The following is a 115,343-nucleotide window of genomic DNA, read 5'->3' on the forward strand; positions in this document are numbered from 1 at the left end:
CGATGAGCGGCTCCAGCGGGCCGAGCTCGTGCGCCACCAGCAGGATCGTGCCGCCGCGCTCGGCGAAGCGGCCCAGCGCGGCCGCGAACGCGTCCTGGCTCGCCGCGTCGACGCCGGCCGTCGGCTCGTCCAGCACCAGCAGGTCGGGGCGGCCGGCCAGGGCGCGGGCGATCAGGGTGCGCTGCTGCTGGCCGCCGGAGAGGGTGGCCACCGGGTCGGCGATCCGCTCCAGCAGCCCGACGTCGTCCAGCGCGGCCCGGACCGCGGCCCGGTCGGCGGCGCCGGAGGGCCGGAAGATGCCGCGCCGGGCGAGCCGCCCCGACGCCACCACCTCGCCGACGGTGGCCGGCACGCCACTCCCGGCGCCCATCCGCTGCGGGACGTAGCCGATCCGGGCCCATTGGCGGAAGCGGCGCTGCGGCGTACCGAAAAGGTCGATCTCGCCGGCCGCCAGCGGGACCAGGCCGAGGATCGTGCGGATCAGGGTCGACTTGCCGGAGCCGTTCGCACCCAGGATCGCGACCACCTGCCCGGCGCCGACCTCGAGCGTGACGTCGCGCAGGACCGTGCGGCCCCCGTACGCGACAGCGGCGTGCCGCACCGCGACGGCGCTCACGCGGCACACCCGAGGGCGGCGGTGAGGGCGGTCAGGTTGGCGCGCATGACCGAAAAGTAGTCCGCGTCCGGCCCACTCACACCTTCGAGCGGATCCAGCACCGCCGTCCGGGCGCCGACCGCCCCCGCGATGGTGTCGGCCACCTTGGGGCTGACCAGTGTCTCGAAGAAGATCGTGGTGGTGCCGGTGGCCCTCGCCTGCTCGGCGACCCGCGTGAGGCGTCGCGGGGAGGGCTCGGCCTCCGGGGAGATGCCGGTGATGCCGACCTCGGTGAGGTCGTACCGGTCGGCGAGGTAGTGGAACGCGGCGTGGCTGGTCACGATCTCGCGGCGCTGGCAGGTCCGGAGCGCGGTTGCGTACTCGCCGTCGAGCTTTTCCAGGTCGTCGTGCAGCGTCCGGGCCCGCTCCGCGTAGCCGGTCGCGTGCGCCGGGTCGACCTGGGCCAGCCGTTCGGCGAGCTTGTCCGCGATGGTCGCGTAGCGCACCGGGTCGAGCCAGACGTGCGGGTCGGTGCCGCCGGCCGCCTCGGCGTGCTCCTCCTCGCCGGGCTCGTCCTCGTGCTCCTCGGCGGCGAGCAGCTCGACCACTGAGCCGGCGTCGAACGCCCGGTCCTTCGCCTCCTGCCTGACCGCCTCGTCGACGGCCGGCTGGAAGCCCTCGAGGAAGACGACCAGCCCGGCGTCGTTGATCCGGGCGACCTGCCGGGGATTGAGCTCGACGTCGTGCGGCTCCGCGCCCGGCTTGGTCAGCTGGGTGACTCGGACGGCGTCGCCGCCGATCCGCTCGGCCAGGAACTGCAGGGGATAGAACGCGGTCACCACCTGGAGCCGGCCGTCGCTGAAGCCGCTCGCCTTGTCGGCGCAGGCGCTCGCCGCGCCGAGCACGAGTGCGGCGGCGGTGAAGGCGAGGACGCGGCGGATCGGCATGGCATCAACAATGCTCGGTATTGGTAATGATTGTCAAAAGCGCATGTCTCAGAGCGCCTTGGCGACCGCCGCCGCGAAGAGCAGGCCCAGCAGGATCACCCGTACGGTGCGCAGCGCCGGCGACTGCACCGGCCACGTCGTGAACGTGAGCGCCACCAGGGCCACACCCAGCCCGACCAGCAGCGCGGCCCCGACGATCCCGGGCAGGAACAGGCCGGCCAGGAAGATCGCGAGGGCGACGACGAACGCGATCGTCGGGTTCAGGCCGGCCAGCCTGCGCTGCAGGTTCTCGGACGGGGACGGGGTCACGTCGGTCTCCTGGGGGTGTGCGTACGCTCACGTCATGCTGGTGCTCAACCGCTTCGTCGTCCCGCCGGACACGCAGGACTCGTTCGTCGAACGGGCGCACGCCGCCCTCGCCGCCCTGGCGGCGAGCACCGGATACACCTCCGGGCGGCTCACCCGCGCACTGGACGACCCCGCCTACTGGACCCTCGTCACCGAATGGGAGTCCGTCGGAGCCTACCGCCGCGCGCTCGGCGGTTTCGACGTCAAGGTCCACGCCACCCCGCTGCTGTCCGAGTCGCTCGACGAGCCGTCCGCGTTCGAGACCCTCGCCACCGCGGAACCTGGCGCCGAGGTCGTCGCGCACGGCAGCGACCGGGCCGCGGAACCGTGGCGCTGAGCCGTACGCTTGATCCCATGACCACCACCCCGGCTCCGCCGCCGCCGCAGGGTCCGGGCGTGGTCCCGCCGTTCCCCGCGCCGCCCGTCGAGGGTCGCGGCCGCCGCGTCGGCCTCGGCGTGGGGCTCGGTGCCGGGGTGCTCGTGCTGGTCCTCGGCGGTGGCCTGGCAGCGGCCATCGGTCTGTTCACGGTCGCCTCCGACGCGCTCAACGAGCAGGCGGACGTCGTCGTGAGCGATTACCTCGACGCGGTGCGTGACCGGCGGTACGCGGACGCCTACGAGATGCTCTGCCAGCAGACCAAGGACGACCAGACCGAGGCCGAGTTCACCAGCAAGGTGTCCGACGACGAGCCGATCGCCTCGTACGACGTCGGCGACCTCGAGACGATCCAGCTCTCCGCGCCCGTGGACGTCACGTACGCCGACGGTTCGACCGGCCGGCTCGAGGCGTACCTGCAGCAGAACCGCCGGACGGGCCGTTTCGAGGTGTGCAGTATCGAGGAGTAATCTCCTCATTCTGTCCGAAGCCCTTTTATCCCCGCCGACAACCAGCCGGCGTAGGAGGAACATGCCCGTCGACCGTATCGACGCCGTCGTCAGCCTGGCCAAACGCCGCGGCTTCGTCTTCCCCTCCAGCGAGATCTACGGAGGCACGCGCTCGGCCTGGGACTACGGTCCGCTGGGCGTGGAGCTGAAGGAGAACGTCCGCCGGCAGTGGTGGCGCACCATGGTGCAGCAGCGCGACGACATCGTCGGCCTCGACTCCGCCGTCATTCTGTCCCGCGACGTGTGGGCCGCATCGGGTCACCTCGAGGCGTTCGTCGACCCGCTGACCGAGTGCCAGTCGTGCCACAAGCGGTTCCGCGCCGACCACCTCGAGGAGGCGTGGGAGGCGAAGCACGGCTCCGCGCCGGCGTCGCTGAGCGAGCTCAACTGCCCCAACTGCGGCAACAAGGGCACGTTCACCGAGCCCAAGATGTTCAACGGGCTGATGAAGACCTACCTCGGCCCCACCGAGAGCGCCGAGGGCCTGCACTACCTGCGCCCCGAGACGGCCCAGGGCATCTTCGTCAACTACAACAACGTGGCGACCGCCGCGCGCAAGAAGCCGCCGTTCGGCATCGCGCAGGTCGGCAAGTCGTTCCGCAACGAGATCACCCCGGGCAACTTCATCTTCCGTACGCGCGAGTTCGAGCAGATGGAGATGGAGTTCTTCGTCGAGCCCGGCGAGGACGAGAAGTGGCACGAGTACTGGCTCGAGCAGCGCTGGAACTGGTACCGCGACCTCGGCCTCGCGGAGAACAACCTGCGCTTCTTCGAGCACCCGAAGGAGAAGCTCTCCCACTACTCGAAGCGCACGGTCGACATCGAGTACAGGTTCCGCTTCGGCGGCACCGAGTTCGCCGAGCTCGAGGGCATCGCCAACCGCACCGACTTCGACCTCTCGACCCACTCCAAGCACTCCGGCGTGGACCTGTCGTACTTCGACCAGGAGAAGCAGGAGCGCTGGGTCCCGTACGTCATCGAGCCGGCGGCCGGCCTGACCCGCGCGGTGCTGGCCTTCCTGCTCGAGGCGTACGACGAGGACGAGGCGCCCAACACCAAGGGCGGCGTCGACAAGCGGACGGTCATGCGCTTCGACCCCCGCCTCGCCCCGATCAAGGTCGCGGTGCTGCCGCTCTCGCGCAACCCGGAGCTGTCGCCCAAGGCCCGCGGCCTGGCCGACCTGCTCCGCAAGCGCTGGACCGTGGAGTTCGACGACTCCCAGGCGATCGGCCGCCGCTACCGCCGCCAGGACGAGATCGGCACGCCGTTCTGCGTCACGGTCGACTTCGACACCCTCACCGACGACGCGGTGACGGTCCGGGACCGCGACACGATGAAGCAGGAGCGGGTCGCCCTCGACCAGATCGAGGACTACCTGATCAAGCGCTTGCCAGGCTGCTAGAAGGCGAAACCGCCCGGTCGGCCGTTGCGGTCGGCGATGAGGCCCGCCAAGGTCGCGACGGCGATCTCGGCGGGCGTCCTGCTGCCGATGTTGAGGCCGATCGGGCGGTGCACCCGGGCGATCTCCTCGTCCGGCACGCCCAGCTCCCTGAGGGCGGCGAGGTGCGGGCCCTCCCGGTTCGGGTTGCCCACGATGCCGATCCACCGGGCGTTCGTGGCCAGCGCCTCTTTGAGGACGACACCGATCTCCGGGCGGTGGTGTTCGGTCAGCACGATGTCCGTGTGCTCGGTCACCTCCGCGGCCGAGAGATCGCCGACGAAGGCGTCCCCGTGCGGCCGCGGCAGGCCCTGCGAGCGGGTCGAATCAGGCTCGACGAGCGTGCACCGGAACCCCACCTCGATCCCGAGCCGCACCAACGCCTCGCCGACCGGCGACTCGAACACGGCAACCAGGTGCCGGGGACTCTGCACGGATTCCACGCCTAGAAAGTACTGTGCCATGCTCGACCCTGTGACTCTCGCGCTCTCCGTCAAGCCCCTCACGCTGGGAAAGCACCAGGTGTGGCCGCCCGTCGTGCTCGCGCCGATGGCCGGCATCACCAACGTCGCGTTCCGCCGGCTCTGCCGCGAGCAGGGCGGCGGCGTCTACGTCTGCGAGATGATCACCACCCGGGCCCTGGTCGAGCGGATCCCCAAGACGCTGAAGATGATCCAGTTCGCTCCGGACGAAGACTTCCGCAGCCTCCAGCTCTACGGCGTCGACCCGGACGTCACCGCCGCGGCCGTGCGGATGGTCGCCGAGGAGAACCTCGCGGATCACATCGACCTCAACTTCGGCTGCCCGGTGCCCAAGGTCACCCGCCGCGGCGGCGGCAGCGCCCTGCCGTGGCGCCGCAAGCTCTTCGGCCGCATCGTCTCCCAGGCGGTGGCGGCGGCCGCGCCGGCCGGCGTGCCGGTCACGGTGAAGATGCGCAAGGGAATCGACGACGACCACCTGACGTACGTCGAGGCGGGACTCATCGCCCAGGAGGCCGGCGTCGCGGCGGTCGCGCTGCACGCCCGTACGGCTGAGCAGCGTTACTCGGGCACGGCCGACTGGGATGCGATCGCGACCCTGAAGCAGGCCCTGGACGTTCCCGTGCTGGGCAACGGCGACATCTGGGAAGCCGCCGACGCGATGCGGATGGTCGCACACACCGGCGTCGACGGCGTCGTCGTGGGCCGCGGCTGCCTGGGCCGGCCCTGGCTCTTCAAGGACCTCCAGGCGGCGTTCACCGGCGTCGAGTCGCAGGAGCTGCCCACCCTCGGCGAGGTCGCGGCGATCATGTCCCGGCACGCCCACCTCCTGGTGGAGGCGCTGGAGGACGAGAAGCACGGCTGCGCCGACTTCCGCAAGCACGTGGCCTGGTACCTCAAGGGCTTCCCCGTCGGCGGCGACCTGCGCCGCTCGCTCGCGATGATCTCCTCCCTCGCCCAGCTCGACGACCTGCTCGGCCGCCTCGACACGGACGTGCCCTTCCCGCGGGAATCGCTCGGCCAGCCGCGCGGCCGGATCAACGCCCCGGGCAAGGTCTCCCTCCCGTACGGGTGGCTCGACAGCCGTGACGACGACACCGTCCCCGAAGGCGCCGAGATGGAGAACAGCGGAGGCTAGGTTCCGCCCGTTCCGGCGAGCGCAGAAATCGCGACGGCCGTGGGATCCTGTCGCGCGTGAAGATGTACGCCGACCGGCTGCCCACCGCCGTACGCCAGCTACTCACCGATGTTCTCGTGGTGATCTGGGTCTACGCCTGGATCCGGGCCGGGATGTGGGTGCACGACACGGTCGAGAAGCTCGGCGTGCCGGGGCGCAAGCTCGAGGAGGCCGGCACCGGCATCGCCGGTAATCTCCACGACATCGGCGGCCGGGTCAAGCGCGTGCCGCTCGTGGGCGACGAGCTGACGTCGCCGTTCTCGAGCGCGGCCGATGCGGCGAACAATCTCGCCGAGGCGGGCCGGCAGCAGCAGGAGATCGTCGGTGATCTGGCGTTGACCCTGGCCCTGCTGATCGTCGCGGCGCCACTGGCGCTGGTGCTCTTCGTCTGGCTGCCGCTGCGGCTGCGCTGGATGCGCCGCGCCGGGGTTGCGGCCCGGGTACGCGACGAACCGGCCGGCCGGGACCTGCTCGCGTTGCGGGCGCTGGCGTCCCGCCCCCTCGACCAGTTGACGAAGCTCGGGCCGGACATCGCGCAGTCGTGGCGCAACGGCGACGCCGCCGCGGTCGACGCGCTCGCCGCGCTGGAGCTGAAAGACCTGGGTCTCAGGCCCGCGAAGGCACGTTAGGCTCGGCCGCCTCCTCGGCGAAGTCCTCGTCCTCCTCCTCGGCGTCCTCGTCCAGCCAGTTGCGCCGGGCGAACGGGATGGCCGCCCAGAACGTCACGAAGTACGCGCCGGTCACCACGGTGAGGATCACGGCCACCCAGAAGTTCAGCAGGTAGTCGGTGATCAGCAAGACGCTGCTGACCATGGAGATCAGCATGAACGCGAGGCCGCCCGTCGCCATCCGGTGCGCGTAGCGGACCAGCTCCGGCTTCCGGCCCTGGCGGAACAGAGCGCGGTGGAACGCCACCGGCGAAATGATCATCGCGGTCGCAAAGGCGGCGGAGATGAGGGCGACGAGGTACGTGTCCTTCTGGAACTGCGTCACCTTCGGGAAGCCGTTGCTGAAGGGCAGGGTGAGCAGGAAGGCGAAGAGGATCTGCACGCCGGTCTGCGCGACGCGAAGCTCCTGGAGCAGGTCCGCGAAGTTGCGGTCCCAGCGCTGCTTCTCCGTCTCGTTCTTCATCCGGCGCTTCTCGGCAGCCATCCGGTGGTCTCCTCCCCGTTGCCTGCGCGCCGCATTCCCGTAACGGGATTGCGTCAAACGCCGATGCGCGCCAGGGTCACGTCGGCAAGCGCCTGCGGCGCCTCCTCCGGCACCCAGTGCCCGATGCCCCGGAGCGTGACCAGGCGGTAGTCGGCCCCGATCCAGGTCTCGGTCGCCCGCGCGGCCGATCTGCCGACGACCGGGTCGCCGTCGCTCCACACGTACGTCGTGGGCACGGTGATCTTGCCGACGTCCGCGAGCTGGCCGCGGGACAGCGCCCGGTACCAGTTCAGGGCTCCGGTGAGGCGGCCCGGTTCGGCCATCGCCCGGGCGTACAGGGCGGCGCGGGGCCCGATCGCGCGCATCATCTGCCGCAGGACGGCGCCGTCGCGGGCGAGCAGCAACCGCTCGGCGAACGGGGCCCGGAAGATCCCCATGTACGCGAACCGCAGCTTCTGGGACGGCTGGTTGCTCAGCGCCACGGCGATCGCGCGCGGGTGCGGGACGGAGATTGCGGTGAGCGTACGGACCCGCTCCGGGTGCCGGGCGGCGAGCAGCCACGCCACCTGCGCACCCCAGTCGTGGCCGACGACGTGCGCCCGGTCCACGCCGAGCGCGTCCAGCACCGCCACGGCGTCCGCTTCCGCCTCCGCCAGCCGGTAATCGGCGACCGGGGCCGGGCGCGCCCCCGGCGAGTAGCCGCGCTGGTCCAGCGCGTACGTCCGCAGCCCCGCCGCGTGCAGCCGCGGCACGATCAGGTCGAACTCGCGGTGGTCCTGCGGAAAGCCGTGCAGCAGGAGCACCGGGGCGCCGTCCTCCGGCCCGCCCGCGACCACGTCGAAGGTGAGCCCGCGCGCCTTGATCTCCATGTGACGCCTCCCCAGCTGTTCGGTACACCCGTACGGTGTTAGCGTCATCGAAACACATGCCACGTCATCCGACAGGGGAGCGCACAGCGCTGAGAGTGCGGCGTAACAACCGCAGACCCTCGAACCTGATCTGGGTAATGCCAGCGCAGGGAGCTCGGTCTTCTCCAGCCGCGCCACGTCCGGGCCAGCCCCGGTTCGCGGCGTGCGTCTCCTCCCGGTCCTCTGGGAGGGATACACATGAAGGGTCACACCAGCCCGTACCGCTGGCGCACGATCGACATCGTGATCGCCTCGATCATCGCCGTCGCGTTCGGCGTCGTCTTCTGGGCCTGGAACATCGTCTGGGGCGCCACCGAAGGGGCGTTCAGCTTCTTCCCGCCGGCCCACACCCTGCTGTACGGCATCTGGCTGATGCCCGCCGTGCTCGCCGGGTTGATCATCCGCAAGCCGGGCGCCTCGCTCTACACCGAGACGGTCGCCGCGATCATCTCGGCGCTGCTGGGCGCGCAGTGGGGCGCGATGGTCATCCCGCAGGGCCTGGTCCAGGGCCTCGGTGCGGAGCTCGCCTTCGCGCTGCTGCTCTACCGCTCGTGGAAGCTGCCGGCCGCCCTGCTCGCCGGGGCCCTCACCGGCCTCAGCGCCGCCCTGTTCGACTTCTTCGCCTGGAACGCCGCCTACGACCTGTGGGACTACCGGATCCCGTACGCGCTGCTCACGGTCGTCAGCAGCACGATCGTCGCGGGCGCGGGCAGCTGGGCGCTGACCCGGGCGCTGGCCCCGACGGGCGTCCTCGACCGGTTCGCCGCGGGCCGGGACCGGGCGCTGGTCTGACATGGCCGAGGTCGTCCTGCGGGACTTCGGCTGGCGCCACGCGGGGCGCCGGTCGTGGGCGGTCCGCGGCGTCGACCTGCACATCCGGCACGGCGAGCGGGTGCTCCTGCTCGGCCCGTCAGGTGCGGGCAAGAGCACCCTGCTGGCCGCGCTCGCGGGGCTGCTGCCGGAGGACTCGGGCGAGTCCGAGGGCACGGTCGAGATCGACGGGCTGGACCCGCGCAAGAGCCGCGAGGGCCATCACCAGCCAGGCTTGCTGTTCCAGGACCCGCAGACCCAGCTGGTGATGGCCCGCAGCGGCGACGACGTGGCGTTCGGCCTCGAGAACCGGGGCGTGCCGGCGGGCGAGATCTGGCCCCGGGTCAGCGACGCCCTCGACCGGGTCGGGTTCCCGTACCCGATCACCCGCCGGACCGACGCCCTCTCCGGCGGCGAGCAGCAACGCCTGGCCCTGGCCGGAGTCCTGGCCCTGCGCCCCGGCCTGCTGCTGCTCGACGAACCGACCGCCAACCTCGACCCGGCCGGCGGCGACCTCGTGCGGGAGGCGATCGCCCGGGTCCACGACCGCGACACCACGCTCTTCCTCGTGGAGCACCGGGTCGAGCAGGCGCTGCCCCTGGTGGACCGGGTCGTGGTGCTCGCGCCGGGCGGCGGCATCGCCGCCGACGGCGCCCCCGAGGTGGTCTTCGCCGGTCACGGCCCGACGCTGGCCGAGCAGGGGGTCTGGGTGCCGGGCTATCCGCTGCCCCGGCATCCGGCCGTGACGGCACCGGCAGATCCCCTGGTACGCGCGGAGGCGGTCGCCGTGCACCGCCGCCTGCCCCGGATCGACGTCGAGGCACGCGCGGGCGAGGCGCTCGCGGTGACCGGTCCGAACGGCGCCGGCAAGTCGACCCTGGCCCTCGTGCTCGGCGGCCTGCTCGCCCCCACGTCGGGCCGGGTGACCGCGTTCGGCGATCCCCGGCCGCCGCACCGCTGGCGCGCGGCGACACTGACCCAGCGGATCGGATCGGTCTTCCAGAACCCGGAACACCAGTTCGTCACGTCCCGCGTCGCCGACGAGCTCGCCCTGGGCCCGCGCCGCCTGGGCCGCCCCGCCGCCGAGATCCGGGCCACGGTCGACGACCTGCTGGCCCGGCTGCGGCTGACGGCGCTCGCGGAAGCCAACCCGTACACGCTCTCCGGAGGTGAGGCCCGCCGCCTCAGCGTGGCGACGGCCCTGGCCACCGCGCCCCGCCTGCTCGTCCTGGACGAGCCGACCTTCGGCCAGGACCGCCGCACCTGGATCGACCTGGTGGCCCTGCTGGCGCGCCTGCGCGACGAGGGACACGGCGTCGTGGCGGTCACCCATGACGACGCCTTCGTGACCGCGGTCGCGGGGCGCATCCACGACCTGGCGCCGGGGCGCCGATGACCCTCGCCCTCGAGCCGGTCGCCGACCCGGCGGCGCCGCTGGCCCGGCGCAACCCGGTGGCGAAGCTGGGGGCGGCGCTGCTGTTCTCGCTGCCGCTGATCGCCACCCTCGACCCCCTGACACCCGCCCTCGGCCTCGCGGTGGAGCTGGCCCTCCTGCCGTTCTTCGGCGTCCGCTACCGCGTCCTGGCCCGGCGGGCCTGGCCGCTCACCCTCGCCGCCGGCGGCATCCTGGTCACGATGGTGCTGTTCGCCGCCGACCGCACCGGCGCCCTGCTCATGTCCCTGGGCCCGTTCGCCATCACCACCGGCGTCGTGTCAGGCGCGCTGGGCCTGGTGCTGAGAGTCTTCGCGGTGGCGCTGCCGGGCATCATCGTTTTCGCCACCACCGACCCGACCGACCTGGCCGACGCGCTGGTGCAGAACTCCAAGGCACCGGCCCGGTTCGCGATCGGCGCGCTGGCGGCCTTCCGCCTGATCCCGCTGCTCACCGAGGAATGGCAGATGCTCACCCTGGCCCGCCGGGCCCGCGGCATCGACGCGGGACGCAACCCCGTGGCGGGGCTACGGCTCTTCGCGTCGACGACATTCGCCCTGCTGGTGGGCGCGCTGCGCCGCGGCGGCCGGCTGGCGACGGCGATGGACGCGCGAGGCTTCGACTCCAGGGTGCCCCGGACGTACGCCCGACGTCAGCGCTTCGGGGCAGCGGACACGGCCCTGCTGGTGGGTGCGGCTCTGCTGTCCGGGGCGGCGCTGACGATCAGCATCCTCACCGGCTTCTTCAACCCGATCCTGGGCTGAGCCGGCCGCCAGCAGGGCCCGTATATACTATCCTTCGGTTCGGATATACGGGAGGCGTCGTGACGAAGAGCCTTATCGACCTGGATGACGAGGCCCTCGCGGAGGCCGCGAGCCTCTACGGCACGACAACGAAGAAGGACACGGTCAACACCGCCCTCCGGGAGGCGGCCCTTCGGTCCAAACGGCTTCAGGCGCTGGAGCGACTCGCCGAGTCGGGCCGGGCCGGCGATTTCGATGAACTCCTCGACAAGCGGACCTACCGCAAGTGAGCCGTGCGAGGTATCTCGTCGACACGAGCGCCTTCGTCCGCATCGCCCGCAACAAGGATCTCCAGGCGGTCTGGCGCGAGGAACTGGCGAGCGGGCTCGTTGCCGCATGCTCGATCACCGAGCTGGAGCTGCTCTTCAGCGCCCGGTCAAAGGCGCATCGCGAAGACCTCAAGGCCGTCCTGTGGACGCTCTGCGCATGGGTCGTCATGCCGGATCAGGTGTTCGAACGGGCCTCCGAAGTGCAGGCGGCGCTGACTGAGGCCGGCGCTCACCGGTCGGCTGGACCCGTCGATCTGCTCGTAGCGGCGGCGGCCGAGGTCCATCGGCTCGCGCTGATTCACTACGACGCGGACTTCGATCAGATCGCCGCGGTGACCGGGCAGCGGATGTACTGGGTCGCGGACCCCGGCAGCATCGACTGAGCCGTTCAGCGCAGGTCTCAGTGCGCGGAGGCGGCGGCCCCGTCGCCGAGCAGCCCGGCCCCGCGCAGGAAGCCGCGGCGGGATACGTCGGCGGGTGAGAACTCGCTGCCCGGCACCTCCGCGTCGAGGGCCGGGGTGACGCCTCGTGGTCGTGGTGATGATGATCGTGGTCGTGACCCATGGCCGCCAAATCTCGCGGGCCGCCCGCTGGACGGACACGCGGCGGCCGGTGCGACGATGGCGGCATGCTGGTTGCCTTCTCCGTCACGCCGCTCGGGGTGTCCGAGTCCGTCGGTGATCTCGTCGCCGAGGCCGTCCGGGTGGTGCGGGCCTCGGGCCTGCCGAACCGTACCGATGCCATGTTCACCACGATCGAGGGCGAGTGGGACGAGGTCATGGCCGTCGTCAAGCAGGCCGTGGACGTGGTCGCCGCGCAGGCGCCGCGGGTCAGCGTCACGCTCAAGGCCGACGTTCGCCCCGGCGTCACCGGCGCGCTGGACGCCAAGGTCGAGCACGTCGAACGGCGGCTGGCCGAGCGGTGAGGCGGCTGGTCATGTGGGACATCGACTACACCCTGCTGCGGGGTGGCGGTGTCGCCGCGAGCGCCTGGAAGGCCGCGTTCACCGAGGTCACCGGGGTGGCCTGGCGGGCCACGCCGAGCTTCGGGGGGCGTACGGACCTGGACATCTGCGCCGAGGTCTTCGCCGTGCACGGGGTGACCGACTGCACGCCCGAGCGGTTCTTCGCCCGGTACGTCGAGCAGGTGCACGCGTCGCGGCACCTCTTCGCCGAGCAGGGGGCGCTGCTGCCCGGCGTCCGGGCCGTGCTCGACGAGCTGAGCACCCGCGACGACGTCGTGCAGACCCTGGTCACCGGCAACGTGCCGCAGGTCGCGGCCGCCAAGATCGCGGCCTTCGACCTGGCCGGGGTCTTCGACGCGGAGATCGGTGGCTACGGCACCGACGACAGCGTACGGGCGACGCTGGTACGCCGGTGCCTGCAGCGCGCGGAGGCGAAGTACGGCGAGACGTTCCAGCCCGTCGTCATCGGCGACACGGCCAACGACGTGTCAGCGGCGCTGGCCAACGACGCATTGGCGGTCGGGGTGGCGACCGGCGGGACGAGCATGGCGGAGCTGGTGCTCGCCGGCGCCCACGCCGTGCTGGCGGATCTGTCCGACGTGGACGCCGCCGTGGCCGTCATCACCACCTGATCTCACTGAGCCACTCAAGTCCGCAGCGTGGCGTCTTCAGGCGTCGGGCAGTTCGCGCATGCGTGGTACCGGGGAGAACAGGACGAAGAAGACACCGCCCAGTGCACCGACCGCGCCGATCCACAGTGCCCCGTGCACCCCGATCAGCTCGCCGAGCACCCCGCCGAGCAGCGCCCCGATGGGCCGCACCCCGTAGTTGACCGTGCGCTGCGCGCCCTTCACCAGGGAGAGCCGGGACACCGGGGTGGCCGCCGTCTGCAGCGAGCCGACCGCGATGTCCAGGATCATCACGCCGAGCGAGGAGAGGAACTCCGCGGCGAGCAGCATGCCGATCACCATCGGCTGGGGGCCGTCGGCGAGCGGGATCAACAACAGCGGGAGCGGGAACGCCACGTACCCGAGGACCACGACCGGGCCGATACCGAACCGGCGGGTGAGCGGGCCGGTGACCGCGACGCCGGCCAGTCCGCCGATCGACGCGATGCCGATCAGTGCGCCGAGCAGCCCGGGCGAGATGCCCAGCACCGTGGTCACATAGAGGATCAGCAACGCGTGGTAGATGTAGTTGAACAGGTTGATCACGGTGACGCCGAGCAGCAGCTGCCGCAGCACTGCGGACCGGGCGATGAACGCCAGCCCGGAGCCGATCCGCAGGCCGTCGCCTTCCGATGCGGAGCCGACGTTCTCCGGCGGGGCGATTCTGGTCAGCAGCAGAGCCGATCCGAGGTACGACAGCACGTCCGCCACCAGCGCGAACGGCGCGGTGAACACCTGCACGAGGACCCCGCCCACGCTCGGACCGGCCACGAACGACATGGCCCGGGCGCCGTTGGTCAGCGAGTTCGCGGCGATGTAGTCCGGCCGCCGGACCACGGACGCGAACAGGCTGCCGTCGGCGACCTCGTAGAAGACGGTGAGCGTACCGATGGCGAAGGACAGCACGCACAGGTGCCACAGTTCCAGTACCCCGGCGAATGCCAGCACCGGCACCACCGCGAGCAGGGCGGCCCGGCCGAGGTCGGCACCGATCATGACCTTCCGCTTGTACGACCGCCGGTCCACCCACGCCCCGGCGAGCAGCGAGAGGAAGAGGTTCGGCAGCAGTACGGCGGCGGTCAGGTACCCCATCTCGGCCGCTCCGGCACCGATCGTCAGCACGGCGAGCAGGGGGATCGCGATCAGCGAGATCTGGTCGCCGACCATCGAGACGACGTGCGCGGACCAGTAGTAGCGGAACACCCGGTCGCGGAGCAGCGCCGATGCGGGCATCGGCAGGACTTCGGCGGTCATGGCGCACCGTGCTCGGGCGTCGGTATCGCCATCTGCACGACGGTGACCGGCCGGGACCCCTCGGCCCGCGTGGTCTCGTCCCGGTACGGCGCCAGCAGCGCCTCGACCTGCTCGGTCAGTGTGACCAGCTGCTCGGCGGTCACGTAGATCATGACGTCGCCGAAACCGGCCGCCGTGCGCCACCCGACGGACTCCTCGCCGCGGACCGCGAGATAGGCCTCGGCCCGCCGCATGTACTGCCGGAGGATCGCGGCGTTCAGCTGGTCTGCCGCGGCCCGCATATCCGGGTCGTCCGAGTCGTCTGTCCATGAGGTGCTGGTTGCGGTCGCCTGCCAGGGTCGCTCCCGCCCGTCGGCCGCGGGTGCCCGCTCGACCAGCCCGTACTTCGCGAGCTGCCGTAGGTGGAACGAGCAGTTCGGCACGTTCTCGTCCAGGGCGGCGGCGCACTGGGTGGCGGTCATCGGACCGTTGCGCCGCAGCATCCCGATCAGGCTGAGCCGCAGCGGGTGCGCGTAGGCGCGCAGGGCCCGCGGGTCGTCCAACCGGACCGTCTTGCGTTCTTCGGAAGCCACATCCTAGAGAATGCTTTATAAAGACACCTTTAGCAACATGCCTTTAGCATCGATCTGGCGCTTCTCAATAGCTGCTGAGCCCGGAGAACTGCTGGACGCCGCAGGCCAGCACCAGCCGCGGATCCAGGCTGCCGCCCGCACCCGACACATCGACCCGGAACTCCCGCGCCCACAGCCGCGAGACCTGCCGGATGTGGGCCACCCGCCGGCCCTCGACCCGGAAGGTGAACCGGCGCAGCCCCCAGCCGAAGCCGATCTGCAGCCACTGGCTCACGAACGAGAACAGCGACTCCGCCAGGTGCCCGGCGACCCGGCCGGTGGGGTCGAGAATCACCGTACGGGCGGGCCGGACGAAGCCGCCCGTGGTCAGGAGCCGCCCGATGATCGTGCCGAGCCGGTTGTCGAGCACGTCGCAGGTGCGCGGCTCGAACCACGAGTGCTGCATACCGGTGATCGGCAGCAGGGTGAGCAACGGCCCGGGCGGATCGATGCCGCACGCCTTCGGGCCGGGCGGCGCCGGCGACCAGGCCCGGCCGGGATCCTTCATCACGACCATGACCGACCGGTCGTCGACGCGGATGTGCAGCTGCCGGGCCTTCTCCGGCTCGATCAGCTCATCGCTGAGCAGCTCCACCCCGGAGCCCAGCATCGCGGCGAAGCCGTCCCGCCGACGGGTGCGGAACGCGTATCGCCCGGTCAGGATCTGCTCCGGCCAGCCGCGCCTGAGGGCATCGATCACCATGACGCGAACGGTAGATCGTCACGGCAAGCTGGGTCACGCCGGGCGCAGGGCCGGCGGGAAGCCCGTCCAGTGCAGCTCAGGCGGCAGGTGGGACATGTCGTTGAAGACCACCAGGGCCGGCGGCCGGTCGGAGCTGTAGCGGATCACCGTCAGCGCGCAGTTGGCCGCGTTGAGGCCGAGCCAGCGTCCGGGTGCGGCACCGAGCGCGTCCCGGACGAACCAGGCGATCAGGAAGGCGTGCGTGACGATCAGCTCGTGCGTCTCGGCGTCCGCCGGGCGGGCGAACCGGGCCAGCGCCTCGGCCGCCAGGCGCGGACCCGACGCGAGCTCCTCCGCGGTCCAACCTTCCAGGCTGGGCGGCAGCGGGTCGGGCGCGTACGGGACGTAGTCCCCCACCGCCTCGGACGGTACGCCGGGGACCGCCAGGAAAGCGGCGGTCTCGACGGCACGCTGGAGCGGGCTGTGGGTGACGGTCGCCAGGGGCACGTCCGTGAGGCGCCCGGCCAGCAGCCCGGCCTGTTTCCGGCCCGCGTCGGTCAGCCCGCCACCCTCGACGGCGTCGCCGTGCCGCGCGAGGTAGAGGTACCGGACCGTCACTGCGGGGCGACGGGATTGGGGATCGCCCCTCCGAAACGGCGGTCGCGCTGGGCGTAGAGCTCGCATGCGTACCAGAGGTGGCGGCGGTCGAAATCCGGCCAGAGGGTGTCGAGGAAGACCAGCTCCGCATAGGCCGACTGCCACAGCAGATAGTTGGACGTGCGCTGCTCGCCGGACGGGCGCAGGAACATGTCCACCGCCGGCACCTCGGGGTGGTAGAGGTACTTCTGGACGGTCTTCTCGTTGACGCGATCGGGCCGCAGCTTGCCGGCCGCCACGTCGCGGGCGATGGCCGCGGCGGCGTCGGCGATCTCGGCCTGGCCGCCGTAGTTGACGCAGAACTGCAGGGTCAGCTTCTTGTTGCCGCGCGACATCTCCTCGGCCGTCTGGAGCTCCGAGATGACGCTCTTCCACAGTCGCCCGGCGCGGCCCGACCAGACCACGCGCACCCCGAGGTCGACCAGCTGGTCGCGGCGGCGGCGGATCACGTCGCGGTTGAAGCCCATCAGGAAGCGGACCTCCTCCGGCGACCGCTTCCAGTTCTCGGTGGAGAACGCATATGCCGAGAGGTACGGGATGCCGAGCTCGATCGCGCCCTCGATGGTGTCGAAGAGCGAGAACTCGCCCTGCTCGTGCCCCTTGGTGCGGGACAGGCCGCGCTCTTTGGCCCACCGGCCGTTGCCGTCCATCACGAGCGCCACGTGCTTCGGGATCGCGTCCTTCGGCAACGCCGGCGGCCTGGCGCCGGAGATGTGCGGTGTGGGCGGACGTGTCACTGAGAGGTCTCCCGTCGATCGCTGGTGGCGGGGATGGGCGAGGCCGGCGGCCCGTCCGCTCCGGGGGTGCGCGGGGCCGGCGGCGACTCGCGCCGGTCGACCAGCGGCAGGGCGCGCAGGTTGCGCTCCATGTGCCATTGCAGGTGGGCCGCCACCAGGCCGCTGCACTCGCGGCGCACCGGCTGCTCTGCGCCGTCGGCGACCTGCCAGTCGCCGTGGGTCAGGGCGAGCATCAGGCCGACCGTCGCGGGGGCGGGGTGCGCCGCGCCGGGCGGACGGCAGTCGGGGCAGACCGAGCCGCCGGCCGGCACCGAGAACGCGCCGTGCCGGCCGGGCGTGCCGCAGACCGCGCACTCGGCCAGTGCCGGGGCCCAGCCCGCGTGGGACATGCCGCGCAGCAGGTAGGCGTCGAGCACCAGGCTGGTGGCGTGCTCGCCCGCCGCGAGGGCCTTGAGCGCGCCCAGGGTGAGCTGGAACAGCCGCAGCGACGGCTCCCGCTCGACCGGGCTGAGGCGCTCGGCGGTCTCGGCGATCGCGCTGGCCGCGGTGTAGCGGGGGTAGTCCTCGAGGAACCGCTTGCCGTACAGCGCGAGGCCCTCGACCTGGCTGATCGAGTGCAGGCTGCTGCCCACGCCCTCCGGGGAGCCGGCGAGCTGGAGGTCGACGTGGCCGAACGGCTCGAGCCGCGCGCCGAAGCGCGAGGTGGTGCGGCGCACGCCCCGGGCGACGGCGCGCAGCCGGCCGTGGCGACGGGTCAGCAGCGTGATGATCCGGTCGCTCTCGCCGAGTTTCTGCACGCGCAGCACCACCGCGTCGTCGCGGTAGAGCTGGCGGCGGTATCCGGCGGGCACCCCGACATTCTGCCCCGTGGGTACGACAGACCCTGACCCGGATCTCAGGGTCTTCTCCGGGGCGCCTGGGTGGAGGGACCGATGGCGCCGGACGTACCCGGGCTCATAGCGTTTGCTCCATGACCGCGAGACTGAGCCGGCGCGCCGCCGCACTGACCCTGGTAGCCGCCGCCGCGGCGGCCGCCCTCACCGGCTGCGACCAGGGCATCGGCGCCGCGAAGCTGACGTATGACGACACCGAGAAGGTGAAGATCACCGAGATCGTGGTGTCCGGCTCCAGCGGCGATGTCTCGGTGCGGACCGCTCCCATCGCCGAGACGCACATCAAGCGGATCGTGCGCAGCAGCGGCGCGGACCCGGGGGCGTCCTACCGGCTCACCGGCACCAGCCTCGCCGTCGACACCAGCTGCGGCGCCGACTGCCGGGTCTCGTACGACATCGAGGCGCCCACCGGCGTCGCCGTCCGCGGCGAGCTGAACTCCGGCGGCCTGACCCTCGTCCAGGTGGGCTCCGCCGACGTGACCGTGACGTCCGGCGAGATCGTCCTGGACCGGATCGCCGGTGAGGTCAAGGCCGGCGCCCGCTCCGGCAACATCGTCGCGACCGGGCTCGCCGGCAAGGCGAACCTGACCACCAGGTCCGGCAACATCGAGGGCATGGAGCTGACCGGCGGAGGCGCGATCACGGCGGAGGCGACCTCCGGCAACATCGACCTGCAGCTGGTGCAGCCCGCGTCCGTGACGGCCCGGGTGTCGAGCGGCAACGTCGACCTGATGGTGCCGCCTGGGTCGTACCGCATCGCGCGGCAGGTCGGCTCCGGCGACTTCGAGTCCGACATCGCGTCGGATCCCAAGGCGACCAAGGTCCTGGACGTCCACACCGGCAGCGGCAACGCCTCCATCGTCACCTCCTAGCGCCGCCCGCCTCGGCGGCCACCGGCACGGCCACGGGCGGCAGCGCCGGCGAAACGGGCGCGCTGCGGGGACGGCGGCCTGGCAGCAGCCGCGGCGGACGGTCGGCGGCGACGTCCTCGACCCACCCCGCCAGCAGCACGGCCACCGTGACCAGCGGGACGATCACCACCAGGCGCCAGCTGATGCCGTCCCAACCGCGGGTCGGCAGCCCGTGCGCCTCCCCCAGCTTGGTGACCGCGACGATGATCGGCACGTGCCACAGGTAGATCGTCAGCGCCCGGGCGTTGAGGATCGTCAGCAGCCGGCCCGACCGCGCCGCCGTGGCTACCGGCGCGAAGCCCAGGGCGACGAGGACGAACGCCGCCGACCACAGCGCGTTGCCGAGGGGAATGTCGTTCAGGTCGTACCCCCGGGGTCCGGGATGGGTGACGATCCAGGCCGCGCCGCCCACGGCGAGCGACCCGGCAGCGGCGACGAGGGCCCGGCGGTTCACGCGGCGCAGCATGCCGTCGTGGTGGGCGAAGCCGAGCAGCCACGCGCCGCCGTAGAGGGCCATGTCCCGCACGATCGGGTGCACGGCCAGGTCCCCGAGGGTGATCGCGGTCAGGGCCGCGTACGGAATGGCCACGCTCGTCTTCGGAAAGCGCCGGAAGGCCGGCAGGGCGAGCGGGGAGAGCAGCACGAACCAGAGGAAGTCACGCAGGTACCAGGTGGCGGCGAGGGCCATCGAACCCCAGCCGTTCGCGGGCGGATCCTGCAGCGGGAAGCCCCAGTAGAGCACCCTCCAATCCCAGGCGAGCCCGCTGAGCAGCATGGCGGGCACGGCGATGACCGTCATCGCCCAGAGCGAGGGAAGCAGGCGGCGCAGCCGGCGCTCGACCGCGAGCGGCCCGGACCGGTCGATCGACGCGGCCATCAGCGAACCGGCGAGGGCGAACATCACGGACATGGCCGGCAGGGCCACGGTCAGCGCGGCCCACCCGGTCGAGTGGTAGAGCACCACCCGGACGATCGCGACGGCGCGCAGCAGGTCCAGGTACCGGTTTCGCATGGCGTCAACGCCTATCGAAACCGGACCCGGACAAGCAACATGAAACCGGGCTCAGGTGACTATGCCCACAAATATCGGTAAATCGAGCTATTTTCAGAACCCGAGACGGCGCAGCTGCTTCGGATCGCGCTGCCACTCCTTCGCGATGCGAACGTGCAGGTCAAGGTAGACCTTGCGACCCAGCAACGTCTCGATCTCGGCGCGGGCCCGGGTCCCGACGTCCTTCAGCCGGGCGCCCTTCGTACCGATCACGATCGACTTCTGACTGTCGCGCTCGACGTACAGGTTGGCATAGATCTTGGTGAGCCGCCCCTCGACGAGCATCTCCTCGACCAGCACCGCGATCGAGTGCGGGAGCTCGTCGCGCACCCCCTCGAGGGCGGCCTCCCGGATCAGCTCGCCGATCAGCACCTGCTCGGGCTCCTCGGTCAGCACATCATCCGGATACAGCGGCGGCGACTCGGGCAGGTGGCCGACGATCACATCGACGAGCGTCTCCACCTGATGCCCGGAGACGGCGCTCACCGGCACGATCTCGGCGAAGTCGTACAGCTTGCTGACCGCCAGCAACCGCTCCGCGAGCACCGCCGGTGGCACCAGGTCGACCTTGGTCACCACGGCGATGACGGTGGCCTTGAGCTCGGCGATCTCGGCCGAGATGAACCGGTCCCCGGCCCCGACGGGCTCATCCGCCGGAAAACACACCCCGATCACGTCGACCTCGCTCCACGTCTCGCGCACGAGATCGTTGAGCCGCTCCCCCAGCAGCGTCCGCGGCCGGTGCAGCCCGGGCGTGTCGACGAGGACGAGCTGGGCGTCCTCCCGGTGCAGCACGCCCCGGATGACGTGCCGCGTGGTCTGCGGCTTGCTCGACGTGATGGCGATCTTCTGGCCGATGATCGCGTTGGTCAGCGTGGACTTGCCCGCATTCGGCCTACCCACAAAACACGCAAACCCGGCGCGGTAGACATCGTCCCGAGCTTGATCCCGCCGCGCGGCCTTGTGCCGATTTTTTCCGGTACGCGCTTTGGTGGCGCCCGCGTTTGCCTGGGGCCCCGGGCTCACGGGTACTGCGGGGGTGCTGCCGTCGGGCGGAGTTGCGGGGGTTCGGGGTGCGTCGCTACCGCGTCGCTTCGCGCCGCCCGCTCCGCTCCCGGCACCGCTTGCACCATCCGGGTTTCCGCCGCGGCCGACACCGCTTGCACCACCCGGGTTCGTGCCCCGGCCGACACCGCTTGCGCCGCTGCCGGCGCCGGGCCGGCGTCCGCCCGCGCCACTGCCACCGCCGGCCGCACTCCGCCCGGTGCCGGCACCTGCACTCCCGGGGGCTCCCGCGCCGCCCCGACCGGCTCCCGCACTTCGGCCGACACCCGCGCCACCCCGGCCGGTGGCTGCCGCGCCGCCCCGGCCCGCGCCCGCACCACCCCGGCCCGCGCCGGCGCCACCCCGGCCGGCCGCTTCGCCCTGCTGGCGTCGTGCCTCGCGGCGTTCCCGGCGGCGCTGTTCGTTCCGTTCTCCCGGGGTCAGCCTGCGCTCCTCGCCCCCGCCGGCCGGATCCGTCACTCCGTCACCGTGCCCAGCAGCGTGCCGTCCGGCGCCGCCACGTGGATGGGCGCGTCCGCCGCCAGGTCGCGTACCGCGGCGTGGCCGGCCCCGTCGAGCGTGTCCGAGTCCGTGGCCACCGCGGCGGCCTCGAGCTTGGTCGCGCCCGCCGCTACCGCCGACGCCACCGCGAGTTGCAGGGCCGTCACCTTGAGGCTGGGCAGCGACACCGTCGCCGCCGCGTACGTGCGGCCGTCCTGGTCGCGTACCGATGCTCCCTCGGTCGCACCCACCCGGGCGCGGGCGCCGCGGGCCAGGGTGACCAGCTTCGCGTCCTCCGCGCTGAGCTCGGTGTCGGCGGGGCCGGTGGAAATGGTCTGGTCAGGCATCGGCGTGCTGTCTTTCCTCGGTCTCGGGGGCGTTCTCGTCGTCGCCGGAATCGTCCGACGGGGGTTCGACCCGGCGCACCAGCACCGAGTCGATGCGGTTGCGGCGGCCGGTGGTGCCCTCGGCGATGAGGTGCAGGCCGCCGACGTCCACGGTGGCACCGGGGATCGGCACCCGGCCGAGCGTCTGGGCCAGCAGGCCGCCGACCGTCTCGACCTCGTCGGCGGGCAGTTCCACGCCGAAGATGTCGCCGAGGTCCTCGATCGGCAGCCGGGCGGTGACCCGGACCGCGCCGTCCTCGAGGTGGTCCACCGGCGGGCGTTCGACGTCGTACTCGTCGGTGATCTCGCCGACGATCTCTTCGAGGATGTCCTCGATGGTGACCAGGCCGGCGGTGCCGCCGTACTCGTCGACGACGATGACCAGGTGGGTGCGGGCCGCCTGCATCTCGGACAGCAGGTCGTCGACGGGCTTCGACTCCGGCACGAACGTCGCCGTACGCATCAGGTCGGCGACCGGCATCGCGGAGGCGGCCGGGTCGCCGTTCTGGGTGCGGCGGACAACGTCCTTGAGGTAGAGCACGCCGAGCACGTCGTCGACGCTGTCCCCGATGACCGGGATCCGCGAGAAGCCGGAACGCAGGAAGAGGAACAGCGCCTGCTGGAGGGTCTTCGGCGCCTCGATCCACACCATCTCGGTACGCGGCACCATCACCTCGCGCGCGATGGTGTCACCCAGCGCGAACACCGAGTGGATCATCTCCCGTTCGCCGTGCTCGACGACGCCGCGCTGCTCGGCCAGGTCGACCAGCTCCCGCAGTTCCACCTGGCTGCCGAACGGCCCCTCGGGGAACCCCTTGCCCGGCGTGACGGCGTTGCCGATGAGGATCAGCAGCGACGCCAGGGGGTTCAGCACCCGCCCGATCCATCGCACCAGCGGGGCGGTCGCCTTGCCCACCGCGTACGCGTGCTGCCGTCCGACCGTACGCGGGCCCACGCCGACCGCGACGAAGCTGACCAGGGTCATCGCCCCGGCGGTGACGAGCGCGGCCCGCCAGCCGACCCCCCAGCTGTCCACCGCGACGAGCGCGACCAGCGTGGTCGCGGTCAGCTCGCAGAGCAGCCGCAGAAGCAGCAGCAGGTTGAGGTGCCGCACCACGTCGCCGGCGACGGCGGCCAGGGCGGCGGCACCGCGCTGACCCTCCCGCTCCATCTCGGCGGCGCGGGCCGGGGAGACGGTCGCGAGGGCGGCGTCGGTCATGGAGGCCAGGCCGGCCAGGAAGACCAGCACGACCGCGTAGATGATCAGCTGGACGTCGGGGAGCCCGGCGGCGGCATCCGCGGCGAGCACGATCGAATCGACCGGCCCGGAAGGATGCGCCGCAGCGGCCGGCACCGACGGATCGGGGACGGCGGTCAAGGGCGACGGGTCGGTGAGGGCGGCCGGTGAGGACGGGTCCATCGGATCAGCCGGTCCGCCGTCCGGAACGCCAGCTCTGCAGCAGCCGGGCTTGCAACGCGAACATCTCCCGCTCCTCCTCGGGCTCGGCGTGGTCGTAGCCGAGCAGGTGCAGGACGCCGTGGACCGTCAGCAGGTGCAGCTCGTCGGCGGGAGTGTGCCCCGCCGTCGCGGCCTGCTTGGAGGCGACCTCGGGGGCGAGCACGATGTCGCCGAGCAGGGCCGGCTCGCCCGTGCCGGCCTCGCCCGGCCCGTGGTCGACGCTGCCCTCGTCCATCGGGAAGGCGAGGACGTCGGTCGGCCCTTCGCTGCCCATCCACCGATGGTTCAGCTCGGTCATGTAGTCGATGTCGACGAGCAGGATCGACAGCTCGGCGAGCGGGTTGACCCCCATCTCCTCGAGCGCGTGCCGGGCCACCGCGAGAATCGCGTCGGTGTCGACCTCGACTCCCGACTCGTTGGCGATCTCGATGGACATGTGGTGCGTTACCCCTGGTCTCGATGCGGTGCGGCGCCGCCGGAACCGCCGGCGCCGATGATCACTTGCCGTGCCGGGCCGCCGTCCGGCCGGCACCCGTTCTTCCGTGCCGCACCGGGCCGCCGGCCCCCTCGACACCCATTGTCCCTCGGTGCGCCGGCCCACCGGACCGCCGGGCCGGGCACGGGCAGCTCAGCGCCGCCGTCGGCCGCCGGCGGCGCCCTGCTGCTGCACCGCCCGGACGGCCTGCTGGCTGGTCTGCTGCTCCTGGTCGGCGTCGTAGCGGGCGTACGCGTCGACGATCTCCGCCACGAGCCGGTGCCGGACCACGTCCGAGCTGGACAGCTCGGCGAAGTGCACGTCCTCGACGCCCCGCAGGATCTCCCGGACGACCCGCAGGCCGCTGGAGGTGCCGCCGGGCAGGTCGACCTGGGTGACATCGCCGGTGACCACGATCTTGGCGCCGAACCCGAGCCGGGTCAGGAACATCTTCATCTGCTCGGGCGTCGTGTTCTGCGCCTCGTCGAGGATGATGAAGGCGTCGTTCAAGGTCCGTCCCCGCATGTACGCCAGCGGCGCGACCTCGATCGTGCCCGCCTGCATGAGCCGCGGGATGGTCTCGGGGTCGAGCATGTCGTGCAGGGCGTCGTACAGCGGCCGCAGGTACGGGTCGATCTTCTCGTTGAGCGTGCCCGGCAGGAAGCCCAGGCGCTCGCCGGCCTCGACCGCCGGACGGGTGAGGATGATCCGGTTGATCTGCTTGGCCTGCAGGGCCTGCACGGCCTTGGCCATCGCCAGGTACGTCTTGCCGGTGCCCGCGGGGCCGATGCCGAACACGATCGTGTTCTCGTCGATGGCGTCGACGTACCGCTTCTGGCCGAGGGTCTTGGGGCGGATGGTGCGCCCGCGCCGGGACAGGATGTTGAGCGTCAGCACCTCGGCCGGGCGCTCGGAGGTGTTCTCCTCGAGCATGGCGACGGTGCGGCGCACGGCGTCGACGCTGAGCGTCTCGCCCTTCTCGATGAGCTCGATGAGCTCGGAGAACAGCCGCTCGGCGGTGGCGTTGTCGGCCGGGACGCCGGTGATGGTGATCTCGTTGCCGCGGACGTGCACGTCGCTCGTCAGAGTCCGCTCGACCAGCCGCAGGATCTCGTCCTTGGGGCCGAGCAGGTTCACCATGATCTTCGGGTCGGAGACCGAGATCCTGGTCTGCGCCCGAGCGGCGGCGCTGCTCTGTTCGGTGCCGGTCATAGGGGCGGCCGTACGGCCTACGCCACCTGCTCTCTTTCTCATCCCCGCCGTTGCGGCGGCGCGCGTAAGGATCGTGCCATCGTATCCGCTCGGGAGCGACCCCGCCGAGGCCATTATCGGCCGTTTCGAGGTCGCCGGAAGAGCACGCGAATAACTACGGAGCGCGACGTCAGCCCTCGGACACAGATACTCCGTCGAACGTCTCCTGCTGCCGGGTGAACCGATAGGTGGCCCAATGCATCCGCACGACCACCCCTTGCGCATCGCGGGTCAACCGCAGCACCTCCCCCGCCTCCCGCCCCGACACGGTGCGCAACGTGTCCGGCCGGTCGGGGATCGGGCGGAAGATCGACGGCGGCCGGTCGGCCGGTGCGTCCGCCGCACGTGACTGCAGGGTTCCGTCGTGCCAGCTGAAGACGTGCGGGAAGCCCTCGCTCCACCAGGGCCCCAGCACGCTGCGGTACTGCGGGGGCGCGGGCGGGCCCGGCGACCAGGGCCGGACGTCGGCCGGGTCGGCGTCGACGGCGATCGTCAGCAGCTCGTGGACGAGCTCGTTGATCTCGATCGCCGTGCCGGAGGAGCCCAGGACGGCCGCGCCGAGGGCGCCCGGGTTGCCCTCGCCGCCGCGGCGGCCGTAGACGCCCGCCAGGAAGCCCGGCATCGCGCCGTCGTGGCCGACGTGCAGGACCCGCCGGCCCTGCGGCACCAGGATCAGGCCGAGGCCGAAGCCGCCGTTCCACAGGGTCTCGTCGGTGGTCGTACGCGGCCAGCGCATCTCGTCGAGGGTGGCCGGGGCCAGCACCAGCGCGCCCGGGTCGATGATCGCGGGGTCGGCGAGGAAGGCCGCCCAGCGGGCCATGTCGGCGGCCGTGCTCCAGAGCTGGGCCGCCGGGGAGACGCCGCCCATGTGCAGCTGCGGCTCCGGGCGGGCGGCGTCGGAATACGCGTCGACGAGGTAGCCGACCGCGGCGCCGGCGGTGGGCTCGACCGTGGTGGCGGTGAGCCCGAGCGGGTCGAGGATCCGCTCCTGCAGGACCGAGGCCCAGGTGCCGCCGCGCAGGCGGGCGACCAGCTGGCCCAGCACGGCCAGGCCGAGGTTGGAGTAGTGGTAGCGGCGGCCGGGCGGCAGGACCCGTTCGGCGCGGGTGAGGTCGTCGAGGAGCCGCCGGTCGTCGGGGGCCACCAGCACGTCCCACACGTCGCCGTGCGGCTCGCGCTGGTAGCCGGCGGTGTGCGAGAGCAGGCTGCGGATCGTCGCGGTGCCGTGCGCGGGCACGGCGAGGTGGGCGGAGACCGGGTCGTCGAGGTCGAGCAGCCCGTCGTCGCGGGCCTGCAGGACCAGGACCGCCGTGAAGGTCTTGGTGACCGAGCCGATGCGGAAGCGGCTGTCGGCGCCGAGCGGGTGGTCCGGGTTGCCGGACGACCCGATCGTGCAGGTCCAGAGGTCGCGGTCGGCGCGGTGCAGGGCGACCGAGAGCGCGGGCACCCGCGCGTCGGCCTGGACCTTGCGGACGGCTCGCTCGAGGCGCTGCCGCGCGTTCGTCAGGGGCTCCACATCGGAGATCTTATGGTGGCGGTATGACACGTCGGGCGATTCTGGTGACGGGTTCCTCCCGCGGCATCGGCCGGGCGATCGCCCGGCGGTTCGCGGACGGCGGCGACCGGGTGGCGGTGCATCACCGCGACTCCGCGCCGCTGGCCGAGCAGCTCGCCGCGGCGCTGCCGGGCGAGGGCCATGTGGTGGTGCAGGCGGATCTCGCCGATCCCGCGGCCGTACGCGCCATGGTGGACGATGCCGCGGCCCGGCTGGGTGGCCTGGACGTCCTGGTCAACAACGCCGGCGCGTTCGGCCGCGCGGACCCGCCGCACCCGGTCTTCGGTACGGCGTACGACGACTGGCAGGCGACGTGGCGCCGCACGTTCGACGTGAACCTGTTCGGCGCGGCGAACGCGGCGTGGGCGGCCGCCCAGCACATGCGCGAGCGCGGCGGCCGGATCGTCAACGTGTCCTCACGCGGCGCGTTCCGGGGTGAGCCCGAGCAGCCGGCGTACGGCGCCAGCAAGGCCGCCCTGAACTCGATGGCCCAGTCGCTGGCCGTGGCGCTGGCGCCGTACGGGATCGCGGTGGCCTGCGTGGCACCCGGCTTCGTCGAGACGGACATGACCAACGAGCACCTCAAGTCCGAGCGCGGGGCGGCGATCCGGGCGCAGAGCCCCTTCGGCCGGGTCGCGCGGCCGGAGGAGATCGCGAGCGCGGTGCACTGGCTGGCCTCGGCGGAGGCGGAGTGGGCGTCGGGTTCGATCATCGACCTGAACGGGGCCTCGTACCTGCGCACGTAAGATCCCCGTCCAACCACCCCGCCACCACCCAAAAACGGACTGAAGGCCGGCACCGGCCGATCCGATGGGAGCGCTTCCATGGACCACCTGATCAGCCGGCTCACGCTCGAGGAGAAGGTCTCGCTCCTCGGCGGTCAGGACTTCTGGTCCCTGCCCGCGATCCCCCGGATCGGCCTGCGCTCGCTGGTCATGAGCGACGGGCCGATCGGCGTTCGCGGCACCGGCTGGGCGCCGGAGGACCCGTCCATCGCCCTGCCGAGCCCGACCGCGCTGGCCGCGACGTGGGACCCGGAGCTGGCCCGGACGGCCGGGCGGCTGCTCGGGCAGGAGTCCCGCCGCAAGGGCGTGCACCTCTTGCTGGGCCCGACGGTGAACCTGCAGCGGACTCCCCTGGGCGGCCGGCATTTCGAGTGCTACTCCGAGGACCCGCTGCTCTCCGGCGAGATCGGCGCGGGCTTCGTGACGGGCGTGCAGGAGCACGGCGTCGGCACCACGGTGAAGCACCTGGTGGGCAACGACTTCGAGACCGACCGGATGACCGTCGACGTGCGGATCGGCGAGCGGGCCCTGCGCGAGCTCTACCTGGCACCGTTCGAGCGGGTCGTGGCGGCCGGCGGGTGGGGCGTGATGAGCGCGTACAACAGCGTGAACGGCCTGCCGATGGCCTCGCACGGGCCGCTGCAGTCGGACGTGCTCAAGGACGAGTGGGGCTTCGACGGGATCGTGGTCTCCGACTGGCGGGCCGCACGCGACACCGTCGGCGCCGCGCTCGGTGGCCTCGACATCGCCATGCCGGCCCTGGAGAACCCGTGGGGGCCCGAGCTGGTCGCCGCGGTGCGCTCCGGTGAGGTGCCGGAAGACCTGATCGACGAGAAGGTACGCCGGGTGCTGCGCCTCGCGGGACGCGTCGGGCTGCTGGACGGCGTACCCCCGGCGGTCGCCTCGTTCCCCGCGGACCTGGACGGGGACGCCGTGGCGCACACCGTCGCGGCCCGCTCGTTCGTCCTCGCCCGCAACGAGCACGACGTCCTGCCGCTGGAGCCGGCCGCCCTGACCCGGGTGGCGGTCATCGGCGCGCTGGCCACCGACGCCCGCGTGCTCGGCGGCGGCAGCGCGCAGGTGACCCCGCCGCACGTGATCTCCCCGCTGGAGGGCCTGACCCGGGCCCTGCCCGGGGCCGACGTCGTGCATGCGGTCGGGGCCGATCCGCGGCCGTTCCTGCCCGCGCTCGCCGGACCCACGTCGGTGACGCTGCTGGGGGCGGATCACCGGTTCGACGTCCCGTCGGCCGCGGTCCGGTGGATCGGGGACCTGCCCGGCGGGATCGCACCGGAGGACATGACCGGGCTCGAGCTGCGCACCACGTTCACCCCGCGGCAGGACGGCGACCACATCTTCGCGGTCTCCGGGTTCGGCACGTTCGACCTGGTGATCGGCGGCGAACAGCGGTACTCCGGCACCCTGCACCCGCCCGGCACCGGGCGCGCCGACCTGCTGCTCTCGCCCCGGGAGCAGCGGACGACCGTGGCGCTGGCTGCCGGCGTACCCGTGGAGGTGATGCTGCGGCAGACCATCCGGCCGGGGATGGCGCACACGGTCTCCGCGACGCTCGGCCACCGGGCGCCCGGGGTTTCCGACGACGGCCTGCTGGCCGAGGCGGTGGCGCTGGCGGCCGGGTCGGACGTGGCGATCGTGGTGGTCGGCACCACCGAGCAGGTCGAGTCGGAAGGCTTCGACCGCACGTCGCTGGCCCTGCCCGGCCGGCAGGACGAGCTGGTGGCGCGGGTCGCCGAGGCCAACCCCCGGACCGTGGTGGTGGTCAACGCCGGTTCGCCGGTGCTGCTGCCGTGGGCCGACGAGGTGGCGGCGGTGCTGCTGACCTGGTTCCCGGGCCAGGAGGCCGGGGCGGCGCTGGCGGACGTGCTGCTCGGCGCCGAGGAGCCGGGCGGGCGCCTGCCCACCACCTGGCCGCGCCGCGAGGAGGACTGCCCGGTCCTGCGGGTGGTGCCGTGGGACGGGATCGTCGAGTACGACGAGGGCCTCTTCATCGGCTACCGCGCGTGGGATCGCGCGGGCACCCCACCGCGGTACGCGTTCGGCCACGGCCTCGGCTACACGACCTGGCGCTACGACGACCTGGCCGCGACGACCACCGAGGCGGTGGTGACGCTGACGAACACGGGCAGCCGCCCGGGCCGCGAGGTGGTGCAGGTGTACGCGGGCCCCACCCGCCCCGGCCCGGCGGACCCGGAACGCCCCGCGCGCCGCCTGGCCGGCTTCGCCCCGGTCGAGGCGGGGCCGGGCGAGACGGTGACCGTACGGATCCCGCTGCCCGGGCGCACCTGGCAGGCATGGGACGACGGATGGCGCACGCTGCCAGGGGCGTACGCGGTCACCGCCGCGCACGCCCTCGACGACCCACGCCTGGCCGCCTCGCTGGAGATCTGAGCCGAGGCCGGCGGGGGTCAGCTGGTGCGGGTGACCGTCAGGTCGAGGCCCTTGTCGGGGTCGTTGGTCCACACGACGCTGTAGCCGGGCCATTCGCCCTCGAGCTGCCCGTCGGCGGAGACGGTCGAGGTCATCCGCGAGCTGAGCGCCCCGGGCACCCCGAGGGTGTCCAGGACGCACGCCATGGAGTCGTCGTGCAGGCCCACGGGGAACTTCTTCCCGGCGCCGTTGACGGTCAGCTTGCGGTTCTTGTCGGAGAGCCGCAGGCCCTCCTTGGTGGGGTCGCACTTGTCGACCGCGGTAAGCATCGGGTCGGCCTGTGAAGCGGCGACCGGCGCGGGGTCGTCGTCCTTGCCCGAGCTGACGAGCTTGGGCACGAGGACGACGCCGAGCGCCACGAGGAAGACGGCGAGCAGCACCCAGGGAAGCGGACTTCGCTTGCGGGCGTGCCCGACGGCGGGATGTCGAGGCTGAGTCATGACCACGTCCTAGGCGTCGAGGGGGAGGATCAACGCGAGGACGAAGTTTCCTCCGCGGAACGAACCAGGACAACGATCAAGACTCGAACTCGGCCGAACGTATGAGTCGACAGTGGAAAAAGGGCTAGCGGTACCCCCCACTACGATCGGCTCGGCGACCGAAAGGAGAGGGAACCTCGTGGGCGTCCCGCGCGCGCTGCCACCGGCCGAGATCGTCACGGTCCCTCGGTGGCCGGATCGCACCCTCGACGTGGCCGCCCTGCGGGCGGCGGGACATGGACCGGTGCCGTTCCGGGAAGTCGTGCTGAAGGTCCATCAGAGATGCAACCTCGCGTGCGATTACTGCTACGTCTACACGATGGCCGACCGGAGCTGGCGGAACCGGCCACCGGTCATGGAGCGCACGACCTGGCTGGCGGCAGCAGGGCGGATGGCGGAGCACGCGGCCGCCCACCGGCCGGCCGGCATGCGGCTGGTCCTGCACGGCGGTGAGCCGCTGCTGGCCGGGATCGACCGGCTGACCACGCTCGTCGGCGACTTCCGGGCCGCATTCAGCGGCGAGTGCCGGCTGGACATCCGGCTCCAGACCAACGCGGTCCTGCTCGACCCGGCCCTGCTCGACCTCTTCGTGCGGCAGGGCGTGCGGGTGGGGGTCAGCCTCGACGGCACGGCCGAGACCAACGACCGGCGCAGACGGTACGCCGACGGGCGAGGCAGCCACGCCGCCGTCGATCGGGCGCTGCGCCTGCTCGGCAGCCCGGCGTACCGGGAGGTCTTCGCCGGGTTGCTCTGCACGGTGGACCCGTCGACCGACCCGGTCGCGAGCTACGAGGCGCTGCTGGCGTACGGGCCCCCGGACCTGGACCTGCTCATCCCGCACGCGAACTGGTCGTCGCCCCCGGAGCGCGACCCCGCGGGCAGCCGTACGCCGCACGCCGACTGGCTGATCGCCGTGTTCGACCGCTGGTACGACGCACCCCGCCAGGAGACCCGGATCCGGCTCTTCGAGGACGTGATGGGCCTGGTGCTCGGCGGGGCCGGCCGCTCGGAACAGGTCGGGCTGAGCCCGGTCGCCGCGGTCGTCGTGGAGTCGGACGGCGCGATCGAGCTGGTCGACAGCCTGAAGGCCAGCTATCCGGGCGCCTGCTTCACCGGGCTGACCGTCTTCGACGACGCGCTCGACGCCGCCCTGGACCATCCCGGCGTCGTCGCCCGGCAGATCGGCGTCGAGGCCCTGTCGGCGGCCTGCCGGGCGTGCCCTGTGCACGCCGTCTGCGGGGGCGGTCACTACGCCCACCGCTACCGGCCGGGTGACGGATATCTCAACCCGTCCGTCTACTGTGCCGACATGCTCAAGCTGATCCGCCACATCAGCGGCCGGATCCTCGCCGATCTCCGCCGCCGCTGACGCCGCCCCTCCGGCGCTAGGCCGCGACGAGGGCCCTGGCGCTGCGGTGCGCCACCACGGAGTCGAGGATCTCGCCCACCCGGATCGCCGTGTTCGACAGCAGCGCCGAGGTGATGCCGTGGCTGTGCTCCGTACCTCCCTGAAGGTAGACGCCCACCCGGAGCCGGGGGTCCGCCGCCGCGCGGTAGTCCCGCTCGACCTGGGGACGGCCCTGCGCATCGCGCAGGCAGAGATCTGCGACGTCGCCGAGGACTCCGTACGGGTCGGCCTGGTGGTAGCCGGTCGCGCAGACCACGACGTCGGCCTCCAGAGTCGTCACCTCGCCCGTGACCAGCGAGCGGACCGTGGCCACCGCGGCGTCCGGGCCGTCGGTGACCTGGGCGAGCCGGGAGACGTTCAGTATTCGCAGGCGCTGCCGGCCCAGGACCTTCTCCTGGTACGCCCGGCGGTAGAGGTCCTCGATGAGGCCGACGTCCACGACGGAGTAGTTGGTGTTGCCGTGGTAGTCCATGAGCTGCCGCTTGACGCTCTCGGGCGCGCGGTAGAAGTCGTCGACGGCCTCGGGGTCGAAGATGCGGTTGGCGAACGAGCTGTCGTCGGCCGGCGAGTAGCCGTAACGGGAGAAGACCGCGCAGACCTCCGCCTCGGGGAACTCGGTGTGCAGCGTCGCGACCGCCTCGGCGGCGCTCTGCCCGGCGCCGACCACGACGAACCGGCGCGGCTTCGTGCCGCGGATGTCCGGCAGGTTGTGCAGCAGGTCGCTGGTGTGCCAGACGCGGGCCGACGCGGTCACGCCCTCGGGCAGCCGCGGGCGCAGCCCGGTGCCGATGACGAGGTTGCGGGCGCGGTGGGTGGTGAGCCGGCCGCCGTGCCGGGAGAGGACGTCCACCGCGGTGATGTCGCCGGCCGCGTCCTCGACGGGCCGCACCGACAGCACCTCGGCGTCGTACGTGATCTGATCGGCGACCTGCGTGGCGGCCCACGCGAAGTAGTCGTGGAACTCGACCCGCAGCGGGAAGAGGTTCTTGTGGTTGATGAAGTCGATCAGCCGGCCCTCGCCGTGCAGGTAGCGCAGGAAGCTGAACTCGCTCGTCGGGTTCCGCAGCGTCACCAGGTCCTTGAGGAACGAGACCTGCATGGTCGCGTCGTCGAGCAGCATGCCGCGGTGCCAGCCGAACGACGCCTGGCGCTCGAGGAACCGCGCCGTGACCGCCGCCTCCCGACCGGCCGCACCATTGTGCTCCGCGACGGCGATGGCCATGGCGAGGTTCGACGGACCGAAGCCGATTCCCACGACATCGAGTTCAGGTTCAGACATGACCGTCCCCTCCATGGCGGGGCCGATCTGACCCCGAGGTGTTGGTTAGCCTAACCTAAGCACGAGCGTCGTCCGCAGTGCCTGGTGAGGGAGAAATCCATGCGAGTCGTCATGTTCGGTTTCCAGACCTGGGGCCACCGCACCCTCCAGGCGTTGCTGGACTCGGAACACGAGGTCGTCCTGGTGGTCACCCATCCGCGGGGCGAGGGCGCGTACGAGAAGGTGTGGTCCGACTCGGTCGAGGAGCTGGCCGGCTCCGCCGGGATCCCGGTGCTGATCCGTGAACGCCCGGACGACGAGGAGCTGTACGAGGCCCTGAGACAGGTCGCGCCGGACGTCATCGTGGCGACCAACTGGCGCACGTGGATCCCGCCGCGCGTCTTCACCCTGCCGGCCCTCGGCACGCTCAACGTGCACGATGCGCTGCTGCCGGCGTACGCGGGATTCTCGCCCTTGATCTGGGCCCTGCTCAACGACGAGCCCGAGGTCGGCGTGACCGCGCACCTGATGGACGAGACGCTGGACGCGGGCCCGATCGTGCTGCAGCGTGCCGTCCCGGTCGGCCCGGAGGACACGACCACGGACCTCTTCCACAAGACCCTCGAGCTCTTCGGGCCGATCAGCGTGGACGGCCTGGGCGAGCTGGCCTCCGGACGCCGCGACTTCGTGCCGCAGGACCGGTCGAAGGCCAGCTTCTTCCACAAGCGCGCCGAGGAGGACATCCGCATCGACTGGACCTGGCCGGCCGAGGAGCTCTCCCGCCTGGTCCGCGCGCAGTCGGCGCCGTACCCGCAGGCGTTCTGCTTCCACCGGGGCCGCCGCCTCGAGATCGTCCGGGCGGGCGTGTCACAGGCGGTCTACGGCGGCACCCCCGGCCGCATCTTCTACCGCGAGGGCGACGGCGTGACGGTGGTCGCGGGCGCGGAGGCCCGTCGCGGCCGGAGCAAAGCGCTCCTGATCAAGCGGGTACGCACGGACGAGGGCGTGGAGCTGGCGGCCCACGACTACTTCACGACGATGGGCGGCTACCTGACGAGCTTCCCGCGCTGACGCAGCTCACCCTCGAGCAGACCCATCGCGATCTTGTCGTGCCATCCGCCGTCGCGGCGGAAGACGCTGCGGAGGCGGCCCTCCTCGACGAAACCCGCCTTCGTGTACGCCCGGAGCCCGCCCACGTTTCCGGCCACCACCGTCAGCGAGACCTTGTGCAGGCGCATCTTGTCGAAGCCGTAGCGGCACACCGTACGCACGGCGTCGGTGCCGAAGCCCTTGCCCCAGCAGTCTTTCTCGCCGACGTAGATGTCCAGCTCCGCGCAGCCGGTCTCCGGTTCGGCGTCGCGGAGCCGGACCAGGCCGATGAGGCGCTGCTCGGCAAGAGTCTCGATGCCGAACAGCACATCGCCGTAGCCGTTGCGGGGGCGTTCCGTCAGCCAGGTGCGGACCCGTTCGAGCGGCTGGGCGTACCCGTCGTCCATCCAGCGCATGACCTCCGGGTCGTGGTTCCAGCGCCAGAGGGACTCGGCGTCGTCCGGCCCCATCGCCCGGAGCTTCACCGTCTCACCGAAGATGTTCACTCGACTCCCCCGTTCGCGGCCCGCGGTGGCCGTCGCGCCAGTATGCGCGGATCAGTCGTCGAGGTCGCGGAGGGCCTGGCGGAGCAGCTCGGGGGTTCTGTCCGGCGGTTCGGCCTCGATGAACAGCCGGCCCATCGCCGCCGCGTAGTGGTCGACGTCCTCGCGCTTGTCGAGGTAGAGCCCGCTCGTCAGGTGCTCGATGTAGACGACGTCGGGCAGGTTCTGGTGCGGGAAGCGGAGGATCGTGAACGCGCCCCCGGCCGCCGCGTGGCCGCCGGTGCGGAACGGGATGACCTGGAGCCGGATGGTGCGATGCGTGCACGCCTCCAGCAGCGCGGAGATCTGGTCGCGCAGGACGTCCCGGCCGCCGATCGGGCGCTTCAGGACCGCCTCGTCGATCACCGCCCAGAGGCGCGGCGAGTCCGGGCGGCCCAGCAGCTGTTTGCGGGCCATGCGCAGGTCCGCGCGGCGGTCGATCTCCTCCGCCGACGCCGTGCCGTGGCCGAGCATGATGACCGCGCGGGCGTACGCGTCCGTCTGGAGCAGGCCGGGGACGAACTGGATCTCGTACGTGCGGATCAGCTCGGCCGCCTGCTCGAGGTCGAGGTAGTTCTGGAACCACGTCGTGAGCACGTCGCCGTACGAGTGCCACCAGCCGGGCGAGTTGGCCTCGCGGGCCAGCGCCAGCAGGCGTTGGTGCTCGCCGGCGTCGGCCACGCCGTACAGCTTGAGCAGGTCCGTGACGTCGCGCTCCTTGAACGCGACCCGGCCCAGCTCCATCCGGCTGATCTTCGACTCGGAGCCGCGGATCTCGTAGCCGGCCCGGTCCCGGGTGATCCCCGCGGCGAGCCGCAGGCTGCGCAGGCGCGCGCCGAGCTGCAGCCGGCGGACCGTCGGCCCGCCGTTCTGCTCGGGCGCGCTCATCGGCATCGTCCTCTGGTTACGGCTTGCGCCCGGCAGCGGAATACTGGTCGAACTCATCGGCGTGCTCCGCACCGGGCTCGGACTTCCAACGGGTCACCGGCACGAAGCATAGACCCGTCGCGGTTTCAGTCCGCGTAGTCCGCGGGATCGAAAACCCGCGGCGTGAGCACGGGGGGCACCTCGGCCAGCCCCGGGCCGCCCGCGTCCAGCCACGCCGCCACCGCACCGACCAGATGGTCCTCGAGGACGTCGCCGAGGTGGACGAGCCGGGCACCGGCCCGGCGGGCGGCGGGGGCCGGGTGCACCACGACCACATTGGAGCGCTCGCACACGCTCAGGCATTCGCTCACGCGTACCCGATGACGCTCTCCCACCGCCGCACGGAGAGCGGCGAGCTGCGCGTCATGATCGACGTCGGGGTGTTTCCGGGCGCTGCCGCAGCAGCAGTCGCGGCAGATCGTCAGCGCACCCATGTCCTCAGTGGACCAGGACCTTGCCGGAGATCTGGTCGTCGGCGCCGGGCACCGGCGCGGCGGGGTCGGCGCCGATGCCGACCAGGCGGTTGCGGGCGTCGACGTGCGCGACCCGCGGCGCGTACGAGGCGCGCTCGACCTCGTCGACCTGCTTGAACGACATGATGATGATCAGGTCGCCGACCGAGACGAGCCGGGCGGCGGCGCCGTTGATGCCGATCACGCCGGAGCCCGCCGCGCCCTCGATGACGTACGTCACCAGCCGTGCGCCGTTGTCGATGTCGACCACCTGCACCTGCTCGCCCTCGACGAGGTCGGCGGCGTCCATGAGGGTCTTGTCGATGGTGATGGAGCCGACGTAGTGCAGGTCTGCCTGGGTCACGGTGGCGCGGTGGATCTTGCCACCAAGCAGTGTCCGCTGCATGTCTGTGGTCCTCCAAGGAAAGGCGGGGGGCGCACCCCGGGGGCGAAACAAAGTTAGCCTAACCTAACCTGACGACCGACCTCACGGACCCCCGATCATCAGGAGCTCGCATGACCCTCCGCTTCCGAGGCCGGCGACGGGCGCTCGCCGTCGTGGCCGCCGGCCTGGTCGCCGCCACCACCATCACGGCCTGCGCCGCCGACGAGAACGACGCGGCGGCCCCCGCGTCCTCCGGCTCCTCCGCGGCCGCGTTCCCCGTGACGATCGAGCACAAGTTCGGCTCGACGACGATCGAGAAGCAGCCCGAACGCGTCGTCACCGTCGGCTGGAACGATCAGGATCCGGTGCTGGCGCTGGGCGTGGTGCCGGTCAGCACGCGCGAATGGTTCACCGAGTACCCCACGTACCCGTGGGTGCAGTCGGCGCTCGGTGGCAAGAAGATCACCACGTTCTCGGCCGAGCTGAACTTCGAGGCGATCATCAAGCAGCAGCCCGACGTGATCCTGGCGATCTACGAGACGATCACCAAGGAGACGTACGAGAAGCTGTCGCAGATCGCCCCGACGGTCATCCAGTCCTCGGCGTACGCGGACGAGCAGACCCCCTGGGACGTGCAGACCCTGACCGTGGGCAAGGCCCTGGGCAAGCCCGCCGAGGCCCAGGCGCTGGTCGACAAGGTGAACGCGAAGACCGAGGAGGCCAGGAAGGCCAACCCGCAGTTCGCCGGCAAGACCCTCGCCGTCGACTTCGGACCGGAGAAGGGCCAGCACTGGCTGATCCCCGCCAAGGATCCGCGCCGCGCCCTGTTCGACGCCCTGGGCTTTGCGGCCCAGACCGAGAAGGACGAAGTCAGCGAGGAGCGCCTGGACCTGCTCGACCGTGACGTGCTCTTCGTCAACGGCGCGGCCAAGAAGGACATGCTGGCCTCGCCGGCGTTCAGCCGCCTCAAGGTGGTCACCGAGGACCGCGCCCTCTACACGTCCTTCTCCACGCCGCTGGGCGGGGCGCTGGCGTACAGCGGCCCGAACGCCCTGCTGTACGCGCTGGACGTCCTGGTGCCCCAGCTGCGGAACGCGACCGACGGCGACAAGGCCACCGCAGTTACCGACCTGTCGAACGCCGCCTGAACACCCGCGAAGGGCGGCCGGGCGGCCGCCCTTTGCCCGGGCCTGTGACAATGCGGCCGTGACTCTTCGCAAGATCGCCTGGTGGCAGCTGCTGCGCATCGCCCTGGTCGTGGGCTGGATCGTGTGGGCCGCCCTGATGTGGTGGACCATCCCGCGTGAGGCGAGCGTCGCCCACGCCCGGCAGGACATCGCGGCGAACCGGGTCGTCGAGTACACCTGGGGCAGCGAGTGGCGGACCGACCACGTGCCGTGGTCGCCCCCGGTCCTCGAACAGGGCTCCCACGACCAGATCTTCCTGTGGCAGACGCCGGACGGGCACAGTTACTACACGGACGGCGACGCCGATCTGCGCCAGGCGGCCACCACGGTGAGCGGCCACAGCGCGAGCGTGCTCCCCCGCATCGTGACCGGCCTGGCCATCGCCGGCGCGCTGATCACGCTCTGGGCGCTGGTCTCCACGGATCCTGTCACCGGCACCAAGTGGTTCTGGTTCTGGATCCTCACGCTGCTGCCGATGGGCGTGGGCCTGTTCTGGTGGCTCGCCCGGGAACGCCCGTGGGCGCGCGAGGTCGTACCCCGGGAGAAACGGCATCGCTGGTACGCCGGGATCGGCTACTCCTTCCTGGCCGGGCTGGCGCTGACCCTCGCGTACGCGCTCCTCCGGGGCCGGCTCGGCGACGGCATCATGCCGCTCGTGGGCTGAGCGCGGCCGCCAGCAGCGGACCCAGCCGCTCCAGGGTCGCCGGGTCGAGCAGGGCCGAGTGGGTCACGGCCAGCTCGTGCACCTCCATCCCGCCGGTCAGGGGCCGCCAGGCCGGGGCCGCCAGGCCATGGAAGCCCCGCTCCGACACGGTCGCCTCGACGAAGAACACCTCACCCGGGTACGCCGGGTACGCCGCGCCCGCCATCAGCCGGTCGGCGGCCAGATAGTTCTCCAGCACCAGTCGGATCTGCTCATCGGTGAGGGCGGCGATGCTGCCACCCGCCGCGCGGACGTACGTGACCGCCTCGGCCGTCGTCAGGCCGCCGTCCGGCACGGTGTAGCCCATCTCGGCCAGCAGTCCCCCGACGGTCGACGGCGTCTGCACCGCGTCCCGGCGGGCGTCCAGCATGCCCACGAAGTCCACGGTCCGGCCCCGGCCGGTCAGTTCCACGGCGACGCACAGGGCGAGGGCGCCGCCGAAGGACCAGCCGAGCAGGCGTACGGGCCCGTCCGGCTGGTGCCGTTCCACCGCATCGGCGTGCTCGGCCGCCAGCGAGGTCATGGCCGCCGCCTCGCCGCCGGACAGCAGTGGCGACTGCAGACCGACCAGCGGCATCGGCAGGTAGCGGGCCAGGCCGGCGAACTGCCAGCTGAGCCCGCTCGCCGGCGCGAGGCAGAACAGCGGCGGCTCGGTGCCCGCCGGGCTCAGCGGCAGCACCGGCGCGAGCGCGTCCCCGGCCGGGGCGTCGCCGGTCAGCAGCCGGGTGACGCCCGCGACCGTCGGCGCGGTGAAGAGCCGGGCGACCGGGATCTCGGCGCCGAACTCGTGGCGCAGCGCCGTGGCGAGCCGGACCAGCAGCAGCGAGTGCGCGCCGAGGGCGAAGAAGTCGTCGTGGACGCCGACCTCGCCCGCGCCCAGCACCTGCGCGACGATCCGGGCGACGGCCGCCTCGGTACGGGAGCGAGGTGCCGCCGATCCGGCCCCGGCCGGCACTGCGACGTCGGGGAGCGCGTTGCGGTCCACCTTGCCGTTCGGAGTCAGCGGCAGTTCGTCCAGGATGTGACAGGCGGCCGGGATCATGTAGCCCGGCAGGGCCGACTCGAAGAGGGCCGTCAGCGAGGCGGGCGAGTACGCCGGCGTCACCGTCAGGTACGCGACCAGCCGGTCCCCGCGGGCGACGACGACAGCCCGGGTCACGTCCGGATGCGACAGGGCCACGGCCTCGATCTCGCCCGGCTCGATGCGGAAGCCGCGGACCTTGACCTGCTGGTCGGTGCGGCCCAGGTACTCCAGCCGACCGTCGCGCCACCGGGCGAGGTCGCCCGTGCGGTAGAGGCGCTCGCCGCCGGGGGCCGCTACGAACCGGGACGCGGTCAGCGCGGGACGGCCTAGGTAGCCGCGGGTGACCTGAACGCCGCCGAGGTACAACCCGCCCGCCACGCCCGGCGGCACGGGCTGGAGCCGGTCGTCCAGGACGTGGGCGGTGGTCCCGGGCAGCGGCGTGCCGATCGTGCCGTCCCAGTCCGCGTCCACGTCGGCGGCGGTGGCCCAGACGGTGACCTCGGTGGGGCCGTACAGGTTGGTGACGCTTGCCGCGCGGGCGTGCAGGGCGCGGGCCAGGGAGACCGGGAGGGCCTCGCCGCCGACCAGGGCGCGTACCTGGGAAAGGTCCACATCGGACGAGTCCAGCAGCGCCGCCCAGAGCGAGGGTGTCGCCTGCATCGCGGTGACCTGTTCCCGCCTCAGCAGCTCCGCGAGCAGCAGCGGGTCGCGGACCTCGCCGGGCGAGGCGAGCACGATGGTGCCGCCGGCCCGCAGGGTGCCCAGCAGCTCCAGGACCGAGATGTCGAACGACAGCGTCGTGACCGCCAGCAGTCGCTCTCCTGGCGAGAGCGGGACCGCGGCGAGGAAGGCCTCCAGGTCGCGGTCGGTCACCACGACGCCCTTGGGGCGGCCGGTCGAGCCCGAGGTGTAGATCACGTACGCGGCGTGGGACGGATGCCGCTGCACCGGTGGCGCCGGGGCGGGCGTGACGGTGGCCAGGAACGCCTCGTCGATGACGACCGCCGGGCGGGCGTCGTCCACCATGAACTGCCGGCGGGCGGCCGGGAACGCCGGGTCGAGGGGCAGATAGGCGGCGCCCGCCTTGGCCACGCCGAGCACCGCCACGACGAGGTCCGCCGAGCGCGGCAGGTGGATGCCGACGATGCTCTCCGGGCCGGCACCGCGGGCGGCCAGCGCGGCTGCCACCGCGTCCGAGGCTCGGTCGAGGTCGGCGTAGGAGTGGCTGGCGCCGTCCGCGACCAGCGCCTCGCCCTTGTGGCGGGACAGCAGGGCGGGCCAGGGCACGTCGCCCGGGACGGCCGGCTCGTACCGCCCGATCTCGGTGAAGTCGTCCGCGGTCAGCAGGGGTGCGCCCATCACCGGCAGCGCGGGGTCCGCGGCCACGGCGGAGAGCAGCACGGTGAGACGGGCCAGGAGGCGGGCCGCGGTGGTGGCACGGAAGCGATCGGTGTCGTACTCGCAGGTGACCTCGACACCGTCCGGGCCCGCGTCGACGAAGGTGACGTTGAGGTCGACCTTCGGGTCCGCGGCGAACTCCGGCCCCTCGCACACGGGCAGGCCGAGCACCGGGCCGGGATCCGCGGGCCGGTGGAAGTAGCCGATCATCGCCTGGAACAGCGGGTTGCGGCCGGCCGCCCGTGGCGGGTTGACCAGCTCCACCACCTGCTGGAACGGCACGTCGGCGTGCTCGAACGCGGCCAGGTCGGCGGCGCGGACCCGGCGCACCAGCTCGGTGAACGACGGGTCGCCGGACAAGTCGGTCCGCAGCACGATCGTGTTGACGAAGAAGCCCACCAGATCGTCGAGGGCCGCGTCGCCCCGACCCGACGTGGGGCTGCCGACGGGGATGTCGGTGCCGGCGCCGTGCCGGGACAGCAGCGTGGCGAACGCGGCGTGCAGCGCCATGAAGAGGCTGGCGGACTCGGCCCGCGCCACTTCCCGGAGCTGGTCGGCCAGAGCTGCGGGCAGGCTCCTCGCCACCAGGCCGGCCGGGCGCTTGGTCGCCGTACGCGGCCCGTCCGCCGGCAGCGTGATCTCGTCGGGCAGGCCGCGGAGGGCTTCCCGCCAGAAGTCGCCCGGAGTCTCGGTCAGCGACAGGACGTAGTCGGCGTACTGCAGGGGCAGGGGCTGCCAGCCCGGTTCGCGGCCGGCGGCGCGGGCGGCATAGGCGGTGCTCAGGTCGCGCAGCAGCGGCCCGTCCGACCACTCGTCCATCGCGATGTGGTGCAGGACCAGCGCCAGGACCGTGGTTTCGCCCTGCTCCAGCACGCCGGCGCGGATCGGCAGGTCCGCGGCGAGATCGAAGGAACGCCCGACGAGGTCCGCCACCGGCATCCCCACCTCGACCGGGACGGTTTCCGGCGCCGGCAGGATGTGCTGGGCCGACGCGCGGATCACGGTACGCAGCACCTCGTGGCGGGAGACCACGTCGGCCAGCGCCCGAGACAGCGCCCGCACGTCGACGCGGCCGGCGAGGCGCACCAGCAATGGATAGTTGTAGGCGCTGGACCCGGGGTCGAGCCGGTCCAGCAGCCACAGCCGCTGCTGCGCCGGGGAGAGCGGCAGCACCTCCGGACGTACCCCGACGGCGAGGGCGGCCCGCGCCGGGCCGGCGGTGATCCGGGCGAGCCTTTCGGGCGTACGGGCGTCGAACAGCGCCCGCAGCGTCAGATCCCCGCCCAGTTCGGCACGCACCCGGCCGATCAGCCGCAGCGCGGACAGCGAGTGCCCGCCGGCGTCGAAGAAGTCGTCCTCGACACCGAACGACGGCAGGCCCAGCACCTCGGCGAACAGCTCGCACAGGCGGCGCTCGCGGTCGTCGGCCGGCGGCCGGGAGGTCGTCGCCACCGGCGCCGGCGCGGGCAGGGCGGCCGTGTCCAGCTTGCCATTGACCGTCAGCGGGAGCGCCTCGACGACGGCGTAGAGCGACGGCACCATGTAGGACGGTAGCCGACCACCGAGCGCCGCACGCACGTCGGCGGAACTGATGTCACCGACCAGATAGGCGTGCAGATTTCCGCCGCGGGCGAGCACCGCGGCCTGCCGGACGCCGGGCACCGCCGCGACCGCGGACTCCACCTCGCCCAGTTCGATGCGGTAGCCGCGGATCTTCACCTGGTCGTCGCTGCGGCCCAGGAAGTCCAGATTGCCGTCGGGCCGCTCCCGCACGAGATCACCGGTGCGGTAGAGGCGGGTGCCCCCGGGTCCCGCCACGAAACGCGATGCGGTGAGGCCGGGGCGATGAAGGTAGCCGCGGGCCAGCCCGGCGCCGGCGATGTAGAGCTCGCCGGCCACGCCCGGGGGCACGGGACGCAGCCAGCCGTCGAGCACGTACCCGGTGGTGTTGAAGATGGGACGGCCCACGGTGGCGGTGGGGCTGTCCGCCGTACCCCCGCCCAGGGTGTTGATCGTGTATTCGGTCGGGCCGTAGAGGTTGTAGCCGGCCACGCCGTCGGTGTCCCGCAGCGTCGCCCAAAGCTTTTCGGAGACGGCTTCGCCGCCGAGCAGCACCAGGCACGGCCGGTGGTCGCCGGCCAGCAACCCCTCGTCGAGCAGGGCCTGCGCATACGTCGGCGTGAGGTTGACGACGTCGACGCGGTGCTCGGCGCAGTACGCGACCAGCGCCCGCCCGTCCCGCCGCAGCTCCTCGTCGGCGACGTACACGTGGTGGCCCTCGACCAGCCAGAGCAGCTCCTCCCAGGACATGTCGAAGGAGAAGCTGACCGTGTGCGCGATGGTCAGGATCCGCCCGCCGGCCGCCGCGATGGTCGGCGCGAAAATGGCGTCGCGGTGGTTGAGCTGCATGTTCGTCAGCCCCCGGTACGGCGTCACGACCCCCTTGGGCCGGCCCGTGGAGCCCGAGGTGTAGATGACGTACGCCGGCCGGTCGAGGCGTCCGGGCGTGCCGGGGGCGAAGTCATCGAGCCAGGGCTCACCGATCTCCTGGTAGAGCCCTGCGAGCGATTCGAGTACCAGCAGCGGACGCGCGTCTTCGATCATCGTCCGCCGCCGCTCGGCCGGCAGGTCCAGATCCAGGGGCAGGTACGCGGCACCGGCCCGCAGCACCGCGAACAGCGCCACCACCATGTCGATGCCGCGCGGCAGGGCCAGGGCCACGATCCGCTCCGGCCCGGCACCACGGGCGCGCAGGCCCCGGGCGACCGCACTGACCCGGCCGTCGAGCTCGGCGTAGCTGAGGGTGACGCCGTCGTGGGTGAGCGCGGCCGCGGTCGGGGTCCGCGCCGCCTGCTCGGCGAGCATCTCCGCGATGGTCACGTCCGGGATCTCCGCCTGCACGCCGGTCTGCGGCTCGGGCGTGGGCAGAGCGGTCGCGGCGACGGGCGCGTCCGCGTCGAAGCCGGTCAGCACCGCCCCGAGCCGGTCCAGAAGGGACTCCGCCTGCGTGGCCGGGACCACGTCCGGGCGGTATTCGAGCCGGATCCGCAGGGCGCGGCCGGGGGTGGCGACCCACGTCAGCGGATAGTGCGTCGCGTCGACCGCCTCGACGCCGACGATGCCGTGCTCGGCCTCGAGATCGGTGAAGGTGTCGTCGTCGAGGAAGTTCTGCAGCACGTACAGGCTGTCGAAGAGCGGGCCGCGGCCCACCGCGCGCTGGATGTCGCCCAGGCCGACGTACTCGTGGGCCATCATCTCGATGCGCTCGGCCTGGACGCGCCGCAGCACCTCACGCACCGGTTCGGCCGCGCCGAGAGTGACGCGCTGCGGCACGGTGTTGAGGAAGACGCCGACGACCTCCTCGATGCCGTCGAGCTCTGTCGGGCGCCCGGCCACGGTAGTGCCGAACACCGCCTCGGACCGTCCGGCCGCATGGCTGAGCACGATGCCGAGGGCCGCGGTGAGCACGGCGTTGAGGGTTACGCCGGCCGCGCGGGCCTGATCCGTGAGCTGCGCGGTCTGCTCCTCGGTCAGGTGCAGGGCCAGGCTCTTCGCCAGCACCGGCTGCGTGCCGGCGGCCGCCGGGTAGAGGATCGTCGGCTCCGCTGCGTCCAGAGCGTGCGCCCACGCCCGCAGCGATGCCTCCGAGTCCTGCTTGGCGATCCAGTCCAGGTAGTCCGTGAAGCTCGCGCTCTTCTCCGGTACGGGCCGGCCGGCGTACGCGCCGAACAGATCCCGCAGCACCAGCTCGCGCGACCACCCGTCCCAGAGCAGCAGGTGGTACGTGAACAGCAGCCGGTCGCGTCCCCCGGGCAGCCGCACCACGGTGAGCCGGGCCAGCGGCGGCTCGCCCAGGTCGAAGGGGCGCGCACGGTCGGCGGCCATGACCGCGTCGAGATCCCGGGGATCGTCGATCAGCTCGACGGTGACGGGGACGTCGCGGCGCAACAGGGCCCGGCCCTCGTCGGTGAACGCGAGCCGCGCGGCCGGGTTGGCGGCCAGGACGGCGGCGAACGCACGTTCCAGGGCGGGCACGTCGATGCGGTGGTCGACGTCGAAGGCGTTCTGCGCGATGTAGACGTCGGCGTCGCCGGCCAGCTTCGCCTGGAAGAACAGGCCTTCCTGCAGCGGCGACAGCGGCCACTCTCGCTCGGCCGCCGGGGCCAGCTCGGCGGCCCACCCGTCGGCGATCGCCGTCGTCGCGTCCAGGCCGAGACCCTCGTCGGCGTACGTGAGGACGGCGTGCAGCTCGCCACCGCGCGCCGCGACGTTGATCTCCAACAGGTACGGCGTCCCGAGGTCGTCGTCGGCCCGGACCCGGATGTCCTCGCCGGCCGACGACCAGTCGGCGTCGTCCTCGGCGAAGCGGCCCAGGTAGTTGAACAGCACCTGCGGCGTGCCGAGCCGGGCCAGCGCCGCCGCACTGCGCGGGTTCACGTAGCGCAGCAAGCCGTAGCCCAGCCCGTCGCCCTCCGGCGGGTCCGGGAGCCGGACGGGGGCGATGGAGGTGAACCAGCCGACCGTCCGGGACAGGTCGGCGTCGCCCACCGGTTCGCGGCCGTGGCGTTCCAGGTCGACGACGAGGTCATCGTCGCTGCCCCGCCAGCGGTTCACCGCGACATGCAGAGCCTTGAGCAGCGTGGCCGTGACGTCGCCGGTCACCACCGACGGGTCGACCGGGATCCGCACCTCGTGGTCGCGGGTGCGCCCGACGGCCACCTCCCCAGGCTTCAACTCACCGCCGGGTGCGAGCGTCCGCTGCCAGTGCGGGAACTCCGCCATGCGCGTGGCGGTGCCGGCCTCCTCGGTGAGCATGCGGGCGAACGACCGCAGCGACGTGCCGACCGGGTCGAGCACCGCACCCTCGTACGCCCGCCGCAGGTCCTCGACGAGAATGTGCCAGGAGACGCCGTCGACGACGAGGTGATGGGCGACGAGCAGCAGACGGTGCTGGTTCTCGAAGAACACGGCCTCGAGCATCCGTCCGGCGTCGGGGTCGAGGCGGCTCACCGCTGCCTCGGCCTCGCGCCGGATCAGAGCCGGGTCGACGCCGTCCACTGTGGTCAGCCTGACGTCGCCGGTGGCGCGGACCTCCTGGGACCAGAGCATCGGCGCCGGGCGGCTCAGCGTCAGCCGCAGCGCGTCGTGGTGGGCGACGAGCTCGTCCAGGGCGGCCCGGAGCCGGACCGCGGTCGCATCCGGCGGGGTCCGGAGCAGGTCGGACTGGTGCAGCCGGTTGATGCCGCCGCCCAGCTCGGCGAGCCGGTGCACGATCGGCAGCAGCGCGACCTCGCCTACGCCGTCCGGCGGTTTTTCACCGGTCGCTGTCGCGGAAAGGCCGGCCAACGCCGCCGGAGTGCGCTTGAGGAAGACGTCGCGCGGGGAGAGCTTGATGCCGCTGCGCTTGGCGCGGTTCACGAACTGGATCGCGACGATGCTGTCGCCGCCGAGAGCGAAGAAGTCACCGTCGGCCGGAACGCCGTCGAGGCCCAGCACCTCGGCGAACAGGTCTCGCAGGGTGGTGACCGCGGGGCTTTCGCCGCTGGTGTCGGTCAGGACTGCCGCCGCCACCGTCCGGGCCGGGGCCGGCAACGCGTCGCGGTCCAGCTTGCCGTTCACCGTCAGCGGCAGGGCGTCGAGGGTGACGAACACGGCGGGAACCATGTAGTCCGGCAGGACCTCGGCGAGGTGCGCGCGGATCGCGTCCACGTCGGGACGGCTGCCGGTCCGGGCGACCAGGTACGCGACGAGCCTGCCGTCGCGCACGATCACAGCCGTGTCGGCGATGCCGGGGAGCGCGAGCAACGCCGCCTCGATCTCGCCGGGCTCGATGCGGTAGCCGCGCACCTTGACCTGGTGGTCGGAGCGGCCCAGGTAGACCAGTTCGCCGTCCTCCCAGCGGGCCAGGTCGCCGGAGCGGTAGAGGCGACCGGGGCCGTACGGGTTGGCGACGAACCGGGACGCGGTCAGCGCCGGGCGGTCCAGGTAGCCGCGGGCGAGCTGCTCGCCGGCCACGTACATCTCGCCGGTCACGCCCTCGGGCACCGGCTGCAGGTACGCGTCGAGCACGTGCACCGCCAGGCTGGGCAGCGCGGCGCCGATGACGCTGGGCCGGTCGACGTCCACGGGGTCCAGCGCGCGGAAGGAGACGTGGACCGTGGTCTCGGTGATGCCGTACATGTTGACCAGGCGGGGCCGCGGGTTGCGCTGGAACCAGCCCTTGAGGCGGGACAGGTCCAGGGCCTCGCCGCCGAAGACGACGTAGCGCAGCGCCAGCCGGTCCGGCTCGGCCGCGTCCGCCTCGATCAGCGGGTGGAACGCCGACGGGGTCTGGTTGAGGACGGTCACCTTCTCGTCGCGTAGCAGGGCGCGGAACCGCTGCGGGTCGCGGGCCACGTCGTGCGGGACGACGACGAGGCGGCCGCCGTACAGCAGCGGGCCCCACAGCTCCCAGACCGAGAAGTCGAACGCGTACGAGTGGAACATCGTCCACACGTCGTCCGGGCCGAAGTCGAAGTGTCGATCCGCGGCGGCGAACAGGGCCCGGACGTCGCGATGGGTCACCACCACGCCCTTCGGCTTCCCGGTCGAACCCGAGGTGTAGATGACGTACGCCGCGTTGTCCGGGCTCAGCGCCACCCCGGGGCGGGTCTCAGGACGGCCGGGCGCGGCGACGTCGCCCTCGCCGATCACGCATACCGGCTGCGCGTCGTCGAGGATGTATTGCTGCCGGGCCGCGGGGGCCGCGGGGTCCACGGGTACGTAGCAGCCGCCGGCCTTGACGACCGCGAGCAGCGCGACGATCAGGTCCTCGGACCGGGGCAGGCTGACCGCGACTCGCGACTCGGGCCGGACGCCCCGGGCGATCAGCTCGTGGGCGAGCTGGTTGGCCCGGGCCTCCAGCTGCGCGTAGGTGAGGCTGCCCACGGCGACCGCGTTCGGATCTGTCGGTGAAATGTCCAGAATGCCGTCGGCCGACACCTCGATCGCCGGCGGGACGGACCCGCCGAGGGAGAGGGCGGAGACGGGTCGGTCGAGGCCGTCGATGAGCTGGTTCACAAGGGAGGCTGCCTGGGTCACGAGGCGCCGGGCGGCCTCCACGCCGATCGCCGCGTCGTACTTGATCTCGAGGGTGAGGCGATCGCCCGGGAACGCGACCAGGGAGACCGGGTAGTGGGGTGAGTCCGTACCGGTGAAGCCGCGGACGCCGAGGCCGTGCGCGTCGCCGCCGTCGACCGGCGGGAAGTTCTCCACGACGACCATCGAGTCGAACAGCTCGCGGGCGCCGGCGAGCCGGTTGAGCTCGGCGAGGCCGACCTGCTGCACGTCGAGCACGTCGGTCTGCTGCTCCTGGAGGCGGCGCAGCACGTCGCCGAGCGGCTCGTCCGGACGCCACGCCATCGGCACCGGCACAGTGTTGATGAGCAGGCCGACGATCGACTCGACGCCGGGCAGGTCGCCGCCGCGGCCCGAGACGGTCGAGCCGAACACGACCGCGTCCCGGCCGAGCAGCCGGCCCAGCAGCAGCCCCCATGCGCCGTGGATCAGCGTGCTCACCGTGATGCCGTGCGTCCGGGCGACCTCGGTGAGCTCGTCCGCCCGGTCGATGTGGGCGAACGCGCTGTCGTGGTGCGAGACCGTGGTGACGTCCGGGTACAGCGCGGTGGGCTCGACGCCGCCCAGTGCGGTGCTCCACGCGGCGCGGGCGGCCTCGCGGTCGCGGGTCACCACGGACTCGACGTGGTCGCGGAACGTCGTCACCGGCGGCCCGGGCTCCCGCCCGTGGTACGCCGCCACGACGTCGGAGAAGACCAGCGGGTACGACCACCCGTCGGCGATGATGTGGTGCATCGTCTCGACGAGCCGGTGCTCGGTGGCGCTCAACGACACGAGCGCGTAGCGCAGCACGGGCGGCTTCGCCAGGTCGAACGGCCGCGCGAGTTCTTCCGCCGCGACGTCGGGTAGCCGCTCCGGCGTTGCGGTCAGGTCGACCTCGCGCCACGGCACCTGCACGTCCGCGGCGATCACCTGGACGATGCGCCCGTCGCGCAGTTCGCGGAACGACGCGCGCAGGGCCTCGTGCCGGCGTACGGCCGCCTCGACCGCGGCGCGCAGGCGGGCGGGGTCGACCTCGCCGGTCAGCTCGGCGATCTGCTGCACCGCGTAGGTGTCCACATCGGACGTAACGGCGTGGAAGTACATGCCCTCCTGCAGCGGGAGCAGCGGCAGGACGTCCGCGGCGCCGGCGAAGGCGTCCACGTCGTCCTGGGTCAGGGCGACGAGCGGGAAGTCCGAAGGAGTGTGCCCGCCGACGTCCGTGGTGGCCAGCTCGCGCAGGACCGCGGTCCAGTGCTCGGCCAGCGCGATGACCCGCTCCTCGGCGAACAGCCCGGACGGCCAGGACAGCGTCGCCTCGAACGTGTCGTCCGTGGCGTGCGCGTTGATCTCCAGCGGCATGGCCGGGTTGGCCGGGTCGACGCCCTCGCGCAGCGGCGCCGCCTGGGCCCAGTCGCCGCCTCCCTCGTTCCCGAAACGGCCCAGGTAGTTGAACAGGATCTCCGGGGCCGGGCCGAAGTCGCGGTCGTGCAGCCAGCGCAGCGACCCGTAGCCGAGCCCGTCGGTCGGCACCGCGCGCAGCTGTTCCTTGACCGCGCGGACGGCCGTGGCGAGATCCGTGGTGGTGCCTGGGTCGAGCCGGACCGGGTGGATCGCGGTGAACCAGCCGACCGTGCGGGACAGGTCGAGGTCGCCGGCGCGGCCGTGGCCCTCCAGGCTGACCAGGACCGGCTCGTCGGTGCCCCGCCACCGGTTCACGGCCACGGCGAGACCGGTCAGCAGCACGTCGTTCGCGCCGCCGTAGCAGGCCGCCGGCACGGTCGTCAGCAGCGGCACGGCCACCTCGGCCGGCAGGGTGACCGTGACTGAGCGGACGGTCGCCGCGGTGTCGACCGCCGGGTCGGCCGGGCGGTCGCCGAGCAGCGCGCGCGGCCCGGCCAGCATTGAACGCCAGAACTCGTCCTGGTCCGGATACTGCGGCTGGGACGCCGCGAAGGTCCGGAAGGATGCGCCGACCGGCGCCAGCTCTTCGCCACGCCAGGCCCGGCGCAGGTCCTCGGTGATGATGCGCCAGGAGACACCGTCGATCACCAGGTGGTGGACGACGAGCAGCAGCGTACGGCCGTCCCAGGCGGCGCGCAGCAGCACGCCGTTCGCCGGGTCGAGGCGGGCCACCTCGGAGGCCTCGTCGACCGGACCCTCGGTGATCAGCCCGGCGGCGCGCAGGCCGGGGGCGGGGACGTGCAGGGTGCCGTCGAAGGTGGCGCGCAGCAGGTCGTGGCGGTCGAGCAGGGCCTGGAGGATTCCCTCGAGCCGGTCACGGGTCAGCGTGGCCGGGGTGTGCCAGGACATGGACTGGTAGAAGTACTCCAGCGGCGTCGCCGACTTCACCGTCTCGGCGAGCATCGGGGTCAGCGCGACGTCGCCGAGGCCGTCGTCGGCCACGGTCGCCACGGTCGCGGCCGGCAGGGTGGCGGCGAGTGCCTGGACGGTGCGGCGGCGGAAGACGTCCCGCGGCGTCACGTGCATCCCGGCCTTGCGCGCCCGCCCGGCGACCGCGATGGACGAGATGCTGTCCCCGCCGATCACGAAGAAGTCGTCGTCGATGCCGACCCCGGGCAGCCCCAGCACGTCGGCGAAGATGCCGGCAAGCACGCGTTCCCGCTCGTCGCGCGGGTTGCGCGTCGCGGACAGGATCGGGGTGGCGTCAGGCAGCGCCTTGACGTCGAGCTTCCCGTTGACGGTGAGCGGAAGGGTCGCAACGCTCGCGTAGAGGGACGGCACCATGTAGGACGGCAGCCGCTCGCCCAGCGCGGTGCGAACGTCCGCGGGGCTCGCGTCGCCCACGAGGTAGGCGTGCAGCTTGCCGTCGCGGGCCAGCACGGCCGCCTGCCGCACGCCGGGCACCGCCGCGACCGCGGACTCGACGTCGCCGAGCTCGATGCGGTAGCCGCGGATCTTCACCTGGTCGTCGCTGCGGCCGAGGAAGTCCAGGTTGCCGTCCGGCCGCTCCCGCACCAGGTCACCGGTGCGGTAGAGGCGCGAGCCCTCCGGACCGGCGACGAACCGCGAGGCCGTCAATGCGGGACTGCCGAGGTAACCACGGGCCAGGCCCGCGCCCGCGATGTACAGCTCCCCCACCACCCCGGGCGGCACCGGCCGCAGCCAGGCGTCCAGCACGTACCCGGTGGTGTTGAAGATGGGCTTGCCGACCGTGGGGGTGGGGCTGTCGGCCGTACCCGCGCCCAGGGTGTTGATCGTGTACTCGGTGGGGCCGTACAGGTTGTAGCCGATGGACGGGTCGCTGAGCCGCGACCAGACCGCGTCGGTGACGGCCTCGCCGCCGAGCAGCACCAGCCACATCTGGTGCTCGTCGAGCAGGCCCTCGTCGATGAGGTGGTGCGCGTAGGTCGGGGTCACGTTCACCACATCGATGCGATGCGACCGGCAATAGGCCACCAGCGCCGTGGCGTCGCGCCGCAGCTCCTCGTCGCAGACGTGCACCTCGTGGCCCTCGACCAGCCAGAGCAGCTCCTCCCACGACATGTCGAAGGAGAAGCTGACCGTGTGCGCGATCCGCAGCCGCTCGACGCCGGCCGCCCGGGCCCGCGCCACCGTCGGTCCGAAGATCTCCGCGCGGTGGTTGAGCTGCATGTTCGTCAGCCCCCGGTACGGCGTGACGACACCCTTGGGCCGGCCCGTGGAGCCGGAGGTGTAGATGACGTACGCCGGGTGATCGGGGTGCACCGCCGACCGCACCGGCCCGCCTTCCACCGCCAGACCATCCAGCGAGGACAGTACGAGCAGCGGCCGGGCGTCGTCGAGCATCGCCCGCCGCCGCGCGGCCGGCAGGTCCAGATCCAGTGGCAGGTACGCCGCCCCCGCCCGCAGCACCGCGAACAGCGCCACCACCATGTCGATGCCCCGCGGCAGCGCGAGCCCGACGATCTGTTCCGGCCCGGCCCCGCGCGCGATCAGCCCGCGCGCCACGGCATCGATCCGCGCGTCCAGCTCGGCGTAGCTCAGCCGCTCAGCGCCGAACACCAGCGCGGTGAGATCCGGTGTGCGGGCGGCCTGGGCGGCCAGCATGTCGGCGATGGTCTCGTCGGGAACGTCCATCTCCACACCCGCCAGCGCACGGGTTTCCGCCGGCGGAACCGACCCGGCAGGCACGTCCAGACCGTCGGCGAGCACCCGTAGCACCGTGAGGAGCTGGTCGACCATGGCCTTCGCCGCGGCCGACGAAACCACGTCCGGGCGGTACTCGAGCTTCACCCGCAGGTTCGCGCCCGGCGTGAGCACCCAGGTCAGCGGATAGTGCGTGGTGTCCGTGTACTCGACGTTCACGATGCCCTGCGCGGCTTCGAGGTCGTCGAAGGTGCTGTCGGCGAGGAAGTTCTGCAGCACGTACAGGGTGTCGAAGAGCTGGTCGTGCCCGGTGGCCCGGTGGATGTCGCCCAGGCCGAGGTACTCGTGCGGGGCCAGGTCGATCCGGTCCTGGTGGGCGCGGCGGGCCAGCTCGGCGACGCTCGTGCCGGGGGTCGCGGCCACCCGGGCGGGCACGGTGTTGAGGAACAGGCCGATGACGTTCTCGATGCCGGGCAGCGCCGTCGGCCGCCCCGCCACCGTGGTGCCGAAGGTGACGTCGCCGCGGCCGGTCCGGTGGCCCAGCACCAGGCCGAGCGCCGCGGTCAGCACCGAGTTGAGCGTGACGCCCGCGCGGCGGGCCTGCTCGTTCAGCTTCGTGGTGACCGCGGTCGGCAGCGCCGCGAGGACGCGCTCGGACAGCACCGGCTCGCGGCCGGCCGCCTCCGGCACGACGATCGTCGGCTCGCCCAGCACGGCCTTCCAGGCAGCGGCCGAGGCGTCGCGGTCCTGGGCGGCGATCCACCCGAGGTAGTCCGGGAAGCCGGGGCCGTCGACGGGCAGCACGCCGCGGGCGCCGCGCGAGTCGTAGAGCGCGAACAGCTCCCGCAGCACCAGCTCGCGCGACCAGCCGTCCCACAGCAGGAAATGGCAGGTGAGCAGCAGCCGGTCGGTGCCGTCCGGGTTGCGCACCACGGTGAGCCGGACCAGCGGCGGGTCGGTCAGGTCGAACGGCCGCTCCCGTTCCGCGGCGGCGATCGCCTCCGGGTCGCCGCCCTCGACGACGGTCACCACGGCCGGCACCCGCGCGGCGATGATCTGCCGCGGGCGCGGTTCGCCGACGAAGGACGCCCGCAAGGTCGGGTGCCGCTCCAGCAGGGCGGCGAAGGCCAGCTCCAGCGCGGGTACGTCGAGACGCCGGTCCAGATCGAACACGTTCTGCGCGATGTACGTGTTCGCGCCGTCCTCGTACGTCGCCTGGTAGTACACGCCCTGCTGCAGCGGCGACAGCTCCCACACCTCGTCGGGCGTTGCCGGTGCCACCTCGGCGGCCGGACCGTTCGTGGCGGCGGCGACGGCTGCGGGCGTACGGGTGCGGAAGACGTCCTGGGTGGACAGCACGATGCCGTCGCGGGCGAGCAGGTTGACCAGCCGGATGGCGCTGATGCTGTCCCCGCCTCGCGCGAAGAAGTCGTCGTGCACGCCCACCCCGTCGGCGCCGAGCACCTCGGCGAAACGCGCGACGACGTCCGCCTCCCGCGCCGTGCGTGGCGGTTCGCCGGTGGTGGTGACCGGGTCGGGCAGGCCGCGACGGTCCCGCTTCCCGTTCGGCAGCAGCGGTACGGCGTCCAGCACGGTCACCGTCGCCGGCACCAGGTACGCGGGCAGCTCCTCGCGCAGGGTGGCGAGCAGGGCGTGCGGGTCCAGGCTCTCCCCCGCCTCGGCTACGACGTACCCGTGCAGGCTCTTGCCGTGGCGCGCCACCGCGACGGCCTCCCGCACGCCGAGCCGGCGCAGCAGCGCGGCCTCGACCTCGGCCAGCTCGACCCGGTGGCCGTTCACCTTGACCTGGTCGTCGTTGCGGCCCAGGAACTCAACCCGGCCGCCCGTCCACCGCCCCAGGTCGCCGGTGCGGTAGAGCCGCTCCCCCGCCGTGAACGGGTCGGCGACGAACCGGGCCGCGGTGGCGCCGCCCTGCCCGCGATAGCCGCGAGCGAGCTGCACCCCGCCGATGTAGATCTCCCCCACCGCGCCGGGCGCCACCGGTTCGAGGACGGCATCCAGCAGATACACGCGTACGCCGGGAACGGGCCGGCCGAGCGTCACCGTCTCGCCGGGCACGACGGTTCCGGCGAGCACGTCCCCGGTGTTCTCCGATGCACCGTACGAGTTGACGAGCTCGGCACCCGGCGACGCGGCGGCGAGCGCGGCGACCGTGCCGGCGTCCAGCGCCTCGCCGCTGGTGATCCACCGGCGCAGCCCGCATACCCGCTCGGGCGCGGTCTCGGCCAGGGCGGCGGCCAGGCTGGGCACGGCCAGCAGCTGGATGGCGCCGGACCCGGCGACCAGGCGGGCCAGCAGCGCGCCGTCGGCGGCGGTGACCTCGTCGGCGATGACGACGGTGGCGCCCGCGACGAGACCGCCGAGCAGCTCGGTGGTTCCGTCGATGAAGCTCATGGAGCTCTTGGCGACCCGGACGTCGCCGTCCCACCGCTCGCGGGCCCAGACCAGGCGGTTGGCGAGGGCGCCGTGGGTGCCGACGACCGCCTTGGGACGCCCGGTCGAGCCCGACGTGTAGACCACCGATACGGCGTCGAGCGGTCCCACCGGCACGACGGGCGCCGCCCCCCGGGCGGTACGGATCCGCACCACCGGGATGTCGTGCGCGGGCAGCGCACGGTTGCTCGGATCGTCCACGAGCACGCAGACCGGCCGGGCGTCGTCGAGCATGAACTCGATGCGCGCGGCCGGATAGCCCGGATCCACCGGCAGGTACGCGCCCCCGGCCCGCAGCACGCCGAGCAGCGCCACCGGCAGGTCAGCCGTCCGCCGGGTGGCCACGGCGACCACATCACCACGGCGTACGCCCGCGGCGTGCAGCGCGGCGGCCACGGCGCCGGAGCGTTCCCACAGGCCGGCGTAGGTCAGCTCGGTGGCACCCGCCCGGACCGCGATCCGGGCCGGGTCGACTGCCTCGACCATGGCGGGCACCAGGTCTCCGGTCGTACCCGGATCACCGGCACCCAGCGCGGCGACTTCGGTCCGCTCGGCGGACCCGAGCAGGCCGAGCGCGGCGACCGGGGTGTCGGCGTCGGCGGTCAGCACGCGGACGTACTGGTCGAGCAGGCGGGCGGCAGCGGCCGCGTCGAGGCGGTGGGTGAGCGTGACCGTGATCGTGTCGCCCGGCCTGACCATGAGGGTGACCGGGTAGTGCGGTGCCTCGATCACGTCGACGCCGGCGATGCGCGGGCCGCCGTCGTCCGGGGCGTCCGCGGCCGGGTAGTTCTCGATCACCACGAGCGTGTCGAACAGCTCGGGCAGCCCGGTCCGGCGCTGGATGTCCGCCAGCGGGGTCTGCTCGTGCTCGACCAGCGCGCGCTGGTCGGCGGCGAACCGGCGGAGGACGTCGGCCAGGGACTCGGCGCCGGTCCAGCGAATCCGGGCCGGCACGGTGTTGATGAGCAGGCCCGCGATCGCCTCGACGCCGGGCACGTCACCGCCGCGGCCTGACACGGTGGAGCCGAAAACGACGTCGGAGCGGCCGGTGACGCGACCGACGAGCACGCCCCACGCGGCGGCGACGACGTTGCCGACGGTGACGCCATGACGCTGGGCGACCGCCTGTACGGCCGCGCGGTCGAGCGTGGCAGTGATGCTCGCGGCGGGCCTTTTTTCCGTCATGCCGGGTGCCAGTAGGGTCGGCTCGGTCACGCCTTCGAGCAGCTGGGCGTATGCCTCGACGTCGCCCTCGCCGCGGCGGGCCAGGAAGTCCCGGAAGGACGGCGCCGGGGGAAGCGACCGGCCCGCGTAGAGGGCGAGCAGGTCGCCGAGCATGAGCGGGACGGACCAGCCGTCGGCGACGATGTGGTGCACGGTCTGGACCAGCACGTGCCGGTCGGCGGCGAGGCGGACCAGGGCGTACCGCATGGCCGGTGGGCGGGACAGGTCGAACGGCTCGGCCCGCTCGGCGGCGGCGACGGCGTCCACGTCCCCGGTCGCGACGTACCGCCAGGGAGCCGTGACGGGACCGCCGAGCACGGCCACGACCTCGCCGTCGCTCACCGGGCGGAATGCGGCGGCCAGGTTGGGGTGGCGCTCGAACAGGGCGGTCGCGGCGCGATGCAGACGGTCCGCGTCGAGAAGGCCGTCGAGGTGGATGAGCTGCTGCACCACGTACGGGTCGGCGTCCGGCGCGTACGTGGCGTGGAAGTAGAGCCCGGCCTGCAACGGCGTCAACGGGAGCACGTCGCGGACGCCCGGACCGAGCGCGTCCACATCGGACTGCTTCAGGGCGGCCAGCGGGAAGTCGGAGGGGGTGTGCCCGGCGACGGCCGGGTCGTGCGCGATGGTCGTGAGCAGCTCCACCCAGCGCTCCGCAAGGGCCCGGACCTGTTCGCGTCCGAGCACCCGGCCCGGCCAGCTGAACACCGCGGACAGCTGCGCGCCCACGGTGACGGCGTTGACCTCCAGCGCGCGGGGCAACGGCATCCGCGGGTCGCGGCGCTCCACGACCTCCTCACCGCCGGCGAAGCGGCCGAGGTAGTTGAACAGCACCTGCGGCTGGACCGCGAGGTCGGCGTGGCCCGTGAGGTAGCGCAGGGCGCCGTACGAGATGCCGTTGTTGGGTACGGCCCGCAGCTGCTCCTTGATCGCCTTGACCGCCTCGGCCGCCGACAGCCCGGCGGCGTCGAGCGGCACCGGGAAGAGCGTCGTGAACCACCCGCAGGTACGCGACAGGTCGAGGTCGGCGGCGTCCTCCTCGCGGCCGTGGCCCTCCAGCTCCAGCAGCATCGGCCCGTCCGGCGAGAGTGCCAGTACGAGCGCCGCCACCAGCGCATCGTTGACGCCGCCGTGGATCGCCGCCGGCACCGCGCTAAGCAGTCGGCTGGTGACGTCTTCGGGCAGTACGACGGTCAGCGTCTCCTCGGTGGCGACCGTGTCGGCCTTCTCCAGCCGGCCCAGCGTCGTCACCGGCGTCCGCGCTGCCTTCACCCAGAACGGCAGATCCCCGCTGAAGTCCACGTCGTGCAGGGCCGTGGCCCACTGCCGGAAGGAGGTGGGGGCGGGCGCGATCGGCAGGCCGCCGCGCAGATCCTCGGCCAGGACGCGCAGCGAGACGCCGTCCACGATCACATGGTGCACGGCGACGATCAGCTCGCCGGTCTCCGGCAGGTGCGAGAAGGCCACCAGCCGGTCCGTGTCCAGCCGCGCGACCGTCGCGTCCAGGTCCTCGCCGATCCGCAGCACGTCGGCGGCGCTCAGCGCACCGGCCGGGAGGACGGTGAGGACGGCACCGTCGATCGTCGCGCGCAACACGTCGTGCGCTGCCAGCAGGCCGTCGATCAGCGGGGCGATCTCGCCCTCCGGCGCGGGCAGCGTGACAGCCTGGACGAAGCCGTCGAGCGCGTCGCCCACCTCGTCCAGCCAGGCCAGAATCGGGGTCGGCGGCACCTGACCGACCGCGTCCACCGCGGCGGCCTCGGGCCCGGTGTCACCCACCACCAGGGCGAGCGTCGCTGGGGTGGGATGGGCGAACAGGTCCCGCGCACGCAGCGAGAGCCCCGCACGGCGAGCAGCCCGGACCGCGCCGATGGCCACGATGCTGTCGCCGCCGAGGGCGAAGAAGTCGTCCTCCGCACCGACCGCGTCGAGGCCCAGTACGCCCGCGAACACGTCGCAGAGCCGCGCCTCAGTCTCGTTCCTCGGCTCCCGCGACCGGGCCGGGCCCAGCACCGGTACGGGCAGGGCGCGGCGGTCGACCTTGCTGTTGGCGGTCAGCGGGAACGCGTCGAGGATCACGAAGGCGGACGGGACCATGTACTCCGGGAGCCGGTCCGCGCACCAGGCGCGCAGGTCGTCGCCGGTGGCGTCGCCGGACAGGACCGCGTACCCGATCAAATGCCTTTCATGGACCGTCACGACGGCCTGGCGCACCGCGGGCTGGGCCGAGACGACGGCCTCGACCTCCTCGAGCTCCAGCCGCATGCCGCGGATCTTCACCTGGTTGTCGGCCCGCCCGACGAACTCGAGCGCGCCGTCGCCGGTCCAGCGCGCGAGGTCGCCGGTGCGGTACATGCGCTCGCCGCCGGAGCCGAACGGGTTCGCCACGAACCGGGAGCCGGTGAGCGCGGGCGCGTTGACGTAGCCGCGGCCGAGCAGGAAGCCGGCCGCGTACAGCTCGCCGGTCACGCCCGGGCCGACCGGGTTCAGGTCGTCGTCGAGCACGTAGAGCTGGGTGTGCGGATTGGGCCGGCCGATAGAGGTCGCGATGCGCTCGGCGGAGTCGCGGTAGATCACGTGGGAGACGCCGATGGTGGCCTCGGCCGGGCCGTACCCGTGGTAGAGGGTCGTGGTGAGCTGGGCCCGGAACCGGTCGAACAGCTCGGGGGTGAGCACCTCGCCGCCGCACCAGACGTGCCGCAGGCCGTCCAGCAGGTGGGTGCCCCGGGCCAGCTGCAGCAGCACGTCCAGCATGGAGCTGACCAGGTAGACGAAGGTCACGCCCTCGGTGGCGATGAGGTCGAGCAGGTACTGCGGGTCACGCTCACCGCCGGGCTCGGCGACCACCACGTACCCGCCGGAGACCAGCGGCAGCAGGATCTCGTTGACGCTGATGTCGAACGAGAGCGGCGCCTTGAACAGCGTGGCGTCGCCCGGACCGAAGCGCAGGATCTCCTCCCGCTGCCAGCGCAGCCGCTCGTGGATCGCCTCGTGCCGGATCATCGCGCCCTTGGGCCGGCCGGTCGACCCCGAGGTGAAGATGACGTACGCGAGCTGCCCCGGCGCGACGGTGATCCCGGGCGCCTCGGCGCCGTGCTGCGGGACGTCCGCGGCGGTCAGCACGGTTGCCGCGCGGGCCTCGGCCAGGACCTGCTCCCGGCGCTGGGCAGGCCAGGCCGGGTCGACCGGCACGAACGCGGCGCCGGCGGCCATCGTGGCGAGCACGGCGATCACCATCTCGGCCGAGCGGAGCATGCCGATGCCCACCACGTCCTCGGCGCCGATCCCGCCGGTTCGCAGGTCACGGGCCAGGGCGTAGACCCGGCCGCTGAGCTCGCGGTAGGTCAGCCGGGTGTCACCGGCGACGAGGGCCAGGGCTTCCGGGGTTCGCGCCGCCTGAGCCGCGAAGGCGTCCACCACGGTCGAGGTGGTCGCCGGGCTCGTGTGGTCGTTCCACCGAGCCAGCAGCCCCTCGATGTCCTGCAGCCCTGCCGTCATCCCGCACCTCCGATGTGTCTTGTCTCGGCGCTCGCCGGGGTCCTCGACTCCCACGCCGCCCACAGCCGGGCGTACCGGCCGCCCGCGGCCACCAGCTCGGCGTGCGGACCCGACTCCACGACGGACCCGTGCTCCATCACGACCACCCGATCGGCCGCCGCCGCCTGGGTGAGCCGATGCGCCACGACCAGCGCCGTCCGCCCCCGCAACGCGGCCGCCGCAGCCTCCTCCAAAGCCCGCGCCCCCGCGCTTCCCGCCTCCGCGGTCGCCTCGTCCAGCACCACGACAGCCGGGTCCAGCAGCACCAGCCGAGCCAACGCCAGCTGCTGCGCCTGCGCCGCGGTCAGATCGTGGCCGCCGTCCCCCACGACCGTCTCCAGGCCCGACGGCAGCGCCCGTACCCAGTCCAGCGCCCCGACCGTGGCCAGGGCCGCCTCCACCTCGGGGACAGCCGCGCCCGGCCGGGCCAGGCAGAGATCCTCGACCAGCGGCCCGGCGAAGACGTGGGTCTCCTGGCTCACGATGGCCACGGTGTGCGCCGGCAGGTCCGTCACCGGCACCCCGTCCACCAGGGCGGCGCCGCTGCCGGGCCGCAGGATGCCGGCGGCGATGGATGCCGCCGTGGTCTTGCCCGCCCCGGTCGAGCCGACCAGCGCCACCCGCTCCCCCGGCTCGGCCCGCAGGCACACGTCGCGCAAAACCGGTGTCACCCCGTCGTAGCTGAAGCTGACGTTCTCGAGGGTCAGCGACGAATCGGCCGGACGCCGCCCGCCGGAACGCTCCTCCACCGGCATCCGCAGGACGCCGACGAGACGTGCCAGGCTCGCCCCCGCCGCCTGGATCTCGTCGAACGTGTACAGCAGCATCGACACCGGGTTGAACAGCCGGTGGAACAGCAGAGCCGCCGCCGACGTCTCCCCGACGGTCACGGCGCCGTCGCGGATCAGCAGGAGACCCACAATCAGGACCGCGGCCAGCCCGAAGAACTCCGCCCGGTTGACCCGCCCGACGAAGCGGGTGAACAGCGTGAAGACGTCCACCGAGATGTCCCGGGCCTTCGCCGAAGCGCCGTCGATCTCACGCAGATGCCGGTCCTCCAACCGGTACGCGTGCACCGTCCGCAGCCCTTGCATGCTCTCGACGAGCAGTTGCGACCGCTCGGCGACAGCAGCCCGTTCCCGGGCGTAGCGCGGCGCGGACCGGGGCAGATACCACCGCAGGGCAAGCACATACAACGGTACGGCCACCGCCCCGGCCAACCCGAGCCGCCAGTCGATGCCGGCCATCGCGGCCAGGCTCAGCACCCCGAGCAGGAACGCGGAGGTCACCTGCGGCAGCACGTCGGAGACGGCCTTGCCGATCGCCGCGATGTCCGCGCCCACCCGGGACAGCAGGTCGCCGCGGCCGGTCCGGTCCAGCACGAGGGCGGGGAGACGCAACGCGGTGGAGACGGTGCTCTCGCGCAGGTCGGCGAGCATCCGGGCACCCAACCGGCCGATCAGGTACGCCGAGAGCCCGGTCGCGCCCCCACCGACCAGCGCGGCGACCACGATCACGATGGAGATCGAGGCGATGGCCGAGCTGCCGGCGCCCGAGCGGACCCGGTCGACGAGCATGCCGAGGGCGTACACCGGGATGATCGAGGCCGCCGCGCCGAGCACGCCGACCACCACCGTGCCGGCGACCTCCGCGCGGCGACCGCGAAGTTCAGTACGCAGCCATGCCCGGCTCTCCCGAGCGGTGGCGATCGGAAGGGTCATCGGAGCACCAGTCGTCGGTAGGAGTCGTCGGAGGCGCCGAGGTCCGCGTGCGCGCCCTCGGCGGTGACCACGCCGTCGCCGAGGACGACTACCCGGTCGGTGGCGGCGAGCAGGGCCGGGCTGCTGGTGATCACGACCGTCGCGAAGCCCGCGCCCGGCCCGTGCCGCAGCGCCCGGATGCCCTGGGCGATGGCGTGCTCGGTGACCGCGTCGACGGCGGTGGTGGGATCGTGCAGGACCAGCACCGGCGGGCGGGCGAGCAGCGCGCGGGCCAGTGCGAGACGCTGTCGCTGGCCGCCGGAGAGGCTGCTGCCGCGCTCGGCAACCGGTGCGTCCAGGCCGTCCGGGTGGGTCTCGACCACCTCGTCGGCGGCGGCCGCGGCGAGCGCCTCGGTCAGCGGCAGGCCGTCGTCGTGGACGGCCACGTTCGCGGCGATGGTGCCGGTGAACAGATCCGCGAGGTGCGGTTCGACGAGCAGCAGGCGGCGCGCATGATCCCGGTCGACGTCCTCGAGCGGTACGCCGCCGAGCAGCACCCTGCCCTCGTACCCGGCCGGGACGGCCAGCAGCTTCACCAGCGCCTCGGCGTCGGCGGGCCGGCGGGCCACCACTCCGACGAACTCCCCGGGGCCGACCCGCAGGTCGAGGCCGGCGAGCGGGCCGTGCCGTACGCCGCTCAGGTGCAGGTCGCACGGCTCGGCGGCGGGAGCGGCCGCGCCCTCGGGCAGGACCAGCCCGGCGTCGGTGACCTGGGCGACCCGGTCCGCCGACGCCCGCGCCTCGGCGATCCAGCTGGGCACGATGGCCAGCAGCCCGAACGGCTCGACGAGGAACTGCGCGGAGCCGATCACGGTGATGAACTGGCCGGCGGTGATCCGGCCGGTGAGCGCGAACCAGCCGGCCAGGACGGCGATGCCGCAGGCCAGCAGCGTGCTGAGGGTGGTGGAGGCGGCGAGGTAGCCGCTCTGGGTCCGCGCGGCGCGCAGCGTCGCGGCGAGGGAGCGGCGGCTGACCGCGCGGTACCGATCGGCGGCCGCCTCCTGCGCGCCGATGCCCCGCAGCGGCCGCAGGCCGGTGACGAGGTCGGTGGCGAGCGACGTGGCCCGGCCCGCCTGCTTTTGCTGATCCGCCATCCGCCGGGTGATCCGTGGGGAGCTGATCTGCAGCACGATCAGCACGACCGGGGTGGCGACCAGCACGGCGAGACCGAGCGGTACGGAGATCAGCAGCAAAGTGCCGGCACTGATCGCGGTCGCGACGATCGCACCGGCGATCCGGGGCACATAGTCCAGCAGGTACGAGGTGTTGTCCGCGTCGCTGGTGGACACCGTCAGCAGGTCGCCCGCCCGGAACTCGGTACGGGCCCCCCGCGGGTGCAGGATCTTCGCGGAGACCTCGACGCGCAACAGGTGCGCCTCCTCCGCGATCGCCTTCATGAGCTGCCGAGCGCCGAACCGGTACGCCGTCGTCAGCAGCACGAAGAGCAGGCCCAGCGCCCCCACCCACATCGCCGGCGCGGTGCCGTCGCCCGGGGTGACGGCGCTGTCCACGACCAGGCCGATGAGGATCGGGATCGCCGCCTCGCAGGCCTGGTGCACCCCGATGAGCGCGGTCCCGGGCCAGAGCCGGCGGCCGTTGCGGGTGATCGTCCTGCGCAGGATGCGGCCGCCGGAGCGGCTCACCGGGCCATGCTGTCGCGCAGGCTCTTCGGGCGCAGGTCGGTCCAGTTGGCGTCGACGTAGTCCAGCGCCTCCTGGCGCGACGCCGGGCCGAAGACGCTGCGCCAGCCCGCCGGGATCTCCTTGAACGACGGCCAGAGCGAGTGCTGCTCCTCGGCGTTCACCAGGACGTGGAAGGTGCCGTTCTCGTCGTCGAACGGGTTGCTGGACACGCTGGACTCCTTCACGCGCGGGGTTGCGAGAAGGTAAGGCTAACCTAAGCCGGAGCGGGGGATCACGAGCGGGGTGTGCGTCTCGGGGTCGTCGATGATGCGGCACCCCAGCCCGAAGACGGTCGCCACCAGCTCGGCGGTCAGCACGCGCCGCGGGTCGCCCTGGGCCACCACCTCGCCGGCCTTCATCACCACGAGGTGATCGGCGTAGCGGGCGGCCTGGTTCAGGTCGTGCAGCACCGCGACCATGGTGGTGCCCTGCTCGCGGTTGAGCCGTACGCAAAGCTCCAGCAGCTCGATCTGGTGCGCGATGTCCAGGAACGTGGTCGGCTCGTCGAGCAGCACGATCGGCGTCTGCTGCGCGAGCACCATGGCCACCCAGACGCGCTGGCGCTGCCCGCCGGAGAGCGTGTCGACCAGCTCGCCGGAGAGCTCGGTCACGCCGGTCGCGGCCATCGCGGCGACGACCGCGGCCTCGTCGGCGGGCGACCACTGCCGGATCAGCTTCTGGTGCGGGAACCGGCCCCGGGCCACCAGCTCGGCCACGGTGATGCCGTCCGGGGCGATCGACGACTGCGGCAGCAGCCCGAGCCGCCGGGCGACCTCCTTGGCCGGGCGCCCGTGGATGTCCGCGCCGTCCAGGAGCACCTCGCCGGAAGTCGGCTTGAGCAGCCGCGCCAGCGCCCGCAGCAGCGTGGACTTGCCGCACGCGTTGGGGCCGATGATCGCGGTGAACCGGCCCGCCGGCACCTCCAGGTCGAGATGCTCGGAGATGATTCTGCGGTCATAGCCGACCGTGATGTCGCGCGCCGCGAGCAGGCTCACGATGGTCCCCTCACCGACGGGCCTGGCGGACCAGCAGCCAGACGAAGTAGATACCGCCCACCGACACGGTCACCACGCCGACCGGCAGCTGGGTGGGTGCGAAGGCACGCTGGGCGAGCCAGTCGCTGAGCATGAGCAGGAAGGCGCCCATCGCCGCGGCCGGGGCCAGGGCGATGCCGGGCGCGCGGGTCAGCCGCTGCGCAAGCTGGGGAGCGGCGAGCGCGACGAAGGAGATCGGTCCGGCGGCCGCGGTCGCCACCGCGGTCAGGGCAACCCCGATGACCAGGTACGCCAAGCGCACCGGCTCCACCCGTACACCCAGAGCAGCCGCCGCGTCCTCACCCATCTCGAGCAGTCCCAGGCGGGGCCCGTACGCGAGAAGCCCCAGGACGAGCGCACCCACCGTGACAACGACCGGGGTGACCTGCGCCCACCCGAGCCCGTTGAGGGTCCCCTGCCCCCACAGCGCCGCGGCGTAGGCGGCCTGCAGGTCCACCTTGATGATGAACCACTGGTTGGCGGAGCTGAGCATGGCGCTGACGGCGATGCCGACGACGATCAGCCGGAAGCCCTGGACGCCGCGCCGGAACGCCAGCAGGTACACGAGCGTGGCGGTGACGAGGCCCCCGGCCAGCGCCCCGGCGGCGGTGAGGAAGTAGCCGTTACCCACGAAGACGATGACGATCAGCACCCCGGTGTACGCGCCGGTGGTGAAGCCGATCACGTCCGGGCTGCCCAGCGGATTGCGGGTCAGCGCCTGGAAGATCGCGCCGGCCAGGCCCAGCGCCGCCCCGATGACCAGGGCGAGCAGGACCCGCGGCAGCCGCCACTCGACCACCACCAGGCGGGCGGCCCGGGTGCCGTCGCCCGCCAGCGCCTGCACCACCTGGCCGGGGGTGAGCGTGAATTCCCCCGTACCCAGAGCCAGGACCGCGATCGCGAGCGCTCCCGCCGTCAGCAGCAGGCAGATGAGCGCGGGCCTGACGGCCAGGCGGCCGCTCACGTGCCGCCCGGCCCGCACGGTGAGGACCCGGCGTCCGAAGTCGACGCTCACAGGCCGCTCACCCGCCGCCGGCGCACCCACCAGATCAGCACCGGGGCGCCGACGAACGCGGTGACCACGCCCACCCGCAGCTCACCCGGGCGCACGACGAGCCGCCCGACGATGTCGGCCAGCAGCAGCAGGACCGGCCCCAGCACGACGGTGTAGAGGAAGATCCAGCGCTGGTCCGGCCCGACGATCCAGCGCACGATGTGCGGCACCATCAGGCCGACGAAGCCGATCGGCCCGACCGCGGCGGTGGCGGCGCCGGCGAGCAGCATCACCGACACGGTCGCCAGGACCCGGGTACGCCCGATGCCGGCACCCAGCGTCCGGGCCAGGTCGTCGCCGAGCGCCACGGCGTTCAGCGAGCGCGCCACGATCAGCGCGAGCACCGTACCGGCGAGGACGAACGGCAGGATGGTGGTGGCCACGTCCACGGGCCGCCCGGCCAGCGAGCCGATGTCCCAGAAGCGCAGGTAGTCGAAGGCCCGCGGGCGTACCAGCCGGATGCCGCCGGAGATGCCGTCCATCACCGCGCCGAGCGCGACGCCGGCCAGGGTCAGGCGTACGGGGGTGGCACCGGCCCGGCCGGCGGACCCGAGCAGGTAGACCAGGGTGAGCGCGAAGGCGACCCCGGCGAAGCCGAACCACATGTACTGCGACAGGTCGGTGCGGCCCAGCACGCCGACCGCGAAGACCACGAACAGGCCGGCGCCCGAGTTGACGCCGAGGATCTGGGTGTCGGCGAGCGGATTGCGGGTCACCGCCTGGATGACCGCCCCGGACAGTCCGAAAGCGACACCCGCCAACAACCCCACGACGGTACGAGGTAAGCGCAGGTCCCGGACCACGGACTGGTCATCGGTGTCGGTGTAGTGGAAGAACGCGTCCCACACCGTGTGCGGCGAGACGGTACGGGTGCCCACCGCGATGCTGAGCAGGCAGACGAAGGCCAGCACGGCCACGCAGACCAGCAGTCCGAGGCCCCGGTGCGCCTGGGTGGCCGCGACGCCGGCAGCCGGCCTCGGACGCGCGGGCGCCGGCGTACGCGTCAGGACCATGCCGGAAGCTTAGGCTAGCCTTTCCTATCAGTCAGCAGGCGGTCCCGCTCCCGGGGGACCGGCGGCCACGGCATCGAGGGTTGCAATCGGTACCCCGGTACACGCTTACCGTCGGGTGGACGGCGCCGGAGCGGCGCCGAACTCCCTGGTGAAGGAGCCTGTGATGCCGATCGACATCCCCGATGCGTGCACTCTGCCGACGGCCGAGTCCGACGACCTTTTCGTCACGGCGGTACACGGCGTCGAGCGGTCGCCGCGACCCACGCCCGGACGTCTGACCGGCCATCAGCCCACCAGCCGCGGCCACCGCCACGTGCCGGCGGTCGACACCCTGCCGCCGACCCGGAGCAAGATCACCGCAGGCCTCGCCGCCCTCGCGTGCGCCGCCTGCTGCGCCATCCCGCTGCTCATCGCCGCGGGCGTCGTCACCGGCGCAGGCGCGGCCGTCCTCAAGCACACGCTCCTCGCCGTGGCCGCCGGCCTCGCCGTCGCAGCGCTGGGCATGTGGTGGCTGCACCGCCGGCGCAGCGCTCGACGCATCGCGGCGGCCGGCACCGGGTGCGGGTGCGGCTGCGGATGACCGCCACGTGGTGCGGCACCGGCACTCGGTGCCGCGCCACGCCCATGACCGTCACCAGCGGCCGCGGTCGCCAGGGCGTGAACGACCGACGGCCGGCTTACCAGCGCTCGAGCTCCGCGGAGAGCACGGCGAGCGCGGCCACCCCGGCCGTGGAGGTGCGCAGGACCGAGTCGCCGAGCCGGACCGGGTGCGCCCCGGCCGCGACGAAGGCGCCGAGCTCCTGGTCGCTGATGCCGCCCTCCGGGCCCACCACCAGCACGATCTCCCCCGCCGCCGGCAGCTTCGCCCGGGTGAGCCGGTCCGTCGCCTCCTCGTGGAGCACGAACGCCACCGCCGCCGACGCCAGCCGGGCGGCGGCCTGCTTGGTGGACACGTCGGGGTCCCCGGAGACCGCCGGCAGCCAGGGGCGGCGCGCCTGCTTGGCCGCCTCGCGGGCGGTGGAGACCCACTTCTCCCGGGCCCGTACGCCCCGGTCGCCGCGCCACTGGGCCACCGATCGCGACGCTCCCCACGGGACGATCTCGTCGACGCCGATCTCGGTCATCGCCTGCACGGCCAGCTCGCCGCGGTCACCCTTGGCGATGCCCTGCACCACGACCAGCCGCGGGTCCGGGGCGGGCACGAACGATCGCTCGCCCACCGCGACGTCGACGCTGCCGCGGCCGACGGCCGTGACCTCCGCCCGGACCGACCCGCCCCGGCCGTCGGCGAGGATGAGCGCCTCGCCGGGCTTCAGGCGCTGGACGTCCGCAGCGTGGTGGCCCTCCCGGCCGGCCAGCGTGTACCGGGCGGAGACGGGAAGGTCGTCGACGAGGAACAGCGGCGCGGACACGGTCAGTGGCCGTTGAACGCGTCCCGCATGCGCGAGAAGAACCCGCCCTGCTTGCTGAGCTCGGCCACGTCCTCGCCGCGGGTCTTGGCGAAGTCGCGCAGCATCCGCTCCTGGTCGGGGGTCAGCTTGGTGGGGGTCTTCACGTCCAGGTGCACGAAGAGGTCACCGCGCCCCTGACCGCGCAGGTGGGGCACGCCCTTGCCGCGCACCCGCAGCGTGGACGCCGGCTGGGTGCCGGCCTTGACCTCGATGTTCTCCTCGGAGTCGAGGGTCTTGATGGTCAGCCGGGTGCCCAGGGCCGCCGCCGTCATCGGCAGGGTGACCCGGCAGTGCAGGTCGTCGCCCTTGCGCGAGTAGACGTCGTGCGGGCGCTCGTGGATCTCCACGTACAGGTCGCCGGCCGTGCCGCCGCCGGGGCCGACCTCGCCCTGCTGGGCCAGGCGGATGCGCATGCCGTCCTCGACGCCGGCCGGGATCTTCACGGTCAGCGAGCGGCGGGTCCGGATGCGGCCGTCGCCGGCGCAGGTCGGGCAGGGGTGCGGGATCACCGTGCCGTGACCCTGACAGTTCTGGCAGGGCCGCGACGAGACGACCTGGCCGAGGAAGGTGCGCTGCACCGACTGCACCTCGCCGCGTCCGCCGCAGGTCTCGCAGGTGGCCAGGTGGGTGCCGGGCGCCGTACCGGCCCCGGAGCACTGGGTGCAGAGCACGGCCGTGTCGACCGTGATCGGCGCCTCGACCCCGAACGCGGTCTCGACCAGGTCGAGCTCGAGGCGCAGGATCGCATCGGCGCCGGGCCGGGTGCGCGGGCGCGGTCCCCGGGCGCCGCCGCCGGCGGCCGTACCGAAGAAAGCGTCCATGATGTCCTGGAAGCCGACGAACGGGCCGGCGCCGCCGGGGCCGCCCGGCCCCGCACCCGCGCCGCCGCCGGGAGCCAGCGGGTCGCCGCCCAGGTCGACGATCTGCCGCTTCTGGTCGTCGGACAGGACCTCGTAGGCGGCGTTGATGTCCTTGAACTTCTCGTGCGCCTCGGGATCCGGATTGACGTCCGGGTGGTACTGACGGGCCAGCTTGCGGTAGGCGCGCTTGATCTCGTCGTCGGTGGCTTCGCGGCTGATGCCGAGAATTCCGTAGTAGTCCTTGGCCACAGGGTTTCGAGTCCTCATGTCTGCCCCGCGCTGTGCGCCGGAGACCGTCGTCGCTTTTGCGTCAGTTCTGTGCCAGCAGATCGCCAACGTAGCGTGCCACGGCACGTACGGTGGCGATCGTGCCGGGGTAGTCCATCCGGGTGGGCCCCAAGACGCCGAGCCCACCAACGATTGTCGTACCCGGTCCGTAACCGGTGCTCACCACCGACGCCGCCCGTAGATTGTCGATCTCGTTCTCGTCGCCGATGCGGACCCGGGTGGTGCTCGGCTCCACCTCGCCGATGAGCTTGAGCAGGATGACCTCCTCCTCCAGCGCCTCCAGCACCGGCCGCAGCGAGCCCTGGAAGTCCAGCACGCCGCCGCGGGTGAGGTTGGCCGTGCCGGCCAGGGCGAGACGCTCGTCGCTGCGCTCGACCAGGGTCTCCAGCAGCACGGACGCCAGGCACGCCATGGTGTTGCGCTTCTCCGGCGCCGACTCGTCGACCAGCGCCTGCACCAGCGGCGGCGTGTCGGCGAGCTTCTCCCCGGAGAGCTTCGCGTTGACCTTGCGCCGCAGGTCGAGCACGTCGTCGTTGCTGGTCGGCACCGGCAGCTCGACCAGGCGCTGCTCCACCCGGCCGGTGTCGGCGATCATCACGAGCATGAGCCGGGTGCTGGAGATCGGGACGAGCTCCAGGTGCCGTACGGCCGACCGGGAGAGGCTCGGGTACTGCACCACGGCGACCTGGCGGGTGAGCTGGGCCAGCAGGCGCACGGTGCGATGCACGACGTCGTCCAGGTCGACCGCGCCGGCGAGGAACCGCTCGATGGCCCGCCGCTCGGCCGGGCTCAGCGCCTTGACCCGCGACAGCCGGTCGACGAAGAGCCGGTAACCGGCGTCGGTGGGCACCCGCCCGGCGCTGGTGTGCGGCTGCCGGATGTAGCCCTCCTCCTCCAGCACCGCCATGTCGTTGCGCACGGTGGCCGGGGAGACCCCGAGCTGGTGCCGCTCGACCAGGGCCTTGCTGCCGACCGGCTCCTGGGTGGCCACGTAGTCCTCGACGATGGCACGGAGCACCTCGAGCTTGCGGTCATCGAGACTCATGACCCCTCCCTCCGCCTCCTGGCACTCACGGCCTCTCGACACGCACGGCCTCCTGGCACTCGCGCAACTCGAGTGCCAGTCTACGTCGCTCCGGGCCCGCACGCGATGATCGACCGGTAGTGCTGCCGCCACTTAGCCGAGTGTCTATTCTCCGACCTCACCCGGGTGTTGCTCTCGCCAGTGTCGACCTGCGGTCCTACGGTGTCAGCCATGACTGAACCGCCGCGTCCGCCCGGTGAGGGGAATCCCTCGGACCCCACCCGGCCGATCAACCCATATCCGGGCAACGACCCGGGAGCCGGATCGCCCCCGCCGCCGCCCCCCGCGTACGGCTCCCCCCAGCCCCCGACGTACGGCACCCCGCCGCCCACCTCGGGCGCCGGAGGCTACGGCCCGCCGCCCACCTCGGGTGCGGGTGGCTACGGCCCGCCGCCCACCTCGGGCGCCGGTGGCTACCCGCCGCCCGGGTCCGGCGCCGGTGGCTACCAGCCGCCGCCCGGGTCCGGAGCCCCGTACGGCGGCCCGCCGCCCGGCCAGCCCTACGGCGCCCCCGGTGCCTACGGCCAGCCCGGCTACCCGCCGCAGGGCTACGGCCAGCCCGGCGGCGACGACAAGACCTGGATTCTCGTCGCCCACTTCGGCGGCGCGGCCGGCGCCTTCCTCGGCGCCGGCTGCTCCGGCTGGATCGCCCCGCTGGTCTCGCTCCTCGCCCGGGGCAACCAGTCGCCGGTCGTCCGGGCCGAGGCGGTCAAGGCGCTGAACTTCCAGATCCTCTGGTCGATCGTCGCGATCGTCGGCTGGGTGCTCAGCTGCATCGTCGTCGGCATCTTCATCGGCATCGCGGCCTGGCTGATCGCCACGATCATCGGCGTCATCGCCGGGGTGAAGGCCAACAACAACGAGCCGTACAACTATCCGATGACGGTCTCGATGATCAAGTAACGCAGGCGGGCGGCGCCGTGCTCTCGACGGCGCCGCCCGGACTCAGCCGACCGCGCCGATCGTGCCCCGACGCGGGCTTTAGACAAGCTCGCGAATCAGCAGATCCGCAAGGAGACGACCACGGAGCGTCAGAGCCGCCCGGTCCTCCGCGTACGCCGCGGGGTCCAGCAGGCCGTCAGCCAGCGCCTGCCGGGCGCCCTCCGGCCGGGCCAGCGTCAGTGGCAACCCGTCGGCGAGGCGCAAGCGCAGCATGACCTCCTCGATCCGGCGGTCCTCCGCGCTCAGCAGCTCGCGGCCCAGGCCCGGTGAGACTCCGCCGGCCAGCCTTTTCGCGTACGCGGAAGGGTGCTTGACGTTCCACCAGCGCACCCCGCCGACGTGGCTGTGAGCGCCCGGCCCGAGTCCCCACCAGTCGCCGCCGGTCCAGTACAGGAGGTTGTGCCGGCAGCGGGCGGCGGGTGAGGTGGCCCAGTTGGAGACCTCGTACCAGGAGAAGCCGGCCGCGGTCAGGGCCTGTTCCGCGGCCAGGTAGCGGTCCGCGGCGACGTCGTCCTCCGGGTACGGCAGCTCGCCGCGCCGCATCCGCCCGGCGATCCGCGTCCCCTCCTCGACGATCAGCGAGTACGCGCTCACATGATCGACGCCGGCCTCGATGACCGCGCTGAGCGAGGCGGCGAAGTCGTCCGCGGTCTCCCCCGGCGTCCCGTAGATGAGGTCGAGGTTGACGTGGTCGAACCCGGCCTCCCGGGCCTCAGCGGCGGCCTGCGGCGCCCGCCCGGCGGTGTGCTTGCGGTCGAGGATGGCGAGCACCCCCGGCGACGCCGACTGCATGCCCAGCGAGATGCGCGTGAAGCCGGCCTTGCGCAGCGCCTGCAGCGACGCCGGGGTCACCGACTCCGGGTTCGCCTCCGTGGTGATCTCCGCGTCGGCCGTCAGCCCCCAGGTGCGGTCGATGCCCTCGAGGATCCGGCCCAGGTCGCCCGGGTCGAGCAGGGTGGGCGTGCCGCCACCGACGAACACCGTGTCGACGGGCGCCCGCACGATGCCGCCGGCCAGCTCCAGCTCGCGCAGCACCGTGCCGGCATACTCGTCCCGGCTCGCGCCCCCGCCGAGCTCGGCGGCCGTGTACGTGTTGAAGTCGCAGTAGCCGCACCGGCTCGCGCAGAACGGCACGTGGACGTAGACGCCGAAGCCGCGCGCACCCACCTCGCGCAGCGCGGACTCCGGGAGCGAACCGTCGCTGGGTACGGGCTCGCCGTCGGGAAGGGGTCCGGGCATCCGTCAAGTGTGCACCGGCCCGGTTAGGGTTCCGGCATGGCTCTCGTCCGTACCGTCACCGCCGCCGGTGTGGCCACCCTCACGCTGGACAGTCCCGCCAACCGCAACGCTCTCTCCACGCCGCTCATGCGCGAGCTGCTCGACGCCCTCGGCGCCGCCCTGACCGACGCCGCCGTCCGGGCCGTGGTGCTCTCCCATTCCGGCCCGGTGTTCTGCTCGGGGGCCGACCTGAAGGAGACCGCCGAGGCGCGGGAGAACGGCCGGGTCCCGGCCGAGCTGCTCGCCGACGTGCTCGCGGCGATCTGGGAATTCCCCAAACCCGTCGTCGCCCGGGTGGCCGGTCCGGCCCGCGCCGGCGGCCTGGGTCTCGTCGCCGCCGCCGACCTCGCGGTCTGCGTGCGGGACGCCACGTTCGCCTTCTCCGAGGTCCGCCTCGGCGTGATCCCGGCCGTGATCAGCGCCACCGTGCTGCCCCGGCTGGCACCGCGCGCCGCCGCCGAGCTCTATCTCACCGGCGACGTGTTCGACGGTGCCCGCGCGGCGCAGATCGGGCTGGTCACCAAGGCCGTCGAGGCCGACGAGCTGGATGCGACCGTGGGCGCGTACTGCGACTCGCTGGTCAAGGGCGGCCCGCTCGCGCTCGCCGGCGCCAAGCAGCTGCTGCGCCGGGCCCCGGCCGAGTCGATCCGGGCGGATCTCGCCGACCTCTCCACCCGATCGGCGGGATACTTCAAGTCCGCCGAGGGACGCGAGGGCGTCACGGCGTTCCGCGAGAAGCGCCCGGCCGCCTGGGTGCCGGTGACCTAGGACGCGAGCGATCGTTGTCTAGGCTTGGCGTACGAGAGGGAGGGTGAGGGTGAAGCGGAAGCCGGTCGCGGTGGTCGCTGTGGTCGTTCTGCTCGGCGCCTTCGGCCTCCTCTTCGTGACCAGGTCGTTCAGCGGCGGCATCAAGCTGCCGCACCTGGGCCCCGAATGCACCGTACGCGCCGACGGCGAGGTCACTCTCGACGCCGTGCAGATGGCGAACGCGGCGACGATCTCCGCCGTGGGCGTCAGGCGCAAGATGCCGGAGCAGGCGATCGTCGTGGCTCTGGCCACCGCGCTGCAGGAGTCCAAGCTGGAGAACCTCGACACCGGCGACCGCGACTCCGTCGGCCTCTTCCAGCAGCGGCCCAGCCAGGGCTGGGGCTCCGAGGAACAGATCCAGGATCCCCGGTACGCGGCGGAGAAGTTCTACAGGGCCCTGAAGAAGGTCAAGAACTGGCAGAAGATGCGGGTCACCGAGGCCGCGCAGAAGGTGCAGCGGTCGGCGTACCCGAATGCGTACGAGAAGTGGGTCGACGAGTCCGAAGTGCTCGCCCGGGCGCTGACCGGGCGAGCCACGAGCGCCGTCGAGTGCACCGTCAGCGGCGAGCCGGCCCTCCGCGGCGCGGCCGCCGTCAAGGCCCTCGCCCAGGGCTTTGCGCTGGACTGGGGAGTGGACGCCAACCGCCTGACCGACCTCACCGTCACGGTCAAGGACCCGCACGCCGGCTGGCGGTACGCCCACTGGCTGGTGGCGCACGCCAAGAGCACCGGACTCGAACGGGTACGTTTCGCCGATCGCGAATGGACGGCCCCTGACGGAAAGTGGCAGCCCGTAACCGGCGAGCGACGGGTCGGGAACGACGCGGTCGTCGCGGAAGTGTTCCGCTGACCTGCGGACCCTGGTGATTCATTCTCGCATTCACGTTTGTTCATCCCGGCCGGCGCCGCCGGATGCAGCCGCCCTGGTCATAGCGCTGCGTATACATCGACATGGACAGACAGCGACCGTGCTGGTACTAGTTATTCGTGCTCCAAGCCCTGGAATGGATCCTGTTGGGAGCCGCGAGCGTCGGAGCCGTCGCCGTCGGGGTGAGCCGGCACCGTCCGGCCCGCGTCGCACCCTGGCTCCTGCTCGCCGCATCGGTCGCCTGCCTCGCCGTCGGTGATGTCTTCTACGCACTCGACAAGCGCGGCGTGGCCGACATCTGCTACCTGACCATGTTCGTGTTCGTGGCCCTGGCCCTGCTGCAGTTCACCCGCGGCGGTTCCCTGCTGATGAACCGGGCCCGGCTCATCGACCTGCTGGCCGCATCCTGCGCCGGCCTGCTCGTGGTCTGGGTCTTCATGATCGGCGGCAGCGGCCAGATCGGAGACATCTCCGCGGCCGACGCGATCGGCGACCTCCTGCTCGTCGGGGTCGCCGCCCGCCTGATGACGGCGGCCTGGTTCAACTGGTCGGCCTTCCTGCTCTGCGCCGGCGCGGTGGGAGTGCTGGCCGGCGACATCACGTACGGCCTGCACCCGGCCTGGTACACCGAGACCGGCTACATCGTCCTCTACCTGGCCTGGGGCGGGGCCGCGCTGCACCCCTCGATGACCCGGCTGACCACCGCCGTACCGACACGCCCGACCCCGTGGGAGGGACGCTGGGCGGCCCTGCTCGGCATCTCGGTGGCCACACCCCCGCTGGTCCTGCTGATCGAAGCGGTCTCCGGCACCGTCACCGACGGCGTGGTCATCGCGGTGGCGTCCGCGCTCACCCTGGTGCTGACGATCACCCGGCTCGCCGACTCGGTGACCCTGAACAGTCACGCCCTGGTCCGCGAGCGGGCCCTGCGAGAGGCCAGCGCCGCCCTGGTCGCCGCGCCCGACGAGGCCGCGGTCGACACCGCGATCCGCGCGGCGGTCGGCCAGCTCCTGCCCGCGCACGACCTCACCGACATCCTCTTCGCCACCGACGACCGCCAGCTCGCCCTCGAGGCCCTGCCATCGGCACCGCCCGGCCCCCGCCCCCGCAGCTGGTGGCTCGACCCGTCCGCCGACGACACCCCGACCGACGGCCAGGCCACCCTGATCTGCCCGCTGTGGCTGGAACCCCTGGCGGTGGCCCGCCCCAACGGCGGCGCCCTGGTCCTGCAGGGCACCCGCGAAGCCCTCGCGGCCAGCCGCGACGCCCTCGAGGTCCTGGCCGGCCAGGCGGCGCTGGCCCTGGACCGGATCACCCTGGTGGACGCGGTCGGCCGCCGCGACAGCGACCTCTACCTGCGCGCGGTGATCCGCAACACCGCGGACATCATGCTGGTGGTCGACGACGACCAGGTCATCCGGTACGCGAGCCCGGCCCTGCGCAAGCTGATCGGCAAGGACGACATCGCCCCGTTCACGACCCTGGTCGACCTGGTCCACCCGGACGACAGCAGCCAGGTCCGCCGGGCCCTGCGCGAGGAGGGCGACGGGGTGCTCTACTGTGCGCTGCGCCGCCCCGACGACACTCAGGTCCTGGTCGAGGCGACATACCGGGACCTGCGCGGCGACCGGCTCGTGCAGGGCTTCGTGGTGACGATGCGCGACGTGACCCGGGCTCATGACCCGGTCGAGCAGGTCCCGCACCTGGACCACGTCGACGCGCTGCCGGCATGGGTCAACCGCCGCAGCGCCCAGCACAAGTTCCGGTACTGACGCCGCCCGCTTTGGCCGGTCGGCGTTCCGATTGGCCGGCGCCTTTCGGCCGGGCGGCGTTTCGGCCGGGCGGCGTTTTTGGTCGGTCCGCCCGGCGGGCCCGCTATGGCCTGGACCCCTTCTGCTGGGCCGGGTGTGCGCCACGGGACTGGTGTGTGGGCGTACCGGAAAAGATCTGGACATGCGAAACGCCGGACCCCTTGCGGGATCCGGCGTCTCTTGGCAGTGCGGTCCCAGGCCCCCGAGGGGCCTGAGGTCAGCGGCGGCTGACGCCGCGGCGACCGCCGATGCCGACGACCAGCGCCACACCCAGCGCGGCAAGCACAACCTGGAAGAGCAGCTCGGTCCAGTCGACGCCGTTCGTGTCGGCAACGCCGACGGCGCGGGCGATCACGGTGCCCAGCAGCGCGGCGACGACACCGATGACCATCGTCAGCCAGATCGGGATGTTCTGCTTGCCCGGTACGACCAGGCGGCCCAGGGCGCCGATGATGAGACCGACGATGAGCGCGGTGATGATGCCGGTGACAGTCATGGAGATCCTCCTCGGGGGTGGAACATTTCGTTGCGTCCGTCGAACCGCAGAGTTCCCGACGCCCCGAAAAACCAAACCGAGAATTCGCAGGAACCTCTCAGAAGACCTCGTGCCGGGCGCGTCGTGCGGCATGAAACCGCAGGTCAGGCCCCTATGCCCGGCGCCGGCGAGGAGATCTGCAACATTCCGGTCACGGCGCCGACCGGGGCCCGTCGCGCCCCTCGCACCCCTCGCGTCACTTGCCTGACGCGCTGCTCGCGCCCTCGCGTCACTGCGTAGCGCGGGCGTCGGTCCCTACCTGGCGGGCCCTCCGCATCACTGCCTGGCGCGGCCGTCGGGTCACCTACGTGGCACGCCCGTCGGGTCACTCGCCCCGCGTCACTCGCCTGGCATGCCCTCGGTCACTCGCTTCCGCGCCCCCGCGTCACTTGCCCGGCGCGCCCCGCATTGCTTGCCCGGCGCGCCCCCGCGTCACTTGCCCGGCGCGCCCCGCATCATTTGCCTGGCGCGCCCAGGGCGTCACTTAGCCGGCGCGCCCCTCGCGTCACTTACTTCTGGCGTCGTTGGCTGCGGTTACTTTTTGGCGCCCTTGGCGTCCGGGGCGTCGGAGGTCGACAGCGCGGCGATGAAGGCCTCCTGCGGCACCTCCACGCGACCGACCATCTTCATCCGCTTCTTGCCTTCCTTCTGCTTCTCGAGCAGCTTGCGCTTACGGCTGATGTCACCGCCGTAGCACTTGGCGAGCACGTCCTTGCGGATGGCCCGGATCGTCTCCCGGGCGATGATGCGGCTGCCGATCGCGGCCTGGATCGGCACCTCGAACTGCTGCCGCGGGATCAGCTTCTGCAGCTTGGACGCCATCGAGACGCCGTAGTTGTACGCCTTGTCCTTGTGCACGATCGCGCTGAACGCGTCCACCGGCTCGCCGTGCAGGAGGATGTCCACCTTCACGAGGTCGGCGACCTGCTCGCCCGTGGGTTCGTAGTCGAGGGACGCGTACCCCTTGGTCTTGCTCTTCAGCTGGTCGAAGAAGTCGAAAATGATCTCCGCGAGCGGCAACATGTAGCGCAGCTCGACCCGCTCGGCGGACAGGTACTCCATGCCGAGCAGGTTGCCGCGGCGGCCCTGGCACAGCTCCATGACCGCACCCACGTACTCGTTGGGTACCAGGACCGTGGCCCGGACCATCGGCTCGTGAATTTCGGCGATCTTGCCCGCCGGGAACTCGCTCGGGTTGGTGACGACAAACTCCTGCATGTCCTCGGTGATCACCTGGTACACCACGTTCGGCGCGGTGGAGATCAGATCGAGGTTGAATTCCCGCTCCAGCCGCTCCCCGATGATCTCCAGGTGCAGCAGCCCGAGGAACCCGCAGCGGAACCCGAACCCGAGCGCGGCGGACGTCTCCGGCTCATAGGTGAGCGCGGCGTCGTTGAGCTTCAGCTTGTCGAGCGCGTCACGCAACGCCGGGTAGTCGGAGCCGTCGATCGGGTAGAGCCCCGAGTACACCATCGGCCTCGGGTCCTTGTATCCGCCGAGGGCCTCCTTGGCCGGTCGCCCGTTGCCGGTCACGGTGTCGCCGACCCGCGACTGCCGCACGTCCTTCACGCCGGTGATCAGGTAGCCGACCTCGCCCACCCCGAGCGCCCCGGCCTTCTCCATCTCGGGCGAGACGACCCCGATCTCGAGCAGCTCGTGTACAGCCCCGGTCGACATCATCTTGATCCGGTCACGAGCCTCGATCCGCCCGTCGATGACCCGGACGTAGGTGACCACGCCGCGGTACACGTCGTACACGGAGTCGAAGATCATCGCCCGGGCAGGCGCCGCGGCATCGCCGACCGGCGGCTGGAACTGCCGGACGATTTCGTCGAGCAGGTGCGCGACTCCCTCGCCGGTCTTCCCGGAGACCCTCAGCACGTCACCGGGCTCACACCCGATCAGCTTGGCGAGCTCCTCGGCGTACTTCTCCGGCTGGGCGGCCGGAAGATCGATCTTGTTCAGTACGGGGATGATGTGCAGATCGTTCTCCATGGCCAGATACAGGTTGGCCAGGGTCTGCGCCTCGATCCCCTGCGCGGCGTCGACGAGGAGAACGGCCCCCTCGCATGCGGCGAGGCTGCGGGACACCTCGTACGTGAAGTCGACGTGCCCGGGAGTGTCGATCATGTTGAGGACGGCGGAGTCGCCCTTCTGGTCGCCGTCCCGGACGACCCAGGGCATGCGAACTGCCTGGCTCTTGATCGTGATGCCACGCTCACGCTCGATGTCCATCCGGTCGAGGTACTGCGCCCGCATCTGCCGCGGGTCGACCACGCCGGTGATCTGCAGCATCCGGTCGGCCAGGGTCGACTTGCCGTGGTCGATGTGGGCGATGATGCAGAAGTTGCGGATACGACCCGGATTGGTCGCTCCGATGATGTTCACGCCGGGGTCGAGCGGTCCAGGCACGTTCGTCCGTTCTTCTCAATCAGGTCTGACCTGCCGAACTGGCAACCGGTACGAGGTCCGGCCCTCCTATCGTCCCACGCCGCGAACCCGTGCCGGACAAGACCCGATGCCGGAGGGGGCCGGCTGCCGACCGGGGGCTCGAGTTGCCGGCCGGGGGCTCGAGGAACGGCGGGCATCCTGGGTGCGCGGGCGGCCTTGGGATGACCGATCCGCCCTCGGTTCTGGGGGCGGGCTCGACTTGCTCCGGTCGGGCCCGGGTTGGTCGCGGTAGCCCCTGCTCCGCTGCGTCCGCTCCAGCTCGCACGGCTCGGCCCAGCTCGCACGGCTCGGCCCAGCTCGGCGGCCTTGCGCCAGACGTTCGCGGGATTCAAGCCGGCGGAGCGGATCAGACTCGGTCCAGGGCGTGGTGCGGGACAGCGGTCGGGAGTTCCACGGCTATGGGGTCCCCGGGCCGGACGGTGCCACTGTGCAGCACCACGGCCATGACACCGGCCTTGCGCACGAGCCTGCCGTCGGTGTCCTTGCCGAGCACCTCCTTGAGCAACCCGGGACGGAAGCGGTTGATCTGCTGGCAGGGGTTACGCAGCCCGGTGATCACGACGGCGGCTCGCGGATCGGCCGGGTCGCCCCCGGCGGCTTCGTCGTCGATCACAGCGCTGAGCGCGGCGACCGCCTCCGCGGTGGCGGCGTCAAGGGTTGCCTGCTCAGCGACGGCAACAACGTCCCTCGGCCCGCGATCCGCGACGCTTGTGGCTTGTGCCGGGGGCAAGAGTGAAACGGTCGTTCCAGTGCCGCGGTGGCCGGCGACTAGGAGCGGTCCGAAGCGGAGGATCGTTCCGCACGGGAGCCCGAGCAGGTCCAGGCCGAAGGTCGTCACGTTCTCGCCGAGACCACCGGCCGGGACTTCGTAGCCGACCCCGCGAACCTCGTCGTGCAGTTCGGCCTGGATGAGGTGGACCTGGCGCAGATTCGGCTGCGTCGGATCGGCGGCGACGCGGCTGCGGTGCCGGACCGTGGCGCCGGCATGGATGTCGCCTTGCACTCCCAGGCCGGCGACCAGCTCGATGGCACGGCGGTTGGGCTTGCTGAACGAGTAGGCGTCGTTGCAGCTCACCGCGGCGACCACACCCTGCGGAGAATGTCCGGCGCCGTTTTCCTCATGAACGCTCATGCCACCACCTTGTCCGTTCCTCGCTTCCCACCTCGACCCGATTCCCGCCGCATGGACGTCCCATCTACTCCAGATCCGAGGTCGCCCCGGCGCCGAGGAACGCGGCGGCCAGCAGCGGCTTCTGACGACGGTCCTCTCCGGACGCCCGCACGGGGATGCGGGCCGGCGACCTACTCCGGTGGCTCCAGGAACAGGGACGACAGGCGCGGCAGGCGGCGCTGCATCTCCTCCTCGTCGTCGAAGTCCCACAGCATCGACGCGTCCGGACGGCTCGGCGGCGCCTCACGCGGCGCCAAGTCCTCACCCGTCGCCTGCCGATAGGCCTCCTCCGCGATCGTCAGCACCTCCTCCGCCTCGAAGACGGCTCCGGTCGAGGCGGCGGCTCGCACGGAGGGGACGTCGGCGAGGGAGTCAGGCTCGCGGACTGCCCGGGCGAGGACTTCCCGGCCGTTGGCGATCAGCCAGCCGCGGAAATTGTCGAAGCCGTCGTCCGAGCAGCCGCCGTTGATCAGGTACGCCGCGGCCCAGAGGTCCTCCTTGCCGGAGGCGGCCATGACCTTGTCGAGGTGGCGGCCCCACGCCTCGATCTCGGCGGGGTCGAGGGCAGCCAGCTCGGCGGTGGCGCGTTTGGCCACCTCGTCGGGCGAACCCGGCCGGTCGGCGGTCGCCCGGTCGATGACCGCCCAGAAGTCGTCCGTTCTCATGGCCACAGCCTGCCAGCCGGGTACGACAAAATCGGGGAGGCAGGATGGGGGCATGCGCCCCGTCGTTCTGCCCGAGATCGCTTACGGTGCTACCGCCGTACGCCCGAATTGGGGGGATTTGCCGTTGGCCCTGCGGGCCGCGATCGAGGAGCGGCTCGGCGCCGGGGTGACCGCCTCGACGACCGCGGGCGGGGGCTTCACCAGGGCTTTCGCGGCCGTCGTCGAGACGGCGACCGGCGAACGCGCCTTTCTCAAGGCGGTTCCGCTGGCCGAACCCCTTGCTGACGGGTACGCGCGTGAGGCGTCCATCACAGCCGCGCTGCCGCCCGCGGTTCCGGCACCTCGGCCACGCTGGACGATGGTCGCGGCGGATCACTTCGTGCTGTGCCTGGATGCGATCGAGGGACATGTGCCGTCACTCCCCTGGCGGCCCGACGAACTGGCGGCCGCGCTGGAGGCCTGGCGGGTGGCGGCGGACGCACTGGCCACGCCCTCGACGTCGGAGCTGCCGAGGCTGAGCGACATCGTGCGCGCCGAGCTGTCCTGGTGGTCGGAGATCGCCGCGAGGCGCGCGCCACTGCCCCCCGCGCCCCGGTGGGTCGGCGCGCACCTCGACGAAATGGCCGCCCTCGAGCAGGGGCTGCCCTCGCTGGTCGCCGGAACCGGCATGCTCCACGGCGACCTGCGCATCGACAACATCATGATTGATCGGTACGGCCACCCGTGGCTCTGCGACTGGACGTGGCCGTGTCAGGGCGCGCCGTGGTTCGACACGGTGACACTGCTCGTCACGGCGTACGCCAGCGGGCTCGATGTTGATCGTCTGCTCGCGCCGTGGGAAGCGCCGGATGCGGGCGTGGACGGCGTGCTGGCGGCGATGAGCGGCTACTGGCTGACACGTGCGGCCGGCCGGCCGAGCAGCGCGTCTCCGCACAGCCGGCAGCATCAGCGCTTCAGCGGGCATCAGGCGCTGGCGTGGCTTGCGTCACGGCGGGGCTGGAGGACCTGACCCGCCCGTCGCGACGGGGCTGGAAGGCTTGACCCGCCCGTCACGCGGGGCTGGAAGCCTTGACCCTGCTCGTCACCGCAGCCAGGGCACCGACCGGTCCAGGAGCCCGCGTTCCCGCAGCTCACGGCGCAACGGGATGTCGTCGTCCACGTAGCCGTTCCATTTCACGCCCCAATAGTTGATCGTGTCGGGCGATTCACCGAGAAGCTGCCGCTGCACCGGCGTGCGGTTGTCCCACCACGCGCCGTTCCGGTCGATCGGCATGTCGTCGAGGGGCCTGATCCATCGGTACGTGTATCCGACGAACAGCATCTTGCGCGTCACCGCACTGGTGTTCGGGGAACGGGAATGCCACAGCCGCCTGTCGAAGATGAACGCATCGCCCGGGTCGGCGGTGATCTCGATGGCGTTCAAGGGATCGGCATTGTTCGCGGGCCGCTCCAAGGTGTTGCGCAGATGGCTGCCCGGAATCACTTTCGTCGCCCCTCGGCCGGTGCGCGAGAGATCTGAAAGCACGTACCCGACCTTGAGCGACAGCATGGGCCGCGGCTGCGTCGGATCGAGCGTCTCCGGATCCGAATTCTGGCGATAACCGTCCTGATGCCATCCCCACGACGGCTCCTCCGCGCGCCGGGCGGGCGGCGTGACATCCAGATGGTTGTGGTGGCTGTAAATGTTCCAGCCGGCGGTTCCCCACAAGTACGGGAAGACGGCCGGGTGCGTGAGAAGGTCACCGAACTCGTCGTCGCGGGGCAGGAAGCCCAGCAGGTGGAGGACACCGTCGTCGCGTACGCGGCCGGCCGCCTGCTCCTCCGCGTACACACGGTCGACGGCATCCTCGAGACGCTGGCGATGGTCTTCACTGAGGGCGCCACGGACGATAACGACGCCGCGCTCGAGAAATTCGGCACGTTGTTCGGTGGTCAGGGGTTCGTACCCGCTCAGCGTCAGCGGTGGGGTATTCGACAGCACGCGATCACTCGATTCCGGGGTAGGCGGGACGAGTCTGCACTTCTGAAGACGCCGATTCGGGGGTACGCCGTGGCATCGCGATGTCGACGGATTTTCACTGCTTCACCGGGCGATGGATCGGGCACGGCTGGTAGTGAGGAATTCATCTAATACGACGGACATCTATGGGTACGGAAATCGACTCGTTCATTCTGCGATCGATGGGCGTAATACCGACGTAAAGTCCGCTGTGGGGGTGTCCGGGGCGTCGTGGAGGGTGCCCGAGTTGTCGTGCGGGCCGCGGGCGGCTTCGGTACAGAGTTCGGCGCATGCGGTGCTTTTCGGGGCATTGCCGGCGGTTAGGACAGCGATCGCGGCGGCGCGGGACGGCGATGCGGCGCGGGACGGCGATGCGGCTGGCGGCTTGAGGGACCTCGAAGCCGCGCGGCGGTCGGAGATAGTGGTGGTCGACACATACGACTCGTCCCCCCGTGGCCGACGGCTCGAGGATTGGCGACGGTGGCGAGGGGCCGACGGTCGGAGCCGGAGGGTCCGGCAGGGGCTGCACGCTGGGCGGATGGCGCAGGTGAGGACGGCTCGATTTGGGTGGCCCAATCCGGCCTGATACATTGGTTCGTCGCGTGTGGTGACGCGGTGTTGAGCGCTGCGGTCGCCACCGTCCGAGTACATCATCCGAACTAGTCAGGACAAGGCTGTCGCGTGGCGAACATCAAGTCCCAGATCAAGCGCAACCGGCAGAACGAGAAGGCCCGGCTGCGCAACAAGTCGGTCAAGTCGTCGCTGAAGACCGTGATTCGCAAGCTGAACGAGGCGAGCGAGGCCGGCAATGTCGAGACGGCTACCACGCTGCTGCGTGACGCCTCGCGCCAGCTCGACAAGGCCGCGAGCAAGGGTGTCATCCACAAGAACCAGGCGGCGAACCGCAAGTCGGCCATCGCCAAGCGGATCGCCTCGCTGTCTGCCTGATAGCGGACCGGCCACGATCGTGCTCATCGGCGCGGTCGGGCCATGAACCATACTCCGGGCACCGCCGGGCCTCCGGGCTCAGCGGTGCCTGAGTCGTATCCGAGTTCCGCCGCGGCCGGCTGATGCGGGACACCGTGGTCTGAGTCGCATCCGAGTTCCGCCACTGCGGGCGACTTCAGGCCTGCCGCCCACCGCCTCAGGGCCGCCGCCCACCGCCTCCAGGCCCGCCACCGCTTGGCACGTCAGGGCCACCACCGCTTGGCACGTCAGGCCCGCCGCTACCGCCCCTCGTCGTGCCCGCTGCCTGGCTTGGTCACCTGAGGAGGGGCGGTTTGTCGCTTCCGGCCGGATGCGGGCGTGACCAGGTCGGGACGGCAGGAGCCGAGCCGTGTGCCACGGGGCTTTGTGTGCCCGTACTCAAAAGAGGCCGAAAGCCGCACCCAAGAAAGACCGGCAGAAAGAACCGACACGCCCGGGTTAGGCCTTGTGTTCGGTTCGACCCCCGGCTATCGGTCGACATGTGCGTCGGATCACGTCCGGGCCGGCGGGTGTTCGTCCCGCCTGATCGAGGCGGTTGTGCACGCAGCGGGCATGGTGGATTGCCGATATGTCTGGTTTCGCGTTCGATGATCAGACGGCTGCGCGCAGGAGTGAGCCTGGCGGAACTGTCAGACCGTCGTGCAAAGATTCTGGGCGTGAACAGCGCACCTCCCGACTCCGTCCTACTCGTTCTCGGTGACGAGGAGTTGCTCGCCGCCCGGGCGATCGCTGCCGCGGTCGAGGCGGCGCGGGAGTTCGATGCCGGTGCGGACGTCCGGGAGTATGAGGCCGGCCAGCTGGCTGCAGGCGAGCTGGCGGAGATGCTCAGCCCTTCACTGTTCGGCGGCAGGCGGGTGCTTGTCATCCGCAGCGGGCAGGATGCGCGCAAGGATCTCTCTGCTTCCCTCCTGGCTTACGCGAAGAATCCCGATCCCGATGTGACGCTGATCGTCGCGCACCTCGGCGCCGCGAAGGGGAAGGCGTTCGCAGATGGGCTGAAGGCTGCCGGGGCGGTCGTGGTGCCCGCCGTGAAGCTCAAGGGCGATCGGGAGCGGATCGCCTTCGTGCGCGACGAGTTCCGGCGCAATGGCGGGCGGTGCGACGAGGCTGCCGCGTCCGCGCTGCTGCAGGCGGTCGGCACCGATCTGCGGGAGATCGCCGCGGCTTGTTCGCAGCTGCTGGCCGACACCGATGGCAAGATCAGTGCTGCCGTGGTGGCCCGCTACTACAAGGGGCGCGCGGAGGTCAGCGGGTTCGCCGTGGCCGATGCTGCGATGGTCGGCGACGTGCCCGGGGCGCTCGAGGCGCTGCGGTGGGCCCTGCACGTGGGGGTCGACCCGGTGCCGATCGCCGACGCCATCGCCGACGGGGTGCGGACGGTTGCGCGGGTGGCGTCTGCCGGGCGGGGCAACCCCTATCAGATGGCCAGCTCGCTCGGCATGCCCGCTTGGAAGATCCAGAAGGCCCAGGAGCGCAGCCGCGGCTGGTCGCCGGAGGGCCTGGTCGACGCCATGCGCGCGGCCGCCGACTGCAACGCCGCGGTGAAGGGTGGCGCTGAGGACCGGGGCTACGCGCTGGAGCAGGCCGTCTTCGCGGTGGCGCGGGCGCGGCAGGCCGGGGGTGCCCGGTGACGCGGTCCCGTCGCGCCGGGTTGTCCCGCGATGAGGTACGCCGGCAGCCGCTCTATGCGCGGATGCTCGGCCTGCAGTATCTGGCTCCCAGCGGCTTCCTGTGCTTCGTATTCCTGGAAGGGGCGGTCGCCCTCGGCATTCTGCTGGCGCTGGCGGAGCTGGTCAGCTGGTGGGGTGTGCTCGTGCTGCCACTGACGGTGGCCGGGATGGTCAAGCTCAACGACGTGGTGGCGGGGGCGTTGACCAGGCCTGCTTCGGTTGCGTCGCCGTCGCTTGAGGTGCCCGGAACCGCGGGATGGTCGGCAGGTGCCGGTTCGGCGGGCCGGCCGGGAGCTGCCAGGTCCGTGGGGCGGCCTGAGGCGGCTGTCTTCGGGGCGTTGGGCGATGCTCCGGCGGGCGGGTTCGGAGGTGGCCGCTTCGCGGCTAGCGAGTTCGCGGCAGGCGGCCGGACGGCGAGCACCTTCGCGGCCGGCGGGCCGGCAACGGCGGGCGGGCCGGCGGCCAGCGGGCCGGCGGCGGCCGGGCCAACAACGGCAGGCGGTCCGGCAACGGCCGCCAGGCCGGCGATGGGCGGCAGGCCGGCGATGGGCGGCAGGCCGGCGATGGGCGGCAGCTTCGCCGGGCGGCCGGCTATGGCAGGCGGCACTGCCGGCGGCCCGGCGACAGGCCACGGTCCCGCGCTAGATCCGCTGAGCGGCCGGAACGGGCCGGGTTCTCCGGGAGCGGAGACGGTCCGGCTCCCATCCTCGATGTTCGCCCAGCCCGGCGGATCACCGTCACTGAGGCCGGCCGCAGACCCCCACCGCCGGCCGCCGACCGCCGACGACCTCCGCAGCCCCGAGAACCCCTTCCCAGAGCCGTTCCCCCACGACACCGCACCCCAGTTCCTCGGCGAGGTGAACCTCCCGCAAGCAAACCCGCACCGGCCCGGAACCCCCGACGACCAGCAGCAACGCGCCCGCCAGTCGGCCGCACGGCGTTACGAATGACGTCGCGCGCCCGCCAGTCGGCCGTCCGGCGCTACGGGTGACCGGCTCAATGATCCGTCGGTAGGTCCCCGGCCCCCGTCGCCCAGGACTTGTTCGGCGTGCTGCCGAGTGTGAAGCTCACCGTCCCGCCACGCTGGACGTACGACTCCGGCAGCCATGACTGCCGCAGCGTCGTGCCGTTCAGCCGGACGCCCTGCACGTACCTGTCTGTGCTCGTCGCGTTCACCGTCAGCCGGACGCCGTTGCTCCGGTCGATCACCACCCGGGTGAAGACGGGGCTGCCCAGCAGCAGCTCCGCGCGCCCCGGGACCTGCGGGAACAGGCCGATTGTCGCGAACACGTACCAGGCGCTCATCGTGCCGAGATCGTCGTTGCCCGGCAGGCCGGCCGGGCCCGTCCCGTACGCGGTGTCCACGATCTGCCGGACCGTGTCCTGGGTCTTCCACGGCTGGGCGAGACCGTTGTAGAGCCACGGCGCGTGGATCCCCGGCTCGTTCGTCGGGTCGTATCGCAGCGCGTTGCCCCCGAGCACCGCCCAGTTGCCGTTCTCGTCGTGGAACAGGCCGTCGAGCCGGGTCGCCGCCGCGTCCCGGCCGCCCATCGCAGTGGCCAGGCCCGACACGTCCTGCGGCACCATCCACGTGTACGTGGCACTCGACCCCTGCGCGAACCCCACATCCGTCGACGGCGTGAACCCGCTCTGCCAGCTCCCGTCCGCCCGGCGCGCCGCCTGGTAGCCGAGTGCCGGGTTGAAGGTGTTCTTCCAGTAGTCGCCGCGCGGCAGCAACTGCCTGTACAGGTCGCTGCGGCCGGACCGCTGCGCCCACATCGCCAGCGAGAAGTCGGCGAGCGAGTTCTCCAGCGTCTCCGCCGCCCCGCCCCAGCAGTGGCAGATGTCGTTGGCGGCGTACTTCAGCGCCAGGTAAGTGTCCAGCGTCGGCCGCTGGCCGAGGCACTGCCCGGGGCACCCGGCGTCGGAGAGCGCATCCGGGTTCTGCACTGTGGCCTGCCGCACGAGCGAGTCCAGGGCCGCGCCCGCGTCGAAGTTGCGCACCCCCATCGCGGCGTACGTGGCCAGCGTCGGCGCCGCCGGGTCACCGGTCATGACGTGCGTCGGGGCGCCCAGGTGCAGCCACCGGTCCCAGATGCCCCGGTTCTGCGCGGCGAAGTCCAGCATCGACTGCGCCATGTCGCCGGCCACGTCCGGCCGCAGGATCGCGAGCAGCTGGATCTGCGCCCGGTACTGGTCCCAGCCGGAGAACGTGCCGTACACCGCCTGCTGCCCGGGCCGCTTGCTGTGCACCTGCATGTCGGCGCCGAGGTAGCGGCCGTCGATGTCGTTCATCGTCTGCGGCTGCATCAGCGAGTGGTAGACGGCGGTGTAGAACGCCTTCGAGCGCGCCTCGGTGCCGCCGCCGACGCGGATGCGCTGCAGGTCCGTGGACCAGGCCGCGCGCGTGGCGGCGGCCACCGAGTCGACCGTCGCAGTCGCGGGAATCTCGGCGTCCCGGTTGGCCGCGGCGCCGGCGATACTCACGTACGAGATGCCGATGCGCATGCGCACGTCTGCGTCCGTACCGGTGTCGAATCCGACCCACCCGCCGGAGCCGCGACCGGCCCGGTCGGCGCCGGTGAGATAGCCCTCGCCGCCGGTGACCGAGGTGCCGCCGGGCGTGACCGCCGAGTCCTTCCAGGTGCCGGTGCGGGCGAAGTCCCGGTCGAACACCGCGCTGAAGTACAACCGGTAGTAGGAGCGGCGGTCGGGGTTGCCCGCCCCGCCCCCGTTGCCGCGCCGTCCGCAGAAACCCCCGGTCAACACCGATCCATTCACGGTACGGGCGGAGCCGTCGATGGCGATCTCGGCGTCCTCGCTGCCGTTGAGCGAGTTCGAGGTGCGGAAGAGCAGGTTGGCGGCCGACCCGGCGGGGAAGGTGACGTCGCTGATGCCGGCCCGCAGGCTCACCGCTATATCGGTACGCGCCCCCGAGTCGAGCGTGACCGTGTACCGCCCCGGGCTCGCGGACTCGTTGGCGTGCGAAAACGTCGACGCGTACTTCGCATCGTGGGTGTCGGCGGTCGGCGAACTGTCGACGTCACCCACGTACGGAAGAATCGGCACGTCCCCGGCGGCGCCCGGATTGCAGCCGGCCCCGTTGACGTGCGTGAGGCTGAACCCGCGCACCCTGGTGACGTTGTACTCGTACCCGTTGGCGGCGCCGGTGCTGGTCTGATCGCCGGTGGTGCTGGTCGGACTCCACGCGATCATGCCGAACGGCCGCGTCGCCCCCGGCCACGTGTTGCCCCCACGGGTGGTCCCGATGAAGGGATCCACATAGGCGGCCGGATCATCCACCAGCGGTACGCCCGGCGCACCCACAGCCGGGGCGGCCGCCACCACCAGCATGATCCCGACGGTCCCGGCGACCACGGCACGAACACGCGACATCGACATACGTCACCCTCCATCCGTCCGCCCCGACCCTACGACGCCGCCGCGCCCGGCGTGATCCTTCGCCGTGTGAACACTGGCTTCACCCGTAGGCTCGGGCGGATGACTGCCCCCTTACGCGAGGTCGACATCGCCTGGCTCGCCGGTCCTCACCCGGCTCTCCATCGTGATGACGGATCGGGACGTGCTCGACCGGGTGCAGACGCTGGTGCCCTGCAACGGCATCACGAGCCCACGAAGTCCTCGACCACATCGCCCGCAGCCCCGGCGTCGGCACCCACCTGCGGCGCGACGAGCTGTGCAAGAACGGGCACGAGGTCAACGAGGCCAACACGGTGTGGCGTACCGAACGCCGCAACGGCAAGGAGAAGCGATACCGGCGCTGCACGCCATGCGCCGAGGCGGCCGAGAAACGGTACCTGGAACGCCGGGCGCCCCAGCCCTGACTCAGCGGCCCGCGTACCGATGCCCCGCGAGCCACTCGTCGAAGGTCTCCACCCCGCGAGGCCCAGGCCCGGTCGGCAGCAGCCCACCCCGCCCCATCGCACCAGGCAACCAGAGAGGCACCACCGGCCGCCGCCGCGCCCCACCCGCCGCGACGAGCCGCCGCGCCATGTCCGCCAGCGACTCCACCCGCGGCCCGGCCAGGTCACCGGCCATCCCCCGCGGCTCCCCCACCGCCAGCGCGACCAGTGCCTCGGCCACCTCCCGTACGGTGATCGGCTGCACCTTCATCGCGGGCACGACCGCAACCGGCCCGGGAACCCGCTCCAGCAGTTGCCCGGCGAACTCATGGAACTGCGTCGCCCGCAGCACGCTCCACGGCACCCCACCGTCCCGGACGACCTCCTCCTGCCGCAGCTTCCCCTGGTAGTAGCCGGTCCCGACCCGGTCGATCCCCACGATCGACAGCACCACGTGATGCCGCACCCCGGCCCGAGCGGCCGCACCGACCAGGTTGCGGCCGGCCTCCTCGAAGAACCCGACAGCCACCTCCCGCTTCACCGTCGTCACGTTGCTGACGTCGATGGTGGCCTCCACCCCACTGAGGGCAGCGTCGAGGCCGGCCCCGGTGAGCAGGTCGACACCCCGGCTCCGAGCCAGCACGACCACCTCATGCCCCGCGCCGGTCAGCACCTCGGCGACGTGGCGCCCGGTGAGCCCGGTACCGCCGGCGATGGCAATCTTCATCGTCCCGCTCCCTCCAGCAAATCCGTCGCACCAGGGACGAGGCAGCCGCCCGGATCGTGACACCGGGCAGCCGGCCCGCTCAGGCCGACGGGTCGCACCCGGGACGCGGCAGCCGCGGCCCCGCTCAGCCTGCGGGGCGCGCTAACGCCGCGGCGCGCTCAGGCCGGCGGGTCGCCCCGGGCCACGACGGCCAGGCCGGTTCGTGTACGCACCGCCGCGAGATCACCTCCCTCGTCGGTCCGCAGCACCCGGGCCCCGCCGCGCCGCAACCGCCCGAGCAGCGACGCATTCGGGTGCCCGTATTCGTTGTCCCGCCCCACCGAGACCAGCGCGACCGCCGGGTCCACCGCGTCGATGAACTCCGGCAGCTGATAGGCGCTGCCGTGGTGCGCGACCTTGAGCACGTCGGCGCGTACCGCCCGGGGGCCGAGGTGGTTGAGCAGTTCCTGCTGTTCCTCGGTCTCCGCATCCCCGGGAAGCAGCACCGTCGTCCCGGCCACCCGGGCGCGGACCACCAGCGAATTGTTGTTGGGGTCGGAGTTCGTCCCGTGCAGCGGCTCGAACGGTCCTAACACGGTCAGCGCCAGGCCGCCTGCCGCATAGCTCCACCCGGGACGAACCGCGGCCACCGGCGCCCGGGCGGCGACTGCTTGGGCGGCCACGGCGGCGCGGCCCGCCGGGGGTTCCGGCCAGTCGGGGGTGATCACTCCCGCTACGGTCCTGCGCCGGAAGACGCCGGCCACGCCGCCGATGTGGTCCACGTGGAAGTGGCTGACGACGAAGAGCACGACTTGCCGTACGCCCAGGCGCCGCAGGCATCGGTCGACCGCCTCCGGCTCAGGCCCGGCGTCGATCACGACAGCCCGCCCCTTCCCCGCCGGCAGCACGACGGCGTCACCCTGCCCGACCGCACAGGTCACGACGATCCAGCGCGGTGGGGGCCATCCGGACGCCAGCAACCGTACGGGCAGAGCACCGAGCACCGCCCCAGCCGCAACAACCGCGACCAGCCGCCGCACCACCGGCCTGCGCGCCGCGACGAGCAGAGCGACGGTGAGCGCCGCCAGCAGCAGCGCCCCGGCGGCCCCGCCCGGCCAGGGCACCGCCCCCGCGGGCACCCGTGCCCCGTACGTCGCGACGACCACGAGCCACCGCGCGGGCCACTGGGCGGTCCACGCGGCGAACTCCGCGGCCGCCGGCCAGATCGGCGACAGCACGGCGGCCGACACGCCCAGCAGCGTCGCCGGGGCGATGGCCGGCACGACGAGCAGGTTCGCCGGAACGGCCACCAGGCTGACCGAGCTCGAGATGGCCGCCACCACGGGCCCGCAGGCGACCTGCGCCGCGGCGGGCACGGCCAACGCCTCGGCCGCCGGTGCCGGCCACCCGCGGCGGCACAACGCGTCGCGCCAGTGGGGAGCCAGGAGCAGCAGGCCGCCCGTCGCCAGCACGGACAGGGTGAACCCGGCGTCGCCGGCCAGTTCCGGGTCGACCAGGACGAGAACCGCCACCCCGGAGGCAAGCGCGGGTACGGCCGCCCGTGGCCGCCCGGCAGCAAGACCGACGAGCCCGATCGCGCCCATGGCGGCCGCCCGCACGACGCTCGGTGACGGCCGGGCGAGGATGACGAACCCGGCCAGCGCCACCGCGCAGATCAACGCCGCAAGGACCGGCCCGGCGCGCGCCCACCGTACGAGGAACAGCACGACGCCGAGGATGATCGCCACATTGGCGCCACTGACCGCATTGAGGTGAGTCATACCGGTGGCGCGGAAGTCCTCCACGAGGGACGGGTCCATCCGGCTCGTGTCCCCGACCACGAGCCCTGGCAGCAGACCCCCGACATCCTCGGGCAGCGGCGCACAGGCCCGTTGCAGCCCGGCCCGTAATGTGCCGGCAGCCCGTTGCGCCCACGACGACCGGCCCTCGAGCCGCGGCGGGTCCTTGACGGACACCACCGCCGCACGCAGGTCACCGCCCCGGGGCTTCATGAGCTTCCCGGTGGCCGAGGCGCGCTGCCCGGGCAGCAACGAACGCCAAGCCGGATCCGAACCGAGCACGAGCGCCCGCGCCGACAGCTGCATGGAGGGCGCGTCCTCGGGGTGCACGCCGGTCAGCTCCACGGGTACGAGGTAGGTCGGTGGAAGGCCCGGTGAGCCGTGGATCGCCCTGGCGTCGTCGCGCACGATGACGTCCACGCGTACCGTGGCGCCGGCATCAACCAGGGCTGCCAGCGGACCGGCCTCCCGCACGCCGACCCGCGCGGCCGTGGCGAGGGCGCCACAGCCGGCGCCTACCAGCATGGACACCAGCACCCACCGCACGGCCGACCGCGCCGGCGGCGAACGGCGACGAATCCGGGCTCCGATCGCAGGCGTGAGTGCGGCGGCGGCCAGCGCGGTGACGCCGACGAGCAGGCCGACGCGGAATGAAAGGTACAGAGCGGCGAATGTGGAGAGCCACACTGCGACGGCGAAGCCGGCAAGCCGCAGATCCGGCGGCTTCACACCGTCACCAGGTCCTTGAGCTGCTCAAAGCGAGCCGCGCCGATGCCGTCCACCTTGCGCAGGTCGCTGACGGCCTTGAACCCGCCCTGGGCCTCCCGCGCATCAAGGATCCGCTGGGCCAGCACCGGGCCGACGCCGGGCAGCGTGTCGAGATCGGCAAGAGTGGCGGTGTTGAGGTTGACCAGCCCGCCCGCAGCCGGGCCGGTTCCGCCCACCGGCGCGGGCGGAGCAGCTCCCGGTGGCAGCGGGACGCCGACCATGATGAGCTCACCGTCGACAACCTTGCGGGCGAGATTGAGCGGTGCGACGTCCACCCCCGGTTGAGCGCCCCCGGCGGCCCGCAGCGCATCAGCGACCCTTGCTCCCGGGGCGAGCTGAACCAGGCCAGGTTTACGCACCTTGCCGCCCACCGCGACGACGACTTCGGGTGGCCCTGAACCCGCGGTCCCGGCCCGCGTGGCATTCGCCGCCAGGCCGCCCGCGTCCGTCACCGCGCCGCCGTCGAGCGCCGGGTCCGTGGCGGCAATGGGGTTGGCCACCGGGTCGACCTGAGGCCTTGAACGCCAGGCCATCACCGCGGCGATCAGCACCACGACGAGCGCGACTACGGCGAGCGCCTTGACGCCGCGCCGCCCCGGGTCGAAGAGACTCCACCGGGTGCCGCGACCGCTGTCGAAGGCCCCGGCGCTGCTGAGCGCCGGCGCGCGATCAGAGTCCGGCGCCTCCGGGCGGCGGATAGGCGTGTCGGGCGCGGCCCAGGCGGGCCGGTACGCGAGGTCCACCGGCGGGTCGCCCCTGCCGGGCGCGGCCGACGAGGATTCAGTCTCGGCCGGGGGCGGTTCCCGGCCCGCCAGGGAGTGATTCCAGGCGGCCAGGGACGGTACGCGGGCAGCCGAAAGCGGTGCGGAGTCAGGATCGGCGGCAAAGGTGATGTCGTCCGGCCATCCGGCAGCGTCGCGGGGCCACCCCGGAATGGCGTCCGACGACCCGGGAACGACGTCGGCCCAATCCAACGGGGGCCCGCCCGGCGCAGGCCAGTCCGGCGCAACGGACGCCGGAGTCTGCGAGCCCGCCGAGGGCGCCGGCGACCGGAGAGGCCACCCCGCCGGCATCCCCGGGTGGGACGGCTGCGGCGTTTTGGCCGTCGTCGTCGGAGGGGTGGCCCAGGGCGATCCTTCTCGATAGCCGCTTGTCGCGGACCCGGCCGGGACGGCGGACCCGACCGGGACGGCGGACCCGACCGGGACGGCGGACCCGACCGGTGACAGCGCCGGCCGGGCCAGGACGGACTGGAGCCTGGCGCGTACGGCCGCTTCGGGGTTGCTCTCCTGACGCACCCGGGCAACGTAGGCTTCGGCGGTGCTGAGCCGCGCCGCTGCCTGTGGACAGACGCGCATTGTGGATAACGGGAGCTTGATGACATCCGTGCGGGAAACTGATCTGGCCGAGGCGATCGTGCGGCTGAGGGTCGCGGGCTGCGTGTTCGCCGAGGACGAGGCTGCGGTGCTCGGGGAGGCCGCGGCCGACACCGAGACGTTGTGGGACATGGTGCGGCGGCGGGCCGACGGCGAACCTCTCGAGCAGGTCGTGGGGTATGCGGACTTCTGCGGAGTGCGGGTCCGGCTCCGCCCGGCGGTGTTCGTTCCGCGGGTCCGCAGCGAGCTCCTCGTCACCCTCGCGACCGCCGAGGCAACCGACAGGACAATTAGGACCGAGCAAAGCACCGAGAGGAGGTCCCTGGATGCGCGGCCCGACGAACCCGATCCCAAGGCGAACACGTGCGTCGTCGTCGACCTCTGCTGTGGCTCGGGCGCCCTCGGGATGGCTGTACGTCATCGCGTACCCGGAATCGACCTCCACGCTGCGGACAGTGACCCCGCCGCCGTCGCCTGCGCTCGCGACAACCTCGGTGGGAACGTCTATCAGGGTGATCTATTCGGCGCGTTGCCGGAGCAACTCCGTGGCCGCATTGACGTCCTGCTCGCCAACGTGCCATACGTCGCCACCCGGCACATTGCGTTCCTCCCAGCCGAGGCACGCGTGCACGAGCCGCACACTGCCCTGGACGGCGGCGAGGATGGGCTCGACGTCTTCCGAGCCGCCGTCAGCGAGGCCGTGGCATGGCTGGCGCCCGGCGGACTGTTGCTGTCCGAGATCACCACCGACCAGATCGCACCCGCGACCGAAGCCGTGCGGGCGGCGGGTCTGCACCCCGCGATCCACGCCGACGACGACTTGGAGGCCACGGTCGTAACGGCCACCAGAGCGCATCGGCAGCCGTGACGGTCTGACGCCGCCGGCTCGACGGACTACGAGCCGACGACGGCTGGAGCCCGCCCGGTGGCGAATAGGGCGCTGAGCACTATCGCCATCCGGGAAGGGCGGCATAGGCGGTCGTGACAGCCGCCCGACCGAGGCGATAAGGTCGGCGCCCCACCGATTCGCGGGGAGGGCACGAGCGTCGTGGGCTTGTTACGGAGGGTTGCCCGGGCGCGTCTGGCCAGCCAAGTCATCAGGCGGTTGCGCCGGGCCGGCATGCGGGATGCTCGGTATCACTCCGCGTCCTTCTCGGTGCGGTTCACGCGGCCCGGTGATGACGAGCCGAGCGTTCTGCGGCTCGACGAGGTGCGCCGGGGCCGGGTCGGCCAGTTCGTCGCCGGGCTGCTGCGTGCTCCCGGCCTTCCCGCCACTTGGGCGGAGGCCCGGCCGCTGCTGCGTCCCGTCCTGCGCGCCGTCACCCCGCCGGCCGACGTCTCCACGCCGCTGAGCCGTCCGGCGCTGCCGTTCCTGGCCGAGTACGTCGTGGTGGACCAGCCGGACACCATGACCTATGTCAACGCGGAGCACGGCTGGGGTGTCACCGACGACGAGGTCCTGGCCGCGGCGCGGGCGAACCTGTCGGGGGCCAAGCTGGTCGGGGTGGCCGACGAGCCGGTCGTCGTGCAGTTCGTCGACGACGGCGACTCCTATTGGACGTCGCACCTGCTGCTCGACGGCTGGCTCGCCGGGCTGGCCGGGCAGGTGGGTGGGCGGCCGGTCGCCTTCGCCCCGGAGCGCGGGACGCTGCTGATCACCGCCGACGGCAGCGAGCATCTGCCGGAGCTGTTCGCGCAGGCCGAGACCGCTTTCCGGAGCTCGCCGCGGGCGATCAGCCCGGTGGCGTACGTCTCGGACGAGCACGGCCGCACGGTGCCGTACGAGGCCGAGCCGGGTTCGCCGTACTGGATCTGCGTACGCCGCGCCGAGGCTGTTCTCGCCTCGGCGGGGTACGCGCGCCAGGCGGAGCACCTGCCGCTCGCGGCCGAGCTGCTGATCACCGACGACGGGCGCACCCGGGCGCTGTGGCCGGAGAACGGGCCCGCGCTGCTCCCGAGGGCCGACGAGGTGCAGTACGGCGACACGGTGCGCCCGTGGGACGAGGTGAGCGACCACCTGACCGCTCAGAACCTGATCCCCGAGCGATGGCGGGGAGAAAGCTGGCCGACCGAGCCATAGGAAGCCATCAACGCACATAGAAGAAGCCGACTAGCTCCGCCGGTGAACCACCACACCCGCCACACCCGGACCCACATGCGCGGCCACGACCGCCCCGATCTCGGTGATGTAGCAGTCCCGCAGCCGATCCCCCAGCCGCATCGACACCGCATCGGCCAACGCCTCCGCCCGTTCCTCCGCCCCCAAGTGGTGCACCGCGATGTCCACCTCGCCCTCCCCCGAGGCCTCGACCGCCAGATCCACCAACCGGGCCAGCGCCCGCCCCGCGGTCCGGACCTTGTCCCGTACGACGATCGCCCCGTCCACCACGTGCAGGATCGGCTTGACCGACAGCGCGGTGCCGAGCAGGGCGGAGGCGGCGCCGATTCGTCCTCCGCGCCGCAGGAACTCCAGGGTGTCCACGTAGAAGAGGGTGCTGACCTGCGCGGAGTGGTCGACGGCTGCCTGCCGTACCCCGTCGAGGGTTCCGCCTCGGCGCGACGCCGCGGCCGCGGCCAGGGCCACGAAGCCCAGCCCCATCCCCGTCGTGCCGCTGTCCACGACCTGGACGCGCGGCCCGACCGCCGCCGCGGCGAGGGAGGCCGCGTCGTAGGTGCCGGACAGCTTCGAGGACAGGTGGACGGACACGATGCCGTCGGCGCCCGCGTCGAGAAGCTTTCTGTACGCGGCTGCGAACTGTTCCGGGGCCGGCCGTGACGTGCTGACGGCCCAGCGGCGGCCGCCCAGCGCTCGGGCCACCTCGGCCGGGGCGATCTCCTCGCCTTCCAGGCCTTCGTCGCCGTTGATGACGACGGTGAGCGGGACGACGGTCAGGTCGTACGTTCCGTTCAGCTCCGACGGCAGGTACGCGGTGGAGTCGGTGACAACCGCGACGGCCATGCGGGCACCGTAACGGATTGCCGCCTACTTCGCGCGGATCGCCGTCACGACGAACGGTGTGCCCTGCATACAGGTGGTCATCATGCCGGGTTCCGTGCGACCGGTGACGGTCACCGTGGCGCCTTCCTGGGCGGCCGCCTTCAGCTTCTCGTCCTCGAAGACCAGCAGGTGGTCGTCCACGAGCAGGCAGTTGGGCTCCACGCCTGCGGTGACGGTGCCGGAGATCGTCCGGGTGCCGCCGGAGGAAGAAGGGACGGGGGCGGAAGAAGCGGGGGCGGAAGAGGCGGAAGAGGCAGGCGCGGCGGAAGAGGCAGGCGCCGGGGCGCCTGCCTGGTCCACGGAGCCGGAGGTGCCGTTGGCACATCCCGCCACGGACAGTGCCATTGCTGCGGTGGCGAGCAGGGTCATCCGTGTGAAGGTCATGATGCCTTGGACGCTACCGGGACGCCGATCCGTTCCACCCGTGGTCCGTCACACAGGCGCCGGGACCGGCCGGTCGGAGAACGGCCCCACGTTGTAGGCCGCCAGCTGCCAGCCGCGCACGTCGTCGTGGCTGAGCTCGACCCAGTGGCAGTTCTGCAGCGCCCGGAGCGTGCGGAGCTGCTCGCGCGGCCATCCGAGCAGATGGCCGATGCCCTGCCGGGCCGCGGCGCCGTGCGTGGCCACAACCGCGGTCCCGCCGGCGGGGACCGAGTCGGCCGCGCTCTGGAACGCGTCGGCGACCCGCTTGCCCAGGTCGTCCAGCGCCTCGACGCCGCCGCCGACCGCGTCGGCGCCGGACTTCCAGTTGGCGTACTCGTCGGGGCGGGTCTCGGCGACCTGGGCCATGGTCAGCCCCTGCCAGGCGCCGAAGTGGCGCTCGCGCAGGCGCTCGTCGTGCTTGACCGACAGGCCGGTGAGGGCGGCCAGGGCGGCCGCGGTGTCCACCGCGCGGCGCAGGTCGCTGGAGACCAGGGCGGCGGGCCGCAGCCGGACGAGCAGCTCGGCGGCGTCGACGGCCTGCTGCTCGCCGACGGCGTTGAGCGGCACGTCGGACTGGCCCTGGACGCGGTTGGCAGCGTTCCAGTCGGTGTTGCCGTGCCGCCAGACGATGAGGCGAGTGGTCGTCATGCGGCGCCGGGAGAGTCGGCCTCGACCATGTCGCGGTCGACGAACGGCACCGTCGGGCAGTCCTTCCACAGCTTGTCGAGGGCGTAGAACTCCCGCTCCTCGGTGTGCTGGATGTGCACGACGATGTCGACGTAGTCCAGGAGCACCCAGCGACCCTGGCGCTCACCCTCGCGGCGGACCGGCTTGGCCTTTTCCGGCAGGTTGAGCAGGGCTTCCTCGACGGCGTCGACGACGGCGGCGACCTGCCGTTCGTTGGACGCCGACGCGATGACGAACGCGTCGGTGATGTAGAGCTGCTCGGCGACGTCGATGACGACGATGTCCTGCGCCTTCTTGTCCGCGGCGGCCTGCGCCGCCGTCAGCGCGAGCTCGCGGGCGCGGTCGGTGACGGGCACCGGTCTCCCCTCGTTCGGTTTCCAGAGGTACTAAGCCTCTCACACGGGTATGACAACCCGACACGGACAAAGAGCCCGTAAGCGGTCATCGGTCCCGATAGAGTTTCCGCTTCGCGATGTACTGCACCACACCATCGGGTACGAGGTACCAGACCGGGTGCCCCTTGGCCACGCGGTCCCGGCAGTCGCTCGACGAGATGGCCATCGCCGGGACCTCCACCAGCGTCACCGTGTCGGCCGGCAGGTGCGCGTCGGACAGCTCGAAGCCGGGCCGGGTGACCCCGACGAAATGCGCCAGCGAGAGCATCTCGAGCGCGTCCTTCCACGACAGGATCCGTGCGAGCGCGTCGGCGCCGGTGATGAAGAAGAGCTCCGTGTCCGGCCCGTAGACCGCGTTCAGGTCGCGCAGCGTGTCGACCGTGTACGTGGGGCCGTCGCGGTCGATGTCGGCCCGGCTCACGTGGAAGCGCGGGTTGGAGGCGGTCGCGATGACCGTCATCAGGTAGCGGTCCTCGGCGGAGCTGACCGTACCCTTCTGCCAGGGTTGGCCGGTCGGCACGAACACCACTTCGTCCAGGTCGAAGCGGCTCTGCACCTCGCTCGCCGCCACCAGGTGACCGTGGTGGATCGGGTCGAACGTGCCGCCCATGATGCCGATCCGTCGCCGCCGCTGCATCGGCGAATCCTAGGCGACGTCAGCCGTCGAGCCGTTTTCGGACCGCGGCCAGCAGGTCCTCGGCGGTGAAGGGCTTCTCGAGCAGGGCCACGCCCGGGTCGAGCGTGCCCTGCGAGGCGAGGACCGGCTGGGCGTACCCGGACATGTAGAGCACCCGCGTGTCGGGCCGGACGTCGGAGAGCCGCTCGGCCAGCTCCTTGCCCAGCATGCCGGGCATCACGACGTCGCTGACCAGCAGGTCGATGGCGCCCTCGTGGAGCGCCGCGAGCCGCAGCGCCTCGGTGCCGCCGTCGGCCGCGAGCACGCGGTAGCCGGCGCCGGAGAGGATGCGCCCGGCCACGTCGCGCAGGGCCGCCTCATCCTCCACGACGAGCAGCGTCTCGCCATGCCCCCCGGTGTCCGCGGGCTCGTTCGCCGATTCGGGTTCCGCCTCCGTCCCCTGCGACACGGGCAGCAGCACGGTGACGGTGGTGCCCAGCCCCGGCTCGGACGTGAGGCTCACGCTGCCGCCGGCCTGCGTGACGATGCCATAGACCGTCGCCAGCCCCAGCCCGGTCGCCTCGTGGTTGGGCTTGGTCGTGAAGAACGGCTCGAAGGCCCGCTCGATCACCTCCGGCGACATCCCGCGGCCGGAGTCGCTGACCCGCAGCCGTACGTAGTCACCGGATGCCAGCTCCGCGTGCTCACCGGGCGAGAGGTGCGAGTTCGCCGTGTCGATCACCAGGTTGCCGCCCGAGGGCATCGCGTCCCGGGCGTTGACGGCGAGGTTCACCAGCAGCTGCTCGATCTGACCGGGATCGCAGGTGACCGGCGGCAGGGACGCGGCGGGGCGGGTGATGAGCGAGATGTGCTCGCCGATCGAGCGCCGCAGCAGCCCCTCGACCTCCGCGACGACCTCGTTGAGGTCCAGCACCTGCGGCCGGATCACCTCGCGCCGGGCGAACTTGAGCAGCTGGTGGGTCAGGCCCGTACCGCGCTCACCCGCCTTGATGACCTGGCGGGCGTCGGCCGCGATCGTGGCGACGTCCGGGGTCGGCGACTCGGCCTCCTCGATCACGAAGTTCGCGTAGTTGACGATCACGCCGAGCAGGTTGTTGAAGTCGTGCGCGATGCCCCCCGCGAGCTGCCCGAGCGCCTCGAGGCGCTGGCTGCGGTGGCTGTGCGCCTCGGCCATGAGCTGGTGACGCTCCGTCACGTCGCGGACGACGGCCACGGCGACCCGGCCGCCGGGGAGCCCCGCGACGGCGAGCGACGCCTCGGCGGGGAACTCGGAGCCGTCCCGGCGGCGGACCTGGAGGGCGACCGTACCCACCGGGCCCGGCGGGCGCTCCTTACCGCTGAGCTTGAGCTCCTCGGGGAAGGTATCCCGGGCACCGTCGGTGAGCAGCACGTGGGCGTGCTTGCCCAGCAGCTCGGCGCGCGGCCACCCGAAGATCTCCTCGGCGCGGTCGTTGACGAGCACGATGCGGCCCTCGTCCATGACCACGATCGCGTCCGGAGCGGCCTGCAGCAGGCCGCTGGACAGCTCCTCGGACCATTCCACCGCTCACCCCCCGTACTGCGAGGCTATCGGCTCCTACGCGCAGTAAGGGGCGAAATCGCCTATCCCCGGGCCCGCAGCGCGCGGCGCACGTCGTCGTCGCCGTCCATCACCACGCGGCGCACGATCGAGGAGATCCCGGGCTCCGCGAGCAGCTCCGCTGCCAGCTGCCGGGTGCGCTCGGCGACCACCACCGACGGGTACGCCGTGACAGCCACCCGCTCCCCACTCATGCCCGGGCGGCGCTGGAGCATCGCCGGGATGTCGGTGAAGTAACGCTCGGCGTACGGGGTGACGAGGTCGAGCTGCTCCGGCTGCCAGAAGCCCTGCGCGGTGGCGTCCAGGATGCGGTTGGAGGCGTCCAGATCCTCGGTGATCAGCTTCCAGGCCCGCGCCTTGGCCCCCGCGTCCGGCAGCGCCGCCCGGCACCGCGCCGCCCATTGCTCACCGAAGGCGCTGCGGTCCGCGGCGAGCTCGGCCTCGATCCGCTCGGACCCGGCGGCGCCGAGCACCACCAGGCGGTACAGGATGAGCCAGCGCAGGTCCGCGTCCACGGCCACCCCGGCGGGCACGTTCTCGCCCTCCAGCCAGCCTGCCAGCCGTACCGTATCGATGCCGGCACCGATCAGCCCCCGCACCCCCGCGAGCTGCAGCGAGCTGCCCGGCTCGGCGACGGCGACCAGCCGGTCGCAAGCCTGCGCGACCAGCTCGAGCGCGGCCGGCCGGGTCTCCGGCGCCGGGTAGCGGTCCACCAGGCCGCGGGTCATCCGCAGGACGTCTTCGACGACGGCCACCTCGCGCTCGGCCGGCAGCGCGGCGAGCACCAGCGTCACCAGCTCCGCCACCGGACGTTCGCCGTCGATGACGGCATCGAGGGTCGCCCCCCAGAGCAGGGCCCGCGCCAGCGAGTCGTCCAGCAACGGCAGGATCAACGGTACGGCGCCGGCCGACGCCGGATCGAGGCGGACCTTCGCGTACGTGAGGTCGCTGTCGTTGACGAGGAGCAGGTCCGCGGCGGGCTCACCGGCCAGCTCGGCTACGAGGGTACGGCCGCCGTCCGCGTGCGGATCCACGTCCACCTCGACGAGCCGGCGCCGGGTGACCACCCCGTCGGCGCCATGGTCGTAGAGGCCGAGACACAGCTTGTGCGGGCGCAGCGTCGGGTGCTCGTCCGGGGCGGTCTGCACGATCACGACCTGCGCGTACCGGCCGTCGCCGGTGCGCTCGACCTCGGCCCGCAGGGTGTTGAGCTGGGCGCGGCGCAGCCACAGCTCGGCCCAGGAGCTCAGGTCCAGGCCGCTCGACCGGGACACGGCGGCGAGCAGGTCGGCCAGGGTCGCGTTCCCGTACGCGTGTGCCGCGAAGTGATCGTTGAGCCCGGCCAGGAACGCCTTGTCCCCGACGTACGCGACCAGCTGCCGGAGCACGGCGGCGCCCTTGGCGTACGAGATGCCGTCGAAGTTGAGCAGCGCGAGGGCGGTGTCGTCGACGTCGCTCGGCGCCACCGGGTGCGTCGAGGGGCGTTGGTCGGCGCGCATACCCCAGGCCTTGCGCTGCATCGCGAACGTCGTCCAGGTCCCGGTGAAGCGGGTCGCCTCGGCCGTGATCCTCGTGCCGAGGTACTCGGCGAACGACTCGTTCAGCCACAGGTCGTCCCACCACGCCATGGTCACCAGATCGCCGAACCACTGGTGGGCCATCTCATGCGCGATCACCATGGCCCGCTGCTCGCGCTCGGCGTCGGTGACCGCGGAGCGGTAGATGAACTCGTCGCGGAAGACCACCACGCCGGGGTTCTCCATCGCGCCGAAGTTGAACTCGGGCACGAACGCCTGCTGGTAGTGCCCGAAGGGGTACCGGACGTCGAAGATCTCGTGGTAGCGGTCGAGGCACTGCTTGGTGATGGTGAACAGCTCGTCGGCCTGCTCGTCGAGGTGCTCGGCCAGCGCCTGCCGGCAGTAGAGGGCCAGCGGGATGCCGTCGTGCTCGTCGGTCCGGGCGTGGTACGGCCCCGCGATCAGCGAGATGAAGTACGTCGCCAGCGGCTTGGTCGGCGCGAACCGCCACCTGCCCCCGTCCACTTCACCCGCCTGCTCCCCGTTCGCCGCCACCAGCCAGCCGTCGGGCGCGGTGACGCTCAGCGTGACCGGCGCCTTGAGGTCGGGCTGGTCGAAACAGGGGAAGATCCGGCGGGCGCCGTCGAGGAACATGTGCGCGTACAGATAGACCCGGTCGTCGGCGGGGTCGACAAAGCGGTGCAGCCCCTCGCCGGTGTTCGAGTAGCGCATCTCGCCCTCGACCACCAGCTCGTTGTCGGCGCCGAGACCGGTCAGCGTCAGCCGCTCGGCGGCCAGGGCGGACGGGTCGAGCGCAGCGCCGTTGAGCGTGGCGGAGAGCAGGGTCACGGGCTCCAGCTCGACGAAGGTGTCGCTGCCGGGCTCTGCGCCGAAGGTGAGCACCGTACGGGAACGGAAGGTGTCACCTTCGCCGGTGAGGTCGAGCGCGATGTCGTATCCGGTGACGGTGACGGTGGCGGCCCGGGCGTTCGCCTCGGCGCGGGTCAAGCTAGGCATGAGGACCACTGTTACATGGCCTCACTTCGCTCGGCAGGCACCCCGCCCCGGGAATCCGGTGTCGAGGACACCGTCGCGGTCAGTGGGTCGTGAGTGCCAGGGACTTCTCGAAGCAGACGCTGTACGGGTTGCCCACGTACTCGCCGTACACGGGAATCGGCGTGTATCCCGCGGAGCGGTAGAGGGCGATGGCGGCGGGCAGGTACGTGCCGGTTTCCAGGCGCAGCACCGGCCGTCCCTCCGCCAGAGCCTCCGCTTCCAGCGCCACGACCAGCTGGCGGGCGATGCCACGGCCCCGGAACGCGGGGCGCACGTACATGCGCTTCAGCTCGGCCATGCCCGGCCCGAGGGCCTGCCACGCGCCACACGCCACGGCCCGCCCGTCGACGACCGCGACGAGGTACGAGACGTCGTCGTGCATCGGGTAGACCTGACCGTCCTGCCCGCCGTCGGCCTCGGCCAGCTCACGCTGCTGCGCGACGAGCAACGTGGCCAGCTCGGGATCCGTGGCGCTGCGGGACTCGATCACCATGGTCGTCACCCTAGATCCCGTCCGTTTCCCGCAGGTTGCGGGGACTTGGACGGGAAGCCATCACTGGTCGTCGGCGTCCTCGCCGTCGTCGTCGGTGACCAGGACCGGCTTGGCGGCCATGGAGACCGTGGATACCGTGCCGTCCTCGCTCATGTGCAGCAGCTCGTCGTCCGAGCGGACACGGCGGCCCTTGCGGGCCGCCAGGCGCTGGGCGGCCGACGCCCGGTTTGCGTCGTCCTCGAGCCGGGCATCCGTGCCGCGCGGTCCCGAGACGTAGTCGCCGGTGTTGGGGTGCCAGTCGAACTCGCGGTCGGCGATGCGCACCGGGTCGCCGGGCTGCGCGCCCTTCTTGGCCAGCGCCGCCTCGACGCCGATGCGCTCCAGCCGGTCGCCGAGGTAGCCGATGGCCTCGTCGTTGTCGAAGTTGGTCTGGCGGATCCAGCGCTCGACCTGGATGCCGCGGACCACGTACACGCCGTCGGCGTCCTGCTCGATCGTGAAGCCCTTCTCGTCGACCGCGCGGGGCCGGACGACGGCCCGGGTCGGCTCGACCACCGGGGCCGCGAGGCGGTTGGCGGCGACGGCCTCGGCCAGGGCGTACGTGAACTCCTTGAGCCCTTCCCGGGTGACCGCGCTGACCTCGAAGACCTGGTAGCCGCGCGCCTCGAGGTCGGGGCGGACCATCTCCGCGAGGTCGCGCCCGTCCGGGATGTCGATCTTGTTCAGCACCACCATGCGGGGCCGGTCCTCCAGCCCCCCGTACGCGGACAGCTCCGCCTCGATGGCCTCCAGGTCGGCGACCGGGTCGCGCTCGATCTCCAGCGCCGCCGAGTCGAGGACGTGGACCAGCACCGAGGTGCGCTCGATGTGCCGCAGGAACTCCAGGCCGAGCCCCTTGCCCGTGGCAGCGCCCGGGATCAGCCCCGGCACGTCCGCGACCGTGAAGGTGTGGTCGCCGGCCTGCACCACGCCGAGGTTCGGCACCAGCGTGGTGAACGGGTAGTCGGCGATCTTCGGCTTGGCCGCGGAGATCACCGAGATCAGCGAGGACTTGCCGGCCGACGGGAAGCCCACCAGGCCGACGTCGGCGACGCTCTTGAGCTCGAGCACCACGTCGACGTGCTCGCCGGGCTCGCCCAGTTCGGCGAAGCCGGGCACCTTGCGGCGGGTGTTGGCCAGCGATGCGTTGCCGCGCCCGCCGCGGCCGCCGCGGGCCACCTCGAAGGTGGTGCCGGCGCCGACGAGGTCGGCAATGACCTCGCCGTCGGGGGTCTGCACGACCGTGCCGTCGGGGACCTTCACGACGAGGTCGCCGCCGTTGGCACCGTCGCGGTTGTCGCCCATCCCGCCGACGCCGTTCTGCGCCTTGACGTGCGGGCGGAAGTGGAAGTCGAGCAGCGTGTGCTGCTGCGGGTCGACGACGAGGCTGATACCACCGCCGTGCCCGCCGTTGCCGCCGTCGGGGCCGCCGAGCGGCTTGAACTTCTCCCGGCGTACGGAGACACAGCCGTGCCCGCCGTCACCTGCCTGCAGGTGCAGCACGACCCGGTCGACGAACGTAGCCACTTCGGTACTCCCACTGCTGAATTGGAACAAAGACAGCGGGCCGCGGACCCCGGAAGGTCCACGGCCCGCTGAGACGCTGCGTGAGCGACCGGTGTTACTCGGCCGCGACCGGCACGATGCTGATGGTCTTGCGGCCACGCTTGTGACCGAAGAGCACGTTGCCCGCGGCGAGCGCGAACAGCGTGTCGTCGCCACCGCGGCCGACCAGGTCGCCCGGGTGGAACTTCGTGCCGCGCTGCCGGACGATGATCTCGCCGGCGTTGACCAGCTGGCCGCCGAACCGCTTCACCCCGAGCCGCTGAGCGGCGGAGTCACGGCCGTTCCGCGAGCTGGATGCACCCTTTTTGTGAGCCATGGCGGTTCGTCCCTACTTCCCGCTGGAGATGCCGGTCACCTTGACGCGGGTCAGCGGCTGACGGTGCCCCTGGCGCTTGTGGTAGCCGGTCTTGTTCTTGAACTTGTGGATCCGGATCTTCGGACCCTTGGTGTGCTCGGCGATCTCGCCGGACACCTTCACCTTGGCAAGCTTGGCCGCGTCGGTCACCAGGTTGTCACCGTCGACGAGGAGGACCGCGGCGAGCGTCAGCGAGTCGCCGGGCACACCCGCGAGCTTTTCGACCTCGATCACGTCGCCCTCGGCAACCTTGTACTGCTTGCCGCCGGTCTTGACGATCGCGTACATGGACGCGGACTCCCTGAGACTTACGCAGCGGAACATCGCTGCTTGGCGGATGGAACTCGGCCCCGGCGCCGCACATCACTGAGTCACTCACAGGATCACTACACACAGGGATCACTACGCACAGGGACATGGCGCCTCGAAAAAGCGCCGACAGATAGCCTACTTCATAGCACGGGCGCGACCCAAACCGGGGAGACGCTCACGCGGTGCCGCACGCCTTGGCCAGCGTCTCCTGCAGCCCCTCCAGCTTCGCCGCGTCGAGCTTGCGCACGTCACCCTTGAGCGCCGAGACCTGCTTGCCCATTGCGGCGAGCGCCTTCTTCAGCTCCGGGTCGGAGGCGAGCTTCGCCATGTCGGCTAGCGCGAAGGAGTAGTTCTCCACGTCCCGGCTGGTCTTCTCCTTGGCCTTCGCCACCGCGTCCTGGTCCTGCGCCGACTCCGCGTCGATGAGCAGCTTGAGGTCCTGGGCGAAGTTCTTGGCGCTGTCACCACCGGTCTTCGCGGCCTGGGTGCAGATCGCCTCGGTGTTCCCCTTCAGCGCTGCGTCGCCGCCGGCGGGGTCCGAGGATGCGGCCGGGGCGAGCGCCGCGGCCGCGGAACTGCCGGCTCCGGCCGCCGGGGTGGTGCCGGCCGGGGTGCCGGCGGACTTGTCGGTCGAGCACGCACCGAGCAGGAGGGCGCCGCTCAGAGCGGTCGCGCAGAGCAGGCGTCGCATGGTGAAGCAGGGTAGCCGACATCGATCACCGGACATGGAGCGGGCGGCCCCAGCAGGAGTTACCTGCCGGGACCGCCCGGATCGCGCGTTTTCTCAGGGGCGGGTGCGCCGCCGGGACCCGCCGCGCCGCGAGCGCCGCCGGGCGCCGGTTCCGGCCCCGACCGGCTCGTCGTCGTTCTCGTCCTCGTCCTCGTCCTCGTCCTCGTCGGCCGCGTCCGGGTCGTCCGACCCGGTCAGCTGCAGCGGCTCGGCCGGGTACGACGTGCCGTCGTCGTACCGCGAGAGGTCGTACCCGCTGATGTCGTAGTCGTCATCGTCGTCGTTCGCCGCGATCGGCGAAGCGGCCGGCGTGATGACACCCGAGCCCTGGGGCGTGACGACCGCCGGGACGGACGGGGGCAGCCCGGCGGTGTCCGCCGCCGGGTCCTCCACAAGGTGTTCGGGCGTCGAGGACTCGGCCGGGGCCTGCTCGCCCCCGCCGCCCCGGCGACGCCGGGACTTGGCGGGCAGCGCCGGGGCCTCGACCCGCGCCGCCGCGGCGACGGCCTTGACCTGGGTGGCCGCGCCGGACGAGCGCTTCTCCGGCACCGGCTCGGTGTGTGTGACCACGCCACGGCCCTTGCAGTGCTCACACGTCTCGCTGAACGCCTCGAGCAGCCCCGCGCCGATCCGCTTGCGGGTCATCTGGACCAGGCCCAGCGAGGTGATCTCGGTGACCTGGTGCTTGGTCCGGTCCCGGCCCAGGCACTCGGTGAGCCGGCGCAGCACCAGGTCGCGGTTGCTCTCCAGCACCATGTCGATGAAGTCGATCACCACGATGCCGCCCAGGTCGCGCAGGCGCAGCTGCCGCACGATCTCCTCGGCCGCCTCGAGGTTGTTGCGGGTGACCGTCTCCTCGAGGTTGCCGCCCGCACCGGTGTACTTGCCGGTGTTGACGTCGACCACCGTCATCGCCTCGGTGCGGTCGATCACCAGGTGGCCGCCGGAGGGCAGGAACACCTTCTTGTCGAGACCCTTGAGGATCTGCTCGTCGATGCGCTTCTCGGCGAAGACGTCGTTGGCGCCGGTGTGCCGGTGCAGGCGCTCGACCAGATCCGGCGAGACCGACTCGAGGTAGTTCTCGATCTCCCCGTACGCCTGGTCGCCCTGCACGATCAGCTCGCGGAAGTCCTCGTTGAAGAGGTCCCGGACCACCCGGATGACCAGGTCGGGCTCCTCCGAGAGCGGGCGCGGCGCGTTGCCCTCGGCAGCCTTCGCCTGGATGTCCTCCCACTGCGCCTGCAGCCGCTTGACGTCGCGGGCCAGCTCGTCCTCGCTGGCACCCTCGGCGGCGGTCCGCACGATCACGCCGGCACCGTCCGGCACGAGCTTCTTCAGGACGTCGCGCAGCCGCTTGCGCTCGTTGTCGGGAAGCTTGCGGCTGATGCCCGAGGCGTTGCCGTTCGGGACGTAGACCAGGTGCCGGCCGGAGAGCGCGATGTGGCTGCTCAGCCGGGCGCCCTTGTGCCCCATCGGGTCCTTGGTGACCTGGACCAGCACCGAGTCGCCGGAGCGCAGCGCCTGCTCGATCGAGCGGGACCGGCCCTCCAGCCCGGTGGCGTCCCAGTTGACCTCGCCGGCGTAGAGCACGGCGTTGCGGCCCCGGCCCACGTCGACGAACGCCGCCTCCATGCTGGGCAGCACGTTCTGCACCTTGCCCAGGTAGACGTTGCCGACCATGGTCCCGGACGTCGTCCGCGACACGTAGTGCTCGACCAGGACGCCGTCCTCGAGCACGCCGATCTGGAGCCGGTCGGGCTTCTGCCGTACGACCATGACCCGGTCGACGGCCTCGCGGCGGGCCAGGAACTCCGACTCGCTCAGGATCGGCGGCCGGGTACGCCGCTGCTCCCGGCCGTCGCGCCGGCGCTGCCGCTTCGCCTCGAGGCGGGTGGAGCCGGAGACGCCCTGCACCTCGTCGCTGCGGCGCGGCTCGCGTACCCGCACGACGGTGTGCACGCCGTCCTCGACGCCGCCGGTCTCGGCGTCCCCGGAGCCCTTGCGACGCCGGCGCCGGCGCCGGCGGGTGACCCCGTCGCCCTCCTCGGCGTCCTCGTCGTCGCCCTCGGCCTCGGCGGCCTCCTCGGCCTCGCCGGTGCCCGCCTCGGAGGACTCGTCGCCTTCGTCGGTCGGGCCCTTGCCCCGGCCGCGGCCCCGGCGTCCCCGCCGGCGACGGCGGCGAGCGCTGGCCTCGTCCTCGTCCTCGTCCTCGGCGCCGTCCTCGATGTCGTCCGCGCTCTCGTCCGGCTCCTCGAGCACGGGCTGCTCGGTGATCTCGGCGGCGGGAGCCTCGTCGGTTTCCGCGGCGGCGCCCCGGCGGCGGCGCCGGCTCTTGCGCGGACCCTCGGCGGGCTCCTCGGCCACGGTGGCGGCCGCCGGCTCGGCCGGCGCCTCGGTGATCTCGGCCACCGGCTCCGCGGCGACCGGCTCGGCGGCCGTGCCACGCCGGCTGCGGCGCGGGGCGGGGGCGGGCTCGGCGTCGGGCTCGGGCGGCATGAACAGTACGGCGGGAGGCAGCGCGGCCTTGCGGCCACGACGCGGGGCGGGCTTCTCCTCGACGAGGTCGTCGTCGAGCGGCAGCACACCGATCACCGGCACACCGGAGAGGGTGGCGTCTTCGGCCTCTTCCTCGACCTCTTCTTCAGCCGAGGGCTCCTCGACAACCGGCGCAGGCGCCGGCTCGGCCGGAGCGGGAGCGGCCGCCGCGGGGGCGGCCTTCTTCCGGGCCCGGCTGCGCGTCGCCTTGACCGGAGCAGCGGGCTCATCGTCACTCAGCGGGCTCTCCGCGGCAGCGGAGGGGTCCGGGGCGGCCGCGGCCGGGGCGGCCTTCTTCCGCGCTCGGCTGCGGGTCGCCTTCACCGGAGCGGCGGGCGCGTCGGCGGCCGCGGCCGCGTCGATCGCATTCGCCGTTTCGTCGGCAGCACCGGGCTCGGCGCCCGGCGCGTCGACCGGCACAGCAGCCGGTGCGGCGGCCTTGCGGCGCGGAGCCCTCGTGCGACGCACAGGGGTAGTGGTCTCGGCGGCATCGACGGTCCGAGGTGTGGTGGCCTCTTCCCGTTCACCGCCCTGTGGCTCGTTATCGAGCATGGGGCGCTCTCCAGTTCTGGCGGCCCCGGGCGCGGGTAAGCGCTGCCACGCAGGGTCGCCGCAAGTTTTTCGGTCCCGGCCGTGTGCCGGCCGGGCTTCCGAAGTCTGCCAACGCGGGCGCCGACCGAACCGGCTAGCGCCCTCCGATGGGTGCGTCCTCGCGATCCGCTTCCAACGGATCGACGATCTTCCCCTGCGAGGTGAGCGAGCCCTGGGCCAGCCGGGTCACCCGAGGGGGCACCGGCGGCTCCAGGCCGGCCACCACGCGCAGGCCGGACATGACGTCATCGGGCCGTACGGCGGGAGTGACCTGCCGCACGACAAGGTCGATTATCGCACACCGTGCCGCCGCGGCCCCGGAAGGTGCGGCAGACTCCTTGCTGACAGCGAAGGACGCAACTGCTTTTCGGGCGTCGAACGAGCGCCGCCCCTGCTTCGTCATGCGCTCGACCAGCACCTCGTCGGCGGCGAGGAAGGCTTCGACGGCCTTCTCCGCAACCTCCGGGTCGACGTCGGGAAGCTCGATCCGCCAGCGCGACGCGTCGATCCGGTCGGCCAGGCTGCCCTCGCCGGCGACGACCGCGTCCAGCACGTCCAGGCCGGGCGACAGCGCCGCGTCCAGGGCCGCGCGCAGGGCGTCCGGGTCGGCCTCGGCCTGCAGGCCGATCTCCAGGTACTCCGCCTCGCTGCCGACACCGGTCGGCGCGGCGCTCGCATACGAGATCTTGGGGTGCGGGGTGAAGCCCTGGGAGAAGGCGATGGGTACGCCCGCCCGCCGCAACGCCCGCTCGAACGCCCGGGCGAAGTCCCGGTGCGAGGTGAAGCGCAGCGGGCCTCGCTTCGCGTACCGAAGGCGGATGCGCTGGACGACCGGGGCCTGACCGCCGACCGGCTGGTTCTTGGGAATGACGGACTCCTAGACAGGTACCCGGGTGACCGGGGTCAGGGGAAGCAGCTTCTTGCCGGTGGGACCGATCTGGATCTCGGTGTCCATCGACGGGCAGACGCCGCAGTCGAAGCACGGCGTCCAGCGGCAGTCGTCCTGCTCGTACTCGCTCAGGGAGTCCTGCCAGTCCTGCCAGAGCCAGTCCTTGTCGAGGCCGGAGTCCAGGTGGTCCCAGGGCAACACCTCGAGCTGGTCACGCTCGCGGGTGGTGTACCAGTCCAGGTCGACGCCGAACTCCGGGAGGACCTCCGTGCACGCCTCGACCCAGCGGGCGTACGAGAAGTGCTCGGACCAGCCGTCGAAACGCCCGCCCTTGTCCCAGACGCTCCGGATGACCTTGCCGACCCGGCGGTCGCCGCGCGAGAGCAGGCCCTCGATCAGCGACGGCTCGCCGTCGTGGTAGCGGTAGCCGATCGCGCGGCCCAGGGAGCGGTCGCTGTTGATCTCCTGCTTGAGCATCTTGAGGCGGTTGTCGATGACCTCCGGGCGCGCCATCGGCGCCCACTGGAACGGGGTGTGCGGCTTGGGCACGAACCCGCCGATCGACACCGTGCAGCGGATGTCCTTGGTGCCCGCGGCGGCCCGGCCGGCCCGGATCACCTCGTGCGCCATCTGCGCGATCTCGAGCACGTCCTCGTCGGTCTCGGTGGGCAGGCCGCACATGAAGTACAGCTTCACCTGCCGCCACCCGTTGGAGTACGCGGTGACGACCGTCCGGATCAGGTCCTCCTTGGTCACCATCTTGTTGATGACCTTGCGAATCCGCTCCGAGCCGCCCTCCGGCGCGAACGTGAGGCCGGTGCGGCGCCCGTTGCGGGACAGCTCCTGGGCCAGGTCGATGTTGAACGCGTCCACCCGGGTCGACGGCAGCGACAGCGAGACGTTGGTGTCCGCGTACTGCTGGGCGAGCCCGGAGCACATGTCGCCGATCTCGGAGTGGTCCGCGCTGGAGAGCGAGAGCAGGCCGACCTCGGAGAAGCCGGAGAACTCCAGCCCCTCCCTCACCATCTGGCCCACCGTGGTGATCGACCGCTCCCGCACCGGACGGGTGATCATGCCGGCCTGGCAGAACCGGCAGCCCCGGGTGCAGCCGCGGAAGATCTCGACCGCGTACCGCTCGTGGACCGTCTCGGCGAGCGGGACCAGCGGCTTCTTCGGGTACGGCCAGGCGTCCAGGTCCATGGTCGTGCGCTTGGCCACCCGGAACGGCACGTCCGGACGGTTCGGCACGACACGCCGGATCCGCCCGTCCGGGAGGTAGTCGACGTCGTAGAAGCGCGGCACGTAGATGCTCTCCGTACGCGCCAGGCGCAGCAGCAGCTCGTCCCGACCGCCCGGCGAACCGGCGGCCTTCCACTCCCGGATGATGCCCGTGATCTCGAGCACCGCCTCCTCACCGTCGCCCAGCACCGCGGCGTCGATGAAGTCGGCGATCGGCTCGGGGTTGAACGAGGCGTGGCCGCCGGCCAGCACGATCGGGTCCTCGTCGCCCCGGTCGGCGCTGTTCAGCGGGATGCCGGCCAGGTCGAGCGCGGAGAGCATGTTGGTGTAGCAGAGCTCAGTGGCGAACGACAGCCCGAGCACGTCGAACGCGCGGACCGGGCGATGGGCGTCGACCGTGAACTGCGGGACGCCCTGCTCCTTCATCAGCGCCTCGAGGTCGGGCCAGACCGCGTACGTCCGCTCGGCCAGCACGTCGGGCTGCTCGTTGAGCACCTCGTACAGGATCTGCACGCCCTGGTTGGGCAGGCCCACCTCGTAGGCGTCGGGATACATCAGCGCCCACCGGACGGTGGTGGCGTCCCAGTCCTTGACGACGGCACCGAGCTCGCCGCCCACGTACTGGATCGGCTTGCTGACCCGAGGCAGCAGCTGCTCGAGCTGCGGGAAGACCGAAGAGACGCTCATGGGTCTCCAGGGTACGCGGGCTAGATGCTCAATTCCTTTGCGGCCCTGTCGAGGTCGGTGGCCAGCAGGTCCTCCCGGAACGCACAGAGCTCCAGGGTCATCCGGGCAGGGCCGGTCTCCCCCACCACCAGCTTGATCCGGGTGCCCGCGGCGTCGAGATCGCCGACGAGGGCGTCGAGGAGCCGCACCCCCGCGCTGTCCAGGAACGAGACCGCGGTCAGGTCGATGACCATGGCGGAGGCTCCGTCGGCGTGCCGGAAGATCTCGCGCCCGATCTCCGGGGCGTTCGCCAGGTCGATCTCACCGGCCAGCCGGACGACCTCCGCCTCACCGAGGCTGGCGAAGGTCACCCACCGATCGGTCATCGTCCCTCCGGGCGCGCTCGGCGCATGGTCACCGTGGTGCCGTCCGTACGGTCGAAGGTGACCTCGTCCATCGTCTGGTGGATGAGCCGAAGGCCACGGCCGCGCACCTCGTCGCCCTGCGGGACCCGCCAGTCGCCCCGGTCGGTGATCCTGACCTCGATCGCCTCGGCGGAGACGACCGCGGTGACGTCGACGATACCGAAAGGGTCGTTGCGGTAGCCGTGCTCGATGGCGTTGGCGACGGCCTCGGAGCAGGCCAGCAGCACCGCCTGGGTGGTGTCCTCGTCGATGCCGTGCGACGCCAGCCAGCCGCGCATGTCCTTGCGCAGCAGGGCGATCTGGATCGGGTCCGCGCCGATCGCGCGTTCCAGCCGCTCCTCGGTGCCGATCGCCAGGCAGAGCAGGCAGACGTCGTCGACATGTTCCCTGCCGACCAGGCTGTGCGCGAGCCCCGCGGTCAGGCCCGGCAGCGGGGCGTCACGGCGGCTCGCGTACGCCCGGGCGAGCATCTCGAAGCCCGCGTCGATGCGCCGGTTGCGCCGCTCGATCAGCCCGTCGGTGTAGAGCAACAGCCGGCTGCCGGCCGCGAGGTGGGTGCGGTGCTCGAGGCGCTGGCGGCGCCCGGCCCGCGAGCCCAGCGCGCCGGAGCGGCCGTCGAACAGGTAGCGCGGCGCTCCGCCGGGCTCGGCCAGCAGCGGCGGGAGGTGCCCGGCGCAGGCGTACGTCATCTCGCTGGTGGTGAGGTCGACCTCGGCGTAGGCGACGGTCGCCATGCGCGCCGACTCGACCCGGTCGACGAAGCGGTCGAGCCGTTCCAGCAGCCGCGCCGGGCCCGCCTCGGCCGAGGCCAGCGCCCGGATGGCGCTGCGCAGCTGGCCCATGGTGGTGGCCGCGTCGATGCCCCGGCCGACCACGTCGCCGACGACCACGGCCAGCTTGTCCGGGGTGATCAGGAAGGCGTCGAACCAGTCGCCGCCGACCTCCATGTCGAGGGCCGCGGCCTGGTAGTGCGTCTCCACGGCGAAGCGCGGGTCGGTCGGCAGGTCGTGGGCGAGCAGGCTGCGCTGCAGGGTCCGCGCGACGGCGCGCTCCTGCTCGTAGAGGCGGGCGTTCTCCAGTGCCAGTCCGGCCCGGTCGGCCAGATCGCCCAGGAACGCGGCCTCGGCGGTGGCCGTACGCCGGCCGGGCGCCATCCGCAGCGCCAGCGTGCCGAGGACCCTGCCACCGGCGGTCAGCGGCAGCACGGCACAGTCCGGGTCGGTGCCGCCGTCGGTCAGCTCGGCCTTGCCGTTGGCGGCGACCAGGGCGACCCGCTCGGCGAGCCGGTCGGCATCGGGCGCGGGACCGCCGGCGTCGGCAAGCAGCCCGGCCGGGCCGATCTGGAGGCGTACGGCGGCCCACTCGGCCACGTCGGGCACGAGCCGCTCGATCAGGCGGCGGGCCCGCGGCATGAGCCGTGACTCCTCGTCGAGCACCCGCGTGGTCTCGGCGAGGAAGGTGGCCCGTTCCTCGCGGCGGCGGGCGTCGTCGTACAGCCGGGCCCGGTCCAGTGCCTGCCCGGCCTGGTGCCCGAGCAGCCGGACCACGCGCAGCTCGCTGTCGGTCAGCTCACGCTTGTCGGTGAAGCCGAAGCTGAGCACGCCGAGCACGTCGGCGCCGATGCTCTCACCGGGGAAGCCGGCGGTCAGGGGGAGCAGCACGACGGTGTGGAAGCCGGTGCGGCGCATGGTGACGGCGAGCTCCGGGAAATGCTTCTCGGCCTCCTCCACCGAGCCGATGACATGCAGGTCGCCCCGGCGGGCGACCTGGGCGACCGGACGGGAGGAGGCGAGCGGGATGTCGTCGCGGACGGCGTCTTCCGTGTCGGTGCCGGCCAGGGGGACCAGCTGTTCGCGGTCCAGGTCGAGGAGCCACACCTGGGCGCCGGCGGCCTCGAACGCGGCGGCCGGAGCGCTCACCACTGCCTCGGCGACCTCCACCGCGGTGGCCGCCGCCGCGAGATCCGCCACGACCTGTTGCAGGGCGCGCACCCGCTGCTCGGAGCCCTCGGCCGCGTGCCGGGCGGCCAGCAGCTCCCGCTCGTACCCGCGGCGCTCGGTGGCGTTGAAGACCATGGTCCGGACCGCCCTGGGCAGTCCGGCGGGGTCGCGGCCGAGAACCGAGTTGACCAGGATCGGCAGGCGCCGGCCGTCGGCGCGGACCAGCTCGAACGCGAACTCCTGGACGTCGTCCCGCATGCTCAGCATCGGCGCGTAGTGGGTCTCGTAGTAGATCTTGTCGCCGGGACTGAGGAGGTCCCGGAAGCGGCGCCGGCCGACGAGGGCGTTGCGGTCGTACCCGGTCCACGCCAGGAACGTCTCGTTGACCTTCACGATCGTGCCGTCCGGCAGCGTGGTCAGGTAGCCGCACGGCGCGTGCTCGTACAGGTCTCCCGGATCCTCGTCCCAGGGCACGCGCAGATCCTGCGTCATGTCCGGACCGCCATTGCCGCTCTCCGTCATGTCGGTCAGAGGTACGCCTTGATCGCCGCGACCGTCTCGGCGGGTGCACTCAGGTTGGGACAGTGGCCGGTCGCGTTCATGGCCACCAGTGTGCTCCCCTCGAGGTGCTCGTGCACGTAGTCGCCGACCACCGACGGCGCGATGACATCGTCCGCGCACTGCAAGATCAAGGCAGGGGTACGCAGTTTCGCCAGGTCCGCCCGGTTGTCCGAGAGGAAGGTGACGCGCGCGAATTTCTTGGCGATCGCCGGATCGGTGGCGCAGAAGCTCTGGGTCAGCTCCTGGCCGAGCTCGGGCCGGTCCGCATTGCCCACGATGACCGGGGCCATCGCGCTCGACCAGCCGAGATAGTTGCTGTCCAGCGATTCGAGCATCGCCTCGATGTCGGCCTTGCCGAAACCGCCGACGTAGTCCCCGTCGTCGATGTAGCGCGGCGACGGCCCCACGAGCACGAGCTTGGCGAAGCGATCGGGCTCACGGATGGCGGCGAGCACACCGATCATCGCGCTGACCGAGTGCCCGACGAAAACCACGTCGCGCAGGTCCAGGTCGTGCAGGATCTCGAGGACGTCCGAGGCGTACCCCTCGAGACTCGAGTACCGCTGATCGTCGTACGCCCGCAGATCCGAGCGCCCCGCACCCACATGATCGAAGAGCACCACGCGATGGGTGCCGGCGAACTCGGGCGCGACGAAACGCCACATGTTCTGGTCGCAGCCGAACCCGTGCGCGAACATCACCGGCTGTCCATCCGGGCGGCCCGTCACGGTGAGCGCGTGTTTCTGAGTCAGATTCATCTACGGATCACCACCGGGTCACCATACGACTCCGCACCGTCCTACACATCGCCCCCTCTGTCCGTCTCTCGCCGACGATCTGCCCGAGCCCGGACCGCGCCGGCGGGTCCATCGCCGTCGATGAGCGGCCCGGCGCACTGGCGGAGCCGCTCTAACCTGGCGTGAAGCAGCGCCCCGTGGGAGGAGACGACGGATGACCGACCA

The 115,343-nt window shown here is 72.2% G+C and carries 93 protein-coding genes, 1 pseudogene and 1 riboswitch (2 of these 95 running past the window's edge); of the genes and pseudogenes, 31 read left to right on the plus strand and 63 right to left on the minus strand.

All coding sequences use genetic code 11. The features are described from left to right. The 3 genes in view from AB0368_RS24705 to AB0368_RS24715 are tightly spaced (at most 48 nt apart) and all read right to left on the minus strand, a layout consistent with a single transcriptional unit that may run on beyond the window. Positions 1-616, minus strand: partial view of a metal ABC transporter ATP-binding protein gene (locus AB0368_RS24705; RefSeq protein ID WP_366156319.1) — the 5' portion only. It extends 164 nt beyond the left edge of the window; the window shows 616 of its 780 coding nt (coding positions 1-616); its start codon is at positions 614-616; its stop codon lies beyond the left edge, outside the window. Further along, positions 613-1,542 carry a metal ABC transporter substrate-binding protein gene (locus AB0368_RS24710; RefSeq protein WP_366156320.1) on the minus strand — a complete coding sequence of 310 codons (930 nt, stop codon included), beginning with the start codon at positions 1,540-1,542 and terminating at the stop codon, positions 613-615. Before AB0368_RS24710 ends, AB0368_RS24705 begins: the two co-directional genes overlap by 4 nt. A 48-nt stretch (positions 1,543-1,590) precedes the next feature. Beyond that, the gene (locus tag AB0368_RS24715) at positions 1,591-1,851 is read right to left on the minus strand and encodes a DUF6703 family protein (protein WP_366156321.1); all 261 of its coding nucleotides are present in this window, start codon (positions 1,849-1,851) and stop codon (positions 1,591-1,593) included. Between the two features lie 34 nt (positions 1,852-1,885). Here AB0368_RS24715 and AB0368_RS24720 point away from each other — a divergent pair, with 34 nt between their 5' ends. The 3 genes from AB0368_RS24720 to AB0368_RS24730 all read left to right on the plus strand — a co-directional run bounded on the left by AB0368_RS24720 (position 1,886) and on the right by AB0368_RS24730 (position 4,177). Continuing rightward, a complete protein-coding gene (locus AB0368_RS24720; RefSeq protein WP_366156322.1) occupies positions 1,886-2,227 on the plus strand; it encodes an antibiotic biosynthesis monooxygenase in 342 nt (113 codons plus the stop codon). A gap of 17 nt (positions 2,228-2,244) precedes the next feature. Next, entirely contained in the window at positions 2,245-2,736 is a 492-nt protein-coding gene (locus tag AB0368_RS24725) for a hypothetical protein (protein ID WP_366156323.1), read from the plus strand. Between the two features lie 61 nt (positions 2,737-2,797). Then, a complete protein-coding gene (locus AB0368_RS24730) occupies positions 2,798-4,177 on the plus strand; it encodes a glycine--tRNA ligase (protein ID WP_366156324.1) in 1,380 nt (459 codons plus the stop codon). On the opposite strand, the gene AB0368_RS24735 is transcribed toward AB0368_RS24730, so the two are convergent. After that, a complete protein-coding gene (locus tag AB0368_RS24735; RefSeq protein ID WP_366156325.1) occupies positions 4,174-4,656 on the minus strand; it encodes an XdhC family protein in 483 nt (160 codons plus the stop codon). The two genes, AB0368_RS24730 and AB0368_RS24735, sit on opposite strands and share 4 nt — an antisense overlap. Before the next feature lie 19 nt (positions 4,657-4,675). Between AB0368_RS24735 and dusB the strand changes: the two genes are divergently transcribed. Both dusB and AB0368_RS24745 read left to right on the plus strand, forming a co-directional pair. After that, positions 4,676-5,830, plus strand: coding sequence for a tRNA dihydrouridine synthase DusB (gene dusB, locus AB0368_RS24740; RefSeq protein WP_366156326.1), 1,155 nt, complete (start codon positions 4,676-4,678; stop codon positions 5,828-5,830). Between the two features lie 62 nt (positions 5,831-5,892). Next, positions 5,893-6,498, plus strand: coding sequence for a hypothetical protein (locus tag AB0368_RS24745; protein WP_366156415.1), 606 nt, complete (start codon positions 5,893-5,895; stop codon positions 6,496-6,498). Here the strand turns inward: AB0368_RS24745 and AB0368_RS24750 are convergent. Continuing rightward, positions 6,476-7,021 carry a DUF6328 family protein gene (locus tag AB0368_RS24750; RefSeq protein WP_366156327.1) on the minus strand — a complete coding sequence of 182 codons (546 nt, stop codon included), beginning with the start codon at positions 7,019-7,021 and terminating at the stop codon, positions 6,476-6,478. The genes AB0368_RS24745 and AB0368_RS24750 overlap by 23 nt on opposite strands. Positions 7,022-7,074: 53 nt before the next feature. Next, positions 7,075-7,890, minus strand: coding sequence for an alpha/beta hydrolase (locus AB0368_RS24755; RefSeq protein WP_366156328.1), 816 nt, complete (start codon positions 7,888-7,890; stop codon positions 7,075-7,077). Positions 7,891-7,953: 63 nt separating this feature from the next. Further along, a riboswitch (TPP riboswitch) is annotated at positions 7,954-8,060 on the plus strand. 67 nt (positions 8,061-8,127) lie between these two features. Between AB0368_RS24755 and AB0368_RS24760 the strand changes: the two genes are divergently transcribed. From AB0368_RS24760 to AB0368_RS24790, 7 genes are all read left to right on the plus strand, one after another. Next, on the plus strand, positions 8,128-8,721 hold the full coding sequence (locus AB0368_RS24760; protein ID WP_366156329.1) for an ECF transporter S component: 594 nt from the start codon (positions 8,128-8,130) through the stop codon (positions 8,719-8,721). A gap of 1 nt (position 8,722) precedes the next feature. Then, the gene (locus AB0368_RS24765; protein ID WP_366156330.1) at positions 8,723-10,135 is read left to right on the plus strand and encodes an ABC transporter ATP-binding protein; all 1,413 of its coding nucleotides are present in this window, start codon (positions 8,723-8,725) and stop codon (positions 10,133-10,135) included. Then, positions 10,132-10,935 carry an energy-coupling factor transporter transmembrane component T gene (locus tag AB0368_RS24770; protein ID WP_366156331.1) on the plus strand — a complete coding sequence of 268 codons (804 nt, stop codon included), beginning with the start codon at positions 10,132-10,134 and terminating at the stop codon, positions 10,933-10,935. Before AB0368_RS24765 ends, AB0368_RS24770 begins: the two co-directional genes overlap by 4 nt. A gap of 59 nt (positions 10,936-10,994) precedes the next feature. After that, positions 10,995-11,204: a type II toxin-antitoxin system VapB family antitoxin gene (locus AB0368_RS24775; protein ID WP_366156332.1), complete on the plus strand. Its 210-nt coding sequence runs from the start codon at positions 10,995-10,997 to the stop codon at positions 11,202-11,204. Continuing rightward, the gene (locus tag AB0368_RS24780) at positions 11,201-11,626 is read left to right on the plus strand and encodes a PIN domain nuclease (protein ID WP_366156333.1); all 426 of its coding nucleotides are present in this window, start codon (positions 11,201-11,203) and stop codon (positions 11,624-11,626) included. Before AB0368_RS24775 ends, AB0368_RS24780 begins: the two co-directional genes overlap by 4 nt. Before the next feature lie 245 nt (positions 11,627-11,871). Continuing rightward, on the plus strand, positions 11,872-12,168 hold the full coding sequence (locus AB0368_RS24785) for an MTH1187 family thiamine-binding protein (protein ID WP_366156334.1): 297 nt from the start codon (positions 11,872-11,874) through the stop codon (positions 12,166-12,168). An 11-nt stretch (positions 12,169-12,179) separates the two neighbouring features. After that, positions 12,180-12,839, plus strand: a complete 660-nt coding sequence (locus AB0368_RS24790; protein WP_366156335.1) for a haloacid dehalogenase-like hydrolase — start codon at positions 12,180-12,182, stop codon at positions 12,837-12,839. A 36-nt stretch (positions 12,840-12,875) separates the two neighbouring features. On the opposite strand, the gene AB0368_RS24795 is transcribed toward AB0368_RS24790, so the two are convergent. From AB0368_RS24795 to recO, 6 genes are all read right to left on the minus strand, one after another. Continuing rightward, on the minus strand, positions 12,876-14,129 hold the full coding sequence (locus AB0368_RS24795; RefSeq protein WP_366156336.1) for an MFS transporter: 1,254 nt from the start codon (positions 14,127-14,129) through the stop codon (positions 12,876-12,878). Continuing rightward, complete coding sequence (locus tag AB0368_RS24800; RefSeq protein ID WP_366156337.1) at positions 14,126-14,701, minus strand: helix-turn-helix domain-containing protein; 576 nt, start codon at positions 14,699-14,701, stop codon at positions 14,126-14,128. The genes AB0368_RS24795 and AB0368_RS24800 overlap by 4 nt, the downstream gene beginning before the upstream one ends. A 64-nt stretch (positions 14,702-14,765) precedes the next feature. Then, complete coding sequence (locus AB0368_RS24805) at positions 14,766-15,443, minus strand: hypothetical protein (RefSeq protein ID WP_366156338.1); 678 nt, start codon at positions 15,441-15,443, stop codon at positions 14,766-14,768. A 33-nt stretch (positions 15,444-15,476) separates the two neighbouring features. After that, positions 15,477-16,040: a histidine phosphatase family protein gene (locus AB0368_RS24810; RefSeq protein ID WP_366156339.1), complete on the minus strand. Its 564-nt coding sequence runs from the start codon at positions 16,038-16,040 to the stop codon at positions 15,477-15,479. After that, positions 16,037-16,816 (minus strand): isoprenyl transferase, encoded by a 780-nt coding sequence (locus AB0368_RS24815; RefSeq protein WP_366156340.1) that lies wholly within the window; start codon positions 16,814-16,816, stop codon positions 16,037-16,039. The genes AB0368_RS24810 and AB0368_RS24815 overlap by 4 nt, the downstream gene beginning before the upstream one ends. Beyond that, positions 16,813-17,667 carry a DNA repair protein RecO gene (gene recO, locus AB0368_RS24820; RefSeq protein WP_366156341.1) on the minus strand — a complete coding sequence of 285 codons (855 nt, stop codon included), beginning with the start codon at positions 17,665-17,667 and terminating at the stop codon, positions 16,813-16,815. The genes AB0368_RS24815 and recO overlap by 4 nt, the downstream gene beginning before the upstream one ends. Before the next feature lie 119 nt (positions 17,668-17,786). On the opposite strand from recO, the gene AB0368_RS24825 reads away from it, so the two are divergent. After that, positions 17,787-18,581: a DUF4097 family beta strand repeat-containing protein gene (locus AB0368_RS24825; RefSeq protein WP_366156342.1), complete on the plus strand. Its 795-nt coding sequence runs from the start codon at positions 17,787-17,789 to the stop codon at positions 18,579-18,581. Here the strand turns inward: AB0368_RS24825 and AB0368_RS24830 are convergent. From AB0368_RS24830 to AB0368_RS24860, 7 genes are all read right to left on the minus strand, one after another. Then, on the minus strand, positions 18,571-19,632 hold the full coding sequence (locus AB0368_RS24830) for an acyltransferase (RefSeq protein ID WP_366156343.1): 1,062 nt from the start codon (positions 19,630-19,632) through the stop codon (positions 18,571-18,573). The two genes, AB0368_RS24825 and AB0368_RS24830, sit on opposite strands and share 11 nt — an antisense overlap. A 93-nt stretch (positions 19,633-19,725) precedes the next feature. After that, on the minus strand, positions 19,726-20,697 hold the full coding sequence (gene era / locus AB0368_RS24835) for a GTPase Era (RefSeq protein ID WP_366156344.1): 972 nt from the start codon (positions 20,695-20,697) through the stop codon (positions 19,726-19,728). Between the two features lie 494 nt (positions 20,698-21,191). Next, positions 21,192-21,563: a cytidine deaminase gene (locus tag AB0368_RS24840; protein ID WP_366156345.1), complete on the minus strand. Its 372-nt coding sequence runs from the start codon at positions 21,561-21,563 to the stop codon at positions 21,192-21,194. After that, a complete protein-coding gene (locus AB0368_RS24845) occupies positions 21,556-23,022 on the minus strand; it encodes a hemolysin family protein (protein WP_366156346.1) in 1,467 nt (488 codons plus the stop codon). The genes AB0368_RS24840 and AB0368_RS24845 overlap by 8 nt, the downstream gene beginning before the upstream one ends. 4 nt (positions 23,023-23,026) lie before the next feature. Further along, positions 23,027-23,497: an rRNA maturation RNase YbeY gene (gene ybeY / locus AB0368_RS24850; RefSeq protein ID WP_366156347.1), complete on the minus strand. Its 471-nt coding sequence runs from the start codon at positions 23,495-23,497 to the stop codon at positions 23,027-23,029. A 192-nt stretch (positions 23,498-23,689) separates the two neighbouring features. Next, on the minus strand, positions 23,690-24,748 hold the full coding sequence (locus AB0368_RS24855) for a PhoH family protein (protein WP_366156348.1): 1,059 nt from the start codon (positions 24,746-24,748) through the stop codon (positions 23,690-23,692). A 169-nt stretch (positions 24,749-24,917) separates the two neighbouring features. Next, entirely contained in the window at positions 24,918-26,294 is a 1,377-nt protein-coding gene (locus AB0368_RS24860) for a serine hydrolase domain-containing protein (protein WP_366156416.1), read from the minus strand. Positions 26,295-26,326: 32 nt separating this feature from the next. On the opposite strand from AB0368_RS24860, the gene AB0368_RS24865 reads away from it, so the two are divergent. Both AB0368_RS24865 and AB0368_RS24870 read left to right on the plus strand, forming a co-directional pair. Then, positions 26,327-27,088, plus strand: coding sequence for an SDR family oxidoreductase (locus AB0368_RS24865; protein WP_366156349.1), 762 nt, complete (start codon positions 26,327-26,329; stop codon positions 27,086-27,088). A gap of 78 nt (positions 27,089-27,166) precedes the next feature. Next, complete coding sequence (locus tag AB0368_RS24870; RefSeq protein WP_366156350.1) at positions 27,167-29,536, plus strand: glycoside hydrolase family 3 C-terminal domain-containing protein; 2,370 nt, start codon at positions 27,167-27,169, stop codon at positions 29,534-29,536. 17 nt (positions 29,537-29,553) lie between these two features. On the opposite strand, the gene AB0368_RS24875 is transcribed toward AB0368_RS24870, so the two are convergent. Beyond that, a complete protein-coding gene (locus tag AB0368_RS24875; RefSeq protein ID WP_366156351.1) occupies positions 29,554-30,015 on the minus strand; it encodes a hypothetical protein in 462 nt (153 codons plus the stop codon). 178 nt (positions 30,016-30,193) lie between these two features. Between AB0368_RS24875 and AB0368_RS24880 the strand changes: the two genes are divergently transcribed. After that, positions 30,194-31,423: an FxsB family cyclophane-forming radical SAM/SPASM peptide maturase gene (locus AB0368_RS24880; protein WP_366156352.1), complete on the plus strand. Its 1,230-nt coding sequence runs from the start codon at positions 30,194-30,196 to the stop codon at positions 31,421-31,423. Positions 31,424-31,439: 16 nt separating this feature from the next. Here the strand turns inward: AB0368_RS24880 and AB0368_RS24885 are convergent, their stop codons facing one another. After that, complete coding sequence (locus tag AB0368_RS24885; protein ID WP_366156353.1) at positions 31,440-32,741, minus strand: lysine N(6)-hydroxylase/L-ornithine N(5)-oxygenase family protein; 1,302 nt, start codon at positions 32,739-32,741, stop codon at positions 31,440-31,442. 99 nt (positions 32,742-32,840) lie between these two features. Between AB0368_RS24885 and AB0368_RS24890 the strand changes: the two genes are divergently transcribed. Beyond that, a complete protein-coding gene (locus AB0368_RS24890; protein ID WP_366156354.1) occupies positions 32,841-33,791 on the plus strand; it encodes a methionyl-tRNA formyltransferase in 951 nt (316 codons plus the stop codon). Here the strand turns inward: AB0368_RS24890 and AB0368_RS24895 are convergent. The 4 genes from AB0368_RS24895 to panD form a co-directional block, all read right to left on the minus strand. Further along, the gene (locus AB0368_RS24895; RefSeq protein ID WP_366156355.1) at positions 33,767-34,315 is read right to left on the minus strand and encodes a GNAT family N-acetyltransferase; all 549 of its coding nucleotides are present in this window, start codon (positions 34,313-34,315) and stop codon (positions 33,767-33,769) included. The genes AB0368_RS24890 and AB0368_RS24895 overlap by 25 nt on opposite strands. A gap of 51 nt (positions 34,316-34,366) precedes the next feature. After that, a complete protein-coding gene (locus AB0368_RS24900; RefSeq protein WP_366156356.1) occupies positions 34,367-35,239 on the minus strand; it encodes a helix-turn-helix transcriptional regulator in 873 nt (290 codons plus the stop codon). 125 nt (positions 35,240-35,364) lie between these two features. Continuing rightward, entirely contained in the window at positions 35,365-35,703 is a 339-nt protein-coding gene (locus AB0368_RS24905; RefSeq protein WP_366156417.1) for a hypothetical protein, read from the minus strand. Positions 35,704-35,716: 13 nt separating this feature from the next. Next, positions 35,717-36,136, minus strand: coding sequence for an aspartate 1-decarboxylase (gene panD, locus AB0368_RS24910; protein ID WP_366156357.1), 420 nt, complete (start codon positions 36,134-36,136; stop codon positions 35,717-35,719). A 110-nt stretch (positions 36,137-36,246) separates the two neighbouring features. Here panD and AB0368_RS24915 point away from each other — a divergent pair, with 110 nt between their 5' ends. Next, positions 36,247-37,263, plus strand: a complete 1,017-nt coding sequence (locus AB0368_RS24915; RefSeq protein ID WP_366156358.1) for an ABC transporter substrate-binding protein — start codon at positions 36,247-36,249, stop codon at positions 37,261-37,263. A gap of 58 nt (positions 37,264-37,321) precedes the next feature. Further along, positions 37,322-37,966: a hypothetical protein gene (locus tag AB0368_RS24920; protein ID WP_366156359.1), complete on the plus strand. Its 645-nt coding sequence runs from the start codon at positions 37,322-37,324 to the stop codon at positions 37,964-37,966. Here AB0368_RS24920 and AB0368_RS24925 read toward each other — a convergent pair. Genes AB0368_RS24925 through AB0368_RS24955 form a run of 7 tightly spaced genes read right to left on the minus strand, consistent with a single transcriptional unit; the run spans position 37,947 to position 65,369 of the window. Then, entirely contained in the window at positions 37,947-58,787 is a 20,841-nt protein-coding gene (locus AB0368_RS24925; RefSeq protein WP_366156360.1) for an amino acid adenylation domain-containing protein, read from the minus strand. The two genes, AB0368_RS24920 and AB0368_RS24925, sit on opposite strands and share 20 nt — an antisense overlap. Continuing rightward, positions 58,784-60,547, minus strand: a complete 1,764-nt coding sequence (locus AB0368_RS24930; protein WP_366156361.1) for an ABC transporter ATP-binding protein — start codon at positions 60,545-60,547, stop codon at positions 58,784-58,786. Before AB0368_RS24930 ends, AB0368_RS24925 begins: the two co-directional genes overlap by 4 nt. Continuing rightward, positions 60,544-62,229 (minus strand): ABC transporter ATP-binding protein, encoded by a 1,686-nt coding sequence (locus tag AB0368_RS24935; protein WP_366156362.1) that lies wholly within the window; start codon positions 62,227-62,229, stop codon positions 60,544-60,546. The genes AB0368_RS24930 and AB0368_RS24935 overlap by 4 nt, the downstream gene beginning before the upstream one ends. Continuing rightward, positions 62,226-62,438 (minus strand): MbtH family protein, encoded by a 213-nt coding sequence (locus AB0368_RS24940; RefSeq protein WP_366156363.1) that lies wholly within the window; start codon positions 62,436-62,438, stop codon positions 62,226-62,228. The genes AB0368_RS24935 and AB0368_RS24940 overlap by 4 nt, the downstream gene beginning before the upstream one ends. Positions 62,439-62,477: 39 nt before the next feature. Further along, complete coding sequence (locus AB0368_RS24945; RefSeq protein ID WP_366156418.1) at positions 62,478-63,239, minus strand: ABC transporter ATP-binding protein; 762 nt, start codon at positions 63,237-63,239, stop codon at positions 62,478-62,480. 34 nt (positions 63,240-63,273) lie between these two features. Continuing rightward, the gene (locus tag AB0368_RS24950; RefSeq protein ID WP_366156364.1) at positions 63,274-64,317 is read right to left on the minus strand and encodes an iron chelate uptake ABC transporter family permease subunit; all 1,044 of its coding nucleotides are present in this window, start codon (positions 64,315-64,317) and stop codon (positions 63,274-63,276) included. Then, entirely contained in the window at positions 64,314-65,369 is a 1,056-nt protein-coding gene (locus AB0368_RS24955) for an iron chelate uptake ABC transporter family permease subunit (protein ID WP_366156365.1), read from the minus strand. Before AB0368_RS24955 ends, AB0368_RS24950 begins: the two co-directional genes overlap by 4 nt. Before the next feature lie 163 nt (positions 65,370-65,532). Between AB0368_RS24955 and AB0368_RS24960 the strand changes: the two genes are divergently transcribed. Next, positions 65,533-65,949 (plus strand): hypothetical protein, encoded by a 417-nt coding sequence (locus AB0368_RS24960; protein WP_366156366.1) that lies wholly within the window; start codon positions 65,533-65,535, stop codon positions 65,947-65,949. A gap of 97 nt (positions 65,950-66,046) precedes the next feature. Here AB0368_RS24960 and AB0368_RS24965 read toward each other — a convergent pair whose 3' ends face one another. From AB0368_RS24965 to hrcA, 3 genes are all read right to left on the minus strand, one after another. Next, complete coding sequence (locus AB0368_RS24965; RefSeq protein ID WP_366156367.1) at positions 66,047-66,781, minus strand: 16S rRNA (uracil(1498)-N(3))-methyltransferase; 735 nt, start codon at positions 66,779-66,781, stop codon at positions 66,047-66,049. A gap of 2 nt (positions 66,782-66,783) precedes the next feature. Further along, on the minus strand, positions 66,784-67,929 hold the full coding sequence (gene dnaJ, locus AB0368_RS24970; protein ID WP_366156419.1) for a molecular chaperone DnaJ: 1,146 nt from the start codon (positions 67,927-67,929) through the stop codon (positions 66,784-66,786). A 61-nt stretch (positions 67,930-67,990) separates the two neighbouring features. Further along, positions 67,991-69,013 (minus strand): heat-inducible transcriptional repressor HrcA, encoded by a 1,023-nt coding sequence (gene hrcA, locus AB0368_RS24975; protein ID WP_366156368.1) that lies wholly within the window; start codon positions 69,011-69,013, stop codon positions 67,991-67,993. Positions 69,014-69,223: 210 nt separating this feature from the next. Between hrcA and AB0368_RS24980 the strand changes: the two genes are divergently transcribed. Next, entirely contained in the window at positions 69,224-69,955 is a 732-nt protein-coding gene (locus AB0368_RS24980) for a DUF4870 domain-containing protein (protein WP_366156369.1), read from the plus strand. 78 nt (positions 69,956-70,033) lie between these two features. On the opposite strand, the gene hemW is transcribed toward AB0368_RS24980, so the two are convergent. Next, positions 70,034-71,233 carry a radical SAM family heme chaperone HemW gene (gene hemW, locus AB0368_RS24985; protein ID WP_366156370.1) on the minus strand — a complete coding sequence of 400 codons (1,200 nt, stop codon included), beginning with the start codon at positions 71,231-71,233 and terminating at the stop codon, positions 70,034-70,036. Between the two features lie 36 nt (positions 71,234-71,269). Between hemW and AB0368_RS24990 the strand changes: the two genes are divergently transcribed. The 3 genes from AB0368_RS24990 (at position 71,270) to AB0368_RS25000 (ending at position 74,719) form a co-directional block, all read left to right on the plus strand. Continuing rightward, positions 71,270-72,040, plus strand: coding sequence for an enoyl-CoA hydratase-related protein (locus tag AB0368_RS24990; protein ID WP_366156371.1), 771 nt, complete (start codon positions 71,270-71,272; stop codon positions 72,038-72,040). 43 nt (positions 72,041-72,083) lie between these two features. After that, complete coding sequence (locus AB0368_RS24995; RefSeq protein WP_366156372.1) at positions 72,084-72,929, plus strand: hypothetical protein; 846 nt, start codon at positions 72,084-72,086, stop codon at positions 72,927-72,929. Positions 72,930-73,066: 137 nt separating this feature from the next. Then, positions 73,067-74,719 (plus strand): PAS domain-containing protein, encoded by a 1,653-nt coding sequence (locus AB0368_RS25000; protein ID WP_366156373.1) that lies wholly within the window; start codon positions 73,067-73,069, stop codon positions 74,717-74,719. Between the two features lie 256 nt (positions 74,720-74,975). Here the strand turns inward: AB0368_RS25000 and AB0368_RS25005 are convergent, their stop codons facing one another. The 4 genes from AB0368_RS25005 to AB0368_RS25020 all read right to left on the minus strand — a co-directional run bounded on the left by AB0368_RS25005 (position 74,976) and on the right by AB0368_RS25020 (position 79,580). After that, positions 74,976-75,254: a GlsB/YeaQ/YmgE family stress response membrane protein gene (locus AB0368_RS25005; RefSeq protein WP_366156374.1), complete on the minus strand. Its 279-nt coding sequence runs from the start codon at positions 75,252-75,254 to the stop codon at positions 74,976-74,978. 573 nt (positions 75,255-75,827) lie between these two features. Then, entirely contained in the window at positions 75,828-77,705 is a 1,878-nt protein-coding gene (lepA, locus tag AB0368_RS25010) for a translation elongation factor 4 (protein ID WP_366156375.1), read from the minus strand. Between the two features lie 385 nt (positions 77,706-78,090). After that, positions 78,091-78,876, minus strand: coding sequence for an MOSC domain-containing protein (locus AB0368_RS25015; RefSeq protein WP_366156376.1), 786 nt, complete (start codon positions 78,874-78,876; stop codon positions 78,091-78,093). Positions 78,877-79,046: 170 nt separating this feature from the next. After that, the gene (locus AB0368_RS25020; protein WP_366156377.1) at positions 79,047-79,580 is read right to left on the minus strand and encodes a DUF4240 domain-containing protein; all 534 of its coding nucleotides are present in this window, start codon (positions 79,578-79,580) and stop codon (positions 79,047-79,049) included. Between the two features lie 52 nt (positions 79,581-79,632). Between AB0368_RS25020 and AB0368_RS25025 the strand changes: the two genes are divergently transcribed. Then, positions 79,633-80,589, plus strand: coding sequence for a phosphotransferase (locus AB0368_RS25025; protein ID WP_366156378.1), 957 nt, complete (start codon positions 79,633-79,635; stop codon positions 80,587-80,589). Between the two features lie 72 nt (positions 80,590-80,661). Here AB0368_RS25025 and AB0368_RS25030 read toward each other — a convergent pair whose 3' ends face one another. After that, positions 80,662-81,561, minus strand: a complete 900-nt coding sequence (locus tag AB0368_RS25030; RefSeq protein WP_366156379.1) for a phytanoyl-CoA dioxygenase family protein — start codon at positions 81,559-81,561, stop codon at positions 80,662-80,664. 699 nt (positions 81,562-82,260) lie between these two features. On the opposite strand from AB0368_RS25030, the gene rpsT reads away from it, so the two are divergent. The 3 genes and pseudogenes from rpsT to AB0368_RS25045 form a co-directional block, all read left to right on the plus strand. Beyond that, positions 82,261-82,527: a 30S ribosomal protein S20 gene (rpsT, locus tag AB0368_RS25035; RefSeq protein WP_366156380.1), complete on the plus strand. Its 267-nt coding sequence runs from the start codon at positions 82,261-82,263 to the stop codon at positions 82,525-82,527. Between the two features lie 695 nt (positions 82,528-83,222). Then, positions 83,223-84,197 carry a DNA polymerase III subunit delta gene (gene holA / locus AB0368_RS25040; RefSeq protein WP_366156420.1) on the plus strand — a complete coding sequence of 325 codons (975 nt, stop codon included), beginning with the start codon at positions 83,223-83,225 and terminating at the stop codon, positions 84,195-84,197. A 62-nt stretch (positions 84,198-84,259) separates the two neighbouring features. Continuing rightward, positions 84,260-84,457: pseudogene (locus tag AB0368_RS25045) on the plus strand (hypothetical protein); the annotation flags it as partial. Positions 84,458-85,232: 775 nt separating this feature from the next. On the opposite strand, the gene AB0368_RS25050 reads toward AB0368_RS25045, so the two are convergent. From AB0368_RS25050 to AB0368_RS25065, 4 genes are all read right to left on the minus strand, one after another. Then, entirely contained in the window at positions 85,233-87,632 is a 2,400-nt protein-coding gene (locus AB0368_RS25050; protein ID WP_366156381.1) for a GH92 family glycosyl hydrolase, read from the minus strand. Positions 87,633-88,082: 450 nt separating this feature from the next. After that, positions 88,083-88,826: an NmrA family NAD(P)-binding protein gene (locus tag AB0368_RS25055; RefSeq protein WP_366156382.1), complete on the minus strand. Its 744-nt coding sequence runs from the start codon at positions 88,824-88,826 to the stop codon at positions 88,083-88,085. 158 nt (positions 88,827-88,984) lie between these two features. Then, the gene (locus AB0368_RS25060) at positions 88,985-91,333 is read right to left on the minus strand and encodes a ComEC/Rec2 family competence protein (RefSeq protein ID WP_366156383.1); all 2,349 of its coding nucleotides are present in this window, start codon (positions 91,331-91,333) and stop codon (positions 88,985-88,987) included. Beyond that, on the minus strand, positions 91,330-92,115 hold the full coding sequence (locus tag AB0368_RS25065; protein ID WP_366156384.1) for a ComEA family DNA-binding protein: 786 nt from the start codon (positions 92,113-92,115) through the stop codon (positions 91,330-91,332). The genes AB0368_RS25060 and AB0368_RS25065 overlap by 4 nt, the downstream gene beginning before the upstream one ends. A 634-nt stretch (positions 92,116-92,749) precedes the next feature. Here AB0368_RS25065 and AB0368_RS25070 point away from each other — a divergent pair. Both AB0368_RS25070 and AB0368_RS25075 read left to right on the plus strand, forming a co-directional pair. After that, entirely contained in the window at positions 92,750-93,616 is an 867-nt protein-coding gene (locus AB0368_RS25070) for a methyltransferase (RefSeq protein WP_366156421.1), read from the plus strand. Between the two features lie 252 nt (positions 93,617-93,868). Continuing rightward, the gene (locus tag AB0368_RS25075) at positions 93,869-94,828 is read left to right on the plus strand and encodes a hypothetical protein (protein WP_366156385.1); all 960 of its coding nucleotides are present in this window, start codon (positions 93,869-93,871) and stop codon (positions 94,826-94,828) included. 30 nt (positions 94,829-94,858) lie between these two features. Here AB0368_RS25075 and AB0368_RS25080 read toward each other — a convergent pair whose 3' ends face one another. The 18 genes from AB0368_RS25080 to AB0368_RS25165 all read right to left on the minus strand — a co-directional run bounded on the left by AB0368_RS25080 (position 94,859) and on the right by AB0368_RS25165 (position 115,139). Then, complete coding sequence (locus AB0368_RS25080) at positions 94,859-95,707, minus strand: DegV family protein (protein WP_366156386.1); 849 nt, start codon at positions 95,705-95,707, stop codon at positions 94,859-94,861. A 24-nt stretch (positions 95,708-95,731) separates the two neighbouring features. Beyond that, entirely contained in the window at positions 95,732-96,130 is a 399-nt protein-coding gene (locus AB0368_RS25085; RefSeq protein WP_366156387.1) for a hypothetical protein, read from the minus strand. Positions 96,131-96,178: 48 nt separating this feature from the next. Then, positions 96,179-96,817, minus strand: a complete 639-nt coding sequence (locus tag AB0368_RS25090) for a histidine phosphatase family protein (RefSeq protein WP_366156388.1) — start codon at positions 96,815-96,817, stop codon at positions 96,179-96,181. Then, a complete protein-coding gene (rsfS, locus tag AB0368_RS25095) occupies positions 96,814-97,212 on the minus strand; it encodes a ribosome silencing factor (RefSeq protein WP_366156389.1) in 399 nt (132 codons plus the stop codon). The genes AB0368_RS25090 and rsfS overlap by 4 nt, the downstream gene beginning before the upstream one ends. An 85-nt stretch (positions 97,213-97,297) precedes the next feature. Beyond that, complete coding sequence (gene nadD / locus AB0368_RS25100) at positions 97,298-97,888, minus strand: nicotinate-nucleotide adenylyltransferase (protein WP_366156390.1); 591 nt, start codon at positions 97,886-97,888, stop codon at positions 97,298-97,300. Positions 97,889-97,907: 19 nt separating this feature from the next. Then, positions 97,908-99,431 carry an ATP-binding protein gene (locus AB0368_RS25105; RefSeq protein WP_366156391.1) on the minus strand — a complete coding sequence of 508 codons (1,524 nt, stop codon included), beginning with the start codon at positions 99,429-99,431 and terminating at the stop codon, positions 97,908-97,910. Positions 99,432-99,490: 59 nt separating this feature from the next. Beyond that, positions 99,491-102,001 carry an aminopeptidase N gene (gene pepN / locus AB0368_RS25110; RefSeq protein WP_366156392.1) on the minus strand — a complete coding sequence of 837 codons (2,511 nt, stop codon included), beginning with the start codon at positions 101,999-102,001 and terminating at the stop codon, positions 99,491-99,493. A gap of 79 nt (positions 102,002-102,080) precedes the next feature. Then, entirely contained in the window at positions 102,081-102,533 is a 453-nt protein-coding gene (locus AB0368_RS25115; protein WP_366156393.1) for a GNAT family N-acetyltransferase, read from the minus strand. 60 nt (positions 102,534-102,593) lie between these two features. After that, a complete protein-coding gene (gene obgE, locus AB0368_RS25120; protein WP_366156394.1) occupies positions 102,594-104,099 on the minus strand; it encodes a GTPase ObgE in 1,506 nt (501 codons plus the stop codon). 94 nt (positions 104,100-104,193) lie between these two features. Then, positions 104,194-104,454, minus strand: coding sequence for a 50S ribosomal protein L27 (gene rpmA, locus AB0368_RS25125; protein ID WP_364165661.1), 261 nt, complete (start codon positions 104,452-104,454; stop codon positions 104,194-104,196). Positions 104,455-104,466: 12 nt separating this feature from the next. Next, on the minus strand, positions 104,467-104,781 hold the full coding sequence (rplU, locus tag AB0368_RS25130) for a 50S ribosomal protein L21 (RefSeq protein ID WP_366156395.1): 315 nt from the start codon (positions 104,779-104,781) through the stop codon (positions 104,467-104,469). A gap of 199 nt (positions 104,782-104,980) precedes the next feature. After that, the gene (locus tag AB0368_RS25135; protein ID WP_366156396.1) at positions 104,981-105,496 is read right to left on the minus strand and encodes a hypothetical protein; all 516 of its coding nucleotides are present in this window, start codon (positions 105,494-105,496) and stop codon (positions 104,981-104,983) included. A 93-nt stretch (positions 105,497-105,589) separates the two neighbouring features. Then, positions 105,590-108,622: an Rne/Rng family ribonuclease gene (locus AB0368_RS25140; RefSeq protein WP_366156397.1), complete on the minus strand. Its 3,033-nt coding sequence runs from the start codon at positions 108,620-108,622 to the stop codon at positions 105,590-105,592. 133 nt (positions 108,623-108,755) lie between these two features. Continuing rightward, a complete protein-coding gene (locus AB0368_RS25145) occupies positions 108,756-109,481 on the minus strand; it encodes a TIGR03936 family radical SAM-associated protein (protein WP_366156422.1) in 726 nt (241 codons plus the stop codon). Positions 109,482-109,538: 57 nt separating this feature from the next. Continuing rightward, positions 109,539-111,476, minus strand: a complete 1,938-nt coding sequence (locus tag AB0368_RS25150) for a TIGR03960 family B12-binding radical SAM protein (RefSeq protein ID WP_366156398.1) — start codon at positions 111,474-111,476, stop codon at positions 109,539-109,541. 20 nt (positions 111,477-111,496) lie between these two features. Then, positions 111,497-111,841 carry an STAS domain-containing protein gene (locus AB0368_RS25155; RefSeq protein WP_366156399.1) on the minus strand — a complete coding sequence of 115 codons (345 nt, stop codon included), beginning with the start codon at positions 111,839-111,841 and terminating at the stop codon, positions 111,497-111,499. Beyond that, a complete protein-coding gene (locus AB0368_RS25160) occupies positions 111,838-114,312 on the minus strand; it encodes a SpoIIE family protein phosphatase (RefSeq protein WP_366156400.1) in 2,475 nt (824 codons plus the stop codon). Before AB0368_RS25160 ends, AB0368_RS25155 begins: the two co-directional genes overlap by 4 nt. A 35-nt stretch (positions 114,313-114,347) precedes the next feature. Next, a complete protein-coding gene (locus AB0368_RS25165; RefSeq protein ID WP_366156401.1) occupies positions 114,348-115,139 on the minus strand; it encodes an alpha/beta hydrolase in 792 nt (263 codons plus the stop codon). 193 nt (positions 115,140-115,332) lie between these two features. Between AB0368_RS25165 and AB0368_RS25170 the strand changes: the two genes are divergently transcribed. Beyond that, positions 115,333-115,343, plus strand: the 5' end (the start) of a protein-coding gene (locus AB0368_RS25170; RefSeq protein ID WP_366156402.1) for a hypothetical protein. Its footprint extends 1,771 nt past the window's final position; only the first 11 of its 1,782 coding nucleotides appear in the window; it begins with the start codon at positions 115,333-115,335; the stop codon falls past the right edge of the window.

This window comes from Actinoplanes sp. NPDC051475, assembly GCF_040689425.1.
In the GTDB taxonomy this organism is placed as follows: Bacteria; Actinomycetota; Actinomycetes; order Mycobacteriales; family Micromonosporaceae; genus Actinoplanes.

Excerpts from the sequence above, each read along its gene's own strand:
- AB0368_RS24710 (WP_366156320.1), bottom strand. The coding sequence starts at position 1,542 with ATGCCGATCCGCCGCGTCCTCGCCTTCACCGCCGCCGCACTCGTGCTC.
- AB0368_RS24720 (WP_366156322.1), top strand. The coding sequence starts at position 1,886 with ATGCTGGTGCTCAACCGCTTCGTCGTCCCGCCGGACACGCAGGACTCG.
- AB0368_RS24725 (WP_366156323.1), top strand. The coding sequence starts at position 2,245 with ATGACCACCACCCCGGCTCCGCCGCCGCCGCAGGGTCCGGGCGTGGTC.
- AB0368_RS24730 (WP_366156324.1), top strand. The coding sequence starts at position 2,798 with ATGCCCGTCGACCGTATCGACGCCGTCGTCAGCCTGGCCAAACGCCGC.
- dusB (WP_366156326.1), top strand. The coding sequence starts at position 4,676 with ATGCTCGACCCTGTGACTCTCGCGCTCTCCGTCAAGCCCCTCACGCTG.
- AB0368_RS24745 (WP_366156415.1), top strand. The coding sequence starts at position 5,893 with ATGTACGCCGACCGGCTGCCCACCGCCGTACGCCAGCTACTCACCGAT.
- AB0368_RS24750 (WP_366156327.1), bottom strand. The coding sequence starts at position 7,021 with ATGGCTGCCGAGAAGCGCCGGATGAAGAACGAGACGGAGAAGCAGCGC.
- AB0368_RS24755 (WP_366156328.1), bottom strand. The coding sequence starts at position 7,890 with ATGGAGATCAAGGCGCGCGGGCTCACCTTCGACGTGGTCGCGGGCGGG.
- AB0368_RS24760 (WP_366156329.1), top strand. The coding sequence starts at position 8,128 with ATGAAGGGTCACACCAGCCCGTACCGCTGGCGCACGATCGACATCGTG.
- AB0368_RS24765 (WP_366156330.1), top strand. The coding sequence starts at position 8,723 with ATGGCCGAGGTCGTCCTGCGGGACTTCGGCTGGCGCCACGCGGGGCGC.
- AB0368_RS24770 (WP_366156331.1), top strand. The coding sequence starts at position 10,132 with ATGACCCTCGCCCTCGAGCCGGTCGCCGACCCGGCGGCGCCGCTGGCC.
- AB0368_RS24785 (WP_366156334.1), top strand. The coding sequence starts at position 11,872 with ATGCTGGTTGCCTTCTCCGTCACGCCGCTCGGGGTGTCCGAGTCCGTC.
- AB0368_RS24790 (WP_366156335.1), top strand. The coding sequence starts at position 12,180 with ATGTGGGACATCGACTACACCCTGCTGCGGGGTGGCGGTGTCGCCGCG.
- AB0368_RS24795 (WP_366156336.1), bottom strand. The coding sequence starts at position 14,129 with ATGACCGCCGAAGTCCTGCCGATGCCCGCATCGGCGCTGCTCCGCGAC.
- AB0368_RS24805 (WP_366156338.1), bottom strand. The coding sequence starts at position 15,443 with ATGGTGATCGATGCCCTCAGGCGCGGCTGGCCGGAGCAGATCCTGACC.
- AB0368_RS24825 (WP_366156342.1), top strand. The coding sequence starts at position 17,787 with ATGACCGCGAGACTGAGCCGGCGCGCCGCCGCACTGACCCTGGTAGCC.
- AB0368_RS24830 (WP_366156343.1), bottom strand. The coding sequence starts at position 19,632 with ATGCGAAACCGGTACCTGGACCTGCTGCGCGCCGTCGCGATCGTCCGG.
- AB0368_RS24840 (WP_366156345.1), bottom strand. The coding sequence starts at position 21,563 with ATGCCTGACCAGACCATTTCCACCGGCCCCGCCGACACCGAGCTCAGC.
- AB0368_RS24845 (WP_366156346.1), bottom strand. The coding sequence starts at position 23,022 with ATGGACCCGTCCTCACCGGCCGCCCTCACCGACCCGTCGCCCTTGACC.
- ybeY (WP_366156347.1), bottom strand. The coding sequence starts at position 23,497 with ATGTCCATCGAGATCGCCAACGAGTCGGGAGTCGAGGTCGACACCGAC.
- AB0368_RS24855 (WP_366156348.1), bottom strand. The coding sequence starts at position 24,748 with ATGACCGGCACCGAACAGAGCAGCGCCGCCGCTCGGGCGCAGACCAGG.
- AB0368_RS24865 (WP_366156349.1), top strand. The coding sequence starts at position 26,327 with ATGACACGTCGGGCGATTCTGGTGACGGGTTCCTCCCGCGGCATCGGC.
- AB0368_RS24870 (WP_366156350.1), top strand. The coding sequence starts at position 27,167 with ATGGACCACCTGATCAGCCGGCTCACGCTCGAGGAGAAGGTCTCGCTC.
- AB0368_RS24875 (WP_366156351.1), bottom strand. The coding sequence starts at position 30,015 with ATGACTCAGCCTCGACATCCCGCCGTCGGGCACGCCCGCAAGCGAAGT.
- AB0368_RS24885 (WP_366156353.1), bottom strand. The coding sequence starts at position 32,741 with ATGTCTGAACCTGAACTCGATGTCGTGGGAATCGGCTTCGGTCCGTCG.
- AB0368_RS24890 (WP_366156354.1), top strand. The coding sequence starts at position 32,841 with ATGCGAGTCGTCATGTTCGGTTTCCAGACCTGGGGCCACCGCACCCTC.
- AB0368_RS24900 (WP_366156356.1), bottom strand. The coding sequence starts at position 35,239 with ATGAGCGCGCCCGAGCAGAACGGCGGGCCGACGGTCCGCCGGCTGCAG.
- panD (WP_366156357.1), bottom strand. The coding sequence starts at position 36,136 with ATGCAGCGGACACTGCTTGGTGGCAAGATCCACCGCGCCACCGTGACC.
- AB0368_RS24915 (WP_366156358.1), top strand. The coding sequence starts at position 36,247 with ATGACCCTCCGCTTCCGAGGCCGGCGACGGGCGCTCGCCGTCGTGGCC.
- AB0368_RS24925 (WP_366156360.1), bottom strand. The coding sequence starts at position 58,787 with ATGACGGCAGGGCTGCAGGACATCGAGGGGCTGCTGGCTCGGTGGAAC.
- AB0368_RS24930 (WP_366156361.1), bottom strand. The coding sequence starts at position 60,547 with ATGACCCTTCCGATCGCCACCGCTCGGGAGAGCCGGGCATGGCTGCGT.
- AB0368_RS24955 (WP_366156365.1), bottom strand. The coding sequence starts at position 65,369 with ATGGTCCTGACGCGTACGCCGGCGCCCGCGCGTCCGAGGCCGGCTGCC.
- AB0368_RS24960 (WP_366156366.1), top strand. The coding sequence starts at position 65,533 with ATGCCGATCGACATCCCCGATGCGTGCACTCTGCCGACGGCCGAGTCC.
- hrcA (WP_366156368.1), bottom strand. The coding sequence starts at position 69,013 with ATGAGTCTCGATGACCGCAAGCTCGAGGTGCTCCGTGCCATCGTCGAG.
- AB0368_RS24980 (WP_366156369.1), top strand. The coding sequence starts at position 69,224 with ATGACTGAACCGCCGCGTCCGCCCGGTGAGGGGAATCCCTCGGACCCC.
- hemW (WP_366156370.1), bottom strand. The coding sequence starts at position 71,233 with ATGCCCGGACCCCTTCCCGACGGCGAGCCCGTACCCAGCGACGGTTCG.
- AB0368_RS24990 (WP_366156371.1), top strand. The coding sequence starts at position 71,270 with ATGGCTCTCGTCCGTACCGTCACCGCCGCCGGTGTGGCCACCCTCACG.
- AB0368_RS25005 (WP_366156374.1), bottom strand. The coding sequence starts at position 75,254 with ATGACTGTCACCGGCATCATCACCGCGCTCATCGTCGGTCTCATCATC.
- AB0368_RS25015 (WP_366156376.1), bottom strand. The coding sequence starts at position 78,876 with ATGAGCGTTCATGAGGAAAACGGCGCCGGACATTCTCCGCAGGGTGTG.
- AB0368_RS25020 (WP_366156377.1), bottom strand. The coding sequence starts at position 79,580 with ATGAGAACGGACGACTTCTGGGCGGTCATCGACCGGGCGACCGCCGAC.
- AB0368_RS25025 (WP_366156378.1), top strand. The coding sequence starts at position 79,633 with ATGCGCCCCGTCGTTCTGCCCGAGATCGCTTACGGTGCTACCGCCGTA.
- AB0368_RS25050 (WP_366156381.1), bottom strand. The coding sequence starts at position 87,632 with ATGTCGCGTGTTCGTGCCGTGGTCGCCGGGACCGTCGGGATCATGCTG.
- AB0368_RS25055 (WP_366156382.1), bottom strand. The coding sequence starts at position 88,826 with ATGAAGATTGCCATCGCCGGCGGTACCGGGCTCACCGGGCGCCACGTC.
- AB0368_RS25070 (WP_366156421.1), top strand. The coding sequence starts at position 92,750 with ATGACATCCGTGCGGGAAACTGATCTGGCCGAGGCGATCGTGCGGCTG.
- AB0368_RS25075 (WP_366156385.1), top strand. The coding sequence starts at position 93,869 with ATGCGGGATGCTCGGTATCACTCCGCGTCCTTCTCGGTGCGGTTCACG.
- AB0368_RS25080 (WP_366156386.1), bottom strand. The coding sequence starts at position 95,707 with ATGGCCGTCGCGGTTGTCACCGACTCCACCGCGTACCTGCCGTCGGAG.
- AB0368_RS25085 (WP_366156387.1), bottom strand. The coding sequence starts at position 96,130 with ATGACCTTCACACGGATGACCCTGCTCGCCACCGCAGCAATGGCACTG.
- AB0368_RS25090 (WP_366156388.1), bottom strand. The coding sequence starts at position 96,817 with ATGACGACCACTCGCCTCATCGTCTGGCGGCACGGCAACACCGACTGG.
- nadD (WP_366156390.1), bottom strand. The coding sequence starts at position 97,888 with ATGCAGCGGCGGCGACGGATCGGCATCATGGGCGGCACGTTCGACCCG.
- pepN (WP_366156392.1), bottom strand. The coding sequence starts at position 102,001 with ATGCCTAGCTTGACCCGCGCCGAGGCGAACGCCCGGGCCGCCACCGTC.
- AB0368_RS25115 (WP_366156393.1), bottom strand. The coding sequence starts at position 102,533 with ATGGTGATCGAGTCCCGCAGCGCCACGGATCCCGAGCTGGCCACGTTG.
- rpmA (WP_364165661.1), bottom strand. The coding sequence starts at position 104,454 with ATGGCTCACAAAAAGGGTGCATCCAGCTCGCGGAACGGCCGTGACTCC.
- rplU (WP_366156395.1), bottom strand. The coding sequence starts at position 104,781 with ATGTACGCGATCGTCAAGACCGGCGGCAAGCAGTACAAGGTTGCCGAG.
- AB0368_RS25135 (WP_366156396.1), bottom strand. The coding sequence starts at position 105,496 with ATGCGACGCCTGCTCTGCGCGACCGCTCTGAGCGGCGCCCTCCTGCTC.
- AB0368_RS25140 (WP_366156397.1), bottom strand. The coding sequence starts at position 108,622 with ATGCTCGATAACGAGCCACAGGGCGGTGAACGGGAAGAGGCCACCACA.
- AB0368_RS25150 (WP_366156398.1), bottom strand. The coding sequence starts at position 111,476 with ATGAGCGTCTCTTCGGTCTTCCCGCAGCTCGAGCAGCTGCTGCCTCGG.
- AB0368_RS25155 (WP_366156399.1), bottom strand. The coding sequence starts at position 111,841 with ATGACCGATCGGTGGGTGACCTTCGCCAGCCTCGGTGAGGCGGAGGTC.
- AB0368_RS25160 (WP_366156400.1), bottom strand. The coding sequence starts at position 114,312 with ATGACGCAGGATCTGCGCGTGCCCTGGGACGAGGATCCGGGAGACCTG.
- AB0368_RS25165 (WP_366156401.1), bottom strand. The coding sequence starts at position 115,139 with ATGAATCTGACTCAGAAACACGCGCTCACCGTGACGGGCCGCCCGGAT.